The sequence below is a fragment of the Salinibacterium sp. TMP30 genome, from assembly GCF_038397785.1.
In the GTDB taxonomy this organism is placed as follows: Bacteria; Actinomycetota; Actinomycetes; order Actinomycetales; family Microbacteriaceae; genus Rhodoglobus.
The window spans coordinates 2068156-2179677 of sequence record NZ_CP151642.1; the positions used below are offsets into that span (position 1 = coordinate 2068156).

The following is a 111522-nucleotide window of genomic DNA, read 5'->3' on the forward strand; positions in this document are numbered from 1 at the left end:
GCGGTGATGGCGAGAAGAGATCGTGGCGCAGCCGTCTTCGTGAGCAGACCACCTAACAGGGGCGCCCGTAAGCCCTCAACGAGTGAGAAGTCTGCGCTCTGCTGAGAAAAACGAAGTGCGTTCTCCACAGTTTGGGCGCGCGAGAGCGCTGAGATAAGTCCGTCGAGAGTCACCGGAGGAGTCTACTCGCGGCTGCCGACAGCACGGTGCGAGTTCACCCACAGCGCAGCAAACTACCGCGGTCCGTGGAAGCGCTGTTGTGCGGCTTCGAGGCCTTCGCTCGCGACGAGAGCAACGGCATCCGCTGCATCGCTGAGAAGGTTGGGCAGCTCGCTGCGCTCATCACTGGAGAAGTCGCGCAAAACAAAGTCGGCGGCAGGCTGACGGCCAGGAGGCCGACCAATGCCCACCCTTACGCGCGTGAAGTCTGGCGAGCCAACAGCAGCAGCGATATCGCGGATGCCGTTGTGACCGCCGTGGCCGCCACCGCTCTTGAGCTTCACAGTATCGAAATCGATATCGAGCTCGTCGTGCACCACAATGAGGCGTTCGATCGGAATCTTGTAAAACCGCATGAGTGCAGCTACCGGCCCACCCGAAAGATTCATGAACGAATGGGGTTTAGCCAGAATCAGCTTGGGCCCCTCACCAAAACTGCGGCCCTCAGCAACCGCTGCGTTGGCTTTGTGGTTCTTGAAAGTGGCAGACAGCTCGTCTGCCAAGTGGGCCAACACCATGTGGCCCACGTTGTGGCGATTACCGGCGTAGCCGGGCCCGGGGTTACCGAGCCCGACTACTAACCATTGGTCATCCACGATTTCTCGCTTGCGAAAGAATCGAATTATTCGGATTCCTCGGTCGCTACAGCCTCGGCAGCAACAGCCGCGGCTTCTTCTTCAGCAGCTTCAGCCTCGACCGACGAGCGCGGGGTGCTCACGCCGATAACGAGAAGCTCTGGGTCGGAAAGCAGGACCGAACCGGTAATAAGGGTGACGTCCTTGGCGTAGATGTGCTCGCCCTCTTCAAGGCCCTCAATGTCGACGGTGAAGTACTCAGGAATATGAGTTGCTTCAGCCTCAACCGAGACGGTCGGTGCGTCGAGGTTGGCGATGGTGCCGGGAGCCGACTCACCAGTGACGTGGATCGGTACGTCAACGATGACCTTCTCACCCTTGCGGATGACAACGAGGTCGATGTGTTCGATGATCTGGCGAACCGGGTCCTTCTGCACGTCCTTGACCAGAGCAAGCTGGCTCTTGCCGTTGATGTCGAGGTCCAAAATCTGGTTCGACTTGCGCAGGATGAGCCCGATCTCGTGACCCGGGAGGGCAACGTGGATGGGGTCGGTGCCGTGACCGTAGATCACTGCGGGAATCTTGCCTGCAGCGCGAAGCTTGCGGGCTGCGCCCTTACCGAAGGCGTCACGGGCATCCGTGACGACGTGGTTGACGGTTGGCTTAGCCATTGTTGTCTCCTAAAGGACCAGTGGTCCGTGGGTGGGCACAGTGCGTGTTGGCGCAGTGCCCAGATCGATGTCTGTAATTCAACTCGAACGCCGGCAGACTTTTCGTCTGCCACGTGAGGAAAAGCCCTGTGACTTGCCCGCCGCGTCGATAACGGAACTCGAAAGTTCCCTCGCCGAAGTTCAACGCCTTAGTGTACACGGTCGCGCTGCCAAAGAATCGTTGACACAAACCAGTACTCTTGGAGCATGTCCGGAGGTCTTCACGCACGCGTGCTCAACGAACTGGGACTACACATCGTCTCGGGTGAGATTGACCCCGAATCCATAGTCCTCGCCGAACAGCTTGAGGAACGCTACGGAGTCTCCCGCTCGGTCATGCGCGAAGCCGTGAGAGTGCTCCAATCACTCGGAATGGTTGCCTCGGTGAAGCGGGTCGGGATGCGCGTGCAGCCCATGTCACGGTGGAACCTCTACGACCCACTCGTCATCCGCTGGCGACTTGAACAGGCCGAGAACGGCCAGCAACTGCGCTCCCTCACTGAACTGCGCAATGCCATCGAACCTCAGGCCGCACAGCTTGCCGCCACACATGCCTCCGACGACGCGGCCAGCGAGTTGCTGTCGCTGGCCGCGCGAATGCGGTCAGTGGGTCGCTCAGGTGACCTCGAACTGTTTCTTGAGCTCGACATCCGCTTTCACTCACTCGTTCTTGCAGCAAGCGGCAACGAAATGTTTGCACGGCTCGATCGTGTGATCGCCGAAGTGCTGACGGGCCGCACCAATCGCGGACTCATGCCATCGACACCACACGAAGAGGCACTGCAATGGCACGTGGATGTTGCTGACGCCATTCAGGGTAAGCGCCCCGCAGACGCCTACACCTCAATGGCGCAAATCATGAACCGCACTAGTGACGAGGTTGAACCTATTTGGGCGGGCGAACCGCGCATCTTCCTCGACTAGCTCGTGGTGAGCTAGACGACGACCGACATGCCACCATCGATAAAGATGACCTGGCCGTTGACATAGTCCGAGCCACTCGAGGCTAGCCACACTGCGGGGCCGCCGAGGTCGACGGGAGTTCCCCAGCGACGAGCAGGCGTACGGCCCAGAATCCAGTTGTTGAAGGTGTCATCGTCAACGAGCGCCTGCGTCATCTCGGTGTGGATATAGCCAGGGGCGATCGCGTTGATCTGCAATCCGCCGCTCGCCCACTCGGCCGTCATGGCACGAGTGAGATTGCGGATGCCGCCCTTCGAGACCGTGTACGGCCCGATAGTGGGGCGAGCAAGGTCGGCCTGCACCGACGCAATGTTGATGATCTTGCCCTCGCCACGCTGAAGCATGTGACGCGCAACCTCGCGACCGACGAGGAACGCGCTCGTGAGGTTGGTTGCGATAACCCGGTTCCAATCCTCCACGTCGAGATCGAGCATCGGTTCGCGGTGCTGGATGCCCGCGTTGTTCACGAGCACACCGATCGGACCAATGGATGCCTCGATCTCGGCAATAGCGGTGGCGACAGCCGCGGCATCCGCAACGTCAAACGCTCGAGCGTAGACGCGTTCGGCCCCGAATTCCGCGCTGAACTCGTCGCGCGCTGCGGCGAGCCGCTCTTCGTCACGACCGTTCAGCACGATCGTTGCACCGGCGTCAGCCAAAGCCTTGGCGATAACACGGCCAATTCCTCGGCTGGATCCGGTAACGAGGGCAATGCGCCCGCTGAGGTCAAACAGCGTGGATGCCACGGCTGCCTCCTAGAACATTCCGGCGGCGATGAAAATGACGAACGCGATCGCGAAGCCCATAACACCGATCAGTGCTTGACCGACAGTCCAGGTGCGGAGCGTGGTCTGGGTGTCCATACCGAAGAAGCGGCTGACCAACCAGAAACCAGAGTCGTTCACGTGACCAGCAAAAACCGATCCGGCGGCAAGTGCGAGCACGATAGCCGCGAGCTCTACCGGGTTGAGGCTTGAGTCAGCCAGAACGACAGGCTGAACGAGCGCTGCCGCGGTGGTGAGGGCGACCGTTGCTGAACCCTGTGCGACGCGAATAATGGCGGCGATCACGAATCCGGCAACGATTAGCGGCATGCCGATTGAGTCAAGCGAAGCAGCAATGCTCTGACCGATTCCGCTGGCGCGCAATACGCCACCGAACATTCCACCGGCACCGGTGATCAGGATGATTGAGCTAACTGGGCCGAGAGCACTATCGACGATGGTCTCGACGAGTGAGCGCTTCTTGTTGCGCTTCCACCCGAGCAGCCACATTCCGAAGACGACAGTGATGAGCAAAGCGATCGGAGTTTCTCCCAGTAGACGAAGAACCTGAACGATGGGGTTCTCGAGGTCGACTGCTCCGGCTGTTGCTAGTGCGTTGAGTCCGGTATTCATGAAGATTAGGACGAGCGGAAGAAGAAGCAAGAAGAGGATGGTTCCGAGCTTGGGGTCTGACTTGAACTCTGCTGCCTTCTCGTCATCCGCATTTCCGAACAGGATGTCGGGGATGGCAATGTCGAAACGCTTACCGGTCCAGGTGCCGAACTTGTAGCCGACGACGTACCAGGTGGGGATGGCGACGATGAGTCCGAAGATCAGTACTAGGCCAACGTCAGCACCGAGCAGTCCGGTTGCGGCGACGGGGCCTGGGTGCGGCGGAACGAAGATGTGCATGACCGAGAATGCAACGGCGGCGGGGAAAGCGTACAGCAGCAGCGAACCACCGAGGCGACGGGCAACGGTGAAGATGATCGGCAGCATGACAACGAGTCCAGCGTCGAAGAAGATGGGGAAACCCATCATGAGCGAGGCTACGGCCAAGGCCAGCGGCGCCCGCTTTTCTCCGAAGCGTCGGATGAGTGAGTCGGCGAGCACTTGAGCTCCACCACTCATTTCGAGCATCCGACCCAGCATTGCGCCCAGACCGACCAAGAGGGCAACGCTGGCGAGGGTACCCCCGAACCCCGACGAGAGTGTCGGGATTATCTGGTTCGTGGGGATACCTGCTGCTACCGCGGTCACGAGGCTCACGATGATCAGCGAGAGGAACGCGTGTACGCGCCCCACGATAATCAGCAGCAGCAGCAGCGCGATAGCTCCCGCGGCAAGAAGGAGAAGGCCCCACGTGGGCAACTCCCAGAGCAATTGGAGGTCGGTCATCATTGTCCTAATTTCTGTTGTGCAGCTCAGTCGACAAAGTTGTCGGTGAGGTCTTTGTTAATCGACCGGATAATGTCGTCCGGAGTCTGGGTGAGGTCGACACGGATGCCGCGCTCATCGCTCGATAGCGGTTCAAGCGTGCTGAACTGCGAGTCGAGAAGGCTATTGGGCATGTATTCATGGTTGCGGTGCGATTGGCGTTCAGCGATGACCTCTTGATCACCCTGCAAATGCACGAAGACAGTGGATGGGGCGTGGGAGGTGAGGAGCTGCCGGTATGAGCGCTTTAGCGACGAGCAGGCCACGATTATCGGATTGCCTTCGGCGAGTTCGGCGCCGATTCTGTCGGCGATGATTTCTAGCCAGGGTGCGCGGTCTTCATCAGTTAGAGCGTGCCCCGCGGCCATCTTTGCCTTGTTGGCACTCGGGTGCAGGTCGTCACCATCGATGAACTTCATGCCGAGCGTCTTCCCGAGGGCAGCGCCGACCGTCGACTTTCCAGAACCGGAGACGCCCATGACGATCAGGGGCGGAAATTTCGAAGCCACACTTTTCCTTACAGTCGACGCGACGTTACGTCTGATATCAATCTGACCAGTGTGCCTTAAAGCAGACTTATTACAAAGTCAGGCAAAAGATATCTCCGTAACTCGGGGATTTGATGCTGCGCCTACCAGCATCCCAGCGCCTGCCTATTCGCTCAAACACTGGTAGAACACCGAGCACCGTGGGAGGATGACGACACGGAAGGATGACGCCATGAGCGAGAACCTGAATGACCCAGTCGAGGTATTAGAACTGGAAACCTGCTGGGAGCTACTGCGCACTGCCAGTCTGGGCAGGATTGCAGTCAGCTTTCGGGGAGAGCCAGAAATCACACCGGTCAACTTCATCGCGGTCGGTAATCGGCTACTGCTGCGCACTGCGCAAGGAACCAAACTGCTGAAGCTCACGATCAACGACAAAGTCGCGCTAGAGACTGACTCGGTGGGGGAAGAAACGGCGTGGAGCATCGTGGTCAAGGGAACCGCGCGAGTGATCGAGTCTCAGGAAGAGATCTTCGAGGCCGACCAGTTGCCGCTGCAGCCGCTCATCCCCACCCTCAAATACGTGTGGGTTGAGGTCACTCCCACCGAGATCTCGGGCCGCCGCTTCACGCTGGGACCTGAACCTGAACGGTACTGAGCGCCAAACGGTAGTGAGCGCCAAACGACGCTGAACTCGAACGGGTGCTTACCTGGCCCCCTAAAGCGTCCCCTTCGCCGGGGTGCCCATCGGAATCGCGGTCAGCCGAGTGACGTCTACCGGAGCCGTAAGGTGCTCCCCAATTTCGGCAACGAGGGCTGCAACAGCAGGGCTTGAGCCGTGGGCATCCAACAACTCCACCGACCCCCACTTCTCGATCATTACGAGAGAACCATCGGCAGCTTCGTGAATCGCATACAGCTCACAGCCGCGTTCATCGTGCACGCCGGCAATGGCCGGGCGGAGTGCAGCAAGCACAACGTCGCGACTCTCGGGGCGAAAGTGGAATACGGCAGTAACGATCACAGGCTGGCTCATATCTTCACGCTACTCCCTAGTTTCTCAACAATCACGCTTCCCAATCGACGTGCACAATGCCAGCTGAAGGGATGCCGCAAACCCTGCCCACGCGGTGCCCTAGGCTTGATGATTGGGCCACGACCCACCACTTTGTCCCTGAGCCAAGGAGTGCACCACATGACCGCTGCTGAGCAAGCAACCGCAAACATTGGCGTAGTAGGGCTCGCAGTTATGGGCTCTAACCTCGCCCGCAACCTTGCAAGCCGCGAAGGCAACACCGTTGCGATCTACAACCGCTCCCACTCGAAGACAGAGACGCTGCTCACTGAGCACCCCGAGGCAGGATTCGTTCCAGCATCCACTTATGAAGAGTTCGCCGCATCGCTCTCGACGCCGCGCACGGCAATCATTATGGTTCAGGCCGGCAAAGGAACTGACGCCGTGATCGACGCCCTCACCGAAGCCTTCGAGCCCGGCGATATCATCGTCGATGGGGGCAACGCGCTCTTCACTGACACCATCCGTCGCGAGAAAGCGGTACGCGAAACGGGTATCAACTTCGTCGGTGCCGGCATCTCTGGCGGCGAAGAAGGCGCACTTCTCGGCCCCTCGATCATGCCCGGTGGTTCTGCCGAAGCGTGGCAAACTCTGGGCCCGATCCTCAAATCGATCGCCGCCGTTGCCGAAGGCGAGCCGTGCGTTACCCACGTCGGCACCGACGGTGCAGGCCACTTCGTCAAAATGATTCATAACGGCATCGAATACGCCGACATGCAACTGATCGCTGAAGCCTACGACCTCATCCGTCAGGGCACCGGCGCTACCCCCGCCGAGATTGCCGACATCTTCGCCGAATGGAACAAGGGCGAACTCGAAAGCTACCTCATCGAGATCACGGCAGAAGTTCTGCGCCAGATTGACGCGAAGACCGGCAAGCCGCTCGTGGATGTCATCCTGGATCAGGCCGGATCCAAGGGCACCGGCGTGTGGACCGTGCAAACTTCGCTCGATCTGGGGGTTCCCGTCTCAGGAATTGCCGAAGCCGTGTTCGCGCGCGCCGTCTCCTCGAAGCCCGCCCAGCGTGCGGCATCCAGCGCACTGCCAGGCCCCAGCACAATTCCGGCCGTTGCTGACAAGGTTGCGTTCATTGAAGACGTTCGCCAGGCCCTCTACGCATCAAAGATCATCGCGTATAGCCAAGGCTTCGACGCCATCGTTGCCGGGGCTGAAGAGTACAACTGGGACATCAAAAAGGGCGAAATTGCCAAGATCTGGCGCGGAGGGTGCATCATTCGTGCACGCTTCCTGAACCGCATCACCGAGGCGTATGCCGAAAACCCCGGCCTCGTGGCACTCGTCGCAGCACCATACTTCACTGACGCGATTGGTGGCACGCAGGATTCTTGGCGACGTGTTGTTGCTGGGGCAGCCGCTGCCGGCATCCCGACCCCCGCGTTCTCGTCATCGCTCGCATACTACGACAGCCTGCGCGCACCGCGCCTGCCTGCTGCCCTCGTTCAGGGTCAGCGTGACTTCTTCGGCGCTCACACGTACAAGCGCACTGACATGGATGGCACTTTCCACACGCTATGGTCGGGCGATCGCACCGAAATCGAAGCGAACGACTCGCACTAAACCTGCTGGCGGCGGGCCGCCTGCGCGCCACCTCCCTCGTGGCCACCAGCGCCCTCACAGCGCTGGGACTGCACGCAGAACACAGCGTGCAGCGCGCGGTGACAGAATGGGTGAACGATGAGCGAATATGACGACGAGCCGGAACTGGCTGGCTATGTGCCACACGGTGATCGCCCGTTGCGCTCACGCGCCTACATGAACGTCATACGGGTCGTTGTGGTACTCGGGCTTGTGGGCCTCGTAGTGCCCGGTATCGTGTCTGCTGTCGGCACCGCCAACAACACCGCGACGCGAACGTGTGGTGTCTACACCGAGTATCTGGCGCCTCAAGCGGTGTCGTTCGACATCCGCTTTGAGCTATTCGGGCAGGGAGAACCTGGCTGGAAATGCTACGCAATCGCGTTCAACGGCACCGAAACTCTGCTGCGCTCGATGGGGCTCATTCCCGGGCCCGCCGTGATTCCAACAGGCCCGGCAGACAAGACCTAGGTGTAGTTCCCAGGGACGTTGTGATCGTTTGAGTTAGCGAGGACCTCCGGCAGGATGTGGGTTACCACACTCATATCTCTAACCGGAGGTCCTCGTGACTCACAGTAATGCTCCCTTTGCCCCGCAAGGACGCCTTCGTCTTGCGCGGCTGATCGTCGAGGACGGTTGGTCGTCCCGACGCGCCGCGGAACGATTCCAGTGCTCGCCAGCGACGGCAGCAAAGTGGGCTGCCCGTTTCCGGGCTGGCCAGCCGATGACGGACCGATCCTCACGGCCGAGATACTCACCCGCTCGCACCCCGATTCGCATCGAGCGACGCATCATTGCCCTCCGGTTCACTCGTCGCTGGGGACCACACCGGATCGGCTATCACCTGCATCTGAATCGATCGACGGTGGAACGGGTGTTGGCCCGATATCGGATGCCGAGGTTGGCGTGGCTGGACCAAGCGACCGGGCTTCCTGTTCGGCGGCCGAGGCCGGTCCGCTACGAGAAGGCCATCGCGGGAGAGCTGGTACATGTCGATATTAAGAAACAGGGCCGCATCCCAGACGGTGGCGGTCACCGGATGCTCGGCCGCGCGGTCGGCCGTCCCAACAAGGGACACCACGGCGGCCGCGGTTATTCGTTCCTGCACCATGCCGTCGACGACCACTCCAGGCTTGCCTACTCTGAGATCCTTACCGACGAGAAGAAGGAAACCGCAGCAGGTTTGGATCCGCGCCAACAAGTTTTTCGCCGCGGCGGGCATCACTGTCACCGCCGTGATGACCGACAATGGCGCCTGTTACCGGTCACAACACTTCGCGGCTGCTCTCGGCGAGATCACACACGTTCGCACGCGTCCCTACCGGCCGCAAACCAACGGAAAAGTTGAACGATTCAACCGAACACTCGCCACGGAATGGGCCTACGCCGCTACCTACCTCAGCGACGAAGCTAGAGCCGCTGAATATCCGATCTGGCTCCACCACTACAATTTTCACAGACCCCACACCGGCATCGGCGGCCAAACACCATCAGACCGCGTCCACAACCTCAGTGGGAACTACAACTAGGACGCGGCCGGCGAGTAGCTCTATGAGGTGTGCGGCGATCTGGGTGAAGGTTGGGGCGTCCACAACATCAGAAGCACGGATCTGATGGATGCGCTGCGGACCGAGGTCACGCTGCGGATTGACGAGTGTCTCCCATCGTCCTTCGACAGTTCCTTCGGCGTCGACATGGACCACCGCAATTTCAATGACGCGGTCGTGCCCACCAGCGAACAGCCCCGTCGTCTCAAAGTCGATTACCGCGAACCCAGGTCCGGCCATGTGCGCCCCCTATCAGTCTCGTGACACTGTAGAGAAAGTCGCCGACTCGCCGGTGGCGCGCGCAAAGGCACGGTTGCGCCTCTGCCTGCGTCAGTAGTCGAGTGGTGACACTGCGGCACTCGCATCACCTTCCCCGACCGTCGCACCGCAGCGCCAACAAGGGGCAGGCAGTTCGACTTCGACGAGGGCACCACACTCAGCGCAGACTTGCGGCAGCCAGCACGCCGAGTCGCCATGTCTGACGTGGGCACCGCCATCCGCGCTGTCGTCGGCAAATTCGCTCACGCATCTATTGTGCACCCAACACGCCGACACCTATCAGGTGCCATTCAGGAAACACGCAGATAATGAGAAGATGGCTGACGGACCCAAAATTCTGATTGTTGACGACGAACCCAACATTCGCGACCTCCTCACCACGAGCCTGCGCTTCGCAGGATTCGCAGTGCGTGCGGTAGGGAGCGGGGCACAGACGATCTCGGCAGTTCTTGAAGAAGAACCCGACCTCATCATCCTCGACGTAATGTTGCCCGACATGAACGGGTTCGGGGTGACAAAACGGCTGCGTGCATCTGGGTACACCTCCCCCATTCTTTTCCTCACCGCTAAGGACGACACCGAAGACAAGATCATGGGCCTCACCGTTGGTGGGGACGACTACGTCACGAAGCCGTTCAGTCTCGACGAGATCGTTGCGCGCATCAAGGCAATCCTCCGCCGCACAATGGCCGATGACGAAGAAACGATCATCCGTGCCGGCGACCTCACCATGGATCAAGACACCCATGAGGTCTCGATCGGGAGCGAGCAGATCGAGCTCAGCCCCACCGAGTTCAAACTTCTGCGTTACCTCATGCTTAACCCCAATCGCGTGCTCTCGAAGGCTCAGATTCTCGACCACGTGTGGGAATACGACTTCAACGGCGACGCCGGCATTGTGGAGAGCTACATTTCTTACCTTCGCCGCAAGCTCGACATCCATACCGAAGAGCCGCTCATCCAGACGAAGCGTGGCTTTGGTTACATGTTGAAAGCAGCCAAGGTCTAGCTAAACCTTGTGGCCAGCCCGACTCATGTGAGTCGTCAGCTGGCCATATCTGGTTCCCGATTCCCAGCCACGCAAGGTACCGTTCACTATCATGCAGGAGAACATCCCCGACGCGTGGAGCCGCATCTCGCTTCGCACAAAAGTCACCGGCGTCACGGTGCTTCTGCTCACCATGGGACTCCTCGTTGCCGGTGTCGGCACCGCCGCAGTCTTGCGCGACTATCTGCTGCAACAAACGGATGAAAAGATCACCGCCGCCGCCGATGGGCTCGATGGCCGAATCCAATACACCGGAACAACACGTGACCCCCAGTGCAGCGTTTCTCGCCTGCCCAACGACCTCTATTTTGCGGTTCTCAACCACGATGGAAGCATGCGGTGCAATAGCCGCGAAGAGGATGCCGCACGCCCCATCCTTGAAGGCATAACGATTGCGGTAGCCAACGCTCAGACCGGCGCATTCACGCTCCCGAGCACCGCCGTCGGAGGCCAATGGCGCGTTATTGCTTACCCCGCGATCAGCACCATCGGGCCCGATTTTGTGACAATCGTGATTGCACGGGATTTGGTTGATTCCAATGGGATCGTCGCCCGCTATGCCGCAATCTTTCTCTTCTTTGGCCTGACGGTCGTGATCGTCGGTGGCGCCCTCACCCGCCTTCTGGTGACCTCCACCTTTGCGCCACTACGTGAAGTCGAAGCCACCGCTGCGCGCTTCGCTGACGGTGACTTCGACCAGCGACTCTCAGGAGCAACGCCCAATACCGAAGTCGGACGCCTCAACCGCTCCCTCAACTCGATGCTTGGCCGAATCGATCGCGCCTTCGCCGACCGGGCACGCACCATCGACCAGATGCGTCGTTTTGTCGGTGACGCCAGCCATGAACTGCGCACCCCCTTGGTTACGGTGCGCGGTTACGCCGAGCTCTACCGCATGGGCGCCATCACCCAACCGGATGACGTCTTGCAGGCGATGGAGCGAATCGAAAAAGAAGCCATCCGCATGGGTGGACTCGTCGAAGACCTTCTTGAACTAGCCCGCATCGATGAGACCAAGCCACTACAACTCACCGAGGTCGACCTGCTGCCGCTGGCAAACGATGCCGCTATGGATGCCCTCGCCTCCGCCGGACGCACTGTTAACGTCATCAACACCCACCCCACAATCAGCGCACACCCCCAGGTCACGCCCGAACCCGGCACCGGCACCCTAGACATTGAGTTGCCCGAACTTTCGCAGCCTCAACCGGGCACTCCGGCGCGCGGTGTCGCCGCTCTCGCAACCGGCTCCATCGCCGCTGCCGGCGCCCGTCTTTCGCGCCTTGCCTCGCGCAAGAAATCCGTCGCGGCTGCCAAGGCTGCGGCACGGATCACGCAGGTAGCTGCCCCACCACCAAAAGATCTGCATGCCGTGGTGATGGCAGAAGAGAACAAAATCCGCCAAGTGCTCACCAACCTTGTAACAAACGCCTTACGCTTCGCCTCGCCTGATACTCCGGTGGAAATTGGTGTCGGCGTTGATCGCGAACGCCAAATGGCTGTGCTGTCTGTGATTGACCATGGCGAGGGCATCCCAGCGCAGATTCGCGACAAAGTATTCGAACGGTTCTGGCGCGCAGATAGCTCCCGCAACCGCGATACCGGCGGCAGTGGCCTCGGACTCGCGATCGTTGCTGCGATAGTGCACGCCCACAAGGGCACCGTGCAGGCGCTGGAAACCCCTGGCGGCGGCGCAACGTTCCGAGTGGAGCTTCCCCTCCTCCCCAGCCCGCCAGACACCCCAGAGGGCACCGAAGAGGACTAGCCTTCAGGATGCCTGCGGCCGCCGCTTACCGTCGAGACATGACTCGATACCAAGTAGATAGCGATGCCGTCCTCAGCGCGACCGGAGCAGTGCAAAACTCCATCGGCCGCATCCAAGCAGAAGTTGCCGGCTTACACGGCCAACTCACTAACCTTCAAGGGTCATGGACGGGTCAGGCCGCGACAGCCTTCTCCACCGTCGTCACCGATTGGAAGGCAACCCAGCAGCGGGTAGAAGAGAACCTCGCAGCCATCAATCACGCCCTCACGCAGGCCGGTCAACAGTATGCGGAGATCGAGGCAGCCAACGCTCGCCTCTTTGCACGCTAAAAGGTCTCTGGCGGCTTGCAGTCGTTAACACCAGAATGGGCGCCTCCCGAAGGAGACGCCCATTCTGTGTACTGCGGTGAAGCTCTGTACTGCGGTAAAGCTCTGTGCAGCGGTAAAGCTCTGTGCAGCGGTGGGACTTAGAAGTCCATGCCGCCTGACGGGTCACCCATCGGGGCCGCGTTCTTCTCAGGCTTGTCAGCAACAACAGCTTCGGTCGTGAGGAAGAGCCCAGCGATCGACGATGCGTTGAGCAGAGCCGAACGGGTTACCTTAACCGGGTCGTTGATGCCAGCAGCGAGCATGTCGACATATTCGCCGGTTGCTGCGTTGAGGCCGTGACCAATGGGAAGGTGACGAACCTTGTCAGCAACAACACCAGGCTCCATGCCGGCGTTGAGTGCAATCTGCTTGAGCGGTGCATCGATAGCAACACGAACGATGTTCGCTCCGGTTGCTTCGTCGCCGACCAAGTCAGCCATTGCCTGGCTGTCGAAGGCGATCTTGCCAGCCTGAATCAGGGCCACGCCACCACCGGCGACGATTCCCTCTTCAACAGCAGCCTTTGCGTTGCGAACAGCGTCCTCAATGCGGTGCTTGCGCTCCTTGAGTTCAACCTCTGTTGCCGCACCAGCCTTGATTACTGCCACACCGCCGGCGAGCTTCGCGAGACGCTCTTGGAGCTTCTCACGGTCGTAGTCGCTGTCAGTGTTGTCGATCTCGGCACGGATCTGCTTTACGCGACCTGCGATTGCCTCTTCTTCACCAGCACCTTCGATGATCGTGGTCTCGTCCTTGGTGATAACGACCTTGCGGGCGCGACCGAGGAGTTCAAGTGTTGCGTTCTCCAGCTTGAGGCCGACCTCTTCTGAGATGACCTGTCCACCAGTGAGGATCGCGATGTCAGCGAGCTGAGCCTTACGACGGTCACCAAAACCGGGAGCCTTGACAGCAACCGACTTGAAGATGCCACGGATCTTGTTCACGACGAGAGTTGCAAGCGCTTCGCCGTCAACGTCTTCAGCAATGATGAGCAGCTGCTTGCCGCTCTGAATTACCTTGTCGACGATGGGGAGAAGATCCTTGATGTTTGAGATCTTGCCGTTGACGATCAGTACGTAAGGGTCTTCGAAGACTGCTTCCTGACGCTCCTGGTCGGTGACGAAGTATGCCGACAGGAATCCCTTGTCGAAGCGCATACCTTCGGTGAGCTCAAGCTCGGTGCCGAATGTGTTCGACTCCTCAACGGTGACAACACCTTCCTTGCCGACCTTGTCGATCGCCTCAGCGATAAGTGCACCGATCTCAGGGTCACCAGCAGAAATGGATGCGGTAGCCGCAATCTCTTCCTTGGTCTCGATTTCTTTGGCGCTCGCAACGAGTGCTTCGATTACCGAGTTGGTGGCCTTTTCGATACCGCGCTTGAGGCTGATGGGGTCTGCACCAGCAGCTACGTTGCGGAGGCCTTCGCGAACGAGAGCCTGTGCAAGAACAACAGAGGTGGTCGTGCCGTCGCCGGCTACGTCATCCGTCTTCTTTGCTACCTCTTTTACGAGCTCAGCACCGATCTTTTCGAACGGGTCATCGAGCTCGATCTCCTTGGCGATGGATACACCGTCGTTCGTGATGGTGGGAGCGCCCCACTTCTTCTCAAGAACTACGTTGCGGCCTCGTGGGCCAAGCGTGACCTTTACGGCGTCAGCGAGAATGTTCAGGCCGCGCTCGAGGCCGCGACGGGCCTCTTCGTTGAAAGCAATGATCTTTGCCATGTGTGTTTCTCGTCCCTCCCGGACGTCGTACAAGCGAATAAGTTGGCACTCGACCTACGCGAGTGCCAAGGTCAAAATTAGCACTCGATAGGGGCGAGTGCAAGACGGCGCAGCGCACTCGACAGGGGCGAGCTCGTGGAGGTGACGTCAGCTATTCGGTGGGTTCTTCGCTTGGTGCTGCGGCGGGGGTGAGGTAGTCGGAGCCGAGCACGATGGTGAGTTGTGCGGCGGGGAATACGTCGGGTTCGACGAATCGGATTGTTCCGACTCCGAGGGCGGTGACGAGGCCGGAGGCTACGTCTTCGTCTTCGGGGTTGCTGTAGTAGACGTAGGTGGTTTCGATGTCGCGGGCTGAGGCTGGTGCGGCGCTTCCCATGGGCCATCCGGCGGTGGTGAGTTCGTCGAGCACGGTTGTTTGTAGTCCGCTTTCGGCGCTTCCGTTGAGTATGTCGATGGTGAGTGTGCGGGCGGGGTCGATGGTGGTGGGGTCGGTGATGGGTTCTACGGTTTCGACGGGTTCGGGGGTTGCCGCGGGTTCTGTGGGGGTGGCGAAGAAGGGGATTCCGAGGTCGTCGTCGAGGTATTGGCTGAGGGCGAAGAGTCCTCCGAAGACCAGTATGCCGGTGGCGAGTAGTGCCCAGGCAAAGCCGATCCAGCCGCGTCCGCGTCGTTTGGGTCCGCGGTGTGCGCCTATGCGTTCGACGTCTTCGGGTGTTTCGTCGAATCGGTCTTTCGGGTAACTCGCCATTGCTTAGTTTGTCGCTTCTTCGTTGTGGTGGTTGGTTGTGCGTACTGCGCGGGTGTTCGTGCGTGTGTCTCTGTTGCGGAGTAGTCGTGAGACCAGCATGGGGTCGTATTTCACGGCGTCTTGTGTGTCGATTACGGCGTTGAGCATTTGATAGTAGCGCGCACTTGATACGTGAAACTGGGTGCTGATGGCTTCTTCTTTGGCTCCGACGTGTCGGGTCCATTCGCGTTCGAAGTCGAGGATGTGGATCGAGCGTTCGGGCAGGTTGCTCGGGGTGTGTGATGTGGATTCGGTTTCAGACACGACAAGACCTCCAATATGCTGGCAATCCTAGGGTGTTCTTGCTAGGTGATTGCCTAACGACGCGGCTTAGGAGACCAATTTGCGGTCGTCAAGGTTAGGATTGCCTTACTACCCGATGTCTCCGATTGGCCTTCATGCGCGTACGATTTTTTGCCACTGCTGTGGTGCTGTCTGGCGCGCTGTTTGCGACTAGCGGGTGCACAGCGGCGACTATTGCCGAGAATCCGGCGGTGACCGTGACGGCTGATCTCGGCGCTCCTCTGGCTCAGTTAGCGACTCTGACTGATGCGAAGGATTACAGCGGTCTAGTGCGCGCTGCATTGCCGACATCGGGGATTTCTGCGCCGGCTGTGACGCCTGACCAGGTGTTGCCGACGACGGTGATTTCGCATGACCTCAGTGGCGATAGGTCTGTGACGGTCGAGTCAACTGAGCGCGTGATCGCGATGGACATTTCGGGGTCGATTGCGGCGACGATTGCGGGGTTGGGCTTGCTCGATTCTCTTGTTGCGCGTGACATTTCGACGACGTTCGATGAGGCTGCGTCGCTACCGGTGATTACGTCGAATGCGCACACTGTTAACAGTGAGGCAATTTTGGCGTTGCGGCCAGATCTCGTTCTGACCGATGGCTCGATTGGCCCCATTGATGTGGTGTTGCAGTTGCGTGATGCGGGCATCCCTGTGGTGTTCGTTGAGACGTCCCCGTCTGTTGATGGGGTTGCCGAGTTGGCACGTCAGGCTGCAGCGGCGTTGGGTGCTCCCGCTGCGGGTGCGGTGCTTGCGACGCAGTTGAGCACTGAGATTGAGGCGAAGATCAGCGAGATCGCGGGCATTGTTCCGCGCGGGGATCGCTTGCGCATGATGTTCCTCTACCTGCGCGGCACCTCGGGGGTCTATTACTTGTTTGGCCAGGAGTCGGGTTCTGATGTGTTAATTGGTGCGCTTGGTGGTGTGGATGTTGCGGCCGAGATTGGCCTGGAGGGCATGCGGCCGATGACAGATGAGGCAATGGTTGCGGCGAACCCTGACCTTATTTTGGTGATGACGAATGGTCTTGCGAGTGTTGGCGGCGTGGGCGGACTGCTTGAAGCTCGTCCCGCGGTTGCTCTCACTGAGGCCGGCAAGAATCAGCGTTTTGTTGAAATGGATGACGGGGAAATTCTGAGCTTCGGGCCGAGAACGGTGACGGTGCTTGATGCTCTCGCTCGGGCTATCTATGCGCCGGGTTCTGGGTCGTAGACCGCGCCCCGTCGGCGAGTTACATAGAACACTACGCCGGCTCCGAGAGCTAAAGCGCTGACTGCGACTAACGCTATCGCGTTCCGTTCGAGCGCCGTGGTGGGTGCGCGGGGTGCGGGCATGCAGTCACTGGTGGCGCTGAACGACACGGTGATGGGGTCAAGCTTTTCGCCTGCCGGGTAGGTGCCGAATGCGGCGGACCCGGCTTCGGTGAGGGTCACGGGTGCTGCATCCAGTGTTGCTGTGTCGTTGGTGACGGTGAGTTCGGAGGTGTCGATGTCGGCAAATTTGACGCCGCTTTCGTCTACCGGGGTTCCGTCTTGGGTGGTTCCCGATACGTCAAAGATGAGATGCGCGGTGGTGCTGCCGTCAAAGCGCAGTTCTAGACCGCTGAGTGTGGTGTCGAGAATTCCGTCGTGGCCCATGAATCGGAGGCTTCCGGCGAACGCGAGAGTGCCGTTACCGACGTCGAGCTCGCCCGAGCCTGCACTCCAACCAAAGTTGGGGGTCTCGTAGGTGGCGCCGTCGCTCACCGACCAGGCGCCATTCGCGATGGTGCCGCTGATGTATGACCGCAGTGTCTCTTTAACGCCCCAAGTGACTGCAGCATCCGAAACTTGACAGATGCTCTCGCCAGCGGCGATGGTGACGTCGGCTGCTGAGGTACGAGCGCCGGCGGCACCCCGTTCCGCGGCATTACCTACTATCGGCGTGAGCGCAATAACAATGGCGGTGAGGATGAGCGCGGCGGGGCCGAGCACGCACACGCTAAGTCCGCGCATTAGCGCCCCGCGCGGTACATGGACTGGTGCATGATGGTGGCTTCTTCGTAGAGGTCACCGAATGATTCGAATCCGAATTTCAGGTAGAGGGGCACAATGTATTCCTGCGCGTGCAGCATCATGCTTTCGGCTCCAAAGTCTTCGACGATGCGCTTCATGATGATCTGTGCGAGGCCTTCGCCGCGACGGTCTTCGCGCACGACAACACGGCCGATGACGCGGTGGCCATCCGAGTATTCGGCGGTTTCGTTGTAGAGAACACGGATGTAGGCGACGACTTCGTCACCGTCGGAGATCCAATAGTGGCCCGTGGCGTCTTCTTGATCGCGGTTGTCGAGTTCTTCTTCGTCGACTTTTTGCTCAACAAAAAATACGTCGGTGCGCAGTTTCATGATCGAGTAGAGCTCGGTTGTTGTTAATTCGCCCCAAGACTTGGCGATCACGGAATCATTAGGCACAACCACGAGTTTAATGTACTGGGCAGTGGAAGCTGACGATCTAAGGAGACCACTATGGCTTACAAGGTGAATAAGACAGAAGAGCAGTGGCGTGAAGAGCTTGGGCTCAAGTATTCGGTACTGCGCGAGGCTGGCACCGATCGCCCGTGGTCTGGTGCCCTTCTCGACGAAAAGCGTCAGGGAACCTACCGCTGTGGCGCGTGTAGTGCTGAACTCTTTAAGAGTGGAACGAAGTTTGATTCCGGTTCGGGGTGGCCGAGCTTTTATGAAGCGATCAACCCGGATGCTGTGGAGCTTCGCAAAGATAGCTCACTGGGCATGGTTCGCACTGAAGTTCTCTGCGCAACGTGTGGCTCACATCTGGGTCACCTCTTTGATGACGCCTACCAGACTCCGACGGGCGACCGTTTTTGCTTGAACTCGACGTCGCTGGAGTTTGAGGAAGACAACTAATTCGACCGCGGCAGGCCACCCCTCCACGGGGTGGCCGTGCTGGTGACTAGACGAGCATCCTTAGGGGATTCTCGATGTGACGAACGAATGCGGCAAGCCATTGAGCTGCCAGCGCGCCATCAAGCACTCGATGGTCTGCGGAGAGCGTCACGGTCATGATTGTTCCGACTTCGATCGCTCCGTCGACGACTACGGGCTGTTGGCGCGCGAGTCCGACGGCGAGGATGGCCGACTGCGGAGGGTTGATAATTGCGGAGAACTCTGTCACGCCGTACATACCGAGATTGCTGACGGCGAAGCTGCCGCCCTCAAGCTCATGCTGCTTAATCCGGCCTGCTTTGGAGCGTTCGGCCAGATCGGCAACTCCGCGAGCGATTTCTGTGAGAGTTTGGCGTTCCACTGACCGCAGAACCGGAGTTAGTAGTCCGCCGTCAATTGCTACGGCAACCGACATGTCGACGCTTGAGTAGCGCGTTATGGCGCTCTCCCCCCAGGTTGCGTTGGCGTCCGGCACATCGACGAACGCCATTGCAGACGCCTTGAGCACGAAATCGTTGATCGAGACTTTGACCGACGCGGACTCGTTGACTTCCTTTCGCAGCGCCACTAATCGGTCCACTCGGCAGTCGGCTACCAAATAGAAATGTGGCACCGTCGACTTGCTCTCGGTGAGCCGACGGGCGATCGCCTTGCGCATGCCGGTGTGGGGCACGTCGGTGGTCGTGGCGCCAGTGGATACCACCGGGGCCGCTGTCGCTGCCTGGGTAGTTGCGGGTGCCGACGACTCTGGTGCAGACTCTGGCACCGCTGCCGTTGCCTGCTCGGGAGCGCTGAGCCCCTCGAGGTCGCGGCGAACGATGCGGCCGCCCGGGCCCGATCCAGTAACGTCACTGAGATCGAGACCTTGCTCTTTAGCGAGGCGGCGAACGAGAGGGCTGGTGAACCTTCTGCTCGAGTCTGCAGGTGCGGCTGGTATTTGGCTTGTTTCGGAAGCAGAGGCTTGCGAAACAGAGGACTCGGATGCGGCGCTGTCCTCTGCGGGAACAGCCTGGGGAGGGTTCGCCTCTGGAGAGCTTTCTCCTCCCGAGCCGTTGAGTTCAGCATTGTCGGCGCTCTCGCCTTCAGCACCGACCAGCAGAATTGGATCGCCGACGCGCACGTCTTCTCCCTCGGCCACCACAAGCTTCAGTACCGTGCCTTCGACCTCGGAGGCGTACTCGACGTTCGCCTTCTCAGTTTCCACCTCGGCTAGCGGCATGCCAACGGTGATCTTCTGGCCAACGGCGACCATCCACGTTTGAATTGCGGCTTCGGTTGTGCCGGCAAGCACTTCAGGCATCCGTACGACGGTCGACATCAGTTTCCTCCCATTCCCCGGCGCACCCGTTCTAGGCCGGCGACGACTTCTTCAGTGCCGGCGATTGCCGCGCGTTCAAGCACACGGGAGATGCTGGGGCTTGCCTCGCCTCCAGTTACCCGATCAATGGGCTGATCAAGCCAGTCAAAGAACCGGCGCTGCAACTCGTCGGCGAGCCACCCACCATATGAGGTGCCCTGAGCTCCCTGCTCGACGATCAGCACGCTGTTCGTCTTCTTGATGCTGTTACCTAGCGTCTCCCAGTCGATCGACGCCCGATCCAGCCAGCGCAGGTCGATAACCTCGGCGTCGATTCCGGTCTGCTCGACTGCCTCGAGTGAGTGGCGAACCATAGAGAGGTAGCTGATGACGGTCACATCCGAACCTTCCCGTTTGATCCCCGCCTTTCCGAACGGCAATTGGTAGTCGAGGTCGCCGGCGGGAATTTCTTCGGTCTGACCGTAAAGATCGACGTGCTCGATGACCAACACCGGGTCTTGAAGTGCGAGCGCAGTGTTCATCAATCCGATGTAGTCCGCAGCGGACGAGGGGGCAACGATGCGCCACCCTGGGCTGGTCGCAAAAATGCCGGCTGGATCCATGAGGTGTTGTGAGCCATAGCCAGACCCCATGGCGACCTTTGTACGCAGTACAAGCGGCACCGGGTTCACTCCGCCGAACATGTGGCGAGCCTTGCCGATCTGGTTGAAGACTTGATCGGCCGCAACCCACAGGAAGTCTGGGTACATGAACTCGACAACGGGGCGAAATCGGCCGTCCAGCGCGAGGCCACCGGCGAGTCCGGTGAAAGCGTTTTCGCTGATGGGCGTGCCAAGAATGCGATCGGGGAACTTCGCGGCAAGACCTTTTGTCGCGCCGTTGGTGCCGCCCTTGAGGCGATGCACGTCCTCGCCCATGACGACGATGCGCTCGTCTTCGGCCATGCGACGAGCCATCACAGATGCGATGGCTTCGACGAATTTTACGGTTTCGGTTTCGCCGGTTGCACCGAGTGGTTCTAGTGTTCTGGCATCCGAAAGCTCGCTGGTGTCCCCTCGCACGCCAACATTGACGAAGTCGACGTCTGGCCACAACTCTGGACGAATTCTGCGTTTGCCTGCTGATTCCGGATCCGCCTCAAGCAGCGGTGCAACTGCCGCGGTCATTGCCGTCTGCGCTTGCTCGCGCACCGAGCTAACGCCGGCTTCATCTATCAGGCCGCGAGCGATCATCTTCCTCGCCATGAGCAGCAGCGGGTCGCGCTCGCGCCACTCTGCCTCTTCCTTCTTTGAGCGATAGCCGAAGGCACTTCCCGGGACCGAACCGTTCTGGTGGAAGAAGCGGTAAACCTCGGCCTCAACGACGGCCGGGCCACCACCCGAGCGCATGACCTCTGCGGCCTGTTGCATTGCGAGATAGACGGCAAGTGGATCCATTCCGTCTACCCGCCAGGACGGGATCGAGAAACCTTGGCCGCGCACAGACAGCCGGGTGTCAGCGACACTTTCCGAAATATTCGTAGCGACTGCATAGACGTTGTTCTCGATGAAGAAACACACCGGCAGCTTCCAAGCGGCAGCAAGGTTCATGGTCTCAAGCACGGAACCGATCTGGCTGGCACCGTCTCCGAAGTAGTTGATGGTGAGGTCGGTAGTGTCCGAGTGCATCTGCGCCCAAGCGTTGCCTGCCGCCATGGGGGCTCCTCCCCCGACAATGGCGTTGGTGCCGAGCGCTCCTGCTTCGAACCACTGGAGGTGCATCGAGCCGCCTCGCCCAGCGCAGTAGCCCTGCGAGAGCCCGAGGATTTCGGCGAGCGTGCGCTGGAGCACGGTCTGGATTGGTTCCGTCACCAGCGACCCGAGATCGAGGTTGCCGTCTGAGACGTGCGTGATTGCCTTCGCGAGGAACTGGTGGTGGCCCCGATGAGATCCGTTGACTGCGTCACTAGAGCGGAGCCCGACGATGGAACCTACAGCGCCACCCTCTTGACCGATGCTGGAGTGCGCGGGGCCGTGAACTAGGGATTCTCCTGCGAGCTCAAGCACCGTTTCTTCGAACGCACGAATGAGGTGAAGCTCGCCGAGCATCGTTGCCAGCAGGGCAGGGTCCGCAGACTTCCAATCAGCTGCGGTGGTGGTGAGCTCTACCCAAGGTTGACCAGTTTCAAGACGTCGCTGTTTTGGCATGTTCACTACAATACCGCAGTATTGAATCCAATCCAAGGGAATTCTTCGGAAAAACCTCGAACTAATCGTGTTGATGAGTCATAATGTATCCAATAGAATCTGTGCAAAGGAGCGAGCATGAGCGTGGGTCTACCAGGAATGCGGGGCATCGACCACATCGGGGTGACCGTGCCCGATCTAGACGAGGCGGAGCGGTTCTTTGTTGACGTGCTCGGCGCAGAGCTCATCTATACTCTTGGCACAAAGCAGGCCGACGACGACTGGATGCAGGTAACGCTCGGAGTACATCCGCGCACTGTCATTCGCGAGATCCGGTTTCTCCGCCTTGGCAATGGAAGCAATCTTGAGCTGTTTAAATATGACTCCGCAGACGGTCAAGCCGACGAACCGCGAAACAGCGATATCGGTGGACACCACATCGCCATCTATGTTGACGATCTCGACGAGGCTCGTGAACACCTCCGCATTCACGGGGTAGAGATCATGGGAGAACCAGTCGCAAGCCAACGATCAGCAGAAGGGCAGCGCTGGCTGTACTTTCGCAGCCCGTGGGGGATGCAATGTGAACTCGTCAGCTTCCCCGGAGGCAAGGCTTACGAGCGAAGTTCCCCGCGCCGACTGTGGAACCCGGCGCGTCCGGCAGAATGAGAACCATGACGACCACTCAGCTCCCCACCCACGGCGGCGCGGGAATCCGCATAGCGGACGACCTGCGTACAGCTATCCTCGATGGTCAGTACGCACCAGGTGCACGAATTCGACAGGAGCATCTCGCAGACCGTTACGGTGCAAGCCGGTTGCCGGTTCGTGAGGCACTACGCATGCTCGAGGGCGAAGGGCTTGTCAGGCTCGTGGCGAATACGGGGGCTTGGGTAACCCACTTGAGCCTTGCCGACTGCGAGGAAATGTATCAGATTCGAGAGCGAATCGAACCACTTCTCCTTCGCTACAACGTTCCTTTACTCAGCGCTGCTCAGATCGACCATCTCGACGCCCTCGCGACTCAGATGGAGCGCGGCGACGACGTCGAGCATTTTCTCGCCCTTGACCGCGAGTTCCACCTCGGATCTTATGAGGCTGCCACAACGACACTGCTCACGAACACGGTGCACCAACTCTGGAATCGCACACAGCATTACCGACGTGCGTTCATGCAGGTGTTCAGACCGAGTGACCGCAGCGTCCACCACGAACACCACCTTCTGGTTGCGGCGCTTCGACGTCGCGACGTCGACGAAGCAGAGCGCATTCTCGCTGCCCACATCCGGCGCACACGTTTTGAGCTCTCGCGGCATCCCGAAATCTTCGCGGACTAATCTTCGCGATTCTCTACCCACCATCGAATTTGAGGAGCACCCCAATGGCCATCGCCACGACAAATCCCACAACGGGAGTCATCGAGAAGACCTTCGAGCCGCACACCACCGACGAGGTCGAGCGCAGGATTTCCGCAGCCCAGAGCGCGTTCGTTGAGCTGAAATTGACCAGTTACACCCAGCGCGGGCAGTGGATGCGAGCGGCCGCCGACCTGCTCGACGCTGAGGTCGACGAGACCGCGCGGATGCTCACGATCGAGATGGGCAAGCCCATTGCCCAGTCAAAGGCTGAAGTGCTCAAGTGTGCCAAGAACATGCGGTTCTACGCCGACGAGTCCGAAGGTTTCCTTGCCGAAGAGAAGCTCGCCGACCCGAGCGCCGTCAACGCGTCGAGCGCTTGGACTAGGTACGACCCCCTCGGCGTTGTCCTCGCAGTGATGCCGTGGAACTACCCGCTGTGGCAGGTCATTCGTTTCGCTGCTCCCGCACTCATGGCTGGAAACACCGGGCTTCTCAAACACGCCTCCAACGTGCCACAGTCTGCGCTGTACCTTGACACGCTCTTCGAACGCGCCGGGTTCCCCGCTGGAGCGTTCACGACACTGCTCATCGGATCAGCCGAAGTCAAAGCGGTCCTAGAAGACCGCCGCGTGAAGGCTGTCACCCTGACCGGGTCAGAACCCGCCGGGCGGTCCGTCGCATCCACGGCTGGTGAGCAGATCAAGAAAGCGGTACTCGAGCTCGGAGGCTCTGACCCGTTCCTCGTCATGCCCTCGGCCGATGTGGATGCCGCGGCGACGATGGCGGTCAAGGCGCGCATCTCTAACAATGGCCAATCATGTATCGCGGGCAAGCGCTTCATCGTACACACGGATGTGTACGACGAGTTTGCTCGCGTGTTCAGTCAGAAGATGGCAGCGCTCGTCGTCGGAGACCCGCTCGACCCAGCAACCGAGATCGGTCCCATCGCGACAGAGTCTGGCCTCAACGACTTGGCAGAACTCGTCGATGACGCAGTCGCCAAGGGGGCTGAGGTGCTCGCGGGAGGAAGCGCGCCAGATGGCCCCGGCTTCTACTACTCCCCCACAGTCCTGGCCGGCCTCACTGACGATATGCGTATCGTCATGGAGGAAACCTTCGGACCCGTGGCTTCGCTCTACCGGGCAGCGGACCGCGCCGACGCACTTGCCATCGCCAACCAGACCACCTTTGGTCTGTCGAGCGCCGTCTGGACCCAGGATGCCGAAGAACAAGAGTGGTTCACGCGCAACCTCGACGCCGGTGCTGTGTTCATCAACGGCATGACCATCTCCTACCCCGAGTTGCCCTTCGGCGGCATCAAAGACTCCGGCTACGGGCGCGAACTCGCTGCGGCCGGAATCCGCGAATTCTGCAACCTAAAAACGGTCTGGAAGGCGTAACGTCCGTCCAGAGTGAACGTGGCCCGCGTGCCAGAGGCGGGCGGGCCACAAAAAGAGACAGGAGAAAAATCGCATGGCAGGAATGAGAATCGCGGTGCTCGGCACCGGCGCGATTGGCGCATCGCTTGGTGCTGACATGATCCGCGCCGGGCTCGATGTGACGTTCATCGATCAGTGGCCGGCCCACGTCGAGGCCATGCGAGCGAGCGGGCTGAGTGTGCATCTTCCCAACGGAACAACCGAAGTCACCCCGGTCACCGCCTACCACTTCTGTCAGGTTACCGAGATTCGCACGCCCTTTGATCTTGTCTTCACCTCAGTGAAGACCTACGACACTCGCTGGGTCACAGAGTTGATCAAGCCCCTCCTTCACAAGACTTCATTGGTCGTCGGACTTCAGAACGGAATGACTATCGATGACATTGCAGACATCGTTGGGCATGATCGGTCTGTCGGCGCGGTACTCGGCATGGCCGCCAACCTGTTCACTCCCGGAGTGGTCGTGCGCCAGGTCGCACGGGAACAAACATGGCTGACCGTAGGATCCATGGACGGTAGTCGACCCCCCGCGCTCGAGGCTGCCGCCGAAGCACTTGGACACGCCGGCAGTATCTCTATCTCTGACGACATCCGCTCATCAAAGTGGATGAAACTCATCGCCAACATCCCCGAAATGCTCCCCTCGGCGATTCTCAACGTTCCGCTCCTCGAAGCAACCCGCATCGCGGGCGTGCGAGCCGTGATGAATGAAGCGTCCCGGGAGGCCTACCGCACGGCAAAAGCGCTCGGCATCACGATGGTACCGATCTTTGGGAAAACCGCCGAAGACGTGCCCGACTCAGATCAGTACGGTATCGACCTGCTCGACGCCGTACTAGAGCACTACTCATTGCCCGACACCCGCGTGGCTGTGCTTCAGGACTGGGACAAGAGCCGGCGCGCCGAACTCGATGCCTTCAGCGGCTATGTCGTTGGCCAACAGCACAAGCTCGGAACCCGTGCCCCCGTGAACGAAGCGATCCTGAAGATCGCCGAACGCATCGAGCGGGGGGACCTCGCACCCGATCCGGCCAACGCCGCCCTCCTCATCGAGGCTGGCGCGAACGCCCAGCCCTAATTCGAACAGACCAAAGACTCGGTAACATGGGCAGCGCGATGGTTGGGCGGCTCACCGCCACCGGTCGGGACATGACCGTGTGGAACAGCTCACCGGAGGCGGCTGACGTTCTCGTGGCGGCCGGAGCTGCACGTGCGTCAACGGCCTGATCGAGATCGCCAAGCTGGCTCGTCGCTCCGGGGAATGATACTGAGTGGTCTGCAAAGACTATTGACACGCCCGCAACCATCGCTGGTTTCGCGAATCTCGCGCACACTAAAAACGGTATGGAAAAGCCATGCCGCCACAAAAGTAACGTCGGTCGTTCACTTAATACTTGTTAGCGACAAAGAGCTCTTGTGCCGGGAACTTCGTCAACACCTGCGCTCCAGTGCGCGTGATCACCACTTCCTCTTCAATGCGAGCCGCTGAAATTCCGTCAGAGGCAGGGCAATAGGTCTCCAGCGCGAACACCATACCCGCCTCAATCTCGACCGGATTGGTCAGTGAATTGAGTCGGGAAATGATCGGGCGTTCATGGAGGCCAAGCCCCAAGCCGTGACCAAACTGCAGCCCAAAGCCTTCCATTTCATTCGCGATCCCGATGTCGGTGGCTTTTGGCCACAACTTGGCGATCTCGTCTGTGCCCACCCCTGCTCGCACCGTCTCGATCGAGGCATCCATCCACTCACGAGCGCGCGAGTATGCATCGTGCTGAGCTGGCGTGGAACTGCCGACGGAGAAGGTGCGGTAGTAACAGGTGCGATATCCGTTGAACGAATGAATGATGTCAAAGAAGGCTTGATCACCGGGTCGAATAATTCGGTCAGTGAAGTTGTGGGGGTGCGGATTGCAGCGCTCCCCGGAGACGGCATTGATTGCCTCAACTTGCTCAGAACCCATCTCATAGAGTTTTTTGGATGCGAGAGCGACAATCTCGTTCTCGCGTATTCCGGGTCGCAGCGCGTTTGCGATGTCATCGTAAACCCCATCGACCATTGCTGCTGCTTGGCTGAGCAGCATGATCTCGTCGACGTTCTTTATGGCGCGGGCATCAAGCATCGACTGTTGGATATCGACAACTGTTAAGCCCTGTGCTTGCATCTCAAAGAGGAAAGCGGGCTCGACGAGGTCGACGCCAATAGGCATGTTGGCCACCCCTGCGTCGGACAGCAACCCCTTGATAGTCTTGACAGCTTCCTTCATAAGGCCGACGTCTGGGTGCACTGCGCCGCGGAGCCCGAGCATGCCCGCGTGGCTATGGCCTTCAGCCAGCCAAGGCGAGAAGAGAGCATGGTGCTTCGCCGCGGATCCGAAATCCCACACATGCGGCTTGCCGTCTCGGGTCAGCAGCGCGTACCTCGACATTTTGTCACCGAGCGCGCCACCAATCCACGTCTGGGTTGTGTAACGGATGTTGTACTGGTCAAAGAAGAGGAACGCGCCACACTCGCTCGCTTCCAGCGACTGCATGCTGCGCGCAAGGCGATAATTGCGAAGCCGGTCGAAGTCGACGCGTTGCTCGAAGTCCACCCCCATGTGGCCGTGCGCTGGAATCATCCGATTATCGAAGTCCAACGCTGGCGTAAGCGGCTGGGGTTCGATGTTCTTGGTCATGACTGTGTCTCCTGAAAAAGGTTTCGGAATCGGGCTGTTCTGATTGAACGACAAAACGACTGCTCCTTCGAATCGGTTCTCATCGCGAGGTCAAGGAATTGCGAATCACTCATGGGAGACTGAGTTTGTTGTTCATTTCAGTCAGCACGGGTATCCGGCCTAAAGCTCCCAAGATGTCCACGGCCGAGTTCATAGGTTGCAACCCGGGCGCCATCGGGCGAGTTTCACGAGACCTGCCGAGGACGAACCAGACCCCCTTCGCCATTGATTCCGTTCGATTCTCGTAGAGATGAGGTCTGTTGGAGTCGAAACACATCGAGTCGCCCGGGCGCAAGACAAAGGTGTCGAATCCAAGCTTGAGGGTGACCTCGCCCTCAATCACGTAGCCATATTCAATGCCGGAGTGTCTCATCTGTTTTCCCTCAACGGAACTTGAACTCCCCGGGTCGTAGCTAGTCAAGAGGGCGTCCACGAATCCAGCGCCCTCCACGGCAAGCCGCTCCCACGTCACACCGTTCTCCATCACGATGGTCGGGTTATCCTCGGCGCGTTGAATCGGGTTGGCGGAGATCGGATCGTGGCGAGCATCTTCCGCATCTGCTGAGCGATTCTCCCACTGTGCCCTCCCCAGCAGCTCGTCAAGTGAGACTTCAAGGATGTTGACCAACGCATAGAGAGTTCCCACAGAGGGTTGGGTCTTTCCCGTCTCAACCTGGGAAAGCAGGCTTGGCGAAATATCGGCAGCGGTCGCAACTGATCTCAAGCTCTTGCCAGTACGTAGTCGAGCGGCACGAATTGCCGCACCAAGGTCTTCCATGATGTCCCCATCTCTGCAGTTCTCAACGCCTCAAATATTTCAAGGATTTCGACGATTTCCACGGGTGTCATCGATCGACATTCAGTGTACAGTGAAAGTGTACAGTAAGAGTGAACATATGATGCCGTTGAGGCACCGCGAGTGCAGGCACCGTCTAATAAGAGAGTCAAGTAATCATGAACATCGACACCGCGACTGTAGGGATGATGGGCGTTGATTGGGAGAACCGCATCGACTACGACCGCCTCCGCACTCAGCGGCTGGCGCGGTTGCGTGCCCAGCTGGAAGCCTCCGATCTTGGCGCGCTACTTGCATTCGACTTCGGAAATATTCGCTACATGACTTCGACCCACATCGGCACTTGGGCCATGGACAAGTCAATTCGGTTCGCCCTAATCACAAGACACTCAGACCCGATTTCGTGGGATTTTGGATCGGCCGCACGCCACCACGAACTTCACAATCCTTGGCTCGGACAGACAACCATGGAACTGGATGCTGACCCGCACTCGCCTCACCACGGTGCAACACGTCCACGCGCGGAATCTGGTGCCCGGCCCGGACTCTCTGTGCTCCGCGGCGCATTGCACCCCGATGCTGGTATAGCAGAATCGCTCGCCGCAAAAATCCGTCGTGAACTCGACAAATTCGGTGTTCTCAACGAGCCTCTCGGCGTTGACATTGTCGAGATGCCAGTTCTTTCTGCGCTTCAAGCGGCAGGGATTACCGTGGTCGACGGCCAGCAAGTCTTCATGGAAGCTCGTCGCATCAAGACTGGTGACGAGATCTCGCTCCTGACTACTGCAGCGTCGATGGTTGATGCGGCGTACGAAAAGCTCTATGAGTTCCTGCGTCCCGGCGTGCGCGAGAACGAAACTGTGGGCCTGGTAGCTAAAACTCTGTATGACCTCGGCTCAGAGTACGTTGAGGGTGTCAATGCAATCTCCGGCGAGCGTTGTTCACCACACCCTCACGTGTTCTCTGATCGCCTCATACGTCCCGGAGATCCCGCATTCTTCGACGTCCTCCATAGTTTCAATGGGTACCGGACCTGCTACTACCGCACGTTTGCGGTTGGTTCAGCCACCCGTGCACAAAAAGACGCGTACACCAGAGCGCGGGAGTACATGGATAATTCGATCGCACTGGTAAGGCCAGGCGCTACAACTGCTGACATAGTTTCCGTTTGGCCGACCGCGCAGGAATTCGGATTTCCTGACGAGGAAGCGGCCTTCGCCTTGCAGTATGGGCACGGCGTCGGGTTATCGATCTGGGAGAAACCTATTTTCTCTCGACTAGTTTCGTTCGATCATCCTGAGGTACTTGAGGTGGGTATGGTGTTCGCGCTCGAAACCTACTGGCCATCGGCGGATGGCATCGGAGCAGCTCGGATCGAAGAGGAAGTTGTGGTCACAAACACCGGGTGCGAAGTGATTACTAAATTCCCCGCGCAGGAGCTCATGGTCGCTGGTGGTCACCGCTACTTCACCATTGACGGTCCGATGAACCTCACAACCGAGCCATTCACCCACGTCGCCGCAGAATCTCCCGCCTAGACATAAGGAGCCGACGATGATGCGCGCCGCAGTTTTTCACGGATCCCGTGATATTCGCATTCACGAGGTCCCGATCCCTATTGCGGGCCCCGATGATGTGCTGGTTCGCGTGCTGCGATCTGGCCTGTGTGGCACTGACGTCACAGAGTGGGTCAGCGGACCGCTCATGATTCCTCTGCACAAGCCTCACCCTCACTCCGGTCACGTTGGTCCCATGATTCAGGGTCATGAAATCGTCGGAGAAGTTGTGGCAGCACCAGTCGGCTCTTCGTTGGTGCCCGGCCAGATCGTCACGTCAGGGGCACAAGTCTTCTGTGGAAAGTGCCAACGCTGCTTGGAGGGCAGAGTGAATGTCTGCCAGCGCCTTTACACCCTCGGTCTCAACGCCAATGGCGGCCACGCTGAGTATGTATCCGCCCCGCGCAGATCCTGGGTCCCCGTTCCAGCATCGCTAAGCCTTGAGCACGCTGGTCTTGCCCAGCCACTGGCAGTAGGAATCCATGCCGCGCGACGTTCAGGAGCAGTCTCTGGAGATTCTGTACTCATCTCAGGGGCCGGCGCGATTGGAAGCTTCGTGTTAGCTGGTCTGCGTCATCTGATTCCGGAGATCACCGTAACCGTCACTGATGTCGATCCTGTCAAGTTGGAACGGGCGACACGTCTCGGCGCTACGAGGGTGAGCCTTGCAGGTCAGCTAGCCATCAACGATTTTGATGTAACCATCGAGGCAAGCGGTGCCCCAGGAACTCTTACTTTGTGCATCGGCAGCACGCGCGTTGGCGGACGGGTCCTCGCGGTGGGCATGCCTTCGCGTAAAGTCGAGCTCAATATCTACGACCTAGTCCTCCGCGAAATTACACTGGAAACTACGGTTGCGCTGATCACCGATGAGGACATGAAGCCGGCTCTCGATATCCTTTCCACGACCAGTCTTGGGGCGGAACTCCTAGACTCAGTTCAGCCTCTGGACCAGATCAGCAAGATTCTTGATGCCATGGCATCAGGCGCGGTAGGGGGAAAAGTCCTTCTCGACCCGAGCCGATGAATGAGCTGAGTCTGCCTCCAACACCACGTTCAGAGAGCCACATTTCGCTTTAAGAGCTGAGACGCGTTTTTGTATTCGATTGATTGAACCTCGCGGTCGCTTAGTCCAGCAGCGCGAATGTAATGGACCGCGTCATCCCACATGGGTTCGGGAAGGTACGGAAAATCTGTTCCGAACATCACGCGGTCGGCACCATAGACGTCAACCGCGTACTTCAAAGAGCGTGGATCGGAGTTGACCGTGTCGTACCGAAGCGCCGACACCCTGCTGCTGGGAACTTTTACATTCTTCCCCAGCGTGCGGACTCGAAACTGATCGTCGATTCGCTGCAAGATGAAGGGCACGACACCACCCAGATGAGGCACGACAATCTCTATCCCCGCATGGTCATCGAGCCAGGAAGATGTCAGTAAGTCGGTCACGAAGGCGGCGTCCTCAAATACTGCGCCTACCAGCCAGGTTTGGTCGAACTGCGCTGGATAAAAACCACATGCATTACCGACGGGGTGCACAAACACAATGATTCCGAGGTCGCGGATTCGTTCGAGAACACAGTCGTATTCTGGATCCACAAGCGACCTGCCGAGGCCAGTGACCCCAAACGCACAGCCATACACGCCTGGCAGATTACCGACACGTGTGAGCTCGGCGAGGGACTCGTCTATGTGCGGGAATGGAAGCACAATAAACCCGCCGAATCGCCCCTGAGACGAAGCCACGAATTCGATCAGTTCGTCATTGTGCAGGGTCGCCGCTTCTGCGGCAACTTCCGCGTTGTCAAACGTCGGGAATAAAGGCGCACCAGACACAATTTGGAACTCGATTTCAGCTTCGTCCAGCAAGCGAAGCCTCTCAACCATTCCGCCAGCACTCGCGAGTGAATTGCGGCCAAGCCGTGTATCTACATCCTGATCCTCGAGAAATCGAAGATAGCGCTCACCGAAATAGTGCGCGTGGATATCGATTTTGGGAGCACCACCGAGATTCTCAAGCGTCAATCTGTGGCCGCCCTAAATCCCAGTAGCGGCACCGGCGATAGACCGTTCGAGCTACGGACAGACTTGACGCGGCTGAATTCATTGAGAGTCTCAGCAGTGTGCTCGCGCCCGTACCCGCTCGCGCGGTTGCCCCCGAACGGGGTTGTGGGCAGAAAAGATCGATTGTAATTGTTGACGAAAACTACGCCAGCATCGATGGCATCCGATGCCTTGCGTGCTGTGATCGGGTCCCCTGAGAATACTCCAGCGACCAGCGCGAAACTCGTGCTATTCGCGATCTCAATAGCCTCATCAAAGTGGGAAAACGGCATGATCACGACCACTGGACCGAAGATTTCCTCCTGCGCTACTCTCATCTTCTTCGTCACACCAGCGAATACCAGCGGGGCGACGAAAAAACCAGCCGCAAGTTCTTTATCAACGGGAACAGTGCCCTGATATGCGATCGTCGCACCCTCAGAGAGACCGATTTGTGTGTACGACTCGATACGAGACCTGTGCTCCGCGGTCACGACGGGGCCGAGGTCGCTCTCAGGGTCAAGAGCGTGACCCAGCTTCAGCCTGGCGGTCGCTGCAACGAATCGCGTGGTGAATTCATCTACTACGCTTTCGTGGACCAATAGTCGTGATGCAGCCGTACACGCCTGCCCCTGATTCATGAACGCACCCTCCACAGCAGTAAGCACCGCCAGATCGAGGTCGACATCGGGAAAGATGAGTAGCGGGTTTTTCCCGCCCAGCTCAAGCAGCGCTCCTGTGAAGTTCTCGGCAGCGGCGTGCAATACATTTTTCGCTGTCGCGGGCGATCCCGTGAAAGAGATACGGTCTACGCCGGGATGACTGATGAGCGCGTTACCCGTAACAGCGCCGACTCCCGTCACCGCCTGCACAACGCCAGGCGGAAAGAGGTGCGCGATTGCGTCGATTATCAGAAGCACAGCTAGCGGACACTGCTCCGGAGGTTTGAGCACGACAACATTCCCCGCTGCTAACGCGGGCGCGAGCTTAGCGCCAGTGTGGATAGGTGGCCAGTTGAAGGGGATTACCCCGGCAACCAGCCCGTACGGCTCTCGGACCGAGTAACTATCGACCGCCACTCCTGGAAAATAGGTGCCACGTTCGCTCTCGATGAGTGAGCCGAAAAACTCGAACGATTGTGCACAGACCTCCATGTCGTATGACCGTGACGTCAAATACGTCTTGCCTACCTCCAGAGACTCGATCGTCGCAATCTCATCGGCCTTATCCCGCAGAACCTCCGCGGCCGCCTTCAACAGTCGACCGCGTTCTCGATTTGGCGTCGACCGCCACTCTTGTGCGGCCTCCTTCGCGAACAAAATCACGCGATCGATGTCGTTTGTGTCGCACGTTGGAAATGACCCTAAGAAGGCACCGGTCGACGGATCGTTGACCTCGAACGAATCCTGCCCCTCAACTGGAGCGTATTTCGCAGCCAGAGACTTATATAGGTTCGTTGGGTCGCTAGCCGCTAATTTCACACTCTTCACAACAACTCCAATCTTCACCCTCTGGTTTGCTCAACAAAAGCAGTCATCAAATCCCGTAACCTGCTTGTTCACACTGCACATACTTGTCGTCATTCCATCGCATCAGGCGCGGTACGAGGGAAGGTTCTCCTCGACCCAAGCCGATGAATGATCTGTTTCCACCTCGGCGACCGTGGGAGACCTCGGCGGCCCAGTCGACGCACGGATGATCAGCTCAGGTACCAGCGAAAGCACAGGCTCTACACGGGCGCTGTCAGACATGACCGCGAGTACGGTTCGCGCCGCTTCGCGCCCCATGCGGTCAATTTGGAGCCGAATCGTCGTCAACCCGGGATTGAGATGCCCGGTGAGCGGATTGTCGTTGTAGCCGACCACAGATATCTGGTCAGGGCAATCGAATCCCGCCCGAGTGAGCGCATCAAGCGCTCCAACAGCGAGCAAATCGTTGTGCGCAAAGACCGCCGTCGCGCTAAGCGGCGTGCCTGAGTTGAGCACCTCGGCCATTGCGCGGTTCCCCTCCTCCACAGACGGACTCGATGACGATGCAATTTGATGTACGAGCGTCGCCGACGACTCTGCGAGCACCCCGTGAAACCCCCGGGCGCGCTCCGCAAACGTACTGATGTCCGTCGGGCCGGTAATTTCTAAGATTGAGGTATGCCCAAGGCTCAGAAGGTGGCGTGCTGCTAGTGCACCGCCGAGGGCGTCATCGTTCACAATCCGTGCGATTCCGGTTGCCTCAATCCACCGCAGGCAGAGCACAACGGGCAAGCCACTTTCTGACACCGAGCGCAAGATCTCGGTGTCACGACCTCGGGCAGCGGCACAGATCAGGCCGTCTATTCGCCTAGAGCTCATCATCTCAATCACATTGGAGAACCTGTGTTCGTCTGCATCGTCTGGCAGTTCAGCGATCAACAAGTGATATCCGAGGGGCTCAAGTTCGCCACTGATCCCGTGGAGCATCTCACCATAAATGGGGTTGCTGAAGCTGGAAATTAGCACGCCGATTGTATTGCTGCGCCGTCGACGTAGGCTGCTCGCCGTCATATTGGGCCGGTAACCGAGCTCGGCTGCGACCTGTAGAACACGTTCGCGCGTTGCCGCTTTAACTTGATTCCGCTTGAGCGGGTCGAGACTACGGCTAACAGTCGATGCGTGAACACCGGCGGCCCTCGCGACATCGGCAGCAGTCGCCACAGGGAGTCGCATCATCATCGGCTGACCCCGTTCTCGGTCGGATCCACGATCAGACACTGATCTGCTTTCCGCGCCGCTTTGTCAAGAGGCCGACGACCCCGCGTCTGATAAAGAGCGCAAAGACAATCAGGATGATTCCTAGCACCAGGCGATTGGTTTCATTGGGGAGTCCCATTCCAAACAAGTCGACTCCAGGAAGGGTTACTCGCAGGAACTGCTCGAGCCCAACAACGAAGAACGATCCGATGAGCGGACCGAGCCAACTTCCTAGACCACCAATCACGCAGACTAGGACGATATCGAGCGCAACCTTGACGCTGAACGCACCGGTCGGTTCGATATATCCAGTCAGGAATGCCCAAGCTGCCCCAGCAAGACCACCGAGGGCTGCGCCAATAACGAGTGCCCGGAGCTTAACCTGAACGGTCTTAACACCAAGTACCTGCGCGGCAGGCTCATCTTCACTGATCGCCCTGAGGGCATAGCCGAAGTTCGAGTGCTCCACGGAATACGTGACCAGAGTCGCGATGAAGGCGAGACCAAGCATGAGGTAGAAGAACATCGCGGCGAGATTCCGGGAACTAATATCGTTGTCGACCGACACGAACAGCCCAGTTGCACCACCCAGCTCAGGGGTATTCTTCACGATGGTCAGCGCCAAGAACGTCAATATCAGCGTGAATACTGCGAAGTAGTGGCTCCGCAATCTCAGAGTCGCGTAGCCAATCACGATCGACACAACGATGGCGGCCAGCGCTCCAGGGATCAGAGTAAACCACACCGGCCAGTCCCAAGCGTTGTTCAGCCATGCCGCCATGTAGGCGCCCGAACCAACGAAGATTGCAGCACCGAAGTTCAGGTAGCCACCATAGCCGCCCAAAAGGTTCCATCCCTGAGCAACAACCACGTAGAACAGAATGGATGTCAGGGTGGTTAGAAGACCAAGCGCGCTAACGTACCCGAGTGGGGCGAGCACTAGGAAGATCGCGCCTCCGATGGCCGGAAGCACCCACCTCGGGAGCGAACGAGTCGCCACGGCGGACGATTTAGCCTGAGCGAGAGCGATATTCTCCGTCGGAGATACTTCGTGTCTTTCGTTCATCAGATTGTCCTCTGCTTTGCTCCGCCGATACCTTCGCTGCGGACGAGCAGAGCCACAGCCAGGATTCCGTATAGGACGAGATAGGTGTATTGGAACGGAATAAAGATTCCGACCATGGTCTCCACAATGCCGACGATGAACCCTGCCACGAGTGTGCGTAACGCAGACCCCAGCCCACCCAAAATCACAACAAGGAAGGCCCACGCCAACCATCTGTAGTGCTCCTGAGGGTTGAAGGACTGCACCATCGCGAGGACGATCCCGCCGAATGCAGCGAACGCAATTCCTACCGCGAACACTCGTCGAGAGAGGGTCGTTACATCGATTCCCACCATCGCGGCCACGTCACGGTTTTGAGCCAGTCCCCGAATCGCCGATCCTGTCAGTGTTCTGGTCAGGAAAAAGTGGAGAGCTACGAGCACCACGACGGTGATGCCTGCTCCGACGAGACGCGCAATGGGAACCGAGATCGAACCGAAGTTCACGACCTCCGACAAATAACCGAGAGAGACGGTCCTAGTGTCGGTTGTCCAGATCATGACGGCCACGCTCTCAAGGATGACGAGGAGGCCGAAGAACGCGAGCATCACGGTAGGGCCACTGTCTTTCACAAGGTGCTGCGCAATGCCGCGGTGTATGACAAGACCGAACAGGTAGCCGATGACGACGACCGGCGCGATCATGAGCAAAGGGTCGAGCCCCAGGCCATTCACGAACTCCCAGTAAAGGAGGCCGGCAAAAATGATGATGGCGCTGTGCGCAAGGTTCAAAACCCTGAGCACTCCCAAAATCAGGCTAAGCCCAATAGCGAGACCACCGTACACGCCGCCGAGAAGTATCCCGTTGACGAATGACTGTGCGATTAAATCAAAGCTCACGAGTCTCTGCCTTTCACAAGTTCAACCATTGTTTAATCAGCTCGTCCAACTGACCCTCGAATTCGTCTCGAGCACCGTCGAGGTGATTCTTTCCATACGCAAGGGTGTAGACGTAGTCGGCCATGTCGACCGCAGCCTTAACGTTCTGATCGACTAGAAGAATTGTGCGACCTTCTTCCTTCAGCCGCTCCAATTCGTCGTATACCCCGTCGACAAGCACTGGCGCTAGGCCGACTGACGGCTCGTCGATGAGCAGCACACGGGGCTCGAGGATCAGCGTGCGCGCGAATTCGACGATTCGCGCCTGGCCTCCGCTCAGGCTGCCCGCGAGTTTGTGGCGCATGGGCTTGATCGTCGGATAGCGCTCGAACATCGCCTCTAATGCACCCACAAACCGATCTCGATCACGTCGGATCTGCCATGCTCCCAGCCTGAGGTTCTCTTCCACAGTGAGTTCAGGGAAAATTGAACGGCCTTGTGGAAGAACGGAAATACCTAAGGCAAGGCGATCCGCTGGCCCCTTGTCCGAAATGTCTTCTCCGCCCAACAGCACCTGACCTACGCGGGGCTTGAGGAATCCCCCCATGATGCGCAGCAGAGTCGATTTTCCACTACCGTTTGGCCCGAGCAACACCGTCACCTTGCCTGGTTCAACAGTGATGGAGACGTCTTCAAGGACCACGTCATTTGTGAAGTATCCAGCAGTGACGCTGGATACCGACAGCGCGACTTTCGTGTCGACATTGACGGGACTTTTCTTGGGGTTCATCCGCGCTCTCCTCGTCCAGCGGGTCCGTGACCGAGATATGCTTCGATCACTTTGGGGTGCGAGATAACTTCAGCAGGAGTGCCTGCCGCGATCACCGCTCCATCAGCCATGCAGATGATGGTCGAGCACAGCCTGGTCAAGTCAGGTATCTCATGACTCACGATGAGAAATGCAGTGCCATTGCGGTTGCGCTCCAGGATTCGATCGCGCATGACCTCTTTGACGCTGGGATGAACGCCGGCGAAAGGTTCATCCATGAGAACAATCTTGGGATCCGTCATTAGTGCTCGCACGAATTCGAGAAGTTTCTGTTGCCCACCGGAGAGTTCACTTGCTGGCGTGTCGCGGTGGCTAGATAGCCCAACGAAACCAAGAAGTGCAGCCGCCTTTTCGACCCAACGACCTTTTGCACCCTTGCTGTGGAGAACGGGAATGAGCATATTCTCAATCGCGGTGATCGTAGAGAACACCCTGGTGTTTTGAAAAGTGCGAGTTACGCCCGCCTTGACCAGCGCAGTACTGGACTTACCCGCCTGTTCAGTTCCGTCGACCTTGATCGATCCAGAATCGGGCGCAATCACACCATTAAGAAGGTTGAGCGTAGTCGTTTTGCCGGAACCATTTGGCCCGATAAGTCCAACGATGGAACCTTCGGGAATTTCAAAAGACGCTCCGTTCACTGCAGTCACACCACCAAAACTCTTGGCGAGGGACCCTACTTCAATGATCGACGACATACGCTCAACCTCCTATGTTCTAGCTACTGCGCGATTATCGAAGCGGCATGATTGCCGTGGCCGTGGCCGCATCTATCGGCCAGATGAGCTGATTGCCACCATCTTCCTGGTACTGCAACAGGATCTGGCTGAAGTCGATCGTGCCGTCTTCGTTGTACGTGATGTCACCAACTGCAGTGCTGAAGGTGTTGTTCGCTATGTAGTCTCGCAACTCGTTCGAATCGAGCGTTCCCGCTCCCTCGATCGCCTGCTGGATCACCTGACCAGCCGCGTACGCGACTGCTGAGTATGCCGGAGCACCAGGTACGCCCTGTTGCTCAGCAACGTAGTCAGACACTTCCTGCAGACCGGGGTAGCCCTGTGTTGGGAAGGCCGTTGAGCTTGCGAAAACGTTGATTCCCGCAACACCAAGGTCAGGCCAGTTAGGAAGCGACGTCACCTGTGAGCCGCACGAGCAGTAGACGTCAGGGTTGTAACCTGCCTCATTCACAGTGTTCGCGATGAGCGCTGCGTCATTCGGGAGGCTGAGAGCCACGAACATGTCCGCACCAGAGGCCTTGACAGTCTCGATGAGGCTGGATACGTCGGTCGCTGTCTGGTCATACTGTTCGTTGACGACCACCTCGATACCGCGCTCTTCTGCATAGTTCAGAACCCCGCCTTCGCCATCGAAGCCTTCGAGTGCAGCCAGCGTGAATGGATTCTGAGCTGTGACGACCGCCAGGGTCTTAGGCATCTCTGATTCAGGAAGCGTGTCCAAGTACTCGAACATGCCTAGTGAATACTCAATATCTTGATACGGCCACGTGCTCACGAGCAGATCGGCGGTTTGATGGATCTCCTTCCCCACAAAACCGGCGTTAATCATGAGAACTCCGGCTCGTTCGGCGATTGGGACTACCGCACCGCCAACAGCTGTCGTGTACGGAGCGAGAAGCAAATCAACGTCATCCTCATTGATTAGTCTCTGATAAAGCTGTTGCGCCACAGTCGGCGTACTCTCATCGTCATAGATGATGAGTTCGACCTGCCGGCCGTCGATTCCACCTGAAGCGTTCACTTCGTCTAACCAGAACTCATATGCGAGCACATAACCTGCGGATGGTCCGGAGAACACACCCGTGAGACCCAGAGTCCCTCCGATCACGATGGGGTCTTCGCTGGAATCACTTGGGGTGCCGGCGTCTGGGCTACAGCCGACTAGCGCGAGGGCCATTGCCGACGCAACGGCAACTGGCGCAAAGAAACGGGACCGCCACTTCTTGGAGATATTCATCATTGAACTCCTTGTTTTCAACACTACTTGGATGTGTGAGTTGTGCCTCTGTCTTAACGGTTAGCCATGTGATTTCCTGTAGAAATTCAAGGTACAAAGCCATAACTCGGGTTCTCTCTCAGCAAGTGCTTCTTTGCATTCGATTGCAGTGATGTTCGCACAGGCCACAATCGCGTGTCAAGTCACACTGAACAATTGCAGCCAAATCGTACAGTCCGGGCAGTCAGGAACCGCCCATCCACCGAAACGCCAGTGCCCCAAGCCTCAGGAGAAGCCACCAGTGAACGAGTGTACTGCTTGAGTAGTCCTCGAATGAGCGGGATTAGACCAGGAGCCTTGAGTTTCGCGAGACAGCGCAACCCAAAAGATTGATGTGTAGTCTAGTTGAACAAATATTGTGTGCCCATGAGCCCTTTTGGAGAAATCTTGACCTCAATCGCCTACGTTGGCCTCGGAACCATGGGCATCGAAATGGTTCGGCGACTGATCGCTGCAGGACACCCAGTCACCGTCTGGAACCGCTCCGACAGCGCGGCCATCGATGAGTTACTGCGTAGTGGAGCGACACGAGTCACGGACATTGGTGACGCAATGCACGCAGACGTTGTCTTTTCGATGCTCTCCAATGATGCCGCTGTCGCGGAGCAATTTACCGCCGACATTATTTCCCAAGCAAGCCCGTCGACGATCCACGTCAATATGTCGACTGTGAGCATTGCCCTTGCGGATGTAATGGAAGATGCGCATAAGAGAGCCGGAGTCTCTTACATCGCAGCGCCTGTCTTGGGACGACCACACGTAGCCGCGTCCGGGCAGCTGAACATAGTCGCTGGTGGTGCACGGGAGCTGATAGCCACCCTTGAGCCAATTCTCAAAATTCTCGGAAAGCGCACGTGGATCGTTGGGGAACGACCCCGTGACGCGAATCTCGTAAAGATCGCGGTGAACTACAACATCATTCACGCGATTCAAGCTCTCGCGGAGTCCATTTCTCTCGTCGAGCAAGGCGGAGTTGACGGTAACCAGTTCGTTGACATTCTTACCGATGTTGCTTTCACTGGTTCTGCCTACACCGGGTACGGCGCCATGATCGCCGAGAAGCGGTATTCGCCGGCGTCCTTTCCCGTATCGCTGGGTCTCAAAGATCTCAGCCTCGCTGAACAGGCTGCAGAATCCTTCGAGATCTCGCTCCCCGTTGCTGAAGTGCTTCGAGAAGTTTTCGAACAAGCCTTGGCTAGGCCGGAACTCGCCTCGCTTGACTGGTCTGCGGTAGCAGAGATCACCCGCGGCAGCGTGAGGCGCCATGCAAAATTACCGAAGACTCCCTTAGAGCACTAGAGTTCGCAGGATCGCGGGATTCCTGACAGCGCGCTAGCTAGCCTGCCGCAACGATCTCGTAGTCGACGGTCGTCCTCTCGGCAACCACAGTGCGGCCGAAGGCCGCCGCCTGTACATGCAAGGGGTGGGCTTGGTACGCCTCAAGATCGGCGTAGCTGAGGTGTTTGCTCGTCAAAACCATGTCAGCGTGGTCGCGGAGCAGTCCAACGTCGATTCCGACCTCCACGCTCAACAGCCCCGTGACCTTACCCTCAAGCGCACCTAACCGAGCTCCGAACTCCGATGCATCTCGAAACTTCGTTGCAGGGTCTTCAGCGGACAGCCGAAATACAACAATATGCACGATCATGATCCATCTCCAAAAAGTGTTCATTCTAACTACACACTGTTCACTCTAACTCTGCTAATCTCCTTACACGAGCGTTTGAATGGAGAAGGTTTCATGACTCGAATCGCGGTTCTTGGTGCGGGAGCGAATGGCGCCTCAATCGGTGCCGACCTAACAGTCGCGGGACTAGACGTGACTCTAATAGAGCAATGGCCGGCCCACGTGAAAGCGATGCGCGCCAATGGGGTCCTGATCAGGACTCCCTCGGAGTCGTACCGCGTCCCCGTGCGTGCATATCATCTTTGCGAGATAGCGACACTGCGTGCACGCTTCGACATAGTTCTCATGCTGGTCAAAGCATACGATTCGCGCTGGGCTGCCGAGCTAATCAAGCCTCTGCTCAGCCCCGAGGGATTGCTGATCGGTGTGCAAAATGGCATGACCATCGATGACATCGCCGATGTCGTCGGCGAGGAGCGAACGCTCGGCTGCGTAATTGAGATCTCGTCCATGATGTTTGAGCCCGGCATCGTCGAGCGACACTCTGGTAAAGACCGCTCGTGGTTCGCGGTCGGGTCGCTCTCACCACGTACAGCCCACCGCGAAGAGGAGGTCGCTTCCTTATTGCGCCACGCGGGCACCGTCGAGGTAGTCGATGACATTCGTGCAACCAAATGGATGAAGCTTGTCAGCAACGCAACTACTTTGGTCACCACGGCGATCTTGGGCGTCCCGATGCTTGATGCTGCCGAGATTCCTGCGATGCGTGACCTAATGATTCGTTCGGGGCGGGAAGCCCTTGAAGCCGGTCGACTGCAGGGTATGTCTGTACGTCCAATCTTCGGACTCAGCCAGGCAGATGTGGACGGCACGGACGGCTTGGTCGAGAAACTCCTCGACACGCTCCTCGAGAATTTTGTTATGCCTACAACGAAAACCACAATCCTGCAGGACTGGATGAAAGGCCGCAGAAGCGAAGTGGGGGACATAAACGGACGCGTGGCGCGAGTACTTCAGCAGCACGGTCAGGTCGCTCCCGTGAATGGTGCCGTCGCCGACATTGCGCGACGAATTGAGAATCGCGAACTCGAACCGGGGATCCAGAATCTGGCGTTACTTCTCGAGGCGAGCTTCACAGAGTCGCGCTAGCGTACGCCAGACAGCTCTCCACCCAGTCCGGCACGCCCATGAAAACCAACCACAATCGAGGAGATATCGTGTCATTTCAGGTAGTGAGAAAGTCGGACCAAAGATTCGTAGCTGTAGAGGGCACTACCGGCTTCTCGGTTGCTCCGCTGATTGGCGCAGACGATGGATCTGTACACATGGATCTGGCTATCTGCACGTTGGCCGCTGGCGCCTCTACCCCCGCTCAGCGTCACGCATTCGAGGAATCATGGTTCGTCCTCGACGGCGCGGGCACCTCATCAGTTTCCCATCTCACCTTTGCCTCACAGTATGGTTCGTTTGGTATTACGCCAGTCGCGGCACCGGAACGAAAGACTGCTGGCGCTGAGGGAATGACTTGGCTGCGTATGCGCGCACCCCAGGCCCAAGCGGCGGACCCCAACCACGGACACGCTCCTGCCGATGACTGGATTGCCTCAGATATCGTGCTCACTCCAGATGAGACAGACCCGCGTTCGCAGTGGGCGGGACAATGGAACGAGGGCGACATGGGTCCTCGCGGGCCCCTCTCCATGCCCGGCTATCACGGACCGAACATCAAGAGCATTTTTATTCGGATGCTCGTCGATCAACTTCTCGGCGCCCATCAGCACACACATTTCATGGTCGAGTTTGGACCGAAGGACCCCAACGCCCAATACGCGAGCGAGCACTACCATCCGTTCGAAGAAGCGTACTTTCTTCTCAACGGGTCGGCCCACGGGGTTCTCGACGGTGAGGACGTCGAAATCAGCGCTGGAGATACGGTGTGGACAGGCGTGGGCGCAACGCACGGCTTCTATACGACCAGCGAGGAACCGCTTCGGTGGCTGGAAGTTCAAACCCCCGCTCCCCCCAGTCAGAACGCATTCTACTTTCCGTACGAATGGAAGCAGCTATCCGAAAGGTGACGGGAAGGGAACCGTAGAATTTCATGAGCTGACAAGAATTAGCGGATCGCTCCGCTGTTATCCCGTCACGATGCGAGAGCGGATATATCCGTCGTGATTGCGACCTCGACTGACATCGCTCGATGCACATAACACGTGTTAGCGGCTACCTTTAAAAGCGATCTAGTCTCATCGTGGGTTGCTCCACCGTTGAGAAACATCTCAGTCTGGATTTCGCCGGCGGGAGCCATCGTCTCGTTCTCGAACTCTGGGGCCGTGTAGTTGGTTCTCTGCGCCAAGCTCGACTCGGCAAGGTCGAGACGACGCACGTTGACGTAGCGGCTGAGTTGGGTGTGGTAGCAGAAGGCGGTTCCTACCGCGAACATGGCCAACGGCGTTGGGGCAAGCTTTCCCGTCGGGTCCATGAGAATCTCCCACCGATCAGATGTCATGTCGGGGAGTCCGGTGCTCGTTCTCATTAGCCCTGTATCAAGGTCAAGGTTGCCCCGCGCATCCACGTAAAATCCGACGGGAACGTTGCTCGCGTTGAGGCTCGAGTGTGTGGCAATTTTCGCGCTTGCGTCTGCCGGCTGCCCTCCACCATCTACGAAGGTGAATACTTGCTCTGACGCCTCATGCGTGGGACCGGGAATTTCCGTGTACCGTGTGCGCGGGTCAACACCGTTCGGCTCGTCCCACTGCGTTAGACCCTCGACCGAAGTCGCTTGGCCGTTGGTACGAAGGGCAAACGACCCCTCCTTGGCCTCGCGCATTGCCGAAACCGCGGGAGAGCTCCTCATCGCCACATCGATCATGGATTCAACTTCAGCTTCACTCGCGGAACTGCGTACATCGAAGTCCCAATCAAGACCAAAAATCAGTGCAACCGCCTGGCCCCGTGCGAACGACCCCTTTGACGCTAGCCCCTGGCTTACGCCTACATGAATGCTCTCAAGCGTCACGGAACGACTCTGGGCAACCGCGAGTATGCGGTACGCGACGTCGGCCTGTAGGCCCGCCAACCAGTGGAAAAGCGGCGCCGGCGCGAGGTTGGTTCCACCGAGGCTGGCCCCTTCGTCTGACTGTAGGCACCAGGTGCGGCCGCTGGATACTTCCTCAACAAGCCCAATCTTGTGGAACTTGCCTAGGCCAAACACCTCCGTGAGGTACGTCTCCGTACCAGAGGCCCCATACGGAACAGCCGACGGCGCCGCAGCTTTCCGTGTCGGGTATCCGCGTGATTCACTTGAGTCCGTTGTTGGCACAAAAGCTTCCGGTGACCCTGAAATCGACGTTGACATTGATTGAGCCCTCTCCTCATTGTTCGGTTGAGTGTATCAAACGTACGCTCTCATTGAACAGCATGTAGGCCAAAAACGATAGTTTGCCCTGTTTTTCCGGTATTGTCGACACAAACCACCCAGATGTATAGTCACAACGCACACTGCTCAGAGAGGTGAATTCGGCATGCAGAACACGCGAATTGCGATTGTCGGAACGGGAGCGCAGGGAGCAGGGATCGGCGCTGATCTCATCCGTGCCGGACTTGACGTCACGTTCATCGAGCAATGGCCCGAGCATGTCGATGCGATGCGAATGCGTGGCATTGAGGTACGGCTGCTCGGCGAGACTCAGGTGACAACCGTTGAACGTGTTTTCCAGCTGTGCGAAGTGGCGTCGCTGAGAACACGGTTCGATGTGGTGCTCATTCTTGTCAAGGCCTACGACACGAGGTGGGCGGTCGAGCTAATAAAACCGTTGCTCGCACCGGGGGGCGTCGTCGTTGGATTGCAGAACGGAATGTCGATAAACGACATCGCGTCGATTGTTGGGGCTGAACGAACAATCGGCGCCGTGATTGAGATGGCATCAAACATGTTTGAGCCTGGCATCGTCACACGCCAAAACGGAAAAGACTCCGCATGGTTCGCTATCGGAGCGGTGGATGCGGGTGCTCGTCAACACGAACAGCGCGTGCAGTCCATCCTCAGCAATGCTGGCACGGTCGAGATCTCGTCTGACATTCGATCCTCAAAGTGGATGAAGCTCGTGGCGAATGCGGGCGAATTGGTGCCGTCGGCCATCCTCGGCGAAGCTCTCGCCGATGCCGCCGTACTTACTGGCGTCCACCAGTTCATGGTTGAGTGCGGTAAAGAAGCCGCACGAGCTGCTGTCGCTGACGGTTGCTCGCTCGTGCCGATTTTCGGTCTTGCTGCCGATCGAATCGTTGACCCTGATCAATACGCTGAGGATTTGCTCCGCGAAGTTCTCGACAAATATTCGCGACCTGACACCCTGACAACGGTTCTCCAGGATTGGATGAAAGGTCGGCGCGCAGAGGTGGCAGAAATAAACGGGCACGTGGTTGATGTGATGATCCGCGCCGGGCTGCCCGCACCCTACAACCGACACACAGTTGAGCTGGCACGGCGCATTGAAGCTGGCACCCTTGAGCGAGGGTTGGTCAACCTCGACTTGCTTTTAGACGTGCCAGGTCTCGAGCGCGGCCCATGACTAGACGCTCTCACCGCTACTCGTGACCGCGGAGGAGGCGCAGCGCGGCTGGAAATTGCGCGTCGCAGCCATGGCCACTGTCTCCGGGGTAGGAGTTGCAGTGGTGTATCTCCCACAACCCGTCCAGACGCTGGTCGCCCGAGGTTTCGGTGTGCCTCTTTCTGAGTCGGCGGCACCCAACGTGGCCATACTCGCGGGGTACGCTCTAGGGCTGTTCTTCCTCGCACCGCTGGGAGACCGCGTGCCTGCGCGTCGCCAAGCTCCGCTCCACGTTCTCATGACCGCGATTGCCATAGCTGCGGCGGCAGCAGCGCCCAATTTCACCTCCTTTGTGATCATTAGCTTCCTTATTGGCGGGGCTACAACCGTCGGGCAGATACTCATCTCTGCAGCACTTCGTGACGCTCCGCCATCTCGTCGCGCAAGCACTGCAGCGGTGCTGTCCGGTTCCTTCATCGTCGGATTGTTCACGACGCGGGCGGCAGTCGGAGCACTGGCCGATGTGTTCGGCTGGAGAGTTGTGTTTTTCGGCTTTGCCATAGTCGTAATCAGCGGACTTCCGATTGTGCTGTGGGCTGCGCCGCGGGCAGCTGCGTCGCCCGAAACGCGCTATCTTGTGCTGCTTCGTTCAATGCCAACGATTTTTCGGAGCTCTGAAACACTGCGATCGATGACCCTCACCCAAAACACCGCGTTCGCAGCATTCATCGGGGTATGGTCGTCCGTCACTGTGCTCGCTGTTGATGGGCTCAAACTGCCTGTGAGTGAGGCCGCACTGCTCGCCCTGCCCGGACTCGCTGGTGGCATCACAACAATTCTTCTGGCGCGCCTCCATCCTCGTCTCGGAGTGCGCCGGGCGTTGGGGTGGTCTCTGCTCCCCCTATTGGCGGGAGCCTTAATCGTGATGGGCGCTTGGCAATTCATCCCATTACTTGCCGTCGGGCTGTACCTCATCTCGTTTGGCCTCAGCAGCGTACAGGTCTCGACGCAGGCACGCGCACTTGGCACTGTTGACCCCGAAGCGTCCGCACGAGCGAACACCGTTTTCATGACCACCACCTTCTTGGTAGGCGCGGTGGCAACCGCAACTAGCGACTTGCTCGCGCGAGTATTCGGATATAGCTCGATTGGAGCGTTATCGTCTCTGCTCGCTTTGCTCGCAATACTGCTCTGGGCGAATGCTTGTCGGCGTGGGCTCATCTGAGTGGTCATTGAAAGCATTTCCACCGCAAGCTCATAATTGATCCGACTTTGGGTAGCAACAGGGGCACCAGCGACCACGGCGGCAAAGATTCCAGCTGGTGTGCAACGGCCGCTACTGAGGTTAGTTGGAAGCCAAGGCTAGTCATGTCTAAAATAGGACGTTGGCCCACGCCTCCTTAGCTCAGCTGGCTAGAGCACCGCTCTTGTAAAGCGGGGGTCGTCGGTTCGAATCCGACAGGAGGCCCAGCAAAAATGTCGAGGGCAGTCGGGGTTGTTTAAACCCTAGCTGCCCTCGACATTGCTGTTTGACGGGCGGCTACGTCGGGTCGATCATCACCTTGAGGGCGGTACGCTCATCCATTGCGGTGTAACCGTCTGGGGTTTGTTCGAGCTTCACGGTCTGATCGAAGACGAGGCCGGGGTTCACGGTTCCGTCGAGCACAGCGGGTAGCAGCTGTTCGATGTAGGCGCGCACGGGAGCCACACCACCGGTGAGGGTCACGTTCTTGCCAAACAGGCTGCGGCGTCCAACGGGGGCCTCTTCGTACTGCGGAACGCCGACGCGGCTGATTACACCGCCCGCACGCACAACTCCGAGTGCTTGTTCGTAGGCGGGCATGAATCCAACAGCTTCGAGAACCGCGTGGCTTCCAGTGCCACCGGTGAGTTCACGCACCTTCGCGATGCCTTCTTCGCCACGCTCAGCTACGACATCCGTCGCACCGAACGTGAGACCGAGATCGGTGCGAGCCTTGTGGCGACCCATGAGGATGATGCGTTCGGCACCCATCTGCTTGGCCGACAGCACGGCGAGCAGTCCGACGGCGCCATCGCCGATCACGGTGACGGTTTGGCCAGCAGTGATGCGCGCTGTGTGGGCTGCGTGCCATCCGGTTCCATACACGTCAGAAAGTGACAGCAGCCCGGCATACTGCGACTCGTCGATCGTGCCGGGAACTTTCACAAGGGTGCCGTCGGCGTAAGGCACGCGCACCGCTTCCGCCTGACCGCCTGTGATGCCACCGTTGCCCCAATATCCCCCGTGGATGCACGACGTCTGCAGCCCTTCGAGACAGAACTCGCAGGTGCCATCCGAGAAAGCGAACGGCGCGATCACGAAGTCGCCCACTGTGAGGGTGGTGACGTCATTGCCGACTTCTTCAACGGTTCCGATGAACGCATGCCCAATCGGGCGCGCATCCGCATCCACTGGCATTGAATGGAACGAGTGCAGATCGCTGCCACACACGCAGGCACGCGTAATGCGCACAATCGCGTCAGTGCTTTCCACCAGCGTGGGGTCAGGTGCAGTAATGACGCGGACATCACCGGCGCCGTAAATTTAGGCAGCTCGCATGGGTCTATTTAACGCCTGAAACCGTTCAGCGGCGAATCAGTTGTCGTTCAGGCAACACGAGTATCGGAGGGCTCGACGGTGCACGCAAAAACGGGGACCCGCACTAAGCGCGGGTCCCCATGATCGTGTTGCGCGTGAACGCGTTGCTCGCGGACGCTACCTACGGGGTAGGAGTTGGCGTCGGCGTCGGGGTCGAGTTCTCGTTGAAGTTATCTCCAGCGGCCTGAATTACGAACGCTTGGAAAGCAGCGAGGTCGTTTACGGCACCTTCATACTTGATTCCGTTTACCAGAACCGTGGGGGTTCCGGTAACCCGCGCAATTTCAGAGTTGGGGATTGGCCCCGAAAGTGCACGCGCCGTGGAATTCTTGACCCACGACTTGAATGTTTCCTCTTGTATGCACTCACTGATGGCGGGAACGTTCTCTACACCCGCGGTGTCGAGCAGGGAAATGAGGTCATCGTTGCTCAATCCGTTCGTGTTCTCGGCGGGCTGCACCTCTGCGGTGAGCAGCAGCGAGTGGTAGGCGTAGAAATCATTGGGCGAGGAGTCAGCAACACACGCGACAGCATTCACTGCACGCGATGAGTAACGCTGGCCCTGCGACAAACGGTCGAGGATCGTGATGGGGTGCACTTCGAGGGTTGCCGCACCGTTGTCCACCAGGCTCTCGATATATTCAGCGTTGGTCTGCTCGAATGCGCCACAGATGGGGCACAGGTAGTCGACGTATAGCTGGATATCGAGCACGCCTGATTCTTCATCAGGAACGCTCGGGATAGGGTCCGCATCCGCTTCAATCGCATCGGTCGGGGTGGCGATGAACCCTTGGCTCAGTTGCACTCCATCACTGGCGAAATTCTTCGGACCGGGGCCCGCTGGCTGGTTCGAGTTAACGAGCACGAGCGCAATGACAGCGACGATCGCAACGAGAGCAAGGCCTACACCGCCCTGAAGGAACAGCTTCGTTCGGCGATCCTTCTTCTTTTGCTCGTCGCGCAGCACACGAGCCTTTTCACGTGCCGCTTCGCGTCGCTCATTCTTGCTGAGTCGGCTGTCGCCGGAATTGCCGTTGCTCAATCGAACCTCATTTGCCGTGGATATCGCTGTGTCGGGCACCAGAAATGACGGCGCACCCGTCGAATTCTAAGAGTAATCTCTGGGAATTGCCCAACTGGATCCCGAGAAACGGATGTTTGAGGGCTGCACCACTCGGTCACGTGGCCCCTAAAAGAGTGCAATAATGACCCAACGCGGTTTCGATCGCTGTCCATCACAACGGATCGTCCGGCACGTACCTGCCGGTGAAGGAGAACAGTACAACAATGGCGTCTGTAACTTTTGACAATGCAACCCGCCTCTACCCTGGGTCAACAATCCCCGCCGTAGACAAGCTGAATCTTCACGTAGAAGACGGCGAATTCCTCGTACTTGTCGGCCCGTCGGGTTGCGGTAAGTCCACCAGCCTTCGAATGCTCGCCGGCCTCGAAGAGGTCAACGATGGCAGCATCCTCATCGGTGACCGTGACGTCACTGATGTTCCTCCGAAAGACCGTGACATTGCCATGGTCTTCCAGAACTACGCTCTCTACCCGCACATGACGGTTGCCGAGAACATGGGCTTCGCGCTCAAAATTGCTGGTATCGCTAAGGAAGAGCGTGCAGCTCGCGTGCTTGAGGCAGCAAAGTTGCTCGACCTCGAGCCTTACCTCGCCCGCAAACCCAAAGCTCTCTCGGGTGGTCAGCGTCAGCGCGTTGCCATGGGTCGCGCGATTGTTCGCCAGCCTCAGGTGTTCCTCATGGACGAGCCGCTCTCGAACTTGGATGCCAAGCTTCGTGTTCAGACGCGTACGCAGATTGCTAGCCTTCAGCGTCGACTCGGAGTCACCACGGTTTACGTGACTCACGATCAGACCGAAGCCCTCACCATGGGCGACCGCATCGCCGTTCTCAAGGATGGCCTCCTCCAGCAGGTTGGTACCCCTCGCGACCTGTACGAAGCACCTCAGAACATCTTCGTTGCTGGCTTCATCGGTAGCCCCGCGATGAACCTGTTCAGCGTTGACATTGTCGACGGTGGATTGCAGCTCGGTGATGCAGTTGTCAAAGTTGACCGCGAGACGCTCGGCGAGACCGATGCTAAGACCGTGACCATCGGTGTTCGCCCAGAAGACGTTATCGTTTCGACTTCGGGCAGCGGTCTTCCGGTTGACGTTGATCTCGTTGAAGAGCTCGGCGCCGACGGGTACCTCTACGGTCACGCCGACATCAAGGGTGAGCGCGTTGACATCGTTGCTCGCGTTGATGGCCGTTCACACCCGAACGCTGGCGACCGGGTATTCGTTACGCCTGAGCCTCACCACGTTCACGTCTTCGACACTGAGTCTGGCCTGCGCCTGACCAAGCGGCCTGTCGGAGCGATCTAACTCCCGCTTGACGATCGAGCCCGTCAACGTCGAACACTGTTCGAATGCGTTGACGGGCTCGTTTCAGCTTAAGGAAACGTTAATGTCTGGTTCTGTCAACATCACCGCAGCCACTGTTGACCCGGCACTGCTGGATCTTCCGTGGGAACTGCCGCTTGAGCTATGGCCCGACGATGCTATTGCGACCCTTCCGAAGGGCATCTCCCGCCACCTAGTGCGTTTTGCCAACCTCAGCGGGTACATCGTTGCCATCAAGGAGACCTCGAGCGAGCTAGCTAAGCGCGAGTACGACATGCTGCGCACGCTTCAGAAACTTGATGTGCCGTGCGTTGATCCGCTGGCCATTATTACCAACCGCACCAACGCAGACGGCGAAGAGCTCAAGTCAGTCCTTGTCACCCGCCACCTGCGCTTCTCTCTCCCCTACCGCGCGGTGTATTCACAGAGCTTGCGCCCCGAAACCGCGCGCCGCTTGGTCGACGCCCTTGCGGTCCTTCTCGTGCGGCTCCATATTGTCGGCTTCTTCTGGGGAGACGTCTCACTCTCGAATACCCTGTTCCGGCGCGACGCTGGCGCTTTTGCGGCCTACCTTGTGGATGCCGAAACCGGCCAATTATACGATCGCCTCTCGAATGGTCAGCGCGAAAATGACCTTGAGATCGGTCGAGTTAACATCGCCGGCGAACTATTCGACCTGCAGGCTGGCGGTCGACTCGAAGAGGATATTGATCCGATCGAGATCAGCAATGGCATCGTCGCGCAGTACCGCACTCTCTGGAAAGAGCTCACTGGCTCAGAACGTTTCGACCACTCAGAGCGTTGGCGCATCAACCAACGGGTTGAGCGGCTCAACGCCCTCGGCTTCGACATTGAAGAACTGGCCATCAAGACCGAAGATTCGGGTACGCGGGTGCGCATTCAGCCCAAGGTGGTGGATGCCGGACACCACTCACGTCGTCTGCTGCGCCTCACCGGACTTGACGCTCAGGAGAACCAGGCACGCCGCCTGCTCAACGACATGGACTCCTACCGTGCCGCATTCGACAAGCAGGACATGGATGAGGAAATGCTTGCCCACGAGTGGGCCGCGCGCGTCTTCGAACCCGTAATCCGTGCGATTCCTAAGGCGCTGCGCGGAAAGCTAGAGCCCGCCGAGATTTTCCATCAGTTGCTCGACCACCGGCGCCAGCTCGCTCAAGACTCTGGCCACGACATCCCGCTCGCTGAAGCCGTCGGCAGTTATGTCGAGAACGTGCTGCAGTTCCGCCGAGACGAAGCCACCATGATCAACCCGCCAACGGGCGCCTTCACCTCACCCATCAGCATCCCCGGCAGCGATATGCCGGATGGTGACGATGAGGATCCAGATGACAGCAACGACTGGCGTCTGACCGTTTAGGAGAGCAACTGCTCGAGACCTTGGCCCGTCACGTGCTCAAACACTAGATTCGTTTCGGTGTGAGCAACGGCCGGATGGCTCGCCAAGTAGGTGAGCATGAAGTCGCGCAGCTCTGCTGCACTGCGAGCCGCAACGTGGAGTAGGTAGTCGTCTCCGCCGCCGGTGTGGAAGAAGGCCAATACCCCCGGCCAGTTGGGTGCAGCACTGCGAAAGGCATCCACATCTTCGCGCACGTGCTTCACGAGTTTGATGGAGATGAGCGCCTGCACGCTCATTCCGAGCATGGCAACGTCGATATCGGCATGGAATCCGCGCAGGTAGCCCTCATTGTGCAATCGACGGAGTCGCTGCGACACGGTGGATTCGGCGACGCCGGCGCGTGCAGCAAGTGCTGAACCCGACATGCGGGCGTTGGTAGCTAAACTCGCCAAGATTGCGCGATCAATTGAGTCGATCGGTGGGGTTTTTTGCTCTGTCACGGTGTGCTCCTTGACCGCAGTTTATGCGGAAACCATGACAATTCGTGAATATTCTGCATCAGGAGTTGATTTGCGGCGCAGTTTCTGCTCATATCAAGACATGCTGCCTCACGACATCCGAATCGAAACTCTTGCTGTTCACGCGGGGATGGAGGGTGTGCTGGAATCTGGCCAACATGTTCCCTCCATTGATCTCTCGACCACCAACCCGCTGCCGAGCGTTGAGGCTGGGGGCGACTCCTATGAGAACCTCGCCACCGGAAACCCCATCATCGATGGCCATTCCGCTGTTTATCAGCGCCTCTGGCAGCCCGGAGTTGCCCGCTTCGAAGACGGCCTCGCCGCACTAGAGGGAGCAGAAGCCGCCGTGGCCTACGCCAGCGGCATGGCCGCACTCGCTGCGGTGCTTATCTCCATCGCGTCCGCCGGCCGCCCCCACGTCGTGGGTGTTCGCCCGTTGTACGGTGGAACCGACCACGTGCTCGACAATGGACTGCTCGGCACTACCGTCACGTGGGCTGACGCTGATTCGCTTGCGGATGCCATCCAGGCCGACACCGGACTCGTCGTTGTCGAGTCCCCCGCCAACCCCACGCTCGAACTTGTCGACATCAAGAAGATCGTCGCCGCCGCCGGCGACGTGCCCGTTCTCGTCGACAACACTTTCGCAACCCCTGTGCTGCAGCGCCCCCTCGAACTTGGCGCAGCCATGGTCTTGCACAGCGCAACCAAGTACCTCGGTGGTCACGGTGACGTCATGGGTGGCGTGATCGCCACCAGTGAGGAACACGCCAAGAGCCTGCGCAACGTTCGCGCCCTCACCGGAGGCGTGCTTCACCCCTTTGCCGCATACCTGCTCCACCGCGGCCTGCGCACGCTTCCCTTGCGGGTGCGGGCTCAGCAAGAGACTGCTGGCGAACTTGCTCGTCGTCTGGATGGGCATCCGGCTCTCGCTCGCGTGCTCTACCCCGGCCTCCCTGGCCAAGACCCTGCCGGTCTTATCGGCACCCAGTCTGCGGGCGCCGGTTCACTCATTGCTCTGGATTTGGCTGGCGGCTATGAGGCTGCGGCCAAGTTCACTGAGTCGGTGAAACTCATCACACACGCAGTGTCGTTGGGGGGAATCGACACTCTCGTGCAGCACCCTGCGTCGCTCACTCACCGCCCCGTTGCCTCTGAGGCGAGGCCCGGCGCCGGCATTGTTCGCATCTCGGTCGGCCTTGAGCACATTGACGATCTCATGAATGACATCACCGCGGCGCTTGACGCTGTGACGGGCAAATAAGCCCCAATCACTCTGCCTTCGGGCAAGCACAGAGCCGCTGCCCCTGAGGGACAGCGGCTCTGTCGTTCTCTGAACGGAACTACTTCTTTTTGCGTGCCGCTGAGCGGAGCTTCGAAATTTCGTAGAGCGTGACGCTCGCAGCGATGCCGGCGTTGAGGGATTCTGTCGAAGCGCTGATCGGGATTGAGACGATCGCGTCGCAGTTCTCGGTGACCAGTCGCGACAGGCCTTTGCCTTCGCTGCCGACCACGATCAGCACAGGCTCTTTAGCCAACGGCAGTGAGGGAAGTGACACATCTCCATCACCATCAAGGCCCAGCACGAATACGCCGCGCTTTTTGTATTCTTTGATCATCTGCGTGAGGTTATTGGCCATCGCTACGGGTGTGCGAGCAGCAGCACCGGCCGAGGTCTTCCACGCGGATGCCGTCATACCTACTGAACGACGCTGCGGGACGATGACACCTTGGCCACCAAATGCGGCAACCGACCGCACGATGGCTCCGAGGTTACGCGGGTCGGTAATGCCATCCAAAGCAACGAGCAGCGGAACCTGGCCGCGCGCCTCAATCTTGTCGAGAAGCTCCATGGGGTGCGCGTACTCGTACGGCGGCACCTTGAGTGCAACACCCTGATGCACTGAATCGAAACCGGCAAGACGGTCAAGTTCGGGACGCATCACTTCAAGCACCGCAATATTACGGGCCGTAGCGAGCTTCAGAATCTCCTTGACGCGGTCATCGAATTCGATGCGCGCCGCCATGTACAGAGTGTGTGCGGGAATCTTGGCACGAAGTGCTTCAAGAACGGAGTTGCGACCGGTGACCATTTCTGACTCGTCAGCAGACTTGGCAACCCTCGACTGAGTGGGACGGTTCGTACGCTGTTGAGGTGCATCCGTTGGCTTGCCACCGCTGCGGCGACCGCCGGCCGCTTCATACCGGTCGGCAGCAGCCTTGCGCTTGCCTGCGGGGTGGTACGGGCGATCGACTGCTTTGGGGGTGGGCTTACGACCTTCGAGAGCTTGACGTCCCTGGCCTCCCGAGCCGACCTGGGGGCCTTTGCGGCCCTTGCGTACCGCTCCTGCGCGGGGTTTGTTACCTGGGTTTTTCACGAGTGTTGCTCCTGTCGGAAGCGCCGATTATTCACGGCAAGCTCCAATGCGATCCGGTCGAGTCATCTTCTACAGTGATGCCCGCCGCTGATAGTTCATCACGGATTCGGTCCGCCACAGCAAAGTCCTTTGCCGTGCGTGCCGTATTGCGATCCTCGATGAGCTTCTCAACCAGTGCTGAGAGAGCAGCGACGGCTGGTTCTGAAAGTTCAGAACCCCATCGTGGATCTAGTGGGTTGATACCCAAAACTTGTGCCATAGCGACCACTTGGGATCGCGCGGTAGCGACTGCCGCGAGATCTCCGTCGTCGAGCGCGGCATTACCTGCCCTAATTGTATCGTGCACAACTGCGAGCGCCTGGGGAACCGCAAGATCGTCATCCATCGCTTCACCAAACGCTTCGGGAACTTCATTGGTGTTGGCAACGTCGAAGCGTGTGTCGCGCAGGCGACGTGTGGCTCGTTCGATGAAGACCTCAAGGCGCTCGAATGCCGCCTCGGCCTCGTCGAGCGAACCGTCAGTGTAGTCAATGGTGGAACTATAGTGAGCGGCCCCGAGCAGGTACCGAACCACAATGGGGCGCGCAGCATCGAGCAGGTCGCGCGCGAAGACAGAGTTGCCGAGCGACTTTGACATCTTCTGGCCATTCACGTGAACCATGCCGTTGTGCACCCAGTGCTTCGCAAAATCATCGCCGAGTGCACTCGACTGAGCCAACTCATTTTCGTGATGCGGGAACCGCAAATCGAGGCCACCACCGTGGATGTCGAACGCACCACCCAAATACCGGCGAGACATTGCCGTGCACTCGATGTGCCACCCCGGGCGGCCGTCACCCCACGGTGACGGCCATGAGGCAGACTCCGGCTCGGTGGGCTTGCTGCCCTTCCACAGGGCAAAGTCGCGCGGGTCTCGCTTTGAGCGGGGATCGGCGTCGGCCGCAGCAACCATGTCGTCGAGCTTTTGGTGAGTTAGCTCGCCGTATGCAGGCCACGACTGGGTGTCGAAGTAGACGTCGCCCGAATCATCCGCTGCCGCGTAAGCATGGCCGTGCTCGATGAGCTGTGCAATCAAGTCGCGCATTTCAGAAATGTTGGCGGTAGCGCGCGGCTCGTAGGTGGGCGGCAGGATGCCAAGCTCGTTGTAGCCAGCAGTGAACTCGAGTTCGATGCGGTAGGCCAAGGCCCACCACTGTTCGGTAGAGCCCGCTGCTGCGGCATCCACTGTTTGGTTCAAAATCTTGTCGTCAATGTCGGTGACGTTGCGCACCAGAGTGACATCGAGACCACGGTATGTGAGCCAGCGACGCCAAATGTCATAGACGAGAGCGGAACGCAGGTGCCCGATGTGCGGTGCAGCCTGCACGGTGGGACCGCAGACGTAGATCCCTACTTTGCCCGGCTCCCGGGGTTCGAGGTCGACGAGGCTGGCACTCCGAGTGTCATACAGGCGAATAGTCACTAAGCAAGTTTAGCGAACGCCGCGCTGTGCTGCATGGACACACCTGCAGAAGCTACGGACGTGCCACACCCCGTACTGGAAGCTAATCCAGCACACGCGGCTAAGCGAAGCTAGGTCAAGCGATTCCACGTTCGTCGTGCGCGAGCCGTGCTCTAAGCCCGCTGTGGATTGACACGTAGGTGGGCATTTGCTGACCGGTAAGCGCCGCCAGGTTGTCGAGGAGGCGCTCAACGTCATCGGTGACTTGCCGCGGAGAGGTGTTTTGGCGAGGAGTGATGCTGACGTGGAGCATGGGCTTGCGTCGCACGCTCGCGGCCGATACTCGGCCAAATAGGATCTCGGGCCGCTGGTCTAGTGACTTCAGCAGCGCGTCGGAGGCGAAAGCGGTGTCGATAACAATTCGCCCATCGGGGCTGTCTTTACCTCCGGTGCGGATGAAGGCGTTGGTGCGCCCACCGCCTAATCGTGTAAGAGCGACGATCAGCAGCACGATGAGAAGCGTGACCGCTGCGAGGGAACCGAAGGCTACCCAGTTAGCTGTGGTGTTGCCGATTGTGGTTCTGGTTATCGCATCGTCGAGCCAAGTGTGCGCGTAAGCGGATGTTGTGGTCCACCACTGTGCCGCAGTGCTCCAGACGAAAACGACGACAATTCCGGCACCCATAGCGAGGAGCATGACACCCACGACGAGAATGAGCGCGCGATTGAGGAACCGGTTGGTGTTGTTCATGAGCGTGTTCCCTTATGCGGCTGCGGTGTTCGTACCCGAGTTTTGACTGCTCGGGTGAGTTGATAGTGTTCCAATTCGCTGGCAACCAGGTCGCGGATTTGAGAGTCGACAACAGGAAGGCCCGCATCAGGGGCGACGGTGACGTCGACAACACGGCGAGAAACCCCGACTGTGATGCGGTCACGGATAATGCCGGTGTGATCGCTGATGTGCTGGGCCAACGCTGCAGCAATGACGGCATTGTCGACGAGTACCGCGCGTCCCTCGGCAATCATTTGATGTTTGGGTAGACGCCCCGGTGTAAGCGCAATCACGCACAAAATAATGCCGATTACGGCCAAAACAGCCGCGGCAGTGATGATCGCCCACACCGGTTGCTGTTCGGGTAGGCGGGTCAGCCACTCGCCGGAGGCTACCGGCGAAACGAGCAACGCGGGTTGCAACAGCAGCGAAAGAACGATTTCGGTGCCGAGGTACGCCAGCGCCACTATCGAGAGAACTGCTGCGATTACCATCGCAACAGTTCGGGGGGAGTGCGTCTCTCGGCGGATGATGCGCCGAGATGCTGCATTGCCGCTCATTGAACTCTCCGTACCTCACTGAGAATGGCGCCGGTGATCGTGATGTTCACGCGGGTCACTTCCCTGCCCGTGACCCGTCCGATCCTTTCCCGGAGGCTGGTTTGGGCGGAGCTGAGGCGGTCCACAATCGACCCCGCGGCGTGAACGGCTATGTCGTCATCCAGCGGAGGGATCGACAGCGGGGAGGCGACCGTCACGGTCATCCCTCCACTAGCGGAAGAGACCTTCGCGGTCACACTGCCGCGATCAACATCCAACGCAGTAGCGCAAATCTGTTCTACCACCTTGAGGATGACTCGGTCGTGGATGACGGTCCTGCCAGGCTGCAGGGTCACCTCAGCGGCGTGTCGAGGTGACCCGTCCGCGCTACGAACCGTGGCTTGCGTCTCCATCAGGAGCTACCCCGACCGCGGAACGCGTCTGCGATTCGGCGAAGGTCTAGCTGCCCGGATGCGAGGCGACCCACAAGCCCACCGATCGCCATCAGTACCGCGACGAGGAGGAACCCCCAGAAGCCGAATTGCAGAATAGCGAACGCGAGGATCGCCCCACTCAGAACGCCGGTCGTGGTGCCACTCATGCGACGCGTGATTCTTCGGGCTCGTCATTGCTGTCCTCGCCAGGGAGGTGCACATCATTAACGGCGATGTTCACTTCGACAACTTCCAGGCCGACGAGGTTGGTGATTGCACTGGCGACACTTGCCCGCACGTTGTCTGATACCTCTTGGATCGGTGTCGGATAGTCAACTACGAGAGTGATGTCGACGGCGGCTTGTGTTTCGCCGACCTCGACCTTTACCCCCTGAGTGAGGTCTGTCGCGTTGAACGCGTCCCGCACGGCGCCGAGGGCGCGAGCTCCTCCGCCACCGAGGGCAAATACGCCGGGAACGGCCCGGGCTGCGATGCCGGCGACCTTCGAAACCACGCCGTCGCTGATCGTCGTCTTACCAGCCGTTGACGTACCCGAATCCAGGTTCGAGGGCGAAGAAGCACGATCGACGCGCGATCCGGATGCTCCCGAGGACTTGGGTGTGCCACTCTGCGCGGGTATTACGGAGCTGGTGGACTGGTTTTCATTTTCGGTGACCATGATTCCTCAATCTGTTAAAGGGTTGACCGTCACCGTGTGGCGGCGGATCTCGCGATATTGTCTTTCTACAAATAAGACGCGCTTCGCCCCAAGTTCGTCACGAATTTATTTCTGATTGGTTCCGGCATGACTCCCACAGACGAAAAAGGCGCAACCGGCCTTCGGGAGGATGTGGCCGATGGAATCCTTGCGGAGCGTGCCATCGACGGCGATGTTGCAGCTTTTGATCTACTGTGCCGACGCCACGTCCCGATGATGCGCGCCTACGTTGCGCGCATGCTCAGATCCATCAGCGACGCCGACGATGTCGTACAGGACTCACTCCTTCTCGCGTGGCGGCAGCTTCCCACTCTGCGTGACCCTACAAGCGTGCGAGCCTGGCTAATGAAAATTGCCAGCAGACAGGCGCTCACGCACGTACGTCGACGTGCGGCTGATCACGCACTGCCGGAGTGGGAGATCGCTCTCCCCCGTGAGACGGAGCCTGAAAATTTTGCGATTCGGCACGCTCAGCTGCGAGCACTCTCGACAGCTCTGGACACCCTGAGCGACGACCAAAGGCAGTGCTGGCTACTTCGCGAGATTGCAGAACTCAGCTACGAGCAAATCGCCGACGAGCTGGAAATCAGTCCTTCGGCCGTCCGGGGTAAACTCGCACGGGCTAGGGCAAGTGTCTACACACAAATGGAGGGATGGCGGTGACCGAAATCGCACCCACCGTGCTCGGATGTGGGAACACCATCGATGAGCTCAGCGACTATCTCACCGCCGACCGCACTCCCCCGGACCCGAAGATCGAAACATGCCCGGAGTGCCTCAATGCGCTAGCCGGGCTGAACCGCGTCGCTGAGTTATCTCGAGACCTACTCATTCACGAGCGCACCCGTCGGGCAGCCCCATCCGAGTCTTGGTTCAGCGCCGTCATCGCGAATATCGCCCGCGAGGCGCGTGCGGGACGCTCCCTGCCGCTGCACCATGACAACCCACAGGTTCGCCTGAGCATCACCGAAGGCGCCGTTCGCGCCCTCGTCCGCGCTGTTGGCGACGACATTGACGGTGTGGTGGTTGGCAATACCCGAATCGACGGCGACGTAGAGTCCCTCAACGCACCCGTCGCGATTACGGTGACGGCCAATACCGCGTGGAGCCAACCTGCGCAGCAACTCGCAGAGACCCTCCGCAGCGGTATTCACGATGCGCTGCGGAAGCACACCCACCTTCATGTCACCGCCGTGAACATCGTGATCAACGACCTGTACGGATACACACGTCAAGAGGAGGCCACCCGATGAGCACCCCCGCCGAACCACGACAGCTCACTGCACGGATCCGGAGCGTGCCCGGAGTCGTTCAGATGTTCCCGCCGTCACCCGAGCCCAGTCTGCTCTCCGCCCCCGGAGCGGGCACCCCTAACACCGACCAATCGGTCTGCGTCGAGGTGAAGGAAACACCCAGCGGCACCAGAATCACCGCAAAAATCGCTGCAGCACCCGATCAGCCAGCACCCGAAACGGCCCGGCAGGTTGCCGATGCGCTCCTGGATGGGGCCGCACCAGGCACCACCGTGGACGTCCAGATAGCCCACATCACCTAACCCTTTGGCCGGTCCGGCGAGTAGATGCCTCCGCCGTCGCCTCGACATCCGAGACACCTTTCTGGCGGACAGCTCTAGACAGAACGCGGTGGACGGTTGTGGCTTATTAGTGCGGTTGCGATCGCCGCTACACCCTCGCCGCGCCCTGTGAAACCAAGGGCATCGGTAGTTGTGCCGGCAACGCTCACGGGCGCGCCCAGAATGCCGCTCAAGAGTGACTCGGCTTCGACCCTGCGGCGAGACACGATGGGGTGATTGCCGATGATCTGAACCGCCACATTGCCCACCTCGAAGCCAGCATCCTGAAGCAAGCGAAGTGCCTCACGCAAGAACACGTCACCGTGTGCGGCTTCAAACTTGGGGTCGCTCGTGCCAAAGACGCTGCCCAAGTCACCGAGATTGGCCGCCGAGAGCAGAGCATCGCAAATGGCGTGCGAGACGACGTCTCCATCGCTGTGCCCCCGGAGGCCGACCTCATCAGGCCAGTACAAGCCAGCGAGCCACAGTGGCTTGGTCTCGTCGTACGCGTGCACGTCAGTGCCCATACCAACAAGGATGTCTGACGCGGTCGGGGTCATAAACAACTGCTCGGCTCGGCGCAGCTCCCACGCGGTCGTGATCTTGAAAGACAAATGATCTCCAGGAATCACTACGACCGGATGCCCAGCAGCGGCAACCACGGCGGCGTCATCAGTGAACTCTTCGTTAGCTGCCTCATGCGCCGCAACCAGCTGCTCGCGCGGAAACCCTTGTGGCGTCTGAACCGCACTTAGCACTGAACGATCAACTGTCTCCACGATCTGCCCGTTGCCATCCGTGCGTTTGATGGTGTCGGTGACGGAAAGGCCAGGAACAACTCCTGCGCCAGAGCTGCGCACATGTGCCACAACAGAATCAAAAATGGCGCTGGGCGTGAGCGGGCGTGCAGCATCGTGCACAAGAACGACTTCTACCGATGGCTGGAGAAGTGCCAGCGCAGCGGAAACTGACTCCTGGCGAGTTGAACCACCAACAATGACCGTGGATGCGCGGCCATCGGCACCCGGAACCTCACGAATCAGCTGCTCGGCAATCTCGACGAACGATGATGGCACAGTCACGATTACCTGAGCTGGCTCCGCCATCGCAAAGACGGCGTCGAGCGCACGACTCAGATTGGGACGCCCTGCGAGCGGAACAAACGCTTTCGGCTCGTTTCGTCCGAGGCGTGTTCCACTTCCTGCCCCAACAACAATGACAGCAACGCGAGGTTCAATAGTTGTGCTCATGTGCGAAGCAGCAAGCGCCCTAAGAATTAGGAGGCAAGAACCTCATCGAGAACGAGCGATGCCTTTTCTTCGTCAGTCTTCTCAGCTAGAGCAAGCTCAGAGATCAGAATCTGGCGTGCCTTAGCAAGCATGCGCTTCTCTCCAGCAGAGAGGCCGCGGTCTTGGTCTCGACGCCAGAGGTCGCGAACTACCTCAGACACCTTAATGACATCGCCAGAGGCAAGCTTCTCAAGGTTGGCCTTGTACCGGCGTGACCAGTTGGTGGGCTCTTCGGTAAACGGTGCACGCAGCACTTCGAAAACCTGGTCGAGACCCTCGCGGCCAATAACGTCGCGAACACCCACGAGATCTACATTCTCAGCGGGCACTTCGATCGTGAGATCACCCTGCGTTACGTTGAGCTTAAGATAGATTTTCTCTTCGCCCTTAATGGTGCGCTTCTTGACCTCGGTGATAGTTGCAGCACCGTGATGGGGATAAACGACAGTCTCGCCGACCTCAAACAACATGAATAGTGGTCCTCTCGAAGAAAACCCAGTTTATCACAGTTAGGGCACAGTAAGGGTGTCCTAACTTAACCCCTCGCCGTGGCTGTCGATAGGATGGCCGTGTGACAGTACGCACTCGCGCAGCACGCGCCGCAGCATCCGCCCTCATCGCCGGCGCGCTCCTTGTGGGCACCGCGGGTTGTTCGTTCATCACGCCGATCGCAACACTCAACCAATACGACCCGAGTGATGGCATCAGCGCGTCAGTCGGCGAGCTCAAGGTGCGCAACGTGCTCGCGATCAGCAGCGAAGATAACTCCGCCGTGAGCATCATGATCACCATCATCAACACCAGCACCTCAAGCGGCAGCCTTCGCCTGCAGTACGAAACAGCAGACGGAGAGCGAGTCGACATCTCCAAGCCGCTGTCGGCCAACGAGGTCAAGAGCTACGGCACCGAAATCGACGGTGAGAAGATCATTATCAACGACGCCGGCGTCAGCGCCGGCCAGCTCTTCCCCGTCTACCTTCAGTATGGAAACGACAGCGGCACAGAACTTCTCCTGCCGGTCATCGCTGGCGACCACAGCATCTACGCCGACCTAGCCCCCGCCAGCACACTCAGCGAATAGCGTCAGCCCATAACTCAGTCTGCGCCCACTCAGTCTGCGCCCGCTCAGTCTTCGAAGCGGTAGCCGAGCCCACGCACGGTAACCAACATCTTCGGCTGCGACGGCGTCTTTTCGATCTTCGAACGGATGCGCTTGATATGAACATCGAGCGTTTTAGTATCACCGAAGTAATCGGCGCCCCACACCCTATCGATGAGCTGACCACGAGTGAGTACCCGTCCGCTATTGCGCAACAACAGCTCAAGAAGTTCGAACTCCTTCAGCGGCATGCTCACATCGACGCCATCGACCGTCACCGTGTGGCGTTCCACATCCATGCGAACTCCCCCGGCCTCTAGGATCGACTCATGCTCGTCGACATCTTCGGTGCGACGACGCAGAACCGCACGGATGCGAGCCAGGAGCTCGCGAGTGGAATACGGCTTCGTCATGTAGTCGTCTGCCCCCAACTCCAGGCCGACCACAATGTCCACTTCGCTGTCTTTTGCCGTGAGCATGATGATGGGAACGCTGGAGCGGGTGCGGATTTCTCGGCACACTTCGGTGCCTGCGAGACCAGGAAGCATAAGGTCAAGCAGGAGCAGGTCGGCACCATTGCGATCGAACTCGGCGAGGCCTGCAGGCCCGTCTTCGGCAATTGCCGTCTCGTAGCCTTCACGCTCCAACAGGAATGCAAGGGGTTCGCTGAGCGATGACTCATCTTCGACAATCAGAATTCGGGTCATTATTTCTCTCCTAGTGAGTGGGCTACGGCGTGATCGATTTCTGGCAATCGGATGGTGAAGGTTGAGCCTTTGCCGAGTTGCGACCACACGCGGATGTCTCCACCGTGGTTTTGCACGACGTGTTTGGCGATACTGAGACCGAGGCCGCTGCCGCCCGTGTGCCTGCTCCGTGCCGGATCGCTGCGGTAGAAGCGCTCGAACACTCGGTCCAGCTCGTCTTCGGGAATACCGACTCCCTGATCGGTGACCGAGATCTCGATGGCCCCCGCCCTTTGACGCACCCCGATGCCGACTCGCGTGTTTTCGGGCGAGTATTGCACGGCGTTGGAGATGAGGTTGTCGATAGCAAGCACAAGCAGGGTTTCGTCACCAAAGACTTCAACGCCGCTCTCTCCCCCGCTCACGAGGCTGACTCGGTTGAGGTCGGCGACTACGCGGTTGTGATCGATCGCGATCGAGACCACATGATCGATGTCCACAGGTTCTGCCTCTGCAAGCCCGTCTGCGGACTGCAACCGCGAGAGTTCGATGATCTCCTGCGTGATGCGTGCAAGCCGCTGAGACTCCTTCGTGAGGCGCTTGGCGAAGCGAGTGACCTGTTCCGGCTCATCTGATGCACTAACCAGCGCTTCGGCGAGCAAACCCACAGCGCCAATGGGGGTTTTAAGTTCGTGGCTGATGTTCGCGACGAAGTCACGACGCACGCTATCGAGGCGATACGACTCGGTGCGGTCTTCGGCTAACAGCAGAACATATCGCGTGCCAAGCCGAGCAACACGAACAAAAAGAAAAATGTTCGCGTCTCCAAAGGGACCACGCGACAAGTGCACTTCTTGGGCGATCGGTTCGCCGGTGCGCCGAACCTGATCAACAAATTCCACCAGCTCTGGATGCACGAGCGCATGGTTCCACACGAGTCCGTAGGTGAGGGCGGCGTGCGAGGCCTTCATGATGTTGTTCGAAGGGTCGAGCACAATGCCGGCGGATTCCAAAGCATCTATGACCTGATCGACGCCATCCGGCACCGCAGACGAGACCACGTGGGCTGCCCGCTGACCGCGCTGCGCGGCAGCATAAATGATGAAGGACATACCAGCACCGAGAATGACGCCAAAGGCGAGGGCGGCTGGCACGAGCCACGCAGAGTCCATAGCGACTAGATTAGTTACATCTGAGGCATCCGCTCGCCGCAAGTTCGCGACGAGTACTCACTTCAGATAAAGTTCAGGCTCCAAACACCTGCTGTTAACCTAACGCGGGCAGTGTGGCCTAAGCCGTGCGGGCTTCGTCATGCCCGTATCGAAGGGACGTAGATAGCGTGCGCGAAGTATTCCAACAGGAACTGCGCGAGGTGCAAGACCGCCTCGTCGAAATTGCCAGCCTTGTGGCGGTCTCAATTGAGAACGCAACACAAGCATTTAATGAGTCAGATGTGTCGCTCGCCGAAACGGTGATCGCCGACGATGACGAAATTGATGTTGCTGCAGCAGAACTCGACGAGCTGGCGATTAATATCCTCGCTCGTCAACAACCAGTCGCTCGAGACTTGCGAATTGTGGTGAGCGCTCTGCGCATCAGCGCGTCACTCGAGCGCATGGGCGACATGGCTGAGCACATCGCTCAGCTTGCTCGTTACCGGTTCCCCGACAAGGTGGTGCCCAAGTCATTGCGCGGCACTTTCGCCGAACTCGGTGCTCTTGACGTGGCTGTAGCCAAGAAGCTCGTTGAACTGCTCAAGCATGAAGACGTTCGCATCGCGGAAGAGATTCGCAATGACGACGACAAGATTGACGCACTCCACTTGAGCGTGTTCGACAAGGTGCTCGGTGAGACCTGGAAGGGCGCCGCGGTAGACACCGTGGATGCCACCCTAGCGTCGCGGTACCACGAGCGTTTCGCAGACCACGCGGTCTCGATCGCCAAGAAGGTTCAGTACTTGGCTACCGGCGACTGGGTTCCAACAGACGCCTAACCTGCAATTCTCGACAGCCGTGTGCCTGGCTCAAGAATGTGTCGCACACGAACAGGAGCCCCGGTGAGAGCGAATCTCACCGGGGCTCCTGCGTACGTTCGAGTGGGCGCTATTTTTTGCCCTGCGATGCCACCGCTGCGGCTCCCGCTTCTGCCGCCTCGGGGTCGAGGTAGTAGCCCGGCTTGATGGGCATAAAGTTTTCGTCGAGTTCGTAAATCAGCGGAATTCCGGTCGGGATGTTGAGGCTCGCAATGTCGTCATCTGAGATGCCATCGAGGTGCTTTACGAGCGCGCGCAACGAGTTACCGTGGGCGGTGACCAGTACGGTTTTGCCTGCCGCGAGATCCTTAGTGATATCGGATTCCCAGTAGGGCAGCATGCGATCGATCACGAGCTTGAGGCTTTCGGTGCGAGGAATTTCGCCGTCGATTCCGACGTAGCGGGGGTCGTGCACCTGGCTGTATTCGGCGTAGTCATCGAGCGGGGGCGGGGGCACATCGAAGCTGCGGCGCCAGGTCATGAACTTCTCTTCGCCAAACTCTTCAAGAGTCTGAGCCTTGTCCTTGCCCTGAAGCGCACCGTAGTGACGTTCGTTGAGACGCCAGGAGCGCTTGACGGGCAACCAGTCGAGGTCGGCAACCTGAAGCGCGATGTTTGCGGTGTGGATCGCACGCTTCAGCAGCGAGGTGTACTGCACGTCAGGCTGTTTTTCGAAAGCGGCAATGAGTTCGCCGGCGCGCGTCGCTTCAGTGCGGCCTTGATCGGTGAGTCCAACATCCACCCATCCGGTGAAGAGGTTCTTCTTGTTCCATTCGGAGTTGCCGTGGCGCAACAAAATCAGGGTGTGAGTCATGCCTCAAGCGTACCGAGAATGACGAGACACTGTCGCTAGCGCTTGACGGCCCCGAGTCGCGGAAGGCGAGGCACGTTGGCTTCCGCTCCGGCGTCTGTGGGCACGATCACTTCTTGCGCAGCCGAAATTTCGCCGACGTCGGAGGCAACAGCCAAAGTCTCTGCCGCATCCACCCCACGCTTGATCATTGCGAGCGCGATGGGCCCAAGTTCGAAGTGGCGGGCGGCGGCGGTGACGGTTCCGACAACTTTCTCGCCGAGCGTGACCTCGGCACCCGCTTCTGGCAGGGCGCCTTCTGAGCCATCAAGGTGCAACATGACGAGTCGACGCGGCGGGTGCCCGAGGTTGTGCACTTTGGCGACGGTTTCTTGCCCGCGGTAGCACCCCTTGTTGAGATGTACTGCGGAGCGCATCCAGTCGAGTTCGTGGGGGATGGTGCGGTCGTCGACTTCAGAGCTGAACCGTGGTCGCCACGCGGCGATGCGCAGGGCCTCGAAGGCGAGGGAACCGGAAGCAGAGAGCTCACTGAGGTCGGCGTCTGGTGCGACGAGCGATTCGCGGTAGTTCCAACTCGCGGCGGGATGGTGTTCTGCTCGGGAGTATTGGTGGCCGCCCTGGGCAACCGTAGCCCACGAGTCGCTCCACACCAGTTCAACACCATTCGAGACCGCGACGGGAAGAGCGACGTCGCCGAAACTGCCGATAGTCAGAAAATCGTCAGTGCGATCAGCAATCTCGACGCGAAGCGTGAACCGCATGCGGTCGAGCCACTTCGCTAGCGCTTCACGTTCGGAACCATCGATGAGCAACCACGTGGTTTCGGCATCATCAATGACCCGCATCGCATGCTCGATTCGCCCGTTGGGGGTGAGCAGTAGGGTCTCTGAGCTTTCACCAGCGGCTAAGCCTCTGAGCGATTGTGAGGTCAGCGAGTCAAGCCAGGTGAGCCTGTCGGGGCCGGTGATCGTAATCACGGCGCGATCAGCCAGCTCGACCACTGACTTTCCGTCGGCTAGCGCGCGCTGTTCGCCAAAAGGGTTGCCGTAGTGCTCGGGTGGATCTCCCACAGCACCGGCCCGCGAAGTGAAAGTGCTATTCGACACGAGCGAGCCTTCCTGATGCGTGAGTGCGAAGATCTTGGCCGAGAGCGGCAATGTCCCATGCCCATAGGAGGTGAGCATCCACAAGACCGTACATTCGCGTTGCCGCTGTGTATTCTTTGGCGCTTTCGGTGCGCATCACTGCGTCTGTCGCAAGATCAATCCGGGGGCCAGCGACCTCGCCAATATAGATTTCGCTGATACCACCCGGATGCATAATCGACACTTCGATCTCGAATCCGCCGGTAGGCGTGCGCAGCGTTTCAACCTCATTTACCGTCGTAAACGGTTTCGGGCCCACCGCGGGCAGTAACCCGGGACCAGGGTCGCCGTCAGTTGCCGGGCGACGTAGCCGCCAATAGCCCGTTTCGGCTACGTGCGGAGTCTGCTTCTCATCGAGCAACCACGTGTACGAGCTGTAGTTGAGGTGAGGGAGACTGTCGTGCGTAAAGCTGATGCGCTGACCGAATTCGATACTGCGCGATTCTTCACCAATTGTGTAATCAACAACACCAGTGCCCTCCCACAGACCAATAAGCCAGGAGAGTGGGGCAAGTTCGGCGGGGCCGGATGTGTCTAGCTCGATCACAATTCGGCGCGGTTAGCGCTGGCCGCGAAACAGGTTATAGACCACAACAACGGACACGAAACCGATTGACAGCGTGGCAAGACCGAGAAGGCCGATGAAGAAGAGCTCAAGTGCGAGAAGCATGTACTAATCCTATCTCTCTGCGGTGCGAGCGCACTAAATGAGGGCAAAGATTGCTGTTGCTGCAGCAACGACCGCAAGCGCACCCACGATGCTGGCCGTAGCCCGCGCGACGAAACGTTCTTTGCGCTGAATGGCGATCTGAATCACAAAAGTTAGGATGACGGCGCCGGCAAGAGTGATCGCTAACCAGGTGATGCGCATGCCAGGGGCAGCCAACGCGCCGATGATTATTGCTCCCGTGAGGCTTAACAGCCACACCGGAACAACGCTCCACTTTAGCCAAGTCATGTCCCCATCGTACCCAGATCGGGAGGCACAGCACGCGTTCATGGGCGCTCTGAACGATGGGTAGAATACCTTCTACGCAGTGGGGAGGCCATCCATGGCACACATCTTGATGCTTAGCTCTGCGCCCGACGCTGAACCACTACCCGCCCTGGGTTTGCTCAGCCACACGGTCGAAGTCGTCGTCGCCGCGCCCGCAACACTCGTCGTTGCACCCACCACTGACGTGATCATTGTCGATGCGACCACCAATCTTGCTGCTGCCAAAGGGCTCTGCAACGTGCTCCACTCCGGGGGCATTTCGTGCCCGCTCTTTGTCGTGGTAACCGACGGCGGCCTCTCCGCCGTCAACCACCAGTGGCACATCGACGATCTCTTCGTGGTTGGGGCCGGACCAGCCGAGGTGGATGCCCGCATCCGTCTGGCCATCGCGCGCCGCGAGGGTGACAGTTCGGCATCCAAGATTCGGGCATCCGGAATCGTCATTGACGAGGCCAGCTACTCAGCTAAGGCCAAAGACCGCTCACTCGACCTCACCTTCAAAGAGTTTGAGCTGCTGCGTTTTCTTGCCTCACACCCCTCGCACGTGTTCACCCGCGAACAGTTGCTCAGCGAAGTGTGGGGCTACGACTACTTCGGTGGCACGCGCACGGTCGACGTTCACGTTCGTCGCTTGCGCGCAAAGCTTGGTGAGCTTGAGTCCCTCATCGGCACCGTGCGCAACGTCGGGTATTGCTTCAATATCACCGAAGAGGCAGAAAAATCGGTGGTTTCGGCGGAGCCCGGTTTGGCAGCAAGTTCGGCTGCTGACGTGCCGAACGACAGCGCGGATGCCGAACAGCGTTCCGTGGCCGTATAACGCTCGCACGTCTCCAACACACTCTCGTCTCTCACGAAAGAACCCCATTAGTGGGCAAATTAATCAGTTGTTCATCACTCAGTGGCAGGATGATCTAATGGATAACGACAGTGCGCTTGCCGATCCGAGCTCTGCCACCGATTCGCTCGACGAGTACGACATCGACGAATCGTCGAGCGTCGACGACGGCACACTCATCTATGACCGCTACCTCGATCGCGAACTGAGCTGGCTGGCCTTCAACCAACGGGTGCTCGAACTTGCCGAAGATGAGTCGATACCGCTGCTCGAACGGGCCAACTTCTTGGCCATCTTCGCTAGCAACCTCGACGAGTTCTTTATGGTGCGCGTTGCCGGCCTCAAGCGCCGTATCGACACCGGCCTTGCCGTTCCTACTAACACCGGGCGCGCGCCTGTCGAAGTGCTCGAAGAGTTGAGCGCCGCCGCTCATGCGCTGCAGGAGCGTCACGCAGCCGAGTTCACCCACAGTGTGAAGCCTGCACTCGATGCTGAGGGCATTCATATCGAGACCTGGGCCGACCTGGGCCCCGCCGACCGCGAGCGCGTTCACGACATCTTCTCGAGCCAAATCTTTCCCGTACTTATGCCGCTGGCGGTCGACCCCGCGCATCCATTCCCCTACATTTCGGGCCTCTCGCTCAACCTTTCGATTCGGGTGCGCAATCCCAAAACGCAGAAGGAAGAGTTTGCACGACTGAAGGTGCCGAGCGTGCTACCGCGTTTCATTCAGTTGCCGGATGACGGCAGCGACCAACTGCGCTACATCCCGATCGAAGATCTGATCTCCAACCATCTCGGCGCACTCTTCCCTGGCATGGAGATCTTGGCACACCACGAATTCCGGGTAACGCGAAACGAAGATGTCAACGTTGACGAAGATGAGTCCGAGAACCTCATCAAGTCGCTCGAGAAGCAGATTCTGAATCGTCGCTTTGGTCCGCCCATCCGTCTCGAAATCACTGACGACATGGATGAGGTGACACTCGGCCTTCTCGTGCGCGAGCTCAAAATCACCGAGCAGGAGGTGTATCGCCTCTCGGCCCCGCTCAACCTGAGCGGGCTGTTCCAGCTCACACGAATTGATCGACCGGCCCTGAAATATCCGCGCCACGTGCCCAACACGAGTCAGAGTCTCATGCCGACCGAAGGCAACGAGCGTGCCGATATTTTCCGTGCGATCGCGCGCAAAGACGTGCTCCTTCATCACCCCTACGAGTCGTTCTCGACGAGCGTTCAGGCCTTCCTCGAGCAGGCAGCAGCCGACCCGGATGTGCTGGCCATCAAGCAGACCCTGTACCGCACGAGCGGTGATAGCCCCATTGTTGAGGCCCTCATCGGGGCAGCAGAAGCGGGCAAGGCCGTGCTCGCGCTCGTCGAGATCAAAGCGCGCTTTGATGAGACCGCAAACATCTCGTGGGCACGCAAGCTCGAGAAGGCCGGGGTGCACGTCGTCTACGGTCTTGTCGGCCTCAAAACCCACTGCAAGCTCGCGCTCGTCGTGCGTCAAGAAGACGGCGTGCTGCGCCACTACGCCCACATCGGCACAGGAAATTACAACCCCAAAACCAGCCGCCTCTACGAAGACCTCGGATTACTGACCGCAGACGACCAGGTCGGCAAAGACCTCACCCGGCTCTTCAATGAGCTTTCGGGGTATGCGATCGAGAAGAAATTCAAGCGACTGCTGGTGGCTCCGCGCCATTTGCGCAAGGGGCTTGTCAAGCACATTGAGGCCGAAGCGTCGAACGCTCGCGCAGGACTGCCCTCGGGCATCCGGATCAAATTGAACTCAATTGTGGATGAGGCGATCATCGATGCGCTGTACCGCGCAAGCAATGCGGGCGTTCCGATCGACATCGTAGTGCGCGGAATTTGCTCACTGCGAGCGGGAGTTCCCGGGCTCAGCGAGAACATTCGGGTGCGCTCCGTCTTGGGGCGGTATCTAGAGCATTCACGCGTTTTCTTGTTCCATAACAATGGTGACCCTCAGGTGTTCATCGGCAGCTCAGACATGATGCATCGCAATCTCGACCGACGAGTCGAAGCCCTGGTACGCATCGTTGAGCCCGACCACATCGAGGAACTTGAGTACATGTTTGAGCTCGCCGTCGACGAAAATACGGCATCGTGGTGGCTCGATTCTGAGGGTAATTGGGTGCGCCATAGCCGGGCAGAGAACGGCGAACCTCTCAATGACCTACAGGATGTTCTCATGAAGCGAATCTCACAGCGCAAACGAGGCGGAGCTCGCCGGTGACCGCGACGACCACACCAGTGCTGGCCGCCGGCATAGTGTGCTGGCGAGTAGTCGACGGCAAACCACGGGTTCTGCTGGTGCACCGCACCGTGCATAAAGATGTCTCGCTGCCGAAGGGGAAACTAGATCCTGGCGAAACTCTGCCGGAGACTGCTGTTCGCGAAATATTCGAAGAGACCGGTCTTCGGGTCGATCTTGGTGCCCCACTCGGCCACGTGCATTACACGTTGGCCAACGGACGCGACAAGTACGTGCACTACTGGTCATCCGAAGTGAACGACCACGACCTCGAGCGCGCAAAGTTCACCCCCAACGACGAAATTTCATCACTCGAATGGCTGCCGCTCTCTAAAGCCCGAAAGAAGGTCAGCTATACCCACGATGTTGATGTGCTTGACCGGTTCGCCGCACTTTATGAGGCAGGAAACGCACGAACCTTTGCGATGATTGCGGTTCGACACGGCAAAGCTGTGCCGGGCGAAACCTGGGATGGCCCCGACGCCACCCGCCCGCTCATGCACCGCGGCAGCGAACAGGCCGCCATCATCGCGGGCGGTATCGCTGCCTTCGCCCCCGAACGCATCGTCAGCAGCACGGCAGCCCGGTGTTTGGCAACCATCATTCCGCTGGCGGAGCGCACAGAACTGGTAATCAAGTCGACCGACGACATCAGTCAAGACTCTTACGCCGGCAACGGTAAGGCGGTGACCGCGCTAGTAGAGAAGAGACTGAAGAAGCAGCAGTCGACCGTCCTGTGTAGTCATGGTCCGGTGCTGCCGCAGATCATTAGCGCGCTGGCGGATGCTTCGCACACAAAGCCGGATGCTCAACTGCGCGCTGCGGCACTGCTGAATACCGGCGACTTCTCGGTGCTGCACTTTGCTCGCGATACCAAGAAGCCCCGACTTGTGGCGGTAGAAACCCATCATCCCTAAGGCCCACTCGCCACACTGAGCTTTCCGGGCGATGAATTCTTCCCCAATTCGCGAGAGAATGACGTGTACGTCAGTTTCTCGAAGGGACACAGTGAAGCTCACCCGCTTTGGCACCGTCAGCATCATCGCGATGACCACCGCCCTTACGCTTTCGGCGTGCGTGCCAACGCCCCCGGGTGATAGTGCCGGACTGACGGGCACAATTATCGGTGCAGGGGCGTCGTCGCAGCAGTCTGCGCAAGAGGCGTGGGTTCGCGGTTTTCAGTTGGCCAACGTGCAAGCTACGGTCGAATACGACCCCATCGGTTCTGGCGGTGGGCGTGACACCTTCCTCGGTGGCGGCGCCATTTTCGCCGCCTCTGACCGCGCCTTTACTGTCGACGAAATCGCCGAAGAAGAATTTATTTCGTGTGTTCCCGGCACCGGCATCCTCGAGATCCCGGCCTACATCTCACCAATCGCGATCATCTTTAACGTCGACGGCGTCGACTCGCTCAATCTCGATGCTGACACGATTGCCGCAATCTTCACACAAGCTATTGACCGGTGGGATGACCCGGCGATTGCTGAACAGAACCCGACCGTTGAGTTGCCCAGTCAGCGAATTACCGCCGTTCACCGCGCGGATGACTCCGGAACCACCGCGAACTTCACGAGCTATCTGGCAGAAGCCGCACCCAATTCATGGGATGTTGGCTCAATCGAAAAGTGGCCACGTGAGTTCGGCGGAGAAGCCGCACCACAAACATCCGGCGTTGTTGACGCGGTGACCAACGGAACCGGCACTATCGGCTACGCCGACGCATCGCGCGCTGGCGGTCTCGGAACTGTCGCGGTGAAGGTGGGCGACGAGTACGTCGAGTACTCCCCCGAAGCGGCAGCCGCCATCGTCGACGTCTCACCCTTCGGTGAGGGTCGTGGCCCCACCGACTTCGCGGTAGAAATCGACCGAGCATCCACTGCAGCCGGCGTGTACCCCGTCGTACTCATCAGCTACCTCATCGCGTGCAATGAGTACGTCGCAAACGACAGAGTGGATGTCGTCAGGGGCTACTTGAACTATGTGATTAGTCCCGAAGGTCAGCAGGCCGCCGCCGCGGGAGCAGGCTCCGCCCCGATCTCACAACGACTCTTCGAGAAGGCCAGCGCAGCAGTGGCGGCAATCAAGTAATTCGGGGGCTCTCCCTCCTCCTGTTGGTGCGTCGTTTACCTGCCGTTTACCTATGACAACAATGGCGGCTACCTGCAACGCCTAGGTTTTCTATTTGGGTCGCACCGACCCGAAACCTGTCATCAACATTCCGAAGGGAAAACTGTGAACTTCAAGCGTCTTGGCACCATCGGAGCCATTGCTATCGCAGGAACCATCCTCCTCTCCTCGTGCGCACCTGCTACAGACAGCGGCGACAACGGCGAGGCCCCGTCAGAGCTCTCCGGCACCCTTATTGGCGCCGGCGCATCGTCGCAGCAGTCAGCCCAGGAGGCCTGGGTTGCTGGATTCCAGACCGCAAACAACAACGTGACCGTTGAGTACGATCCCATCGGCTCCGGTGGTGGACGCGACACCTTCATCGGTGGCGGAAGCCAGTTCGCAGGCTCCGACCGCGCATTCAAGGACGAGGAAATCGCCGAAGACAACTTCGCTTCCTGCGTTCCCGGCACCGGCATCCTCGAGATCCCTGCCTACATCTCACCAATCGCGATCATCTTCAACCTCGACGGTGTTGACTCGCTCAACCTCGACGCTGCAACGATTGCTGGCATCTTCAACGGCTCAATCACTAACTGGAACGATGATGCAATCGCTTCGCAGAACGACGGTGTAGAGCTGCCCGACCTCGCAATCACCGCTGTGCACCGCGCGGATGACTCGGGAACGACAGCGAACTTCACCGACTACCTGTCGGCTGCAGCTCCCGATGTCTGGACCGTCGGCTCGATCGAAACCTGGCCCACCGAGTTCGGTGGCGAGGGTGCTCCGCAGACCTCGGGCCTCGTTGACGCAGTAACCAACGGAACCGGAACCATCGGCTACGCTGACGCATCGCGCGCCGGTGACCTCGGAACCGTTGCCGTCAAGGTTGGCGACGAGTACGTTCCGTACTCCCCCGAAGCTGCAGCAGCAATCGTTGACGCGTCGCCATTCGCAGACGGCCGCGGCGAGACTGACCTCGCAGTGAACCTCGACCGTGCATCCGCCGAGTCGGGTGTTTACCCTGTAGTTCTCATCAGCTACCTGATCGCGTGCAACGAGTACGCATCAAGCGACGGCGTTGACCTGGTCAAGGGCTACCTCTCCTACATCATCAGCGACGAGGGCCAGAGCACCGCAGCAGACGCTGCAGGCTCGGCTCCCATCTCGTCGAAGCTGTTCGAGAAGGCACAGGCTGCGGTAGACGCAATCAAGTAACACCCTGAGTCTGCTTCGACCCCGTTGCTACTGGCAGCGGGGTCGGGCAGACTTTCCTTTGGGCCGTGTGGATAATGCCGCTCAGAAATCAGCATGATCCAGCACCAACCAGCCACGACGCAGCACCAACCAGCCACGACGCAGCACACCAAGCCAGGGATAAGGGATACTCGACACATGACCTCGACCGCGGCCCATCGTATCCGCGCGAAGCAGCGCCCAGGAGATCGCCTCTTCTCGGGCACCTCACTCACCGCTGGCGCGCTCATCCTCGCGATCCTCGCAGCCGTCGCTGCCTTCCTCGTAGTTCAGGGAATCCCAGGTATTGTCGCAGACCCCGAAGAAACCACCCTGCTTGAGGGAACCAACTTCTGGGCCTACGTTGGCCCCCTAGTCTTCGGAACCCTGTGGTCTGCAGCCCTTGCGCTGATCATGGCTGTTCCCATCGCAATCGGCATCGCGCTGTTCATCTCGCACTATGCGCCCCGCCCGCTCGCTGCAACCCTTGGCTACATCATCGATCTGCTTGCCGCAGTACCCTCAGTGGTCTTTGGCCTGTGGGGTGCCAACGTTCTTGCCGTCGGAGTGCAGCCGTTTTATGCCTGGCTCGCCGAAAACTTCAGCTGGATCCCCCTCTTCGCTGGGCCCGCCTCGGGAACCGGCCGCACCCTCCTCACCGCATCGATCGTGCTCGCCGTCATGGTGTTGCCGATCATCACCGCCATTTGCCGCGAGGTCTTCCTGCAAACTCCCGTGCTGCATGAAGAAGCGGCTCTCGCTCTCGGTGCCACACGCTGGGAAATGATCAAAATAGCGGTGCTTCCCTTCGGCCGCGCCGGCATCGTCTCTGGTGCCATGCTCGGTCTCGGCCGCGCACTGGGCGAAACCATGGCCGTCGCCATGGTGCTCTCGGCATCTAACGTGATTACGTTCGATGTGATCAGCTCCATTAACCCCTCGACCATTGCCGCCAACATTGCACTGAGCTTCCCCGAGGCCTACGGACTCAACGTCAACGTGCTCATCGCAACCGGCCTCATCCTCTTCGCTATCACCCTGATCGTCAACACAATCGCGCGCTACATCGTCAACCGCCGCAAGGAATTCTCGGGAGCGAACTGATGACCACCACAACGCCAGCGCGCCCCATCGAGAACGCCTACTCTGCAGGCCAGCTACCCCGCTGGGCGCCCCTAGTGATGCTCGTCAGTAGCCTCACCACCTTTGTCATCATCTTCATGTTTCTCCAGGCCGGTCAGCCCGCAAGCGAATTCAACATCGTTGGCGCTCTGCTCTTCGGAATCGTGCTCTACGCGGTTGTGCTCACCACCGTCTCACGGCTCGTTGAAGGCCACCGCCGCGCCACCGACCGGCTCGTTACCACCCTCGTGGCGCTCGCCTTCGTCATCGCGCTGTTGCCGCTGGTCTCGCTGATCTTCACCGTTGTCGTGAACGGTTCGGCCCGCTTCGACGTCGATTTCTTCACCCTCTCGCTGCGCAATGTTGTCGGAGAAGGTGGCGGCGCTCTTCACGCCATCATCGGCACCCTGCAGATGACCCTCGCCGCAACAATCATCTCCGTGCCGATCGGCCTGATGGCCTCCATCTACCTCGTAGAGTACGGTCGCGGCCGTCTCGCCCAAGCCATCACCTTCTTCGTGGATGTCATGACCGGCATACCCTCGATCGTTGCTGGTCTCTTCGCCTACTCGCTCATCGTGTTGTTCTTCGGCCCCGGCGTACGCGTCGGAATCGCCGGAGCCGTCGCCCTCTCTGTGCTCATGATCCCGGTGGTAGTGCGATCGAGCGAAGAAATGCTGCGGCTTGTTCCCAACGAACTGCGCGAGGCCGCGTTTGCACTCGGTGTGCCCAAGTGGCTGACCGTCATGAAAGTTGTGCTGCCGACATCCATCGCCGGAATAACGACCGGTGTGATGCTCTCCATCGCCCGCGTGATTGGTGAGACCGCACCGCTGCTGATAGCTGCAGGTTTCACCAACAATTTCAACTACTCGCTATTCAGCGACCGCATGCAGAGCCTGCCCGTGTTCGTCTACAGCTCCTACATTTCGCAGGGCACAGACGCCCAGTCCTACATTGATCGGGCGTGGGCCGGAGCGCTCACCCTCATCCTGATCGTGATGGCACTCAATCTCCTGGCACGCATCATCGCCAAGATCTTCGCCCCCAAGACCGGTCGATAACCGAAGGAAACCCTAATTCGTGTCTAAGCGCATCGAAGTCAATGATCTCGACGTCTACTACAGCAAGTTTCGCGCTGTGGAAGGTGTCTCGCTCACGATTGAACCCCGCACAGTGACCGCCTTGATCGGCCCCTCCGGTTGCGGCAAGTCCACTTTTCTGCGCACCCTGAACCGTATGCACGAGGTTATTCCTGGCGCCTACGTTGACGGTGAAGTGCTGATCGATGGCAACAACCTGTATGCACCTGGCGTTGACCCGGTAAGCGTGCGCCGCCAAGTGGGCATGGTGTTCCAGCGCCCCAACCCCTTCCCCACGATGTCTATTCGCGACAATGTGCTTGCCGGTGTCAAGCTCAACAACACCCGCATCAGCAAGAGCGACGCTGATGACCTCGCCGAACAATCACTGGTGGGCGCGAACCTTTGGCAGGAAGTCAAAGAGCGGCTCGACAAGCCCGGATCGTCACTGTCTGGCGGGCAGCAGCAACGACTCTGCATCGCCCGCGCTATCGCGGTGAAGCCCGACGTTGTGCTGATGGACGAGCCGTGCTCGGCCCTCGACCCCATCTCCACTCTGGCCATTGAGGACCTCATCGAGGAACTCAAACAGGATTACACGATCGTGATCGTGACCCACAACATGCAGCAGGCATCACGCGTCTCCGACCGCACAGCTTTCTTCAACATTGCCGGAACCGGTGCGCCAGGCAAGCTCATCGAGTACGACGACACCACCACGATCTTCTCGAACCCGGCCATCCAGTCAACAGAAGACTACGTATCGGGCAAGTTCGGCTAGCGAACCGCCTGAGCACCACAGAACAGCCCCCGCGCCAATTGGCCGGGGGCTACTCTGTTTATGCGGAGCTCGCGCAGACTAAAACAGGGTGTCTCCGATATAGCCGCCCTTGAGGCAACCCGGAGGGATCGCGAAGACTGCCGAGCCGACCGGGGTTGTCCACGTGTTGAGCAGGTCGAGCGTATCGAGAGCTTTCTGCACGGGAACGAACTGTCGATCGACATCCGCCTGAAAACTCGCAAAGAGTAGACCCGAGTTCGAGACACTGGAATCGCCCGCGAAAACCGTGTCGTCGTAGTTGTAGCCACGACGATACATTTTCGTTCCATGGGCACCATCTTTGGCGCGACGCACATGCGCGAACGCCGGGATCACGGGGAACCCTAGGCGATCCTTCGCTTCGAGGTCGGGCAGGTCAGTTTCTGCTGTGCCCGTGAGCGGTGCCCCTGTGCTGAGAGTGCGACCGATGGTCTCCTCGCGCCCCGGACGGTCGATCTTGTCCCAGCCATCGAGATCCATGGCGATGCGGCGCAGCACAAAACTTGTACCACCCTGCAACCATGACGGCACATCGGTGCTCCACACCGTGTCATCAAACTCACTAGTGCCCGGAGCCGGGTTTGCCGAACCGTCAACCTGACCGAAAAGGTTGCGCATAGTAGTTGCCGGATTCTCGGCGCCAGCAGCACGACGAAACCCGCTCTGCGTCCACCGTGGAACAGCAAAGCTGCGCGAATCCTTCACCAGCATGCGGGTTGCGTGAGCGACCGTCAGTGGATCATTCGCCGCGATCTGCAACAACAGATCACCATCACAATAGGCCGAATCGAGTTGGTCAACGCCGAATGCCGGAAGCGGGCGCAACCATTCAGGCCCGCTTGCGCCGGCGAGTTCAACGATCCGCGGACCAAAGCCGAACGTGACGGTGAGTTGAGCCGGGATGATCGCAAGTTCGGGCTCTGAGTCAGCGAGGGCTGGTTGCCCCGCCGTGAGTCGTGCTGCGTCGTCAGTGAGCACCATCATCAGGCGCCGCAATGCCGCCCCGTCAACCTCAGGCTGCAGATTAAAGGCGATAAATATCGCGTGTGACTGAGCCGGGGTGGCAATACCCGCTTGATGCTCGCCGTAGAACGGCACTGCGCCGTCGAAGGCTGGCTGTGGGGTGAAAGTAGCAGCATCGTGCACTGCAGTGGCGTCGGTGCTGCCCGACGGCGCGACCACTGACGGTGCTTCGGCGATCGACGCAATGCCCGCAGCTCCGGCCGCGCCGGCGCCTGCCGCGGCGGCACCTCCCCAGAGAAGGTGCCGCCGCGTGAGTCCACGCGAATTGTCTGGCTCGTGTGGTTCAGACAATTATTCGTTCATCTCCATGTCGCCATCCATGTCGCCATCCATGTTCGTGCCGCTGCCGCCCTCATAGTTTTCGTTGGCGCCGGAGTAGTCCTTAGCGGGCGCTGTGACCTCAAGGGTGCTGCCGTCATCGAGTGTGAGAGTGAGCGTCACGTCATCTCCCGCAAGAATCGGGTCAGTGACACCCATGATCATGATGTGGTTTCCGCCAGGTTCGAGCATGAGCGATCCGCCTGCAGGAATCACGAAGCCGCCATCGATGGGGCGCATCACCATTTCGCCGGCATCGTTTTCGACTGTCTCATGCAACTCGGTCATGTCTGAAACAGACGTGGATACCGAGACCACCGTGATGTCGCGGTCGGTGGGGTTCTCGATCATGCCAAAGGCCGCCGTCATGCCGCCGTCGACAGCCTTTACCCACATGTCGCTCGTGGTGAGCGTGGTTGCCGCGGATTCGACAGCTGCAGTGTCATCTCCGTCACTTGATGCGGTGGTCGAGCATCCGGTGAGCGCAAGTGCACCCGCCGCCAGCACGGCAAGGATACGGAACTTGTTGAGTGTGTTGTTCATCTGTGTCTTACTTCTTTCGTTGAGTGAGGAACCATCGCGTGGCGATGGCTCCGGCAAAAAGGGCGATGCCAATTGCGGCACCAATGAGGGTGGTAACTAGCAGTGGGCTCAGCACTGGTGCGCTTGAGCCGTCTGCGGGGGATGATGTGGCGGCGTCTGCCTGTTCCGCCGCTGACTCCTCGAGACCAAACGTCGCCCCGGGAGTCTCGCGACCGACCGCAAACTCGAAGACACCAGAAATCGGGTGCCCATCGCTGGAGACCACACGCCACCGCACCTGATAGCTGCCCTCGGGCAGTTCCGGCAGCAGCGGCTGTGTGGCGGTGCGGCGGTCCACTTGGAGTGGGCCGCTCACCCAGTCGGTGCCGTCCGCATCCACCACCATTGCCAGTTGGGTGATATCCATAAGGTCGTCCGTGAACTCAAGTGTGATCGCGTCGGGGGAAACCTCGACGACCTCGTTTTCGTTCGGAAACTGCCCAATGATCTGATCGTGAGCGGATGCCGCCAGCGGCGCCCCCACAAGGAGCACAGCAGCAAGCAGGGCCGCCCCCACGATCCGCGCGAAGGTACGCAAAAACGTCATCTGAGTTGTCAGCTTTCTGTGGTCATTGCGGGGTGCCTGAGGCGACCGCCAATGGCGGCGCGCACGCACGACCGCACAGCCGATGACTTTCTGCCATCGAACTGCGGAGAGGGTTAGGAGAAGACCGCTGCTGCGATCGGTGGCCCTCGTCTGCTGACAACAGAACGTAATGAGTGAAGAGTTTCGGCGATCGCGCCCCAGTGCAAGACCAGGGTGGCGGGTGCACGACGGATGCTGACGGGTGCGACGCCTGAGACCAGCACGCGCCGAATCTGGCGGCGTGCACTCGCAACAATTGCGTTGAGGGCTGCGACGCCTTGGCGCAACGCAACAATGGTGACGACGGCAGCGATAGCGTGCCCGGCCGTCATGGGTACCGCCCCGTGTGCACCGTGGTTGACGGCGCCCGTCGCAACAGTGAAGGCAACATCGTGGTGTCCGGTGCTGGAGGCGATGACATTGCCGGCATTGCCGATGACGGCGAACACGGTATGGAAGAAGGTTTGGGCGATGGTGACGGCGATTGCTACTCGCGGCAGCGACATCCGTTTGCCGACGAGGGGGATGCTGACGAGTGTGGCGAAGGCCAGAGCGAGAGCCAGAGCGACCCCGCTGGGGGCGTTGCCGCCGCCGAAGACGTGCGCGAGCACAGCGACGAATACCGAGAAGGCAGCAATCAACAAGCCACGGAGAACTTGGGTTCCCCTGCTGACCATGATCGCTCCCCTAGTGTGTGCGCTTCTCCGCGATGGAGGCTCGCTCTTAGTTTAGGCGCTCTCGAAGACGACTATCGGCTCGGTGGTTGGCGCATCCGATCCGCCCTTGGGTTCGATCGTGACACCGACAACATCGCCGGGGGCCATTTCACCTTCGAGCACACGCCAGGTCGTTCCGTCTTCGGATGCGTTCATGAGACCGGCTGGGCGGGCACCGGCACTGTCGATGTACCACAGTGCGTACACCTGGTCAGCGGAAAGCTGCTCAAGCCCATCAAAGATGACGACAGAGGAACTGAGTTCCTGTGACCACACAAACGTGGCTGTGGCGCCACCGGTGACCGTTGAGACGAGTCTCTGTGAGTCGCTTGCCGCGTTGATGGCTACAAGCTGGTCGGCCTGTTGGGCTGCGAAGCTTGTCTCCTGAAGCGACGTGCGGCCGATGGAGTCAGCAACAACGCCTCCGGCGACGATCAGGGCAATCGCCGCGGCGACTGCTGCGAGTGCGGTAGCGGGGCGAGTGAACCAACGCGCCTGAGCCTTGGCCTCGGCGGATGATGTCGGCTGCTGTGCCGAAGCGGTGGCTGCGTCATCCACGGTCTCGACTTCGCGAGGAAGCTGAGGGGTCTGCGCAATCATTGCCATGAGGTTGGCTTTGAGCGCGGGCGGTGGTGTGACCGGGTCAATGGCCATGCCGAGAGCTACGGCGGTGTCAGAAAGTTCTGTGGTTTCGGTGCGGGTTTCACCAGATTTCGCGAGGTGCGCTTCGAACGCTGCGCGCTCCTCTTCGGTGAGGGCGTTGAGTGCGTAGGCACCGGATTGTGCTGCGAGGTCGTCGTTGCGGGCGGTCATGATGCCACCCCCAATTCGTCGCGTAGGCGGATCATTCCATCACGTAGTCGGGTTTTGACAGTGCCGACAGGAACCTTGAGCATGGTCGCCACCTCACTGTGGCTATAGCCGCCGTAATACGCAAGGGAGACAGCTTGGCGCTGGAGTTCTGTCAGTCGGGACATGGCCTTCTCTACCCTTTCGTGTTCGAGTCGGACTTCTATGGTTTCTGAAACGTGATCGTAGTCCGGGTTGTGATCACGGATGCCGATGCGCACATCGCGGTCGCGGGACGACTGCGAGGAGCGCACACGGTCAACACTTCGGCGGTGCGCCATGGTGAGAATCCAGCTCACGGCGGCCCCCTTATTCGCATCGAATCGGGTTGCGGTTTGCCAAATCTCAAGAAAAATTTCTTGCGTCACTTCTTCAGATTGCGAATGGTCGCGCAGGAGCCTCTTGACGAGTCCGAAAACTCGGGGGGCCAGTTGGTCGTAGAGCTCGCTGAATGCGGCTTGGTCACCGGTGGCGACACGCTCGAGCAGATCTTGTGGGGTCGAGACAGACGCTCCCGGATCTTCGGGGTGCGCGCTGACATCAGCTTCACGAGACATAACTACCAGCATGACAGGTTCCTCTGATCCTTCATCGCAGATTTGTGGTTCAGTAGCGAAGTTTCAGGCAGTGGATGCGGGGCTAGCGATGGGTTTCGCCAGTTGCTTTCACTGGTCGGTAATTCGGTGCGCTGCCCCGATCGGTTTGGTCGGTGCACGGCCTGCACTAACGAAAGTCGCTCGAACTGCGGAGGGAACGAGTGAGGAACTCCGCGAGGGGCGAATAATCGCCGCCGCGTGGGCGCAAAAAATGCCGGGCCACAGAAACGCCTCTCGGCGCGAGGCCGCTCGAAGCGGCTAATATTGGAGCCCGGGGTTACTGTGGCCCGGCGATAAAAAGCTTAGCAAAGTGCTTGCTGTGTGCGTTCTCAGCCAGCGGCACCGGTCACTGTCTGCTTGGGAGGCGCGGTAGGAACCCGTTACGTGACAATCGGGAGACTCCGCCTGGCCGTTTGGCGAGCATTTGTTTCCGTTTTGTGCGGATTTCGTGACAAACGGGTTGCAATAGCAACCTTTTCAGCACTTTGTAGTGTTTTTTCGGGCCATTTGTGCGATTATCAGTCTGCCGCGCAAGGCTGCGTAGCTGACCACGTGAGTGTCGAAAAGCTGGGAGAACCTCCAATGAAGTCCAAGCCGTTACCCACTGATCCAATGATCCGCGAGCTGATCCGCCATGCGCAAAACGCTCAGATCGGTCGACGCACACTGCTTACCGGAGCCGCTGCCGGCGCAACCGGGCTCGCGCTCGCCGCCTGCTCTACGGGAACTGGCGAATTGACCGCGGCTCCCGACGAGAGTGCCACCAACAAGAAGGTTCGCTGGGACAACTGGGCGCTGTATGTCGACGTAGATGACGCGGGCGGCTACCCCACTATTGAGGCCTTTGAAGCTCAGACCGGCATCAACGTCGAGTACACGGAAGCGGTCGACGACAACAACACGTACTACGCCAAGGTGAAAGATCAGCTCTCGCTCGGCAAAGACATTGGGGCAGATGTTGTCTGCCTCACCGACTGGATGGTCGCTCGCTTAATCCGCTTTGGCTACACCCAGAAGCTTGACCGCGCGAAGATGCCCAATCTCGACAACCTATTGCCGTCGCTACAAGACGTCGACTTCGATCCGGGTCGCGAGATGAGCGTCCCGTGGCAGGGTGGTTTCGCTGGCATTGCTTGGAACAAGGAGCAGCTGCCCAACGGGATCAAGTCCGTTCAGGACCTCTGGAAGCCCGAGCTCAAGGGCCGCGTCGGTGTACTCTCCGAGATGCGCGACACAATGGGCCTCATCATGCTCGACCAGGGTGTTGATATCTCTGGAAAGTGGGGCGATGACGAGTTCAACGCCGCGATTGATGAGTTCTCGAAGCAGGTTTCCGACGGTCAGATCCGTAACATCAAGGGCAACGCGTACAAAGAGGACCTCGTCAACGAGGACACCCTCGCCGCGATCGTGTGGTCGGGCGACATCGTTCAGCTCAATGCCGAGAATGGCGACAAGTGGGACTTCGTTGTTCCCGATGCTGGCGGAACCCTATGGAATGACAACTTCATGGTCCCGATCGGTAGCAGCGCGAAGTCAAACGTGGAAGAAATGATCAACTACTACTACGATCCTGCAGTCGCCGCCGAGGTTGCCGCCTACGTGAACTACATCACCCCGGTTGTCGGAGCCAAAGAAGCAGCAGCGGCCATTGACCCTGAACTTGCAAACAACAATCTCATCTTTCCTGATGAGCAAACGTTGTCGAACGCTTTCGTCTTCCGCGGGCTAGACAACTCAGAGGAGCAGAAGTACAACACCGCGTTCCAGAGCGTCCTCCTCGGCGCAGTCTGATGGGGATTGACACCTTCGCCGAGAGTGGCGCTGACCTTGAACTGGTGGGAATCCATAAACGATTCCCTGGATTCACCGCAATTGAAGACCTCAACCTCACCATCCCAGCAGGCTCGTTCTTCGCCCTGCTGGGGCCGTCTGGGTGCGGAAAGACGACTACGTTGCGGCTCGTGGCCGGTCTCGAAGCTCCGACAGCGGGGCGGATCCTGCTCGGCGGTAAAGATGTGACCAACCAGAAGTCGTCGCAACGTCCGGTCAATACGGTGTTCCAAAGCTATGCCCTCTTTCCCCACATGACCGTGCTGGAAAATGTTGCTTTCGGCCTGCGCCGCCGCAAGATGGCCGACCCACTCGACAAGGCCCACGAGATGCTGCGACTTGTCGAGCTTGACCATTTGGCTAGCCGCAGACCCCAGCAGCTTTCAGGCGGGCAGCAGCAGCGGGTGGCGCTGGCCCGCGCCATCGTCAACCGCCCAGCGTTGCTGCTCCTTGATGAACCGCTCGGTGCGCTCGACCTCAAACTGCGTCGCCAGATGCAACTCGAACTCAAAACGATCCAAGAGGATGTCGGCCTCACTTTCTTGCATGTGACTCACGACCAGGAGGAGGCCATGACTATGGCCGACACGATTGCGGTCATGAACAAGGGTCGCATTGAGCAGATGGGCGCCCCACAGGAACTCTATGAACTGCCGCGGACGTCGTTTGTGGCGAATTTTCTCGGCCAGTCGAACCTGTTCACCGGACCTGTCCTCGGTACGACGAGCACAGGGGTCTCCGTCGACGTGGCGGGCCACGCGATCACCGTACCGATCGACCGGGCTCATCGCACCACCGGCGAGGTTACGATCGGCGTTCGCCCCGAGAAGCTGACCCTGCACCGCAGTAAACCCGCCCACAATGCGGATGTCAACGTGATGGGCCCAGGTCGGGTAATCGACGTCTCGTTCAGCGGAGTGAGCACCCAATACTTGGTCGAGGTTCCCGGCGCCGGCACGCTCGTCGTTTTCGCTCAGAACATGACGTTCGGCTCTGACGTTCATGAAGGAGACGAGGTGTGGGTCAGCTGGACCATGGACCACGGTTTCGGCCTTGACGACGACCCGGCGGATGCACCGCGGTTCGCGCCTGATCTCGACACTCGCACTATCGCTGCGCAGCACCGTCTAGAGGGTGCATAGCGATGGCTTTCGCTGCATTCTCTTCATCGACTGCCCCCGCTGCAGCTGATACTTCCCGCAAGAAGAGTCCGGTAGCGCTGCTTCTCCTGCTCCCCGGCATCCTCTATCTGGTTCTCTTCTTTCTGACGCCGCTGGTGTCGCTTTTGCTGACTTCGCTAAAAGCGCCGTCAGAGTTCGGCGACTTCGGCCAATTTAGCTACGCGTTCCGCTGGGAGAACTACGTTGACGTCGTCACTGCTTACTGGCCGCACATTATTCGTTCGTTCGGCTACGCGATTACCGCCACGTTCTTCGCTCTGATCATCAGTTACCCACTGGCGTACTTTATTGGAGTCAAGGCTAGGCGCTGGCCTCTGGTGCAGAGCCTTGCTCTGGTGTTGATTATCGCGCCATTTTTCATCAGCTTTCTACTGCGTACTCTGGCGTGGAAGCAGCTCTTCTCCGATGAATCATTCCTCGTGACTTCGCTCAAAGCCATGTCGTTACTTGCGCCCGACGCACACGTCACCGGAACCGCTTTCTCGGTAATCTTCGGCCTCACGTACAACTTCATCCCGTTCATGACGTTGCCGCTGTATACGACTTTGGAACGCCTCGATGTTCGCTACCTCGAAGCAGGTAGTGACCTTTATGCCAGCCCGTTCCACGTATTCCGCAAGATCACTACCCCGCTCTCCATGCCAGGCATCGTGGCGGGAACCCTTCTGACGTTCATCCCGGCAGCGGGCGACTACATCAATGCGAGCCGAGAGTTTCTCGGTGGCACCGGCACCCAAATGATGGGAAACGTCATTGAGGCGAACTTTTTGGTGCTCCAAAACTATCCCGCGGGAGCAGCTCTCTCCATCATTCTGATGACAGCAATTCTCGTAATGGTAAGTATCTACGTGAAGAGATCCGGAACGGAGGAGCTTCTGTGAAACTCTCCATTGGCAAATGGGTACTGCCCGTTTACACCGCGCTTGCGCTGCTGATCCTGATGATTCCTATCGGCTACACCTTCGTCTACAGCTTCAACGACTCCCTCAAATCGAACATCACATGGCGGGGTTTCACTTTCGACAAGTGGCTCAACGTCTGCAACGTGCAGAATGGTGCTGTGTGCGAGGCCTTCGGCAACAGCATCTTCATCGCGGTGGTGGCGACGGTAGCGGCGACCACGCTCGGCACCATGATCGCTATCGCGATGGTGCGCTACCGTTTCAAGTTCCGCTCACAACTGAGCCTGTTTCTCTTTCTTCCGATGGCGACTCCGGAAGTCGTACTCGGCGCCGGACTCGCCGCACAGTTCCTGTCGATCGGCGTGCCCAAGGACATGACGACGATCATCCTCGCCCACACGATGTTTAGCATCAGCTTTGTGGTGGTTGCCGTGAAGGCCCGCGTGGCGACGCTGGATCCGGCCCTTGAGGAGGCCGGTCGAGACCTTTACGGGTCGGCGCTTCAAGTATTTATGCGCATCACTTTCCCCCTGTTGCTTCCCGGAATTCTCGCTGCAGCCCTGCTCTCGTTCGCGTTGTCGTTCGATGACTTCATCATCACGAACTTTAACTCTGGCAATGTGACAACGTTCCCTAAGTACATCTGGATTTCGGCGGCTCGAGGCATTCCCGCCGAGGCGAACGTGGTTGCTTCAGCGGTGTTCATTCTGGCGCTGGTTATTGTGGTGAGCGTGCAGGTGTCTGGCGCTGCCCGCGCTAAGCGTCTCGCCAAGATGAACTAGGTCGAGCGACGCACGGATGCTCTTTGTTAGCCAAGGAGGTTAGTCGAGAACGTTAGTCGAGCGTTCCGGCCCTGAACATTTTGGCGCAGGTTGAGAATTCATCTGCGGTGCGGGAGTAGCGGTCGGCGCGGGTAGTGAGTTCGCTGGCTCGTTCCGGGTTCAGTAGTTCTTGATCGTCGGCGATACTGCCCGCACCTGACGCCAGAATGCGGCTGAATGATGCTGCCCGATCGAGGGCCACCCCAAAGTCGCCGCGAAATACCCCACGCAATATTTGGTCGGCCAAGTCTTTGATTTCTGCGGGCCCGGTGGGGTTGACGGCGCCTGTGACTGCCGCGTCAATGGTGCGGAGGGTGTCGATGCCGCGCTGAAAGAGCAGGCTGGTGCCCACGGCATCCTGTTGGATGACGGCACGCAGTAGGTAGATGCGCCAGAGGGCACCCGGCAGGCTCCTGGGGCTCGATCGCGACCACAGTTCGGCGAGCGCATCGATGCCGTGTTCATCGGTGTACGCGACGATGCGGTCAAGCACGGCAGGATCTTGCGCATTGCGTGCACCTTCGATGAGCGCGTGGGCTGTATCGTGGGCTGCGCGCATTATTTGGGCGGGATCTTGACCGCCCTCAAATGTGTCAAACTTATCTGTCGAGTACTGCGTGGGCTTATGGAAATTTTCTACCATAAGATCACGGTACGCTTAACATGTAGGGCCTGTAGCTCAGTTGGTAGAGCATCGGACTTTTAATCCGCGGGTCCCGGGTTCGAGTCCCGGCGGGCCCACATTTTTCTTTGTCGAAAAGACAGCTTTAGCTTTCGGATGCAGTTCCAGAGGCATATGCGCTATCCACAATTCTCATTGTTCCCAACCATGCGCAAATCCCCTATCTCGCTTAGGCGACACCACTTCGAGGGCAGACAACGCGTCCACACCCGCGACTCCGGAGCACGGCAGAGGAGAGGTTTCGGTCTACCTACCTTCGCAGAGGCTAGAGTTCCGGCTAGCGCTCCGGCCGGACTATTGACCGCGGTGCAAGCCCGATCTCGCGGGTGTGCTGCGCGATTTCTTCGAGAGACGCCACCCACACTCCCGGGGTGGCCTTAACCTCGGCCATGAGCTCGCCTAGCTGCTTGGCTCTCCCCGGTCGGCCGGAGAGGAAGGGATGATTCGTCAGCACCCAGCATCCACCCGCGTCGTGGAGCCCCTCGAATTCGCTAGTCCAGAGTTCTCGGGCCTTAGTCGCTGTTTCGATCAGCCCGCTGCCTGAAATGTCAGGGAGGAAGCAATACTGCTCCCAGTCATCTAAAGCCCACTGAATGGGAATCTCGACGATCGACTCGGTTGAACCTGGCACGATCGAAAGCTCGTAAGGAACATCGGCGTCCATCAGGCTTGAGTCGTAGAGAAATCCGCGCTCGGCCAGAAGCGCAGGAGTTTGCCAAGAAAGATCCCACATCGGTGCCCGATAGCCAACTGGTCGCACCCCGGCTACCTCGGCGAGCGCGTCCAATCCCCGATCGAGATTGTCGATTTGGCTGGCGAGATCAACGACGCTCGGCTGCTCGTGCAGATAGCCGTGGTGTGCAATTTCGTGGCCGGCCTTGGCGATGTCCCTGACAACTCCGGGATATCGGTGTGCGGTGTACCCCGGGACGAAGAAGGTGGACCGTATTTGGTGATGGTCGAGCATCCGCAGCAAGCGGGGTACGCCCACGAGCGGGCCGTAGGCTTGGTGGCTCATCACACTCATCCGGTCAGCGTTTTCTGGTGCGTTCCAGAGCACGGCCGACTCCGCATCCACGTCGAAAGTGAACGCCGCTGCGGACTGTTTCCCGTTCGGCCACGTGATGGGCCCCGCGGCAGTCATTCGCGGTGCTGCGCGGACATGATTGTAATCAGCTCATAGCCAAGATTCGCGGCCGCCACGGCAGTGATAGCAGCGTGGTCGTAGGCCGGTGATACCTCGACAATGTCGGCGCCGACGATCTTCGTGTTGCGGAAACCCCTCAACACCGCGAGGAGTTCCCGACTTGTCATACCGCCGGCTTCCGGTGTGCCAGTGGCGGGAGCGAAGGCCGGGTCTAGAACATCGATGTCGATCGAGATATAGACGGGAGCATCGCCGACCCGATCCAGAACTCGCTCTAGAATGCCGTCGACTCCAATACGGTCGAAGTCGCGACAGTGCACGATTGTGAAGCCCATTTTTTCGTCATCAGTCAGATCCGCCGGGTCGTACAGTGAGCCACGGATTCCCACATGGGCCGACCTGTCCTTGCGGATCAGCCCTTCCTCCGAGGCTCGGCGGAAAGGGGTGCCATGCGTGTACGGCGCCCCAAAGTAAGTGTCCCAAGTGTCGAGGTGTGCGTCGAAATGCACTAGGGCGACAGGACCGTGCAGAGCGTGCGCCACCCGCAACGCTGGGAGGGCGACGGTGTGGTCGCCGCCGAGGGCCAAAACGAGGCGGCCTTCGGCCATGAGCGCCGCAAGCCCCACCTCGATTTCCCCGAGCGCCTCCACAATGTCGAACGGATTGCATGCGATGTCGCCCGCATCAACCACCTGTGCGTCCTCGAAGGGCATCGAGTCGAGGGCGGGATTGTAGGGACGGAGCAGGCGAGAGGCTTCGCGAATCGCCGAGGGGCCGAAGCGTGCACCGGGACGGTACGTGACCCCAGCGTCGAAGGGGATCCCCACGACCGCCACGTCATAGTCCGGCACGTCTTCGACCCGAGGCAGCCGAGCGAAAGTGGTCAGGCCGGCGTAGCGCGGGGATTTCTGGCCGTCCGCTTGGCCCACCGGCGTCCTTTGGGCGCTGAAGTCAGGAGTGGTCATGACGTGCTGCTTTCTCTGTGCTTTGAAGCGTGAAGGATTGAGAATCCTGGGATCGGTGGCACGCTCACGCCCGCCCTCTCGTGGAACCGCCGTTGACCTGTACCACTTGGCCGATGATTGCGGAAAGCCGGAAATCGCACAGCAGTGCAACTGCCGCGGCGATTTCGGACGGTGTGCCAATCCGGCCCAAGGGAATGGTGCTGGCATAAATCGTCCGCATCTCGTCCAGTGAGATCCCGGCACTTCGGGCATCAACCTCGAGCTGAGCGGTATCAGTTACTCCAGGTGCGACCGCATTCACGATGATGCCCTCCGGGGCCAGTTCGCGGCCTAGCGTCTTGACAAGCGAGATTAGGCCAGCCTTCGATGCAGAGTAGGCCGTCGCATTCGGCCAGCCCGTGACGCCCCACTCGCTAGATATGACCACGATTCGTCCGGCTCCTCGACGTCTCATCCCAGGCAGGACAGCTTGGATGAGATGGAAGGTGCCGCCAAGATTGGTGTCCATGACTTTCCACCAGTCCGCGAGGTCGGCATCCACGAGTGGCCCCATGCTCATGAAAGCGTGGTTGGCCACTAGGACGTCAACCGTGCCAATTTCTTTTTCGACCCGCTGCACAATCGCACGAACCTGATCCGGGTCCGAAACGTCCCCCGGCACGGCCAGCCCTGACAGCTCTGTGGCGAGAGCTTCGAGCTCGGCCGAGGTCTCCCTGTCGTTTACCGCCAATGTGGCACCCGAAGCGAAAAGCCGGCGGGCGTGCATCGCTCCCATGCCTTGGGCAGCACCGGTGACGAGGACGACCTTGCCTTCCAGATTGGGGTAAACACCACCAATTCGCTCGGGCATCAGATCACCGCTCCAGCATTGGGGTTGAGGGTTTCCCCGATGCAGAACGTTCCCTCATCAAGAAGGAATGCAATGCAGATCGCGACCTCTTCGGGCGACGACAGCCTGCCCAAGGGAAGAGTGGCAAGATACTCGGGCTCACGCCACGGCGAATCGGCAGCCAGTAGTGGCGTGTCCGTTGGGCCTGGCGCGACGGCGTTGACCCTGATCCCGCTGGGTGCAGATTCCGCGGCGAGGCTCCGTACGAGGCCTAACATCGCGCCCTTGGCAGCCGCGTAGTGGGCGTCGTGCGATCCACCGCCGATGGCCAGCTCGCTCGCGATGGCCACAATCGATCCGCTACCGGCAGCTATCATTCCGGACATCACTGCGCGACTCAGGTTGACGAATCCGCCGACGTGGACCGCGAGCATCCGTCGCCAGTGGTCGAGCGTGATATCAGACACGGGCATCATTTCGTAGTAGCCCGCAGCCGAAACGGCCGCGGCAATCGGCCCGAGTTCCCGTTCGACACGAACGACCGCGGCCTTGACCTCTTCCGGATCTGACATGTCGACGCACGCGTCGAAGAAGCACTGCGGGGAGGGCCTCAGATCGAACCCCGCAACGATCCACCCACGAGACTCTAGTTCCGCTGCAGCCGCAGCCCCGATGCCTCCGGCTGCGCCAGTCACGATGGCCACCTTCCGTGTCGATGAGTCATCGCTCATGACCTTTTCAACTCCTTCTCCGGGAGTTCTTCCGGGAGGTCCGCTGGAGCCAGGACGTCATCGGGCATGTGGTACTCCAACCCGGTCACGACGGGAATTCGCTTATGTACATACTGGTAAATCAGCGTTCCTACGCCGGTCAGGACGGCGATGGCGATCCAAATTGACCAATCAAGAAAAGGCTCTTCGTACACGGGTCGCGGCCAAGCGATATTGAGGAATTCAAAGGTAGCCCAGGTCAGCGCGACCAGCGCAATGGGAAGGGTTGCCTTTCCGAGAGAGAACGGGCCGGCACGCCAGCGACCGCGGAGATTCACGACAACGAATCCGACGAGCGGGAAAAGGAACGAGACGAAGAATCCACCCGATGTAAAATTCAGCATTAGAGTGTAGACGTTTTCAGCAACGTTGCTCAGGAGGAACAAAGCGCCACCGACGACCATTGTGATCAACAAGGGCCCCACCGGCTGGCGCTGTTTCTGACTCAGCTTGGACAGCACCTTCGAGGCCGGTAATGCGCGATCCCGCGCGAACGACCAGATCATTCGCGAGGCAGAGGTTTGCAGGGCCAAAAAGCTGGCCAGGAAGCCGATGATAAAGAGGATCTCAACGGGCTTCGCGATCTGGCTGCCAAGCTGCGACGTCAGAGTGAAGTTCACCGGGTCAGCGACGCTGCCGCTGCGGACAGCATCAAGATCCGGGACTGCGAGGATGATGGCCAAGCTCGTGTACATGACAACAACAGCAATAAAGATAAGCGCGAAAAGGATGGCCTTAGGGAGATTCTTGCGCGGCTCACTGACCTCCTCGGCAATCGCTCCGGCACTCTCGAATCCGACGAAGGAGAAGCCAATGAACACCATCGCGAGAAGGAACGGACCACTAAGGGATAAGTAATCCGTGCCCGGTGCGAGCCCCGCGCTGCCATCGAAGAGGACACTGAGGGAGTTTTGCTGGTGGAATAGCAGAAGCCAGGTGCCGAGGCCAAGCGAGCCGATAATTTCAGCCACGATACTGGCGATCATGAAGACCTTCAACACTATCCGTCCGGCGAGATTGACTATCGTTCCAAGCACCAGAACCACCAAGGCAATCCATGCCTTATCAATACCGGTGGGGTTCTCGATACCGGCGACGTTGGCGATAAAACCGGCCGCGGCTATCGCGACAGTTGCCATCGCGATCAGCAGTGTCCACATGTATGCCCAGCCGGCGAACCAGCCAAATGCCTTGCCGCCGAGACGAGCGGACCATTGGTAAATCGATCCCTCTATCGGCCAGCGCGAAACCAACATAGCGAAGACGAGGGCTATGAGGATCTGGCCGCCAAAGACGATGAGAAATCCCCACCAGAAGGATGGGCCAGCGGTCGAGAGGGCAACTCCGAAAATCCCGTACAGCGCAACGATCGGCGAGATGAATGCGAAGCCGAACGCAAAAGATGAAAAGAGCGTGAAGTCTCGTTTTAGCGTGACGCCTTCAGCTGCAACGACCGTATCTGTGTGGGTCATGGTGTGGTCTCCTTTGACTCTCGCAATTATGGATTGATTTCCGAAGTGACCGCCACTTTCCACCGCAACTTCGGCAGAACCACCGGGACGAGCGCGTGATATTGTGGGAAGCTACAAAGCAATGCAGCCAAATCCGCGTTTTTGGAGATTTTCCCCGATATTTTGAGCTGAGGATCGTAGTAGTGACCAAATCTACCGTTCTGGCGTTCGGTCTGGAACTCGCAGAGTTAGTTGAAGTTGACGAGCTCGAACTTCGCTTCGTCGTTGGATCCGAGTGGGCGCTCTCCCGTGTTGTCAGTTGGGCACACGCCACAGAAATGACCGACCCGAGGCCGCATCTGCGCGGATCAGAACTAGTCTGCACGGTCGGGTCGGCGCTACTGAACGCCGCCAGTTGTGCGCGGTTGGTCGAAGCGGTCCACGCGACCGGCTCGGCTGGCATCTGCCTTGGGATCGGCGAAGTGCACACTCAAATCCCCCGGGCGTTGATTGCGGAATGCCGCAGACTGTCCGTGCCCCTCATCGAAATGGCACACGGAATTCCCTTCATGGCGATCAATGATGTGCTCGCTGACGCGCGCGTTCGGGCTCAAGCCGGCAGCAGCCAGCGAAATGCGGAACTGGTCGGCAGACTGCTAACGGCTCTTCGCGATAATGCGCCGCTCGAGGACATCCTGAGCGTTTCTGCTGATGCCATGGGAGGTGCATTGGCTTTCGAAGTTGCAAACACTGCAACCGAGCCGCCGACCGCTGTCTCCGGCGCATCGTTCGACGATGGAACCGAGCCAACCTCCGTAACGACTGCGGAAGGCAACCTCCTAGCTTGGCGGGGCCAATCTACCCCGCCCGATGCCGACCTGCTCAGACAGATCGGCCGAATTCTCGAGATCGCTAGACACGAGAAGGCTGACCATGACAAGCAGGATCGTCAACGCATTGGGCAACTTTTCGCTTTGGTCGCCGAGGGGTTGGCTGACTCTGCTGCCCTTATGCCAGAGCTGCAAAAAGCAGGCCTCATCGGGAAATCCCTTACGATCTCCGCCTGGCCGGCGGAGACAGCGCAACTACTCTCGGCACACTTGCCCGGCACATTGATTGCAGACGCACCCGAAGCCACTTTTGTCGTTACGACCAGCCCTGAGTCCGTGTACAACACAGCCAACGACCTCGGTTTGGTATCCGGGCACGGAAGCCCGGTCGACGTGTCCCAAATTGCGCGGGGAATCGGAGAAGCCCGCGCGACGCTTCGTCTCGCGCGCCGTCACGGGAAGGTTGCCGGCCCGGAAAGCCTTACCAGCCTCACCGGGCTCTTAGAGCAACAACCGCCTGTGCGACTCCTCCCCTTCATCGATCAACTTATCCGACCATTGCTGGAGCACGACGCTCGCCGCGGAACCCAGCTACTGGCGACTTTACGCACGTTCATCGAGAAGCAAGGATCGCTCCAAGCGACAGCTGCCGACCAGTACCTGCACGTCAATACGGTCCGCCATCGACTAGGACGGATCGCAGCCGTGGTCGGGCGAAACCCTTTGGAAGACAACGACCGGGCCTCCCTCGCTATCGCGCTGTGGGCCTTCGACAGGTCGAGCCGACATAATCCGTAGTTCACGGAGATAAATACCTCCTGGTGCGAACAGGGCCAACGTGGTCGGCGACTCTTGTGGATGCCAGCTAGAGCTTCAGCAGCCCCTCTCGCACTATAAGAAAACTAGCCCCGTACCGCTTGCGTCGAAGGTACTGATGCTTATGTGGCGAATTTTTCCACACGAAAGTGGCACGATCGAGAGGTGTAAACGAGTAAGTCCGCACTAAACAAAGGAGCCCACCATGTCATCCACTCCACTTCGTATCGCCGTCACGGGCGGCAACGGCAAGCTGGGCCGCGCCACGGTTTCTGGCCTGCGTGCTGCCGGGCACACGGTGACGGTGCTCGATATGGCTGGTCCTGACCGCACCCAGTTCACCTATGTCGATCTCACCGATTACGGCCAGGTGGTTGATGCTCTCGCCGGCGTCAATGACCGTCATGAGGGTGTGGATGCCGTTGCCCACCTCGGGGCGATCCCTGCTCCCGGCCTGTGGTCAGATGTGGCGACGTTCCACAACAACATGAACGCCACGTTCAATGTGTTCCAGGCGTGCAAGCGGTTGGGCATCCGCACTATCGCGTATGCGTCGAGTGAGACGGTGCTGGGCCTGCCGTTCGAGACTCCCCCGCCGTACATCCCGCTCGATGAGGAGTATGAGACCCGCCCCGAGTCGACCTATTCGATGGTGAAGCATCTTGAGGAGCAGATGGCGCAAAAGTTTGTGCGCTGGGATAGCGAACTCAGCGTCACCGCGCTGCGCTTCTCTAACGTGATGGACCCCGCCGACTATGCCGAGTTCCCGAGCTTCGATGCGGATGCTCGGCAGCGGTCCTGGAACCTCTGGGGTTACATCGACGCCCGCGACGGCGCCAACGCCATCCGTTTGGCTCTGGAAACCTCCCGCCCCGGGTATGACGTCTTCAACATCTTCGCCGCCGACACCGTCATGTCGCGGCCGAATGCGGAGCTGGTGGCCGAGTTATTCCCCGACGTTGAGGTTCGCGGAGAGCTCGGCGTGAACACCTCACTCACGTCAACGGCCAAAGCCGAGCGGTTGCTTGGGTGGGTGCCGCAGCACAGCTGGCGGGACTAGCTCCAGGCTGATCCGGTTAGGTGTTGCGCTAGATCAAGCCCCGGTGATAGCCGCGACCAACGTGGCCGTCAGCGTTGGGAGCAAATACGCGACTGCCACGAAACCTAGGGCGATGACCACGACGACGCCCCAGAGCAGCCTCACAATCCTCGCTTGGCTTACCTCGCGATCGAGCGCAGAGAAACGCTCGAGGTAGGCGGGGTCAATCGTGAGGTTCGCGGTGCGGTGCCAGGTGCGCGAGTCAACGGCGGCGACTGAGATACGCTGCACGGTTTCGGCGTCGAGCACAGGCTTGCGGCGCTTGAGCCACCGAGGAAGTTCACGAGCAACCATGATGCTCACGTCGTTCGGGCGCCGCTTGACCGTGAACGACGCCGGATCGACAATCGCCAAGATGGGGTGCACTTCGACTGGAATACCCGTCGCGGCGGTGAGCAGCTTCGCAGCGCGTTTCGCCTCATAGCGCGAGTTACGCAAATGGTCAGTCTTGTGGCCCGCAACCATCAGCATGCGTTCCCCAACCCAGATTTTCTGACCGCGGTGACGTTTCGTGTTGATCGTGAACACACCAGCCGGGCCGAACACCACATGGTCGATATCGCTATCGCCCGTGCCGACGGGAACAGCGTGCAGCACCCTCCACTCTGAGCCGAGGCGCGAGAGCAGCTCCCCCACCTTCAGTTCGCCATGTGCGCCAGAGAACCAGCTTTCGGCATCAGCCTGCAACGGGCTCGCACCGAATACGCGCCGAACGGTGCTGCGTGGCGCGACATCCGCTTGCACACGCAAGAGCTCAGCGATCACAGAATATGCAGCGGGGCGGTCCTCCAGCGTGCCCGGAAACGGCGCCTGCACTGGCACGGGCGCTGACTCCGCAGGCAACGCTGGTACTGTCACCGCAACGGGAGCAGCCGGTTGCGTGCTCACAGAATTGTCGATCATTCGTCTCCCCAAAAAACGCTCCCCCGAGCGAACTCAATTCGAGGCTAACTCATTTGTCGCGCTCACTGCAGCCCCCAACAGGGCTACTCAATCACCGCGCTAGACCAATTCGTGTCCGCCATTGGCGGAAACGCCCCCAAATCGGGCTACAACTCGAGCATTCCGCCGCCTAAAACCGGGGCACACGCCGCAACGCGCCGCAAAATGTTCACCGCGCATCCATGTTGAGGTGCTGGACTACCCGTATGACCGGATACGAGTCGCAATACCCACGACCCGACCATTTTGTGTTGCACCTGAGCGACACACATTTTCTTGCGGGCGAAAAGAAGCTATACAACACCCTCGATAGCGAGGTGAAGCTACAGAAACTGTTTTCGGAACTCGAAGCATCCGGGTCCCGACCCGAAGCAATCATCTTCACCGGAGACCTTGCCGACAAAGGCGAACCCGACGCCTACCGGTCGTTGCGCGCAATCGTAGAGCCCGCCGCCGAACGACTCGGCGCACAAGTTGTGTGGGTCATGGGCAACCACGACGACCGCAGCACCTTCGCAACAGCGCTGCTCGATGAGCCCGCAAGCGAAGCACCCATCGATCGCGTCATCGACATCAACGGGTTGCGCATCATCACCCTCGACTCCACCGTGCCCGGCCACCACTACGGACACCTTTCGGATGCTCAGCTGCTGTGGCTGCAGAATGTGCTCGCCGCCCCGGCACCCCACGGCACCATCCTCGCCATGCACCACCCACCCGTGCCCAGCATGCTTGACCTTGCCGTGACCGTTGAACTGCGGGCACAGAAAGATCTGGCTGCAGTGATTCGCGGCAGCGACATCCGCAGCATCATTGCCGGCCACCTGCACTACTCGACCACCGCAACGTTCGCCGGAATCCCCGTGTCCGTCGCCTCAGCAACCTGCTACACCCAAGATCTGAACGTTGCGTTGGCTGGCAGTCGCAGCCGGGATGGCGCGCAATCGTTCAACCTGATCCACGTGTACGACGAAACCGTGCTGCACTCGGTTGTGCCCCTCGGCGACTACGAGAGTCTCGCCTACGTGACCCCCGAACAGACAGCAATGATTCTGGCGAGGGAAGGTATCACCATCGCCCCCGCCACCAATGCGCACGTCGTACCTAGCACGATCTCCGTCTAACACGGGCGCGCGAACACCCAAAGGCCCAAACGGGCAGGCGCGCGAGCACCCGCACGCACTGACGCACCAACTACTCGGCTTCGGGCAGCTCCCACGGTGCCGCGATCGGGTAATACTCGTCGAGGAATGAACGAACAGCGGCAGCACGATCCTCCGCCGAAACTTCCGGGAAACTACCGTCGTTGAGGCAGTAGAAATCGCTCGAGCGTTTGCGCAACATTGACCGCATCTTTCGCAGCCCCTCAAGCGACGTCGTGTCAACATACTTGACCTTGGCATCCACCTGCACCATCGCTTTGCCGGTCAGCAGCGCGTAATAGTGATACAGAGAATTCGTGACCGAAATGTCTGTCGCCTGGCGGAAAGCACTCGCACTCGTGCGCGCAAAATCTTCCGGAAACTCCCGCTCGAGTTCCTTCAGCACCGAAATGCGCAGCGGGGTTGCTGCGTGCTCCAAGTGACGGGTGATCGTGGCGCCAAACTTCTCCTGCAGCAGACGGCGATTCACTCGGGCCGCATTCTCGAACCCCGAACGCTCAATGCTGCTCTCGCCCAACCCGATGCGGGTACGCGCCTCAATGAACTTCGAAACACCACCAGGAGTAAAGAACGCATCAGGGCTTACCGAACGACCAAAGAACATGTCGTCATTGGAATACAAGAAGTGCTCACTCAAGCCCGGAATGTTGTGCAACTGGCTCTCGATTGCATGCGAATTGTGGGTCGGTAAATCGTCGTGATTGGCAAAGAAGTCTTCACTGCGCATCAAAGTGACCCGCGGATGCTCGGCCAACCATGCGGGACGCGGCGAGTCAGTCGCAATGTAGATATTGCGAACCCATGGCGCGAACAAGTACACCGACCGCAGCGCGTACTTCAGCTCATCCAGCTGCCTAAAGCGTGCCTCAGAGTCGTCGCCCTCACCAACAACAAAGTTAGCCATGCGGGCAGCGCGCGCTTTTTGCCATTCCAGCTCAGCACCATCAACCCACGAGAAGACGATGTCGATGTCGAAGAGGATGTCGCTTGCCAACGGATCAAACATTCCGCGCAGGGTAGGCCACGACTGACCGTAAAACTCGACGGTGTCATCGATCGCTTCACTTCGCGGCAGCCACCGGCGCATCAACGCGTTGGGGTTGGGGGCGACAACCTCATCGCGCACGTGCTCCCACAACTCCAAACGCACACCAAACGGCGCATCAAAGCGAAGACGGCCCGCAGGCTCAACGCGCGGACGGAACAGCGTCATCGCTTTCGCCTTGACCGCTGACGTGAGAACACCATCCGCCACAAGCACGGGGCTATCGCGGGCATCCGAAGCAAAGGGCTTGCCGTTCTCCTTGATGCGAGCAGGCTTCACATAGAAAGGCTCATTCTGGCAGGCAGCAACCAGGGCAAAGCCGAGCGCCTTGCGATCTTTCCAGTCGACTGCCAGCACTGGCGTTTCACCATCTCCCCGCACGAGCAGGAATCGGATGCCCGCATCGTCGAGCACACGGCGAATAAACAGCACATCTTCGCGCGCAGCGTCACGCGGCGTCAGAATGTTATTGCTCAGTGCGAGCAGTCCATCGTGTAAAACAACATCGTCGCGGTTCACCACCGCGGGGGAAGAAACATGGTCAATCATGGGGGCCCCATCGTTAAAGCTTGGCTGAGGTGCCCAGCGACCGAAAATCGGCGTGCCGTTAGCTTTTCTCAGAATAGCCTGAACCACTGAGAATCGGCCGGATTGCGCCCCGCAACTCACAGATCGAGGTCACGGTTACTGAGTCATACTCGGTACGCTGGAGTCAGCTATCTAGGAGGCTCTCATGTCTGACTTCTCCATCCTCTGGGGGATCATCCCGATCCTCGCGGTCGTTGCCTATCTCGCGCTGATCGTCGTTGCCCTCATGCAGGTCTTCAATTCCACGATGCCGACCAACACCAAGCTGCTCTGGCTGATCGTTATTCTGATCGCACCATTCATCGGCTCGCTCATCTGGTTCGCTGTGGGTCGCAACAGCGCTGTGCTCTAGACGTCGGATCCTTCGGGGGCAGCGCCCAACAGGTCACGGGTCGACACGATCTGCGCAAACTCCTCGTGCAGATTCACGCCCGTGATTGTCGAGAGTTCGTCGGCCGCCACCTCTTCGCCATACGGGCCGATACGGTCGAAGGTGTGGGTGGCATCCAACACAAACGTCACGTCATAACCAAGATTGCCGCCCACCCGCGCCGTGGTTTCGCAGCAGTGGTTTGTGGTGATTCCGCAGATTGCGATTGAGGTGATTCCGGATGCTCGCAGCCATGCATCGAGGTCGGGGCTGCCATGAAAGCTGGAGTTCACCGTCTTCACTACCAGAAGTTCGGGCGTGCCAGACAGCAGCTCCTTGAACTCATTTCCGGGAGAACTCGGATGTAACGGCGAAGCCACATCGGCGGAATCGTGGCGAACGTAGACGATCGGCCAGCCCTCGCGACGCCAGTGGCCGATCAGCATACCGATGTTGGAGTCGCACTCAGGGTTGTTTCGCTGGCCCCAATAATCGGCGTTGTCGAAGCCTCGTTGAACATCCACCACGATCAATGCTGTCGTCATTGCGGCCTCCACTTCCCTCTCGTCGAACACGCAATCGAACTAGCCGACACTTACCCCGAATAGTAACCCCAGGAGGTAGGTGGCCGCAGCGGCACCGTAGCCAATGGCCAGTTGACGAAGTGCCCGCTTCAGCGGCGATGCGCCCGAGAGCAGTCCGACGATCGCGCCGGTAATAAGCAGTGCCACACCGACGAGCCCGGCGGCGATAAACACCGCCGTCAAACCTTCAGCACCGAAGAGGTACGGCAGCACAGGGATCACCGCACCAGAAGCAAAGAACGCAAAACTTGAGATGGCGGCGCCCAGCGCCGAACCAATCGGATTGTGCACGAGCGTTGCCGACTCCGATTGAGCGTTCCTGCCCGCCAACACTTCTGCGGCATGCAGCTCAGCTTCGTTTTCGCCCATTCCGCGAGCGCGGTACACGAGAGCCAGTTCGTTTTCGTCAACATCGAGATGTGTGACTGAGTCTGTGGCGATGGGCCCGTGAACAGCGGCATTCTCCAGTTCGAGCTGAGATCGCACCGAGACGTATTCGCCTGCCGCCATCGAGAGTGCGCCCGCGAGCAGCCCAGCAAGACCGGTGAGCAGCACTACCGCAGTGGGTAGGCCGGCCGCGCTCATGCCCAGCACGAGGGCGAGGTTGGAGACGAGCCCGTCGTTGGCTCCAAACACTGCGGCGCGAAAGGTGCCCGAGAGCCGTTGGCGCCCCCGAGTGGCAAGCGCCCGAACAACTTCCTCATGCACAGCCTCGTCGGCGGCCATCGTGTCGGTCGCGTCCGCGTCATCCACATACGGTGACCGGGATTCGGCGCGCTGCGCTAGGGCAAGCACAAAGACGGAACCAAAGCGGCGTGCCAAGAACCCCAGCAGGCGCGTGCGCGGGTCAGTGGGCAGCTGTCGACCTGCGCGATCTCCCAGCAGCCTCAACCAGTGATCTTCGTGGCGCTTTTCTGCGGTCGCAAGCGCGAGGAGGATTTCACGTTCTTCCCCCGTGCGACGGGATGCCAGATCACGATAGACGGCGGCTTCGGCACGCTCGGCGGCAAGATAGCGTCGCCACCGGCGCACATCGCGCTGGCTGGGTTGTCTGCTGTCAGGAGTGGAACTCATGCGGAGAACTCGAGTCCCCAACTCGCGGAGAACTCTGCGCCCGGCTCGAGCCACAGCAGTCCACGACCCGTGTTGAAGGCGTTTGGTGCGCCCGTCATCGGTTCAATGGCAATTGCCTGCCCGACGCCGGAAAGAGTCGGAAAGTTGCGGGGGGTGAAAACCTGAACAAAGTCGAAATTCTCATCAACCGTCAGTCGAAGCTCGCGACCGTCGGGCGCGGTGAGGCGAGCGGCAACACCGTTCACTACCTCAACACCCCCAAAGGCGGTATCGAGATCGAGCTCACCGACCGGGCGCCCACCGCTGAGGTCGAAATCGGTGCCCGCAACCGCAACCTCACCGGTGGGGATGAGGCGCTCATTCGACTCGAAGCGGGTGGCGGCGGTCATTGTGAGCGTGAGCTCCGCGATGGGCGTGTCGCCAACCTTCACAAAGGGGTGGGTTCCGAGCGCATAGGGGGCTGCGGCATCCGAAAGGTTCGTTGCGGTATGGGTGACCCGCAAACCACTCTCCACAAGTTGGTAACGCACCGTTGTGTGCACGTGGAAGGGGTAGCCATGCTGCGGGAACACCGTGGCACCCAACGTCACCGACTGCGGGGTGCGCTCGATGAGCGAGTAGCCGGTGTTGCGCAGCAAACCATGGATGGCGTTATTGCGGTCGCCCTCAGTGATATCGAGCTGCTGAACCTCGCCATTGAGGGTCCATTGCCCGCCATCAACACGGTTGGGCCACGGAACCAAAACGATGCCGTCAGCGAAGGGAGGCATCGCGGTTTCGGCGTACGATTCCACCAGCTCAACATCGCCAATGCTGAACTCCCGCAGCGACGCCGCGAGTTCCGTAACGGTTGCTCGCGCCTCGCCCTGATCGGTGGCACGAGTAATGATGTACTGGGTTCCGGTAGGTACGCTCACCGCAACAGCCTACCGGCGCAGAACTCTCAACCAGAAAGCACCCATGTCAGATATTCGCGATGACGTACTTGTCGACTTCGAGGCCGTCTTCGGTCACCCCGCGGCTGGCGTGTGGTCGGCCCCAGGGCGACTCACCCTGCTGGGCACGCCCGACAGCCCCGACACGGATGCCGAACTTGCGATCGCCATAAACCGCCGCACCGTGTTGGCGGCGTCGACCCGCAGTGACCGCACTGTGCGCATCGCGAGTGCCCTCGCTGATGAACTCGTCACGGTTGAGCTCGATGAGCTGGCCACCAACGAGAGTGCAGGGTGGAGCCGGATCGCACTGGCTATCGTGCAGGAGGTGATGGCCGCATCCGCCAACCCACACGAGCTCAGCGGTGTTGAGGTGTTTATCGATACGACGATTCCGGTGGGTGCTGGTCTTGGTTCATCGTCGGCTCTTGAGGCCGCGCTCGCCCTAGCGTTGACCGATCTGTGGAGCCTGGGCGAACACGTTGCCCAGCTCTCCCACCATCCCGATGTTGCGGCGTGCGTGTTTGCTCTCGACGACCACGCCCTCGTGCGTCTTGAGGGCGAGACCCGCCCCGAGTTGCTGCCTCTGGACTGGCAGACCGCCGGGCTCGAACTGCTCGTGATCGACACCGATGCACCAACAGCTGACACCCTCGAATCGGCGATTGCCGACGACGAAGTGCGCCGCACCCTGCACACCATCACCGAAAATCAGCGCGTGCGCGACGCAGCGCTCGCCATTCGCGACGAAACACCCCGCCTGCTTGGCGCACTGCTCGATGCCTCGCACGCGAGCCTGCGTGACGACTACGGAATCTCCACCATCGAGATCGACCTTGCCGTCGAAACTGCTGTTGCCGCCGGTGCTTTAGGGGCGCGGATGCTCGGCCGCCCCTTCAGCGGAGTAGCCGTCGCCCTCGTCGACACCGATACCGCATCTCGGGTGCGGGTTGCGCTCGATGGCGCCTTCGCCGAGCACGCGATGGGGCAACCCACCGTGGAGGCAATCTCGCCGTCGCAGGGTGCCGTGCGCGACCGGTAGTTGGTTGCTAAACGAGCACTTTCAGCACGAAGGCGACCATAAAGCCGACTCCGACCACCGTGCCGGCCCATACCCAGAGGCGTGCCCAGGGGAAGCGGCGCTTGCGCGGGGTACGCATCCCCGGGTACGCGGGCGGCGTGACCGGAGGACGCTTCTTGGTCACTCTGCGAGCCGTTCGGCCGCGTCAACGACGTTCTTGACGAGCATCGCGCGAGTCATGGGGCCAACGCCACCGGGCATCGGAGAGAGGTATCCTGCGACGTCGGCAACGCCGGGGTCAACGTCTCCGACGAGCCGCCCCTTCCCTGTCGCTTCATCGATAACGCGGGTGATTCCCACATCGAGCACGGCAGCCCCGGGCTTGATCCACTCGGGGCGGATAAGCCCCGCCGATCCGACAGCGGCAACCACGATGTCTGCGTGGCGAACGTGGGTCTCCAACTGGGTGGTGCGGGAATGCGTGAGAGTGACCGTGGCATCCAGACCTTTGCGGGTGAGCACTAGCCCGAGGGGGCGCCCGACGGTGAGGCCGCGACCGACAACGACAACATGCTTGCCGGCGATCGGCACGTCATAGCGCTCAAGCATCTCGACAATGCCAGCCGGAGTGCACGGCAACGGCGAATCAAGCGTGGTGCCAATACCGAGCACGAGTCGGCCAAGGTTGGTGGGGTGCAGACCATCCGCGTCCTTGGCGGGATCCATAAGTTCGAGCATCGCGTTCTCGTCGAGACCGGCCGGCAGCGGCAGCTGAATGATGTACCCCGTGACGTCAGGGTTCTCGTTTAACGCAACAATGGCATCCCGAACTTCGTCAGCGGATGCTGTGGCCGGCAGATCGACGCGAATTGATTCGATGCCCACTTCGGCACAGTCGCGGTGCTTGCCAGCAACGTAGGAACGGGAACCTGGGTCGTCGCCGACGAGCAGGGTGCCGAGGCCAGGGGTGATTCCGCGGGCTTTGAGGGCGTCGACGCGAACACGCAGTTCGTTCTTTATTGCGGTTGCCGTGGCAACACCGTCAAGTTTCACTGCGGTCATTGTTTTCCGTTCGAATCGGGCCACTGCGTTATTTGGCCACCTGCACAACTGCCACGTCCATTAAACGCTAAAGAGCCCACCGCAATGTTCACAGGGCGACGGGCTCTCTAGTTGTGCCTGATTAGGTCCAGATTGGTGCTGGTTATGACCAAGTACCGGGGCTTTCGAGCCCTTCGTAGAGCGGGAAGGCATCGGCGAGCGCGCGGGCGCGAGCCTGCAGGGCGCTGATGTCTGCGCCGGGCTTGAGGGTTTCGGCAATGATGTCGGCAACTTCGGTGAACTCGGCGTCATCGAATCCACGGGTGGCGAGCGCGGGTGTTCCGATGCGCAAACCAGAGGTCACCATTGGTGGACGCGGGTCGGCGGGTACCGCGTTGCGGTTGACGGTGATGTCGACAGAGTGCAGCAGGTCTTCGGCCTCTTGACCGTTCAGTTCAGACTTGCGCAGGTCGACGAGCACCAGGTGCACGTCGGTGCCTCCCGTGAGCACATCGACGCCGAGGTCTGTCATGTCGTCCTGAATGAGTCGCTCAGCAAGAATCTGCGCGCCACGAACGGTGCGCTGCTGACGGTCTTTGAACTCATCGGAGGCCGCCAGCATGAAGGCGGTCGCCTTGGCAGCAATCACGTGCATGAGCGGCCCACCCTGCTGGCCGGGGAACACATTCGAGTTGATCTTCTTTGCGATATCAACGTTGTTGGTGAGGATGAAGCCCGAACGCGGACCACCGATCGTCTTGTGCACGGTCGACGACACCACATCGGCGTAGGGCACCGGCGAAGGGTGCAGTCCGGCAGCAACGAGGCCTGCGATGTGTGCCATGTCTACCCACAGGACGGCGCCGACCTCATCGGCAATCGCCCGGAACGCAGCGAAGTCGAGTTGACGCGAATATGCCGACCATCCTGCAATGAGAACCTTGGGCTGCACTTCGATGGCTTTGGCGCGCACGGTTTCCATCTCGAGAAGCCCGGTCTCCTCGTTTACACCGTAGGCATGGGCTTCGTAGAGCTTGCCCGAAAAGTTGAGGCGCATGCCGTGCGTGAGGTGCCCGCCGTGATCAAGCGAGAGGCCGAGGATGCGATCACCAGGCTGCGCAATAGCCGACATCACGGCGGCGTTGGCCGATGCCCCCGAGTGTGGCTGAACATTGGCGTAGGCGGCGCCGAAGAGGCTTTTGGCGCGCTCAATTGCGAGACGCTCTGCGATATCCACAAATTCGCAGCCGCCATAGTAACGACGCCCCGGGTAACCCTCTGCGTACTTATTGGTGAGAACCGAGCCCTGTGCTTCGAGTACCGCACGAGGAACAAAGTTCTCGCTCGCAATCATCTCGAGGGTGTTGCGCTGGCGACCGAGCTCTTGAGCGAGCACCGCAGCGATCTCGGGGTCTACCTCAGACAGAGGCGAAAGGAAGGTTGACACAGATGGGCTCCTTGCGACGGGGGTGGATACCTCAAATCTACCGGGTGCTGGTCAACCTCGCGAGAACTATCGAACATCCAAGCTGCGCCTAAGCTGGTAATCGTGAACGACCACGTCATCCATTCAGCGCAACTCGTCACGGCCGACGAGATCATTGCTGACGGATGGGTCGCGTGGAGCGGCGACACCATCACTGCCACTGGGGTCGGCGACGAGTGGCGAGCACACGCCACCGCCGACTCGAGCATCACGGATGCAGCAGGCAGCTACCTCACCCCTGGCTTTATCGACATCCACAGCCACGGCGGCAATGGTGCTTCGTTCGATGACGGCACAGACGCAATCAACACTGCGCTCTCAGTGCACCGCGCCCACGGCACCACCCGCTCGGTGCTCTCGCTGGTGAGCAGCGATCACGCCAATCTCGTGCAGAACCTCACTGTGATCGCGGAACTTGCCGCAGCAGATCCGCTCGTGCTGGGCAGCCACCTCGAAGGCCCCTTCCTCGACGCGGCATTCAAGGGTGCCCACAGCCCCGACGTGTTACGCAACCCGACGCCCGGCGAGATCGAGGAGCTTCTCGCCGCCGCTGCGGGCAGTCTGCGCCAGATCACTCTGGCTCCCGAACTCGATGGTGCGCTTGCCGCAATCAGCCAACTCACTGACGCCGGCGTCACCGTGGCTGTCGGGCACACTTCAGCTGACTACGATCAGACGCTCGCCGCGTTCGATGCCGGAGCACGACTGCTGACCCATGCCTTCAACGCCATGAAGGGCATCCACCACCGCGCTCCCGGGCCGATCACGGCGGCGCTCAGTCGCGAGTCGGTGAACCTCGAGGTCATCAATGACGGCGTGCACGTGCATCCGAATGTCGTGAAGATGTTGTTTGCGTCGGCTCTGGGCCGCGTCGCACTGGTGACCGACGCGATGGCCGCTGCCTGCTCGAGCGACGGGCACTATAGGCTCGGCTCCCTCGACGTCACGGTAACCGCTGGCGTTGCCCGACTGAGCAACAGCGGTGCCATTGCGGGGTCAACCCTGACGATGGATGCCGCGGTGCGCCGAGCCATCACCGAGGTCGGTCTGAGCGTGCCCCAGGCTGTTGCCGCGGCGACCGTTGTTCCTGCCCGCGCGATTGGGCGCGCAGGCGACCTGGGCTCTCTTTCTGCCGGATTTGCCGCCGACGCCGTGCTGCTCGACGCCGACTTTAGGGTGCAGGCGGTGTGGGCTGCAGGTCGCGAAGTGCCGCGGCCCGACCATCCCGACGCCTGAGCAGTTCACCACCAACGATCGCGAACATGACCGCGATACCGAGGATGATGGCATCGATTGCGGGGAGTGACAGGATGCCGTACTGGTCAAGCAGGATGCCACCGAAGAGCGCGCCGCCGCCAATGCCGATGTTGAATGACGTCGTGAGATAGGCCGAGCCCACGTCGCGCATGCGTGGGGATGCAAGCTGAAGGAGGCGCGTCTGAATCATCGCGGGTACTCCACCGAACGCCATGCCCCAGACCACGATGACGGGGAACATGATCCACGGTTCGGCGGGGAACAGGCCGAGCAGTGCCGCACAGATCGCTACGAGAGCGACCGTGACCGAGATGATGCTGCGTGGAAAGCGGTCAACGAGGAGCCCGGCGAGTGCGAGGCCGACAGCTCCCGCGGCTCCGAATATGAGCAGTATGCCCGCGACCGCACCGGGCTCGATGCCCGCCGGCCCGATGAGGTACGGAACGATGTACGTGTAGAAGAGGTTGTGGCCGAGCATGACGAGCGCCACCAAAATGCAGACATAAATCACCCCAGGAACTGAGTGGTCTTTGCGCAGCGGGATTGAGATCTCGGCCGTCGAGAGTGTGTGGTGGTGGTCGACGGGAGGAAGCACGCGCACGACCATGATCGTGAGTGCCAAGATGATGATCGCGATCACGACGAAGGCGAGTCGCCACCCGAGTGCGTGACCGAGAGCTGTGCCGACGGGTACGCCGAGCACGAAGGCTGCGGTGGCCCCGGCACTCGTGACGGCAACAGCCCGACCGACCTGATGGGCCGGAACGAGGTGGGCCGAGTACGCGCCAACTACCGCCCAAAAGAGTCCGTGCGAGAGGCCACCAATTATTCGAGCAACGACGAGCACCGCATAGTTGGGCGCGACCGCCGCCAAAAGGTTGCCGACCACAAACACGAGCAGCACCGCAATGACGAGCGACTTGCGTGAATAGTTGCGAGTGAGGGCGGCAAGTGGTGCCGTCGAAATCACGACGGTCGCCGCAAAGATGGTGATGAGCAGACCGACCTGGGATTCAGAAACCGAGAGCTCGGAGGCAATCTCGGGCAGCAGCCCGGTAGGCAACCATTCGCTGGTGACCGAAGTGAAAATCAACGCCGAGAGAGTGAAGAGCCCCGCCCACGGAAACGCTTGCGCTGACGAAGATGAGGGGGAAGTGTGTGGCGTGCTCATATTTGACTAATCCTACCGCTGGCACCGCTACGCTGAATCTGTGATCACCTCAACACACTGGATCGTGACCCTCACCTGTGACGACAAGCCCGGCATCGTTCATGCCGTCAGCGGCGCGATCGTTGAGGCCGGCGGAAACATCACCGAGTCGCAGCAGTTCTCCAGTGGAGACACCGGCCGATTTTTCATGCGTTTGCAGGTGGAATCGGATGCTCCGCGCGAGATTTTCGAGCAGGCTCTCGCTCCCGTGACCGAGCACTACGCGATGGAATGGCAACTGGATGTTGTGGGGCGACCGCTGCGCACACTCGTGTTGGCATCCAAGGCCGGACACTGTGTCAACGACCTGCTCTACCGCCAGCGGGCGGGCCAGCTGCCGATCGAGCTGCCGATCATCATGAGCAACCACCCCGATCTGGGTTCGCTTGCCGAGTTCTATGAGGTGCCGTTCGAATCGCACCCTGTCACGACGCCCGGGCAGAAGCTGGCCTTCGAGGATCGCATCCTCGAGGTTGTCGAACAGCACGACATCGAACTCGTGGTGCTCGCGCGTTACATGCAGATTCTCTCGCCGGAACTCTGTGCACAGTTGAGCGGCAAGATAATCAACATTCACCACTCCTTCTTGCCCGGTTTCAAGGGCGCAAACCCCTACAAGCAGGCTCATGCTCGCGGCGTGAAACTCATCGGCGCGACCGCCCACTTCGTGACGAGTGACCTCGACGAGGGGCCCATAATTGAGCAAAACGTCGTGCGGGTCGACCACGCTAGCACCGCAAGCGAGCTCGTCTCCATCGGTCAAGATGAAGAAAGCCGCACCCTCACCCAGGCTGTGCGATGGTTTGCTGAAGACCGTGTGCTGCTCGATGGAGCGCGCACCATCATCTTTCGCTAGCTAACCGTGTCGAGCCTCTCAAGCAGTCGGTTGGTCGTGCGCACGTCGCCATACCCGGCCGCGCTGAAGCACTCGACCAGCGACGTCACGCTGATCAGATTCTTGCCGCCCACGTTAATCCCGCGAAGCAGCGCTACATATTTTGCCATCCTCTAGTGCAGCCGCTCCCAGTCGAGGCGGTTCTCCCACGAATAGCGGTAGTAGTCGGCGAACCTCAATTCGGATGCCGCAGCCTCATCCACAATCACCGTCACAGTGGAGTGCAACTGAATTGCCGATCCCGGCAGGCTCGCCGTCACCGGACCCTCCACAGCACCCGCGAGCGCCGCGGCCTTTGCCTCGCCGAACGCGATCAGCACCAGGTGCCCAGCGCGCTGAATTGTGCCGAGCCCCTGCGTGACACAGTGCGTCGGTACCTGCTCGGGCGAATCAAAGAACCGCGCGTTGTCGAGACGGGTCTGCTGAGCGAGAGTCTTCACCCGGGTGAGTGACGCAAACGACGACCCCGGCTCATTGAAACCGATGTGACCCGTCGAGCCGATCCCCAAAATCTGCACATCAACACCACCCGCCGCAACAATCGCCCGCTCATAGTCAGCCCCAGCGTTCTCCACCGGACCGCTCTCGGCCGGCACCTGCACCAGAGACGGCGTCAACCCGAGCGGCTCAACAACTTCCCGAGTGATCACCGAACGGTAGCTCTGGGGGTGCCCAGCAGGCAATCCAACATACTCATCGAGAGCAAACCCCCGCACAGCAGAAAGATCGAGGGCGCGAGCCGCGAGCGCAGACCACGTCGTCAAGGGGGTCGACCCTGTTGCTAGGCCGAGTACGGCATCCGGTGTTCGACGCACGAGTGCCTCGATGAGGTCTGCGGCAACCTCGCCGGCGGCCTCTTTCGACTCAACAATTACTACTTCTGCCATGGAGATACTGTCTCACGTACTGTGCACGCTGCGCACAGTGGTCCATCCGTAATTCGCCCGCTGAGAATGCTCCTGAAGTCGCCGGCTAAGTATCTGCTTCACAGCGGCGCTCGGTCATACTTAAACCCCAACCATTCCACTGGAGCCCCATGCGCAGCCTCGCCGACAACAAGACCGCCACCGCCCTCTTTGCCGGAGTGACCCTCGTCGGAGCGCTTTCCGCGTGTTCCTCTCCCGCCACCGGAACCGGTTCATCGGTGAACGGCGGTGTCCCCGCCGCAACCAGCGGCGACTACACCGACGGCACCTACACGGAGACCGGCGACTACACTTCTCCCAACGGTGCCGAAAAAGTGGAAGTCACCCTCACTCTCGCAAGCAACGTCATCTCTGAGGTCACGGTCGTTGGTTTCGGTGAGAGCCCCAACTCCAAGCAATTCCAAGGCGAATTCATTGATGGAATCGCCGCCGAGGTCGTCGGCAAAAACATCGACGAGCTCTCGGTCGACAAGGTAGCCGGCTCCTCACTCACCAGTGGCGGCTTCAACAACGCCGTCGATGCCATCAAGGTAGACGCTCTCGCCGAGTAGTACGTTCGAGGCCATTGGTGCGCCCTGGCAGATCGACACGGCACAGCCGCTGAGCGCTGAGGCAGACGCCGCCATCCATGCGCGCATCGACGACTTCGACCGCACCTACTCGCGCTTCCGCGACGACTCCCTCGTCAGCACCATCTCTCGCACCCCCGGCACCTACCGTTTTCCCGTGGATGCCCCGCCCCTGTTCGAGCTCTACCGTCGCCTCTACGACACAACCCGCGGGGCGATGAGTCCGCTCGTCGGCCGCGCCCTCGAAGAACTCGGGTACGACAGCACCTACTCGCTGAGACCCAGCGCGACACGGACACGCGTGCCCAACTGGAATGAAGCCCTCAGCTGGAACGGCAGCGAACTCACCACCCTCACCCCTGCGCTGCTCGACATCGGAGCGGCAGGAAAGGGCTACCTCGTCGATCTCGTTGCCGAGGTGCTGCGCGAACACGGCGTCGACACCATGACCGTGGATGCGAGCGGAGACATTCTGC

At 59.5% G+C, this 111522-nt stretch carries 118 protein-coding genes, 2 tRNA genes and 1 pseudogene (2 of these 121 cut by a window edge); 54 read left to right on the forward strand and 67 right to left on the reverse strand.

The features are described from left to right. The 3 genes in view from mfd to AADH44_RS10020 are tightly spaced (at most 60 nt apart) and all read right to left on the reverse strand, a layout consistent with a single transcriptional unit that may run on beyond the window. A protein-coding gene (gene mfd, locus AADH44_RS10010) for a transcription-repair coupling factor (protein ID WP_341952660.1) crosses the window boundary here: on the reverse strand, nucleotides 1–173 show its start. The gene continues 3469 nt to the left of window position 1, outside the view; only the first 173 of its 3642 coding nucleotides appear in the window; its start codon is at nucleotides 171–173; the stop codon falls past the left edge of the window. Between the two features lie 60 nt (nucleotides 174–233). After that, nucleotides 234–815, reverse strand: a complete 582-nt coding sequence (gene pth, locus AADH44_RS10015) for an aminoacyl-tRNA hydrolase (protein ID WP_341952661.1) — start codon at nucleotides 813–815, stop codon at nucleotides 234–236. 26 nt (nucleotides 816–841) lie between these two features. Beyond that, nucleotides 842–1465: a 50S ribosomal protein L25/general stress protein Ctc gene (locus tag AADH44_RS10020; RefSeq protein WP_341952662.1), complete on the reverse strand. Its 624-nt coding sequence runs from the start codon at nucleotides 1463–1465 to the stop codon at nucleotides 842–844. Between the two features lie 246 nt (nucleotides 1466–1711). Here AADH44_RS10020 and AADH44_RS10025 point away from each other — a divergent pair, with 246 nt between their 5' ends. Continuing rightward, nucleotides 1712–2428 (forward strand): FCD domain-containing protein, encoded by a 717-nt coding sequence (locus AADH44_RS10025; protein WP_341952663.1) that lies wholly within the window; start codon nucleotides 1712–1714, stop codon nucleotides 2426–2428. A gap of 11 nt (nucleotides 2429–2439) precedes the next feature. On the opposite strand, the gene AADH44_RS10030 is transcribed toward AADH44_RS10025, so the two are convergent. The 3 genes from AADH44_RS10030 to AADH44_RS10040 are packed head-to-tail and all read right to left on the reverse strand — an operon-like array spanning nucleotide 2440 to nucleotide 5177. After that, nucleotides 2440–3213 carry an SDR family oxidoreductase gene (locus AADH44_RS10030; RefSeq protein WP_341952664.1) on the reverse strand — a complete coding sequence of 258 codons (774 nt, stop codon included), beginning with the start codon at nucleotides 3211–3213 and terminating at the stop codon, nucleotides 2440–2442. A 9-nt stretch (nucleotides 3214–3222) separates the two neighbouring features. Then, nucleotides 3223–4632, reverse strand: a complete 1410-nt coding sequence (locus AADH44_RS10035; protein WP_341952665.1) for a GntP family permease — start codon at nucleotides 4630–4632, stop codon at nucleotides 3223–3225. A gap of 23 nt (nucleotides 4633–4655) precedes the next feature. Next, entirely contained in the window at nucleotides 4656–5177 is a 522-nt protein-coding gene (locus AADH44_RS10040; RefSeq protein ID WP_341952666.1) for a gluconokinase, read from the reverse strand. Between the two features lie 187 nt (nucleotides 5178–5364). Between AADH44_RS10040 and AADH44_RS10045 the strand changes: the two genes are divergently transcribed. Beyond that, nucleotides 5365–5814: a pyridoxamine 5'-phosphate oxidase family protein gene (locus tag AADH44_RS10045; protein WP_341952667.1), complete on the forward strand. Its 450-nt coding sequence runs from the start codon at nucleotides 5365–5367 to the stop codon at nucleotides 5812–5814. A gap of 60 nt (nucleotides 5815–5874) precedes the next feature. On the opposite strand, the gene AADH44_RS10050 is transcribed toward AADH44_RS10045, so the two are convergent. Beyond that, nucleotides 5875–6192: a putative quinol monooxygenase gene (locus tag AADH44_RS10050; RefSeq protein WP_341952668.1), complete on the reverse strand. Its 318-nt coding sequence runs from the start codon at nucleotides 6190–6192 to the stop codon at nucleotides 5875–5877. Between the two features lie 159 nt (nucleotides 6193–6351). Between AADH44_RS10050 and gndA the strand changes: the two genes are divergently transcribed. The 3 genes and pseudogenes from gndA (at nucleotide 6352) to AADH44_RS10065 (ending at nucleotide 9356) form a co-directional block, all read left to right on the forward strand. Next, nucleotides 6352–7809: an NADP-dependent phosphogluconate dehydrogenase gene (gene gndA / locus AADH44_RS10055; RefSeq protein WP_341952669.1), complete on the forward strand. Its 1458-nt coding sequence runs from the start codon at nucleotides 6352–6354 to the stop codon at nucleotides 7807–7809. A gap of 117 nt (nucleotides 7810–7926) precedes the next feature. Next, the gene (locus AADH44_RS10060) at nucleotides 7927–8298 is read left to right on the forward strand and encodes a hypothetical protein (protein ID WP_341952670.1); all 372 of its coding nucleotides are present in this window, start codon (nucleotides 7927–7929) and stop codon (nucleotides 8296–8298) included. A gap of 94 nt (nucleotides 8299–8392) precedes the next feature. Further along, nucleotides 8393–9356 (forward strand): annotated as a pseudogene (locus AADH44_RS10065) (IS481 family transposase). Here the strand turns inward: AADH44_RS10065 and AADH44_RS10070 are convergent. Then, the gene (locus AADH44_RS10070) at nucleotides 9318–9614 is read right to left on the reverse strand and encodes an exonuclease domain-containing protein (protein WP_341952671.1); all 297 of its coding nucleotides are present in this window, start codon (nucleotides 9612–9614) and stop codon (nucleotides 9318–9320) included. The pseudogene AADH44_RS10065 and the gene AADH44_RS10070 overlap by 39 nt on opposite strands. Before the next feature lie 355 nt (nucleotides 9615–9969). Here AADH44_RS10070 and AADH44_RS10075 point away from each other — a divergent pair, with 355 nt between their 5' ends. From AADH44_RS10075 to AADH44_RS10085, 3 genes are all read left to right on the forward strand, one after another. Further along, nucleotides 9970–10662, forward strand: a complete 693-nt coding sequence (locus tag AADH44_RS10075) for a response regulator transcription factor (protein ID WP_341952672.1) — start codon at nucleotides 9970–9972, stop codon at nucleotides 10660–10662. A 91-nt stretch (nucleotides 10663–10753) separates the two neighbouring features. After that, on the forward strand, nucleotides 10754–12466 hold the full coding sequence (locus tag AADH44_RS10080; RefSeq protein WP_341952673.1) for a HAMP domain-containing sensor histidine kinase: 1713 nt from the start codon (nucleotides 10754–10756) through the stop codon (nucleotides 12464–12466). Nucleotides 12467–12504: 38 nt separating this feature from the next. Further along, nucleotides 12505–12795, forward strand: coding sequence for a WXG100 family type VII secretion target (locus tag AADH44_RS10085; protein WP_341952674.1), 291 nt, complete (start codon nucleotides 12505–12507; stop codon nucleotides 12793–12795). 137 nt (nucleotides 12796–12932) lie between these two features. Here AADH44_RS10085 and groL read toward each other — a convergent pair whose 3' ends face one another. From groL to AADH44_RS10100, 3 genes are all read right to left on the reverse strand, one after another. Then, nucleotides 12933–14561: a chaperonin GroEL gene (gene groL, locus AADH44_RS10090; RefSeq protein WP_341952675.1), complete on the reverse strand. Its 1629-nt coding sequence runs from the start codon at nucleotides 14559–14561 to the stop codon at nucleotides 12933–12935. A 151-nt stretch (nucleotides 14562–14712) separates the two neighbouring features. Further along, nucleotides 14713–15309 carry a LytR C-terminal domain-containing protein gene (locus AADH44_RS10095; RefSeq protein ID WP_341952676.1) on the reverse strand — a complete coding sequence of 199 codons (597 nt, stop codon included), beginning with the start codon at nucleotides 15307–15309 and terminating at the stop codon, nucleotides 14713–14715. A gap of 3 nt (nucleotides 15310–15312) precedes the next feature. After that, the gene (locus AADH44_RS10100; RefSeq protein WP_341952677.1) at nucleotides 15313–15612 is read right to left on the reverse strand and encodes a DUF3263 domain-containing protein; all 300 of its coding nucleotides are present in this window, start codon (nucleotides 15610–15612) and stop codon (nucleotides 15313–15315) included. Nucleotides 15613–15746: 134 nt separating this feature from the next. Between AADH44_RS10100 and AADH44_RS10105 the strand changes: the two genes are divergently transcribed. Next, nucleotides 15747–16853: an ABC transporter substrate-binding protein gene (locus AADH44_RS10105; RefSeq protein WP_341952678.1), complete on the forward strand. Its 1107-nt coding sequence runs from the start codon at nucleotides 15747–15749 to the stop codon at nucleotides 16851–16853. Here the strand turns inward: AADH44_RS10105 and AADH44_RS10110 are convergent. Together AADH44_RS10110 and AADH44_RS10115 are read right to left on the reverse strand one after the other, a co-directional pair. Then, nucleotides 16829–17635 carry an HtaA domain-containing protein gene (locus AADH44_RS10110; RefSeq protein ID WP_341952679.1) on the reverse strand — a complete coding sequence of 269 codons (807 nt, stop codon included), beginning with the start codon at nucleotides 17633–17635 and terminating at the stop codon, nucleotides 16829–16831. The two genes, AADH44_RS10105 and AADH44_RS10110, sit on opposite strands and share 25 nt — an antisense overlap. Further along, nucleotides 17635–18093 (reverse strand): GNAT family N-acetyltransferase, encoded by a 459-nt coding sequence (locus AADH44_RS10115; RefSeq protein WP_341952680.1) that lies wholly within the window; start codon nucleotides 18091–18093, stop codon nucleotides 17635–17637. Before AADH44_RS10115 ends, AADH44_RS10110 begins: the two co-directional genes overlap by 1 nt. Nucleotides 18094–18147: 54 nt before the next feature. Between AADH44_RS10115 and msrB the strand changes: the two genes are divergently transcribed. Then, nucleotides 18148–18546, forward strand: coding sequence for a peptide-methionine (R)-S-oxide reductase MsrB (gene msrB / locus AADH44_RS10120; protein WP_341952681.1), 399 nt, complete (start codon nucleotides 18148–18150; stop codon nucleotides 18544–18546). A gap of 46 nt (nucleotides 18547–18592) precedes the next feature. On the opposite strand, the gene AADH44_RS10125 is transcribed toward msrB, so the two are convergent. Further along, nucleotides 18593–19903, reverse strand: a complete 1311-nt coding sequence (locus tag AADH44_RS10125; protein ID WP_341952682.1) for a dihydrolipoamide acetyltransferase family protein — start codon at nucleotides 19901–19903, stop codon at nucleotides 18593–18595. Next, nucleotides 19903–22089 (reverse strand): thiamine pyrophosphate-dependent enzyme, encoded by a 2187-nt coding sequence (locus tag AADH44_RS10130; protein ID WP_341952683.1) that lies wholly within the window; start codon nucleotides 22087–22089, stop codon nucleotides 19903–19905. The genes AADH44_RS10125 and AADH44_RS10130 overlap by 1 nt, the downstream gene beginning before the upstream one ends. Nucleotides 22090–22206: 117 nt before the next feature. On the opposite strand from AADH44_RS10130, the gene AADH44_RS10135 reads away from it, so the two are divergent. From AADH44_RS10135 to AADH44_RS10155, 5 genes are all read left to right on the forward strand, one after another. Beyond that, entirely contained in the window at nucleotides 22207–22737 is a 531-nt protein-coding gene (locus tag AADH44_RS10135) for a VOC family protein (RefSeq protein ID WP_341952684.1), read from the forward strand. A gap of 5 nt (nucleotides 22738–22742) precedes the next feature. Beyond that, the gene (locus AADH44_RS10140) at nucleotides 22743–23405 is read left to right on the forward strand and encodes a GntR family transcriptional regulator (RefSeq protein WP_341952685.1); all 663 of its coding nucleotides are present in this window, start codon (nucleotides 22743–22745) and stop codon (nucleotides 23403–23405) included. Nucleotides 23406–23449: 44 nt separating this feature from the next. Beyond that, nucleotides 23450–24826: an NADP-dependent succinic semialdehyde dehydrogenase gene (locus AADH44_RS10145; protein WP_341952686.1), complete on the forward strand. Its 1377-nt coding sequence runs from the start codon at nucleotides 23450–23452 to the stop codon at nucleotides 24824–24826. A 73-nt stretch (nucleotides 24827–24899) separates the two neighbouring features. After that, entirely contained in the window at nucleotides 24900–25943 is a 1044-nt protein-coding gene (locus AADH44_RS10150) for a 2-dehydropantoate 2-reductase (protein WP_341952687.1), read from the forward strand. A 26-nt stretch (nucleotides 25944–25969) separates the two neighbouring features. After that, complete coding sequence (locus tag AADH44_RS10155) at nucleotides 25970–26092, forward strand: NAD(P)-binding domain-containing protein (RefSeq protein ID WP_341952688.1); 123 nt, start codon at nucleotides 25970–25972, stop codon at nucleotides 26090–26092. Nucleotides 26093–26252: 160 nt separating this feature from the next. Here AADH44_RS10155 and AADH44_RS10160 read toward each other — a convergent pair whose 3' ends face one another. Beyond that, a complete protein-coding gene (locus tag AADH44_RS10160; RefSeq protein WP_341952689.1) occupies nucleotides 26253–27539 on the reverse strand; it encodes a Xaa-Pro peptidase family protein in 1287 nt (428 codons plus the stop codon). 109 nt (nucleotides 27540–27648) lie between these two features. Further along, complete coding sequence (locus AADH44_RS10165) at nucleotides 27649–28356, reverse strand: cupin domain-containing protein (protein WP_341952690.1); 708 nt, start codon at nucleotides 28354–28356, stop codon at nucleotides 27649–27651. Nucleotides 28357–28532: 176 nt separating this feature from the next. Between AADH44_RS10165 and AADH44_RS10170 the strand changes: the two genes are divergently transcribed. Further along, nucleotides 28533–29912, forward strand: coding sequence for a Xaa-Pro peptidase family protein (locus AADH44_RS10170; RefSeq protein WP_341952691.1), 1380 nt, complete (start codon nucleotides 28533–28535; stop codon nucleotides 29910–29912). Nucleotides 29913–29928: 16 nt separating this feature from the next. Next, complete coding sequence (locus AADH44_RS10175; protein ID WP_341952692.1) at nucleotides 29929–30957, forward strand: alcohol dehydrogenase catalytic domain-containing protein; 1029 nt, start codon at nucleotides 29929–29931, stop codon at nucleotides 30955–30957. A gap of 29 nt (nucleotides 30958–30986) precedes the next feature. On the opposite strand, the gene AADH44_RS10180 is transcribed toward AADH44_RS10175, so the two are convergent. The 8 genes from AADH44_RS10180 to AADH44_RS10215 all read right to left on the reverse strand — a co-directional run bounded on the left by AADH44_RS10180 (nucleotide 30987) and on the right by AADH44_RS10215 (nucleotide 39425). Next, nucleotides 30987–31955, reverse strand: coding sequence for an amidohydrolase family protein (locus tag AADH44_RS10180; RefSeq protein ID WP_341952693.1), 969 nt, complete (start codon nucleotides 31953–31955; stop codon nucleotides 30987–30989). Then, nucleotides 31952–33481, reverse strand: a complete 1530-nt coding sequence (locus AADH44_RS10185; RefSeq protein ID WP_341952694.1) for an aldehyde dehydrogenase family protein — start codon at nucleotides 33479–33481, stop codon at nucleotides 31952–31954. Before AADH44_RS10185 ends, AADH44_RS10180 begins: the two co-directional genes overlap by 4 nt. 84 nt (nucleotides 33482–33565) lie before the next feature. Continuing rightward, entirely contained in the window at nucleotides 33566–34681 is a 1116-nt protein-coding gene (locus AADH44_RS10190; protein WP_341952695.1) for a LacI family DNA-binding transcriptional regulator, read from the reverse strand. A 31-nt stretch (nucleotides 34682–34712) separates the two neighbouring features. Continuing rightward, nucleotides 34713–35765, reverse strand: coding sequence for a branched-chain amino acid ABC transporter permease (locus AADH44_RS10195; RefSeq protein ID WP_341952696.1), 1053 nt, complete (start codon nucleotides 35763–35765; stop codon nucleotides 34713–34715). Then, the gene (locus AADH44_RS10200) at nucleotides 35765–36643 is read right to left on the reverse strand and encodes a branched-chain amino acid ABC transporter permease (RefSeq protein WP_341952697.1); all 879 of its coding nucleotides are present in this window, start codon (nucleotides 36641–36643) and stop codon (nucleotides 35765–35767) included. Before AADH44_RS10200 ends, AADH44_RS10195 begins: the two co-directional genes overlap by 1 nt. 13 nt (nucleotides 36644–36656) lie before the next feature. Then, nucleotides 36657–37412 (reverse strand): ABC transporter ATP-binding protein, encoded by a 756-nt coding sequence (locus AADH44_RS10205; RefSeq protein WP_341952698.1) that lies wholly within the window; start codon nucleotides 37410–37412, stop codon nucleotides 36657–36659. Beyond that, on the reverse strand, nucleotides 37409–38149 hold the full coding sequence (locus AADH44_RS10210; protein WP_341952699.1) for an ABC transporter ATP-binding protein: 741 nt from the start codon (nucleotides 38147–38149) through the stop codon (nucleotides 37409–37411). The genes AADH44_RS10205 and AADH44_RS10210 overlap by 4 nt, the downstream gene beginning before the upstream one ends. A 34-nt stretch (nucleotides 38150–38183) precedes the next feature. Next, complete coding sequence (locus AADH44_RS10215) at nucleotides 38184–39425, reverse strand: amino acid ABC transporter substrate-binding protein (protein WP_341952700.1); 1242 nt, start codon at nucleotides 39423–39425, stop codon at nucleotides 38184–38186. A 405-nt stretch (nucleotides 39426–39830) separates the two neighbouring features. Here AADH44_RS10215 and AADH44_RS10220 point away from each other — a divergent pair, with 405 nt between their 5' ends. After that, nucleotides 39831–40763 carry an NAD(P)-dependent oxidoreductase gene (locus AADH44_RS10220; protein WP_341952701.1) on the forward strand — a complete coding sequence of 311 codons (933 nt, stop codon included), beginning with the start codon at nucleotides 39831–39833 and terminating at the stop codon, nucleotides 40761–40763. A 37-nt stretch (nucleotides 40764–40800) separates the two neighbouring features. Here AADH44_RS10220 and AADH44_RS10225 read toward each other — a convergent pair whose 3' ends face one another. Continuing rightward, the gene (locus AADH44_RS10225) at nucleotides 40801–41112 is read right to left on the reverse strand and encodes a Dabb family protein (RefSeq protein WP_341952702.1); all 312 of its coding nucleotides are present in this window, start codon (nucleotides 41110–41112) and stop codon (nucleotides 40801–40803) included. Nucleotides 41113–41205: 93 nt separating this feature from the next. Here AADH44_RS10225 and AADH44_RS10230 point away from each other — a divergent pair, with 93 nt between their 5' ends. Both AADH44_RS10230 and AADH44_RS10235 read left to right on the forward strand, forming a co-directional pair. Continuing rightward, nucleotides 41206–42240, forward strand: a complete 1035-nt coding sequence (locus tag AADH44_RS10230) for a 2-dehydropantoate 2-reductase (RefSeq protein ID WP_341952703.1) — start codon at nucleotides 41206–41208, stop codon at nucleotides 42238–42240. 68 nt (nucleotides 42241–42308) lie between these two features. Then, nucleotides 42309–43169 (forward strand): cupin domain-containing protein, encoded by an 861-nt coding sequence (locus AADH44_RS10235; RefSeq protein WP_341952704.1) that lies wholly within the window; start codon nucleotides 42309–42311, stop codon nucleotides 43167–43169. A gap of 65 nt (nucleotides 43170–43234) precedes the next feature. Here the strand turns inward: AADH44_RS10235 and AADH44_RS10240 are convergent, their stop codons facing one another. After that, nucleotides 43235–44449, reverse strand: coding sequence for an OsmC family protein (locus AADH44_RS10240; protein ID WP_341952705.1), 1215 nt, complete (start codon nucleotides 44447–44449; stop codon nucleotides 43235–43237). Nucleotides 44450–44615: 166 nt separating this feature from the next. On the opposite strand from AADH44_RS10240, the gene AADH44_RS10245 reads away from it, so the two are divergent. The 3 genes from AADH44_RS10245 to AADH44_RS10255 all read left to right on the forward strand — a co-directional run bounded on the left by AADH44_RS10245 (nucleotide 44616) and on the right by AADH44_RS10255 (nucleotide 47109). After that, nucleotides 44616–45662, forward strand: a complete 1047-nt coding sequence (locus AADH44_RS10245; RefSeq protein ID WP_341952706.1) for a 2-dehydropantoate 2-reductase N-terminal domain-containing protein — start codon at nucleotides 44616–44618, stop codon at nucleotides 45660–45662. Nucleotides 45663–45762: 100 nt separating this feature from the next. After that, nucleotides 45763–46866 carry an MFS transporter gene (locus tag AADH44_RS10250; RefSeq protein ID WP_341952707.1) on the forward strand — a complete coding sequence of 368 codons (1104 nt, stop codon included), beginning with the start codon at nucleotides 45763–45765 and terminating at the stop codon, nucleotides 46864–46866. 169 nt (nucleotides 46867–47035) lie between these two features. Continuing rightward, nucleotides 47036–47109, forward strand: a tRNA-Thr gene (locus AADH44_RS10255). A 72-nt stretch (nucleotides 47110–47181) separates the two neighbouring features. On the opposite strand, the gene AADH44_RS10260 is transcribed toward AADH44_RS10255, so the two are convergent. Together AADH44_RS10260 and AADH44_RS10265 are read right to left on the reverse strand one after the other, a co-directional pair. Continuing rightward, nucleotides 47182–48207 (reverse strand): alcohol dehydrogenase catalytic domain-containing protein, encoded by a 1026-nt coding sequence (locus AADH44_RS10260; RefSeq protein WP_341954987.1) that lies wholly within the window; start codon nucleotides 48205–48207, stop codon nucleotides 47182–47184. Between the two features lie 175 nt (nucleotides 48208–48382). Then, nucleotides 48383–49303 (reverse strand): thioredoxin domain-containing protein, encoded by a 921-nt coding sequence (locus tag AADH44_RS10265; RefSeq protein WP_341952708.1) that lies wholly within the window; start codon nucleotides 49301–49303, stop codon nucleotides 48383–48385. Between the two features lie 245 nt (nucleotides 49304–49548). On the opposite strand from AADH44_RS10265, the gene ugpC reads away from it, so the two are divergent. After that, the gene (gene ugpC / locus AADH44_RS10270; RefSeq protein WP_341952709.1) at nucleotides 49549–50649 is read left to right on the forward strand and encodes a sn-glycerol-3-phosphate ABC transporter ATP-binding protein UgpC; all 1101 of its coding nucleotides are present in this window, start codon (nucleotides 49549–49551) and stop codon (nucleotides 50647–50649) included. An 82-nt stretch (nucleotides 50650–50731) separates the two neighbouring features. Beyond that, nucleotides 50732–52048, forward strand: coding sequence for a DUF4032 domain-containing protein (locus tag AADH44_RS10275; RefSeq protein WP_341952710.1), 1317 nt, complete (start codon nucleotides 50732–50734; stop codon nucleotides 52046–52048). Here the strand turns inward: AADH44_RS10275 and AADH44_RS10280 are convergent. Then, complete coding sequence (locus AADH44_RS10280) at nucleotides 52045–52527, reverse strand: Lrp/AsnC family transcriptional regulator (protein ID WP_341952711.1); 483 nt, start codon at nucleotides 52525–52527, stop codon at nucleotides 52045–52047. The two genes, AADH44_RS10275 and AADH44_RS10280, sit on opposite strands and share 4 nt — an antisense overlap. Before the next feature lie 100 nt (nucleotides 52528–52627). On the opposite strand from AADH44_RS10280, the gene AADH44_RS10285 reads away from it, so the two are divergent. Further along, a complete protein-coding gene (locus AADH44_RS10285; RefSeq protein ID WP_341954988.1) occupies nucleotides 52628–53812 on the forward strand; it encodes an aminotransferase class I/II-fold pyridoxal phosphate-dependent enzyme in 1185 nt (394 codons plus the stop codon). Between the two features lie 79 nt (nucleotides 53813–53891). On the opposite strand, the gene rlmB is transcribed toward AADH44_RS10285, so the two are convergent. The 4 genes from rlmB to AADH44_RS10305 all read right to left on the reverse strand — a co-directional run bounded on the left by rlmB (nucleotide 53892) and on the right by AADH44_RS10305 (nucleotide 57699). Further along, the gene (rlmB, locus tag AADH44_RS10290; protein WP_341952712.1) at nucleotides 53892–54926 is read right to left on the reverse strand and encodes a 23S rRNA (guanosine(2251)-2'-O)-methyltransferase RlmB; all 1035 of its coding nucleotides are present in this window, start codon (nucleotides 54924–54926) and stop codon (nucleotides 53892–53894) included. Nucleotides 54927–54957: 31 nt separating this feature from the next. Then, nucleotides 54958–56388, reverse strand: coding sequence for a cysteine--tRNA ligase (gene cysS / locus AADH44_RS10295; RefSeq protein ID WP_341952713.1), 1431 nt, complete (start codon nucleotides 56386–56388; stop codon nucleotides 54958–54960). 115 nt (nucleotides 56389–56503) lie between these two features. Continuing rightward, the gene (locus AADH44_RS10300) at nucleotides 56504–57118 is read right to left on the reverse strand and encodes a hypothetical protein (RefSeq protein WP_341952714.1); all 615 of its coding nucleotides are present in this window, start codon (nucleotides 57116–57118) and stop codon (nucleotides 56504–56506) included. Continuing rightward, nucleotides 57115–57699, reverse strand: coding sequence for a DNA/RNA endonuclease G (locus tag AADH44_RS10305; RefSeq protein ID WP_341952715.1), 585 nt, complete (start codon nucleotides 57697–57699; stop codon nucleotides 57115–57117). The genes AADH44_RS10300 and AADH44_RS10305 overlap by 4 nt, the downstream gene beginning before the upstream one ends. Here AADH44_RS10305 and AADH44_RS10310 point away from each other — a divergent pair. Beyond that, nucleotides 57699–58055, forward strand: coding sequence for a hypothetical protein (locus AADH44_RS10310; protein WP_341952716.1), 357 nt, complete (start codon nucleotides 57699–57701; stop codon nucleotides 58053–58055). The genes AADH44_RS10305 and AADH44_RS10310 overlap by 1 nt on opposite strands. Before the next feature lie 35 nt (nucleotides 58056–58090). Here the strand turns inward: AADH44_RS10310 and AADH44_RS10315 are convergent, their stop codons facing one another. Beyond that, the gene (locus AADH44_RS10315; RefSeq protein WP_341952717.1) at nucleotides 58091–58279 is read right to left on the reverse strand and encodes a DUF2273 domain-containing protein; all 189 of its coding nucleotides are present in this window, start codon (nucleotides 58277–58279) and stop codon (nucleotides 58091–58093) included. Then, complete coding sequence (locus AADH44_RS10320; RefSeq protein ID WP_341952718.1) at nucleotides 58276–58791, reverse strand: Asp23/Gls24 family envelope stress response protein; 516 nt, start codon at nucleotides 58789–58791, stop codon at nucleotides 58276–58278. Before AADH44_RS10320 ends, AADH44_RS10315 begins: the two co-directional genes overlap by 4 nt. 126 nt (nucleotides 58792–58917) lie before the next feature. Between AADH44_RS10320 and AADH44_RS10325 the strand changes: the two genes are divergently transcribed. The 3 genes from AADH44_RS10325 to AADH44_RS10335 are packed head-to-tail and all read left to right on the forward strand — an operon-like array spanning nucleotide 58918 to nucleotide 60385. Continuing rightward, nucleotides 58918–59493, forward strand: coding sequence for an RNA polymerase sigma factor (locus AADH44_RS10325; RefSeq protein WP_341952719.1), 576 nt, complete (start codon nucleotides 58918–58920; stop codon nucleotides 59491–59493). After that, entirely contained in the window at nucleotides 59490–60083 is a 594-nt protein-coding gene (locus tag AADH44_RS10330; RefSeq protein ID WP_341952720.1) for an Asp23/Gls24 family envelope stress response protein, read from the forward strand. Before AADH44_RS10325 ends, AADH44_RS10330 begins: the two co-directional genes overlap by 4 nt. Next, complete coding sequence (locus AADH44_RS10335; protein ID WP_341952721.1) at nucleotides 60080–60385, forward strand: hypothetical protein; 306 nt, start codon at nucleotides 60080–60082, stop codon at nucleotides 60383–60385. The genes AADH44_RS10330 and AADH44_RS10335 overlap by 4 nt, the downstream gene beginning before the upstream one ends. Nucleotides 60386–60459: 74 nt before the next feature. On the opposite strand, the gene ispD is transcribed toward AADH44_RS10335, so the two are convergent. Continuing rightward, entirely contained in the window at nucleotides 60460–61653 is a 1194-nt protein-coding gene (gene ispD / locus AADH44_RS10340; protein WP_341952722.1) for a 2-C-methyl-D-erythritol 4-phosphate cytidylyltransferase, read from the reverse strand. Between the two features lie 26 nt (nucleotides 61654–61679). Then, nucleotides 61680–62162: a CarD family transcriptional regulator gene (locus AADH44_RS10345; protein WP_009772971.1), complete on the reverse strand. Its 483-nt coding sequence runs from the start codon at nucleotides 62160–62162 to the stop codon at nucleotides 61680–61682. 101 nt (nucleotides 62163–62263) lie between these two features. Here AADH44_RS10345 and AADH44_RS10350 point away from each other — a divergent pair, with 101 nt between their 5' ends. Further along, nucleotides 62264–62773 (forward strand): hypothetical protein, encoded by a 510-nt coding sequence (locus AADH44_RS10350; RefSeq protein WP_341952723.1) that lies wholly within the window; start codon nucleotides 62264–62266, stop codon nucleotides 62771–62773. 44 nt (nucleotides 62774–62817) lie between these two features. Here the strand turns inward: AADH44_RS10350 and AADH44_RS10355 are convergent, their stop codons facing one another. Together AADH44_RS10355 and AADH44_RS10360 are read right to left on the reverse strand one after the other, a co-directional pair. Next, nucleotides 62818–63498, reverse strand: a complete 681-nt coding sequence (locus tag AADH44_RS10355; protein WP_341952724.1) for a response regulator transcription factor — start codon at nucleotides 63496–63498, stop codon at nucleotides 62818–62820. Continuing rightward, nucleotides 63498–64649 carry an ATP-binding protein gene (locus AADH44_RS10360; RefSeq protein ID WP_341952725.1) on the reverse strand — a complete coding sequence of 384 codons (1152 nt, stop codon included), beginning with the start codon at nucleotides 64647–64649 and terminating at the stop codon, nucleotides 63498–63500. Before AADH44_RS10360 ends, AADH44_RS10355 begins: the two co-directional genes overlap by 1 nt. Before the next feature lie 167 nt (nucleotides 64650–64816). Here AADH44_RS10360 and phoU point away from each other — a divergent pair, with 167 nt between their 5' ends. Next, complete coding sequence (phoU, locus tag AADH44_RS10365; protein ID WP_341952726.1) at nucleotides 64817–65470, forward strand: phosphate signaling complex protein PhoU; 654 nt, start codon at nucleotides 64817–64819, stop codon at nucleotides 65468–65470. Nucleotides 65471–65579: 109 nt separating this feature from the next. Here the strand turns inward: phoU and AADH44_RS10370 are convergent, their stop codons facing one another. The 4 genes from AADH44_RS10370 to AADH44_RS10385 form a co-directional block, all read right to left on the reverse strand. After that, nucleotides 65580–66323, reverse strand: coding sequence for a phosphoglyceromutase (locus AADH44_RS10370; protein WP_341952727.1), 744 nt, complete (start codon nucleotides 66321–66323; stop codon nucleotides 65580–65582). 35 nt (nucleotides 66324–66358) lie between these two features. Further along, nucleotides 66359–67426, reverse strand: coding sequence for a glycine cleavage T C-terminal barrel domain-containing protein (locus AADH44_RS10375; protein WP_341952728.1), 1068 nt, complete (start codon nucleotides 67424–67426; stop codon nucleotides 66359–66361). Then, nucleotides 67416–68012, reverse strand: a complete 597-nt coding sequence (locus AADH44_RS10380) for an FABP family protein (protein ID WP_341952729.1) — start codon at nucleotides 68010–68012, stop codon at nucleotides 67416–67418. Before AADH44_RS10380 ends, AADH44_RS10375 begins: the two co-directional genes overlap by 11 nt. Before the next feature lie 156 nt (nucleotides 68013–68168). Further along, complete coding sequence (locus AADH44_RS10385; RefSeq protein ID WP_341952730.1) at nucleotides 68169–68423, reverse strand: hypothetical protein; 255 nt, start codon at nucleotides 68421–68423, stop codon at nucleotides 68169–68171. Between the two features lie 94 nt (nucleotides 68424–68517). Between AADH44_RS10385 and AADH44_RS10390 the strand changes: the two genes are divergently transcribed. The 8 genes from AADH44_RS10390 to pstB all read left to right on the forward strand — a co-directional run bounded on the left by AADH44_RS10390 (nucleotide 68518) and on the right by pstB (nucleotide 77905). Further along, nucleotides 68518–69279: a response regulator transcription factor gene (locus AADH44_RS10390; protein ID WP_341952731.1), complete on the forward strand. Its 762-nt coding sequence runs from the start codon at nucleotides 68518–68520 to the stop codon at nucleotides 69277–69279. A gap of 97 nt (nucleotides 69280–69376) precedes the next feature. Then, the gene (locus AADH44_RS10395) at nucleotides 69377–71557 is read left to right on the forward strand and encodes an RNA degradosome polyphosphate kinase (protein ID WP_341952732.1); all 2181 of its coding nucleotides are present in this window, start codon (nucleotides 69377–69379) and stop codon (nucleotides 71555–71557) included. Next, nucleotides 71554–72492 carry an NUDIX domain-containing protein gene (locus AADH44_RS10400; protein WP_341952733.1) on the forward strand — a complete coding sequence of 313 codons (939 nt, stop codon included), beginning with the start codon at nucleotides 71554–71556 and terminating at the stop codon, nucleotides 72490–72492. The genes AADH44_RS10395 and AADH44_RS10400 overlap by 4 nt, the downstream gene beginning before the upstream one ends. A 91-nt stretch (nucleotides 72493–72583) precedes the next feature. Further along, the gene (locus tag AADH44_RS10405; protein WP_341952734.1) at nucleotides 72584–73663 is read left to right on the forward strand and encodes a phosphate ABC transporter substrate-binding protein PstS; all 1080 of its coding nucleotides are present in this window, start codon (nucleotides 72584–72586) and stop codon (nucleotides 73661–73663) included. A 144-nt stretch (nucleotides 73664–73807) separates the two neighbouring features. Next, nucleotides 73808–74902, forward strand: a complete 1095-nt coding sequence (locus AADH44_RS10410; protein WP_341952735.1) for a phosphate ABC transporter substrate-binding protein PstS — start codon at nucleotides 73808–73810, stop codon at nucleotides 74900–74902. Between the two features lie 177 nt (nucleotides 74903–75079). Then, entirely contained in the window at nucleotides 75080–76024 is a 945-nt protein-coding gene (gene pstC / locus AADH44_RS10415; protein ID WP_341952736.1) for a phosphate ABC transporter permease subunit PstC, read from the forward strand. Continuing rightward, nucleotides 76024–77106: a phosphate ABC transporter permease PstA gene (pstA, locus tag AADH44_RS10420; RefSeq protein WP_341952737.1), complete on the forward strand. Its 1083-nt coding sequence runs from the start codon at nucleotides 76024–76026 to the stop codon at nucleotides 77104–77106. The genes pstC and pstA overlap by 1 nt, the downstream gene beginning before the upstream one ends. 19 nt (nucleotides 77107–77125) lie before the next feature. Then, nucleotides 77126–77905 carry a phosphate ABC transporter ATP-binding protein PstB gene (pstB, locus tag AADH44_RS10425; protein WP_341952738.1) on the forward strand — a complete coding sequence of 260 codons (780 nt, stop codon included), beginning with the start codon at nucleotides 77126–77128 and terminating at the stop codon, nucleotides 77903–77905. Between the two features lie 78 nt (nucleotides 77906–77983). Here pstB and AADH44_RS10430 read toward each other — a convergent pair whose 3' ends face one another. The 6 genes from AADH44_RS10430 to AADH44_RS10455 form a co-directional block, all read right to left on the reverse strand. After that, nucleotides 77984–79258, reverse strand: coding sequence for a Dyp-type peroxidase (locus tag AADH44_RS10430; protein ID WP_341952739.1), 1275 nt, complete (start codon nucleotides 79256–79258; stop codon nucleotides 77984–77986). After that, a complete protein-coding gene (locus tag AADH44_RS10435; protein ID WP_341952740.1) occupies nucleotides 79259–79828 on the reverse strand; it encodes a copper chaperone PCu(A)C in 570 nt (189 codons plus the stop codon). Between the two features lie 7 nt (nucleotides 79829–79835). Next, the gene (locus AADH44_RS10440; protein ID WP_341952741.1) at nucleotides 79836–80414 is read right to left on the reverse strand and encodes a copper resistance CopC family protein; all 579 of its coding nucleotides are present in this window, start codon (nucleotides 80412–80414) and stop codon (nucleotides 79836–79838) included. A gap of 113 nt (nucleotides 80415–80527) precedes the next feature. Beyond that, a complete protein-coding gene (locus AADH44_RS10445; RefSeq protein WP_341952742.1) occupies nucleotides 80528–81130 on the reverse strand; it encodes a hypothetical protein in 603 nt (200 codons plus the stop codon). A gap of 51 nt (nucleotides 81131–81181) precedes the next feature. Further along, nucleotides 81182–81982 carry an anti-sigma factor gene (locus AADH44_RS10450; protein WP_341952743.1) on the reverse strand — a complete coding sequence of 267 codons (801 nt, stop codon included), beginning with the start codon at nucleotides 81980–81982 and terminating at the stop codon, nucleotides 81182–81184. Further along, nucleotides 81979–82587, reverse strand: a complete 609-nt coding sequence (locus AADH44_RS10455; RefSeq protein ID WP_341952744.1) for a sigma-70 family RNA polymerase sigma factor — start codon at nucleotides 82585–82587, stop codon at nucleotides 81979–81981. Before AADH44_RS10455 ends, AADH44_RS10450 begins: the two co-directional genes overlap by 4 nt. 609 nt (nucleotides 82588–83196) lie before the next feature. Between AADH44_RS10455 and AADH44_RS10460 the strand changes: the two genes are divergently transcribed. From AADH44_RS10460 to AADH44_RS10475, 4 genes are read left to right on the forward strand one after another with little or no spacing between them, the layout of a single operon-like run. Further along, nucleotides 83197–84408 carry a spermidine/putrescine ABC transporter substrate-binding protein gene (locus tag AADH44_RS10460; RefSeq protein ID WP_341952745.1) on the forward strand — a complete coding sequence of 404 codons (1212 nt, stop codon included), beginning with the start codon at nucleotides 83197–83199 and terminating at the stop codon, nucleotides 84406–84408. Then, nucleotides 84408–85589, forward strand: coding sequence for an ABC transporter ATP-binding protein (locus AADH44_RS10465; RefSeq protein ID WP_341952746.1), 1182 nt, complete (start codon nucleotides 84408–84410; stop codon nucleotides 85587–85589). The genes AADH44_RS10460 and AADH44_RS10465 overlap by 1 nt, the downstream gene beginning before the upstream one ends. A 2-nt stretch (nucleotides 85590–85591) precedes the next feature. Beyond that, entirely contained in the window at nucleotides 85592–86509 is a 918-nt protein-coding gene (locus AADH44_RS10470; RefSeq protein WP_341952747.1) for an ABC transporter permease, read from the forward strand. Beyond that, on the forward strand, nucleotides 86506–87312 hold the full coding sequence (locus AADH44_RS10475) for an ABC transporter permease subunit (protein WP_341952749.1): 807 nt from the start codon (nucleotides 86506–86508) through the stop codon (nucleotides 87310–87312). Before AADH44_RS10470 ends, AADH44_RS10475 begins: the two co-directional genes overlap by 4 nt. A gap of 52 nt (nucleotides 87313–87364) precedes the next feature. Here the strand turns inward: AADH44_RS10475 and AADH44_RS10480 are convergent, their stop codons facing one another. Then, complete coding sequence (locus tag AADH44_RS10480; protein ID WP_341952750.1) at nucleotides 87365–87994, reverse strand: DNA-directed RNA polymerase subunit beta; 630 nt, start codon at nucleotides 87992–87994, stop codon at nucleotides 87365–87367. Nucleotides 87995–88019: 25 nt separating this feature from the next. Here AADH44_RS10480 and AADH44_RS10485 point away from each other — a divergent pair. Then, nucleotides 88020–88092 (forward strand) — tRNA-Lys (locus tag AADH44_RS10485). 218 nt (nucleotides 88093–88310) lie between these two features. Here AADH44_RS10485 and AADH44_RS10490 read toward each other — a convergent pair. The 5 genes from AADH44_RS10490 to AADH44_RS10510 all read right to left on the reverse strand — a co-directional run bounded on the left by AADH44_RS10490 (nucleotide 88311) and on the right by AADH44_RS10510 (nucleotide 93216). Further along, nucleotides 88311–89177, reverse strand: coding sequence for a polysaccharide deacetylase (locus AADH44_RS10490; RefSeq protein ID WP_341952751.1), 867 nt, complete (start codon nucleotides 89175–89177; stop codon nucleotides 88311–88313). Beyond that, on the reverse strand, nucleotides 89174–90145 hold the full coding sequence (speB, locus tag AADH44_RS10495; RefSeq protein WP_341952752.1) for an agmatinase: 972 nt from the start codon (nucleotides 90143–90145) through the stop codon (nucleotides 89174–89176). Before speB ends, AADH44_RS10490 begins: the two co-directional genes overlap by 4 nt. Before the next feature lie 64 nt (nucleotides 90146–90209). Continuing rightward, a complete protein-coding gene (locus AADH44_RS10500) occupies nucleotides 90210–90995 on the reverse strand; it encodes an SDR family oxidoreductase (RefSeq protein ID WP_341952753.1) in 786 nt (261 codons plus the stop codon). Next, the gene (locus tag AADH44_RS10505) at nucleotides 90995–91705 is read right to left on the reverse strand and encodes an SDR family oxidoreductase (RefSeq protein WP_341952754.1); all 711 of its coding nucleotides are present in this window, start codon (nucleotides 91703–91705) and stop codon (nucleotides 90995–90997) included. Before AADH44_RS10505 ends, AADH44_RS10500 begins: the two co-directional genes overlap by 1 nt. Then, nucleotides 91702–93216 carry an amino acid permease gene (locus AADH44_RS10510; protein WP_341952755.1) on the reverse strand — a complete coding sequence of 505 codons (1515 nt, stop codon included), beginning with the start codon at nucleotides 93214–93216 and terminating at the stop codon, nucleotides 91702–91704. Before AADH44_RS10510 ends, AADH44_RS10505 begins: the two co-directional genes overlap by 4 nt. A gap of 182 nt (nucleotides 93217–93398) precedes the next feature. Between AADH44_RS10510 and AADH44_RS10515 the strand changes: the two genes are divergently transcribed. Further along, nucleotides 93399–94823, forward strand: a complete 1425-nt coding sequence (locus AADH44_RS10515) for a PucR family transcriptional regulator (protein WP_341952756.1) — start codon at nucleotides 93399–93401, stop codon at nucleotides 94821–94823. 223 nt (nucleotides 94824–95046) lie between these two features. Continuing rightward, entirely contained in the window at nucleotides 95047–95901 is an 855-nt protein-coding gene (locus AADH44_RS10520) for an NAD(P)-dependent oxidoreductase (protein ID WP_341952757.1), read from the forward strand. A gap of 33 nt (nucleotides 95902–95934) precedes the next feature. Here the strand turns inward: AADH44_RS10520 and AADH44_RS10525 are convergent, their stop codons facing one another. Beyond that, a complete protein-coding gene (locus AADH44_RS10525; RefSeq protein ID WP_341952758.1) occupies nucleotides 95935–96843 on the reverse strand; it encodes a nuclease-related domain-containing protein in 909 nt (302 codons plus the stop codon). A 245-nt stretch (nucleotides 96844–97088) separates the two neighbouring features. Between AADH44_RS10525 and AADH44_RS10530 the strand changes: the two genes are divergently transcribed. Then, nucleotides 97089–98006: a phosphodiesterase gene (locus AADH44_RS10530; RefSeq protein WP_341952759.1), complete on the forward strand. Its 918-nt coding sequence runs from the start codon at nucleotides 97089–97091 to the stop codon at nucleotides 98004–98006. A 70-nt stretch (nucleotides 98007–98076) separates the two neighbouring features. Here the strand turns inward: AADH44_RS10530 and AADH44_RS10535 are convergent, their stop codons facing one another. Continuing rightward, nucleotides 98077–99639: a stealth family protein gene (locus AADH44_RS10535; protein WP_341952760.1), complete on the reverse strand. Its 1563-nt coding sequence runs from the start codon at nucleotides 99637–99639 to the stop codon at nucleotides 98077–98079. Nucleotides 99640–99823: 184 nt separating this feature from the next. On the opposite strand from AADH44_RS10535, the gene AADH44_RS10540 reads away from it, so the two are divergent. Continuing rightward, nucleotides 99824–100030, forward strand: coding sequence for a PLDc N-terminal domain-containing protein (locus AADH44_RS10540; RefSeq protein ID WP_341952761.1), 207 nt, complete (start codon nucleotides 99824–99826; stop codon nucleotides 100028–100030). On the opposite strand, the gene AADH44_RS10545 is transcribed toward AADH44_RS10540, so the two are convergent. From AADH44_RS10545 to AADH44_RS10555, 3 genes are read right to left on the reverse strand one after another with little or no spacing between them, the layout of a single operon-like run. Beyond that, a complete protein-coding gene (locus AADH44_RS10545) occupies nucleotides 100027–100593 on the reverse strand; it encodes a cysteine hydrolase family protein (RefSeq protein WP_341952762.1) in 567 nt (188 codons plus the stop codon). The two genes, AADH44_RS10540 and AADH44_RS10545, sit on opposite strands and share 4 nt — an antisense overlap. Nucleotides 100594–100632: 39 nt before the next feature. Continuing rightward, the gene (locus AADH44_RS10550; protein WP_341952763.1) at nucleotides 100633–101706 is read right to left on the reverse strand and encodes a VIT1/CCC1 family protein; all 1074 of its coding nucleotides are present in this window, start codon (nucleotides 101704–101706) and stop codon (nucleotides 100633–100635) included. Beyond that, the gene (locus AADH44_RS10555) at nucleotides 101703–102623 is read right to left on the reverse strand and encodes an aldose 1-epimerase family protein (RefSeq protein ID WP_341952764.1); all 921 of its coding nucleotides are present in this window, start codon (nucleotides 102621–102623) and stop codon (nucleotides 101703–101705) included. The genes AADH44_RS10550 and AADH44_RS10555 overlap by 4 nt, the downstream gene beginning before the upstream one ends. Nucleotides 102624–102666: 43 nt before the next feature. Here AADH44_RS10555 and AADH44_RS10560 point away from each other — a divergent pair, with 43 nt between their 5' ends. Beyond that, nucleotides 102667–103683, forward strand: coding sequence for a galactokinase family protein (locus tag AADH44_RS10560; RefSeq protein WP_341952765.1), 1017 nt, complete (start codon nucleotides 102667–102669; stop codon nucleotides 103681–103683). A 7-nt stretch (nucleotides 103684–103690) separates the two neighbouring features. Here the strand turns inward: AADH44_RS10560 and AADH44_RS10565 are convergent, their stop codons facing one another. From AADH44_RS10565 to glyA, 3 genes are all read right to left on the reverse strand, one after another. Beyond that, nucleotides 103691–103846, reverse strand: a complete 156-nt coding sequence (locus AADH44_RS10565; protein WP_341952766.1) for a hypothetical protein — start codon at nucleotides 103844–103846, stop codon at nucleotides 103691–103693. Further along, entirely contained in the window at nucleotides 103843–104724 is an 882-nt protein-coding gene (locus AADH44_RS10570; protein ID WP_341952767.1) for a bifunctional methylenetetrahydrofolate dehydrogenase/methenyltetrahydrofolate cyclohydrolase, read from the reverse strand. The genes AADH44_RS10565 and AADH44_RS10570 overlap by 4 nt, the downstream gene beginning before the upstream one ends. A 142-nt stretch (nucleotides 104725–104866) precedes the next feature. Further along, the gene (gene glyA, locus AADH44_RS10575) at nucleotides 104867–106150 is read right to left on the reverse strand and encodes a serine hydroxymethyltransferase (protein WP_341952768.1); all 1284 of its coding nucleotides are present in this window, start codon (nucleotides 106148–106150) and stop codon (nucleotides 104867–104869) included. A gap of 102 nt (nucleotides 106151–106252) precedes the next feature. Between glyA and nagA the strand changes: the two genes are divergently transcribed. After that, nucleotides 106253–107425, forward strand: a complete 1173-nt coding sequence (nagA, locus tag AADH44_RS10580) for an N-acetylglucosamine-6-phosphate deacetylase (RefSeq protein ID WP_341952769.1) — start codon at nucleotides 106253–106255, stop codon at nucleotides 107423–107425. On the opposite strand, the gene AADH44_RS10585 is transcribed toward nagA, so the two are convergent. Beyond that, entirely contained in the window at nucleotides 107361–108617 is a 1257-nt protein-coding gene (locus AADH44_RS10585; protein WP_341952770.1) for an MFS transporter, read from the reverse strand. The genes nagA and AADH44_RS10585 overlap by 65 nt on opposite strands. 40 nt (nucleotides 108618–108657) lie before the next feature. Between AADH44_RS10585 and purU the strand changes: the two genes are divergently transcribed. Then, entirely contained in the window at nucleotides 108658–109512 is an 855-nt protein-coding gene (gene purU, locus AADH44_RS10590; protein WP_341952771.1) for a formyltetrahydrofolate deformylase, read from the forward strand. On the opposite strand, the gene AADH44_RS10595 is transcribed toward purU, so the two are convergent. Beyond that, entirely contained in the window at nucleotides 109509–109661 is a 153-nt protein-coding gene (locus AADH44_RS10595) for a DUF1697 domain-containing protein (RefSeq protein ID WP_341952772.1), read from the reverse strand. The genes purU and AADH44_RS10595 overlap by 4 nt on opposite strands. 3 nt (nucleotides 109662–109664) lie before the next feature. Then, the gene (locus AADH44_RS10600) at nucleotides 109665–110438 is read right to left on the reverse strand and encodes a glucosamine-6-phosphate deaminase (protein ID WP_341952773.1); all 774 of its coding nucleotides are present in this window, start codon (nucleotides 110436–110438) and stop codon (nucleotides 109665–109667) included. A gap of 149 nt (nucleotides 110439–110587) precedes the next feature. On the opposite strand from AADH44_RS10600, the gene AADH44_RS10605 reads away from it, so the two are divergent. Together AADH44_RS10605 and AADH44_RS10610 are read left to right on the forward strand one after the other, a co-directional pair. Next, nucleotides 110588–111028 carry an FMN-binding protein gene (locus AADH44_RS10605; protein ID WP_341952774.1) on the forward strand — a complete coding sequence of 147 codons (441 nt, stop codon included), beginning with the start codon at nucleotides 110588–110590 and terminating at the stop codon, nucleotides 111026–111028. 13 nt (nucleotides 111029–111041) lie between these two features. Beyond that, nucleotides 111042–111522, forward strand: partial view of an FAD:protein FMN transferase gene (locus AADH44_RS10610; RefSeq protein ID WP_341954989.1) — the 5' portion only. The gene runs 365 nt beyond the window's last position; 481 of the gene's 846 nt are visible here — the first part of the coding sequence; it begins with the start codon at nucleotides 111042–111044; the stop codon falls past the right edge of the window.

What these genes read in the sequence shown, in the direction of transcription:
- AADH44_RS10550 (WP_341952763.1), bottom strand. Translation starts at nt 101,706, where the DNA reads ATGAGTTCCACTCCTGACAGCAGACAACCCAGCCAGCGCGATGTGCGC.
- AADH44_RS10455 (WP_341952744.1), bottom strand. Translation starts at nt 82,587, where the DNA reads ATGCTGGTAGTTATGTCTCGTGAAGCTGATGTCAGCGCGCACCCCGAA.
- AADH44_RS10315 (WP_341952717.1), bottom strand. Translation starts at nt 58,279, where the DNA reads ATGAGTGGCACCACGACCGGCGTTCTGAGTGGGGCGATCCTCGCGTTC.
- AADH44_RS10070 (WP_341952671.1), bottom strand. Translation starts at nt 9,614, where the DNA reads ATGGCCGGACCTGGGTTCGCGGTAATCGACTTTGAGACGACGGGGCTG.
- AADH44_RS10150 (WP_341952687.1), top strand. Translation starts at nt 24,900, where the DNA reads ATGGCAGGAATGAGAATCGCGGTGCTCGGCACCGGCGCGATTGGCGCA.
- AADH44_RS10205 (WP_341952698.1), bottom strand. Translation starts at nt 37,412, where the DNA reads ATGAACCCCAAGAAAAGTCCCGTCAATGTCGACACGAAAGTCGCGCTG.
- AADH44_RS10050 (WP_341952668.1), bottom strand. Translation starts at nt 6,192, where the DNA reads ATGAGCCAGCCTGTGATCGTTACTGCCGTATTCCACTTTCGCCCCGAG.
- AADH44_RS10080 (WP_341952673.1), top strand. Translation starts at nt 10,754, where the DNA reads ATGCAGGAGAACATCCCCGACGCGTGGAGCCGCATCTCGCTTCGCACA.
- AADH44_RS10275 (WP_341952710.1), top strand. Translation starts at nt 50,732, where the DNA reads ATGTCTGGTTCTGTCAACATCACCGCAGCCACTGTTGACCCGGCACTG.
- pstA (WP_341952737.1), top strand. Translation starts at nt 76,024, where the DNA reads ATGACCACCACAACGCCAGCGCGCCCCATCGAGAACGCCTACTCTGCA.
- AADH44_RS10325 (WP_341952719.1), top strand. Translation starts at nt 58,918, where the DNA reads ATGACTCCCACAGACGAAAAAGGCGCAACCGGCCTTCGGGAGGATGTG.
- AADH44_RS10300 (WP_341952714.1), bottom strand. Translation starts at nt 57,118, where the DNA reads ATGAACAACACCAACCGGTTCCTCAATCGCGCGCTCATTCTCGTCGTG.
- AADH44_RS10060 (WP_341952670.1), top strand. Translation starts at nt 7,927, where the DNA reads ATGAGCGAATATGACGACGAGCCGGAACTGGCTGGCTATGTGCCACAC.
- AADH44_RS10605 (WP_341952774.1), top strand. Translation starts at nt 110,588, where the DNA reads ATGCGCAGCCTCGCCGACAACAAGACCGCCACCGCCCTCTTTGCCGGA.
- AADH44_RS10085 (WP_341952674.1), top strand. Translation starts at nt 12,505, where the DNA reads ATGACTCGATACCAAGTAGATAGCGATGCCGTCCTCAGCGCGACCGGA.
- AADH44_RS10020 (WP_341952662.1), bottom strand. Translation starts at nt 1,465, where the DNA reads ATGGCTAAGCCAACCGTCAACCACGTCGTCACGGATGCCCGTGACGCC.
- speB (WP_341952752.1), bottom strand. Translation starts at nt 90,145, where the DNA reads ATGACCACTCCTGACTTCAGCGCCCAAAGGACGCCGGTGGGCCAAGCG.
- msrB (WP_341952681.1), top strand. Translation starts at nt 18,148, where the DNA reads ATGGCTTACAAGGTGAATAAGACAGAAGAGCAGTGGCGTGAAGAGCTT.
- AADH44_RS10175 (WP_341952692.1), top strand. Translation starts at nt 29,929, where the DNA reads ATGATGCGCGCCGCAGTTTTTCACGGATCCCGTGATATTCGCATTCAC.
- pstC (WP_341952736.1), top strand. Translation starts at nt 75,080, where the DNA reads ATGACCTCGACCGCGGCCCATCGTATCCGCGCGAAGCAGCGCCCAGGA.
- AADH44_RS10135 (WP_341952684.1), top strand. Translation starts at nt 22,207, where the DNA reads ATGAGCGTGGGTCTACCAGGAATGCGGGGCATCGACCACATCGGGGTG.
- AADH44_RS10470 (WP_341952747.1), top strand. Translation starts at nt 85,592, where the DNA reads ATGGCTTTCGCTGCATTCTCTTCATCGACTGCCCCCGCTGCAGCTGAT.
- AADH44_RS10560 (WP_341952765.1), top strand. Translation starts at nt 102,667, where the DNA reads ATGTCAGATATTCGCGATGACGTACTTGTCGACTTCGAGGCCGTCTTC.
- AADH44_RS10345 (WP_009772971.1), bottom strand. Translation starts at nt 62,162, where the DNA reads ATGTTGTTTGAGGTCGGCGAGACTGTCGTTTATCCCCATCACGGTGCT.
- AADH44_RS10450 (WP_341952743.1), bottom strand. Translation starts at nt 81,982, where the DNA reads ATGACCGCCCGCAACGACGACCTCGCAGCACAATCCGGTGCCTACGCA.
- AADH44_RS10110 (WP_341952679.1), bottom strand. Translation starts at nt 17,635, where the DNA reads ATGCGCGGACTTAGCGTGTGCGTGCTCGGCCCCGCCGCGCTCATCCTC.
- AADH44_RS10075 (WP_341952672.1), top strand. Translation starts at nt 9,970, where the DNA reads ATGGCTGACGGACCCAAAATTCTGATTGTTGACGACGAACCCAACATT.
- AADH44_RS10210 (WP_341952699.1), bottom strand. Translation starts at nt 38,149, where the DNA reads ATGTCGTCGATCATTGAAGTAGGGTCCCTCGCCAAGAGTTTTGGTGGT.
- AADH44_RS10490 (WP_341952751.1), bottom strand. Translation starts at nt 89,177, where the DNA reads ATGACTGCCGCGGGGCCCATCACGTGGCCGAACGGGAAACAGTCCGCA.
- AADH44_RS10035 (WP_341952665.1), bottom strand. Translation starts at nt 4,632, where the DNA reads ATGATGACCGACCTCCAATTGCTCTGGGAGTTGCCCACGTGGGGCCTT.
- AADH44_RS10500 (WP_341952753.1), bottom strand. Translation starts at nt 90,995, where the DNA reads ATGCCCGAGCGAATTGGTGGTGTTTACCCCAATCTGGAAGGCAAGGTC.
- groL (WP_341952675.1), bottom strand. Translation starts at nt 14,561, where the DNA reads ATGGCAAAGATCATTGCTTTCAACGAAGAGGCCCGTCGCGGCCTCGAG.
- AADH44_RS10125 (WP_341952682.1), bottom strand. Translation starts at nt 19,903, where the DNA reads ATGTCGACCGTCGTACGGATGCCTGAAGTGCTTGCCGGCACAACCGAA.
- AADH44_RS10130 (WP_341952683.1), bottom strand. Translation starts at nt 22,089, where the DNA reads ATGCCAAAACAGCGACGTCTTGAAACTGGTCAACCTTGGGTAGAGCTC.
- AADH44_RS10465 (WP_341952746.1), top strand. Translation starts at nt 84,408, where the DNA reads ATGGGGATTGACACCTTCGCCGAGAGTGGCGCTGACCTTGAACTGGTG.
- AADH44_RS10230 (WP_341952703.1), top strand. Translation starts at nt 41,206, where the DNA reads ATGACTCGAATCGCGGTTCTTGGTGCGGGAGCGAATGGCGCCTCAATC.
- AADH44_RS10335 (WP_341952721.1), top strand. Translation starts at nt 60,080, where the DNA reads ATGAGCACCCCCGCCGAACCACGACAGCTCACTGCACGGATCCGGAGC.
- AADH44_RS10025 (WP_341952663.1), top strand. Translation starts at nt 1,712, where the DNA reads ATGTCCGGAGGTCTTCACGCACGCGTGCTCAACGAACTGGGACTACAC.
- ugpC (WP_341952709.1), top strand. Translation starts at nt 49,549, where the DNA reads ATGGCGTCTGTAACTTTTGACAATGCAACCCGCCTCTACCCTGGGTCA.
- AADH44_RS10480 (WP_341952750.1), bottom strand. Translation starts at nt 87,994, where the DNA reads ATGGTAGAAAATTTCCATAAGCCCACGCAGTACTCGACAGATAAGTTT.
- AADH44_RS10360 (WP_341952725.1), bottom strand. Translation starts at nt 64,649, where the DNA reads ATGGACTCTGCGTGGCTCGTGCCAGCCGCCCTCGCCTTTGGCGTCATT.
- AADH44_RS10305 (WP_341952715.1), bottom strand. Translation starts at nt 57,699, where the DNA reads ATGAGCGGCAATGCAGCATCTCGGCGCATCATCCGCCGAGAGACGCAC.
- AADH44_RS10530 (WP_341952759.1), top strand. Translation starts at nt 97,089, where the DNA reads ATGACCGGATACGAGTCGCAATACCCACGACCCGACCATTTTGTGTTG.
- AADH44_RS10145 (WP_341952686.1), top strand. Translation starts at nt 23,450, where the DNA reads ATGGCCATCGCCACGACAAATCCCACAACGGGAGTCATCGAGAAGACC.
- AADH44_RS10440 (WP_341952741.1), bottom strand. Translation starts at nt 80,414, where the DNA reads ATGACGTTTTTGCGTACCTTCGCGCGGATCGTGGGGGCGGCCCTGCTT.
- AADH44_RS10245 (WP_341952706.1), top strand. Translation starts at nt 44,616, where the DNA reads ATGCAGAACACGCGAATTGCGATTGTCGGAACGGGAGCGCAGGGAGCA.
- AADH44_RS10595 (WP_341952772.1), bottom strand. Translation starts at nt 109,661, where the DNA reads ATGGCAAAATATGTAGCGCTGCTTCGCGGGATTAACGTGGGCGGCAAG.
- AADH44_RS10390 (WP_341952731.1), top strand. Translation starts at nt 68,518, where the DNA reads ATGGCACACATCTTGATGCTTAGCTCTGCGCCCGACGCTGAACCACTA.
- AADH44_RS10525 (WP_341952758.1), bottom strand. Translation starts at nt 96,843, where the DNA reads ATGATCGACAATTCTGTGAGCACGCAACCGGCTGCTCCCGTTGCGGTG.
- AADH44_RS10600 (WP_341952773.1), bottom strand. Translation starts at nt 110,438, where the DNA reads ATGGCAGAAGTAGTAATTGTTGAGTCGAAAGAGGCCGCCGGCGAGGTT.
- AADH44_RS10215 (WP_341952700.1), bottom strand. Translation starts at nt 39,425, where the DNA reads ATGAATATCTCCAAGAAGTGGCGGTCCCGTTTCTTTGCGCCAGTTGCC.
- AADH44_RS10585 (WP_341952770.1), bottom strand. Translation starts at nt 108,617, where the DNA reads ATGAGCACGCCACACACTTCCCCCTCATCTTCGTCAGCGCAAGCGTTT.
- AADH44_RS10460 (WP_341952745.1), top strand. Translation starts at nt 83,197, where the DNA reads ATGAAGTCCAAGCCGTTACCCACTGATCCAATGATCCGCGAGCTGATC.
- AADH44_RS10285 (WP_341954988.1), top strand. Translation starts at nt 52,628, where the DNA reads ATGCTGCCTCACGACATCCGAATCGAAACTCTTGCTGTTCACGCGGGG.
- ispD (WP_341952722.1), bottom strand. Translation starts at nt 61,653, where the DNA reads ATGAGCACAACTATTGAACCTCGCGTTGCTGTCATTGTTGTTGGGGCA.
- AADH44_RS10225 (WP_341952702.1), bottom strand. Translation starts at nt 41,112, where the DNA reads ATGATCGTGCATATTGTTGTATTTCGGCTGTCCGCTGAAGACCCTGCA.
- AADH44_RS10095 (WP_341952676.1), bottom strand. Translation starts at nt 15,309, where the DNA reads ATGGCGAGTTACCCGAAAGACCGATTCGACGAAACACCCGAAGACGTC.
- AADH44_RS10570 (WP_341952767.1), bottom strand. Translation starts at nt 104,724, where the DNA reads ATGACCGCAGTGAAACTTGACGGTGTTGCCACGGCAACCGCAATAAAG.
- AADH44_RS10355 (WP_341952724.1), bottom strand. Translation starts at nt 63,498, where the DNA reads ATGACCCGAATTCTGATTGTCGAAGATGAGTCATCGCTCAGCGAACCC.
- AADH44_RS10520 (WP_341952757.1), top strand. Translation starts at nt 95,047, where the DNA reads ATGTCATCCACTCCACTTCGTATCGCCGTCACGGGCGGCAACGGCAAG.
- AADH44_RS10195 (WP_341952696.1), bottom strand. Translation starts at nt 35,765, where the DNA reads ATGAACGAAAGACACGAAGTATCTCCGACGGAGAATATCGCTCTCGCT.
- AADH44_RS10545 (WP_341952762.1), bottom strand. Translation starts at nt 100,593, where the DNA reads ATGACGACAGCATTGATCGTGGTGGATGTTCAACGAGGCTTCGACAAC.
- AADH44_RS10140 (WP_341952685.1), top strand. Translation starts at nt 22,743, where the DNA reads ATGACGACCACTCAGCTCCCCACCCACGGCGGCGCGGGAATCCGCATA.
- AADH44_RS10220 (WP_341952701.1), top strand. Translation starts at nt 39,831, where the DNA reads ATGAGCCCTTTTGGAGAAATCTTGACCTCAATCGCCTACGTTGGCCTC.
- AADH44_RS10170 (WP_341952691.1), top strand. Translation starts at nt 28,533, where the DNA reads ATGAACATCGACACCGCGACTGTAGGGATGATGGGCGTTGATTGGGAG.
- AADH44_RS10535 (WP_341952760.1), bottom strand. Translation starts at nt 99,639, where the DNA reads ATGATTGACCATGTTTCTTCCCCCGCGGTGGTGAACCGCGACGATGTT.
- AADH44_RS10445 (WP_341952742.1), bottom strand. Translation starts at nt 81,130, where the DNA reads ATGGTCAGCAGGGGAACCCAAGTTCTCCGTGGCTTGTTGATTGCTGCC.
- AADH44_RS10160 (WP_341952689.1), bottom strand. Translation starts at nt 27,539, where the DNA reads ATGACCAAGAACATCGAACCCCAGCCGCTTACGCCAGCGTTGGACTTC.
- gndA (WP_341952669.1), top strand. Translation starts at nt 6,352, where the DNA reads ATGACCGCTGCTGAGCAAGCAACCGCAAACATTGGCGTAGTAGGGCTC.
- AADH44_RS10540 (WP_341952761.1), top strand. Translation starts at nt 99,824, where the DNA reads ATGTCTGACTTCTCCATCCTCTGGGGGATCATCCCGATCCTCGCGGTC.
- AADH44_RS10370 (WP_341952727.1), bottom strand. Translation starts at nt 66,323, where the DNA reads ATGACTCACACCCTGATTTTGTTGCGCCACGGCAACTCCGAATGGAAC.
- AADH44_RS10435 (WP_341952740.1), bottom strand. Translation starts at nt 79,828, where the DNA reads ATGAACAACACACTCAACAAGTTCCGTATCCTTGCCGTGCTGGCGGCG.
- AADH44_RS10045 (WP_341952667.1), top strand. Translation starts at nt 5,365, where the DNA reads ATGACGACACGGAAGGATGACGCCATGAGCGAGAACCTGAATGACCCA.
- AADH44_RS10190 (WP_341952695.1), bottom strand. Translation starts at nt 34,681, where the DNA reads ATGATGATGCGACTCCCTGTGGCGACTGCTGCCGATGTCGCGAGGGCC.
- AADH44_RS10505 (WP_341952754.1), bottom strand. Translation starts at nt 91,705, where the DNA reads ATGAGCGATGACTCATCGACACGGAAGGTGGCCATCGTGACTGGCGCA.
- AADH44_RS10395 (WP_341952732.1), top strand. Translation starts at nt 69,377, where the DNA reads ATGGATAACGACAGTGCGCTTGCCGATCCGAGCTCTGCCACCGATTCG.
- AADH44_RS10240 (WP_341952705.1), bottom strand. Translation starts at nt 44,449, where the DNA reads ATGTCAACGTCGATTTCAGGGTCACCGGAAGCTTTTGTGCCAACAACG.
- AADH44_RS10510 (WP_341952755.1), bottom strand. Translation starts at nt 93,216, where the DNA reads ATGACCCACACAGATACGGTCGTTGCAGCTGAAGGCGTCACGCTAAAA.
- AADH44_RS10105 (WP_341952678.1), top strand. Translation starts at nt 15,747, where the DNA reads ATGCGCGTACGATTTTTTGCCACTGCTGTGGTGCTGTCTGGCGCGCTG.
- AADH44_RS10155 (WP_341952688.1), top strand. Translation starts at nt 25,970, where the DNA reads ATGGGCAGCGCGATGGTTGGGCGGCTCACCGCCACCGGTCGGGACATG.
- AADH44_RS10385 (WP_341952730.1), bottom strand. Translation starts at nt 68,423, where the DNA reads ATGACTTGGCTAAAGTGGAGCGTTGTTCCGGTGTGGCTGTTAAGCCTC.
- AADH44_RS10320 (WP_341952718.1), bottom strand. Translation starts at nt 58,791, where the DNA reads ATGGTCACCGAAAATGAAAACCAGTCCACCAGCTCCGTAATACCCGCG.
- AADH44_RS10165 (WP_341952690.1), bottom strand. Translation starts at nt 28,356, where the DNA reads ATGGAAGACCTTGGTGCGGCAATTCGTGCCGCTCGACTACGTACTGGC.